This window comes from Streptomyces sp. YS415 (genome assembly GCF_023544665.1).
GTDB lineage: Bacteria > Actinomycetota > Actinomycetes > Streptomycetales > Streptomycetaceae > Streptomyces.
On sequence record NZ_JAMJFL010000012.1, the window covers coordinates 171,167 to 260,792 of the forward strand.

70 protein-coding genes, 2 tRNA genes and 2 pseudogenes (1 of these 74 only partly in view) are annotated in these 89,626 nt (G+C 70.1%); 15 read left to right on the plus strand and 59 right to left on the minus strand.

The features are described 5' to 3' along the window. Nucleotides 1-927: the 5' portion of a 5-dehydro-4-deoxyglucarate dehydratase gene (locus M8H82_RS17850; RefSeq protein ID WP_250075129.1), read on the minus strand. The gene continues 21 nt to the left of window position 1, outside the view; the window shows 927 of its 948 coding nt (coding positions 1-927); the start codon lies at nucleotides 925-927; its stop codon lies beyond the left edge, outside the window. A 282-nt stretch (nucleotides 928-1,209) separates the two neighbouring features. Between M8H82_RS17850 and M8H82_RS17855 the strand changes: the two genes are divergently transcribed. Next, nucleotides 1,210-2,394: an MFS transporter gene (locus M8H82_RS17855; protein ID WP_250075132.1), complete on the plus strand. Its 1,185-nt coding sequence runs from the start codon at nucleotides 1,210-1,212 to the stop codon at nucleotides 2,392-2,394. A gap of 27 nt (nucleotides 2,395-2,421) precedes the next feature. On the opposite strand, the gene M8H82_RS17860 is transcribed toward M8H82_RS17855, so the two are convergent. From M8H82_RS17860 to M8H82_RS17880, 5 genes are all read right to left on the minus strand, one after another. Then, nucleotides 2,422-3,414: an adenosine deaminase gene (locus tag M8H82_RS17860; RefSeq protein ID WP_250075134.1), complete on the minus strand. Its 993-nt coding sequence runs from the start codon at nucleotides 3,412-3,414 to the stop codon at nucleotides 2,422-2,424. 20 nt (nucleotides 3,415-3,434) lie between these two features. Beyond that, nucleotides 3,435-4,340: a ribonuclease Z gene (locus tag M8H82_RS17865; RefSeq protein WP_250075136.1), complete on the minus strand. Its 906-nt coding sequence runs from the start codon at nucleotides 4,338-4,340 to the stop codon at nucleotides 3,435-3,437. Between the two features lie 6 nt (nucleotides 4,341-4,346). Further along, a complete protein-coding gene (locus M8H82_RS17870) occupies nucleotides 4,347-4,700 on the minus strand; it encodes a histidine triad nucleotide-binding protein (protein WP_250075139.1) in 354 nt (117 codons plus the stop codon). An 89-nt stretch (nucleotides 4,701-4,789) separates the two neighbouring features. Next, nucleotides 4,790-7,981, minus strand: a complete 3,192-nt coding sequence (locus tag M8H82_RS17875; RefSeq protein WP_250075141.1) for a S41 family peptidase — start codon at nucleotides 7,979-7,981, stop codon at nucleotides 4,790-4,792. 54 nt (nucleotides 7,982-8,035) lie between these two features. Beyond that, nucleotides 8,036-8,590, minus strand: a complete 555-nt coding sequence (locus M8H82_RS17880) for a hypothetical protein (RefSeq protein ID WP_250075143.1) — start codon at nucleotides 8,588-8,590, stop codon at nucleotides 8,036-8,038. 111 nt (nucleotides 8,591-8,701) lie between these two features. Here M8H82_RS17880 and M8H82_RS17885 point away from each other — a divergent pair, with 111 nt between their 5' ends. Beyond that, nucleotides 8,702-10,309, plus strand: a complete 1,608-nt coding sequence (locus tag M8H82_RS17885; protein ID WP_250075145.1) for a hypothetical protein — start codon at nucleotides 8,702-8,704, stop codon at nucleotides 10,307-10,309. Here the strand turns inward: M8H82_RS17885 and M8H82_RS17890 are convergent. The 4 genes from M8H82_RS17890 to hrcA form a co-directional block, all read right to left on the minus strand. Further along, nucleotides 10,306-11,046, minus strand: coding sequence for a 16S rRNA (uracil(1498)-N(3))-methyltransferase (locus M8H82_RS17890; protein ID WP_250075147.1), 741 nt, complete (start codon nucleotides 11,044-11,046; stop codon nucleotides 10,306-10,308). The genes M8H82_RS17885 and M8H82_RS17890 overlap by 4 nt on opposite strands. Continuing rightward, nucleotides 11,043-12,128 carry a nitronate monooxygenase gene (locus M8H82_RS17895; protein WP_250075149.1) on the minus strand — a complete coding sequence of 362 codons (1,086 nt, stop codon included), beginning with the start codon at nucleotides 12,126-12,128 and terminating at the stop codon, nucleotides 11,043-11,045. Before M8H82_RS17895 ends, M8H82_RS17890 begins: the two co-directional genes overlap by 4 nt. Nucleotides 12,129-12,250: 122 nt before the next feature. Continuing rightward, nucleotides 12,251-13,387, minus strand: coding sequence for a molecular chaperone DnaJ (dnaJ, locus tag M8H82_RS17900; protein WP_250075151.1), 1,137 nt, complete (start codon nucleotides 13,385-13,387; stop codon nucleotides 12,251-12,253). Next, a complete protein-coding gene (gene hrcA, locus M8H82_RS17905) occupies nucleotides 13,388-14,404 on the minus strand; it encodes a heat-inducible transcriptional repressor HrcA (RefSeq protein WP_250075153.1) in 1,017 nt (338 codons plus the stop codon). Nucleotides 14,405-14,565: 161 nt separating this feature from the next. Here hrcA and M8H82_RS17910 point away from each other — a divergent pair, with 161 nt between their 5' ends. Further along, entirely contained in the window at nucleotides 14,566-15,291 is a 726-nt protein-coding gene (locus tag M8H82_RS17910) for an MBL fold metallo-hydrolase (RefSeq protein WP_250075155.1), read from the plus strand. A 34-nt stretch (nucleotides 15,292-15,325) separates the two neighbouring features. After that, nucleotides 15,326-16,141 (plus strand): DUF3097 domain-containing protein, encoded by an 816-nt coding sequence (locus M8H82_RS17915; protein ID WP_250075157.1) that lies wholly within the window; start codon nucleotides 15,326-15,328, stop codon nucleotides 16,139-16,141. Between the two features lie 61 nt (nucleotides 16,142-16,202). On the opposite strand, the gene hemW is transcribed toward M8H82_RS17915, so the two are convergent. Next, nucleotides 16,203-17,435, minus strand: coding sequence for a radical SAM family heme chaperone HemW (gene hemW / locus M8H82_RS17920; protein WP_250075159.1), 1,233 nt, complete (start codon nucleotides 17,433-17,435; stop codon nucleotides 16,203-16,205). A gap of 28 nt (nucleotides 17,436-17,463) precedes the next feature. After that, nucleotides 17,464-19,347, minus strand: coding sequence for a SpoIIE family protein phosphatase (locus tag M8H82_RS17925; protein ID WP_250075161.1), 1,884 nt, complete (start codon nucleotides 19,345-19,347; stop codon nucleotides 17,464-17,466). 180 nt (nucleotides 19,348-19,527) lie between these two features. Here M8H82_RS17925 and M8H82_RS17930 point away from each other — a divergent pair, with 180 nt between their 5' ends. Continuing rightward, nucleotides 19,528-23,202, plus strand: a complete 3,675-nt coding sequence (locus tag M8H82_RS17930; RefSeq protein WP_374211670.1) for a HAMP domain-containing protein — start codon at nucleotides 19,528-19,530, stop codon at nucleotides 23,200-23,202. Beyond that, entirely contained in the window at nucleotides 23,199-23,669 is a 471-nt protein-coding gene (locus tag M8H82_RS17935) for a two-component system response regulator (RefSeq protein WP_250075165.1), read from the plus strand. The genes M8H82_RS17930 and M8H82_RS17935 overlap by 4 nt, the downstream gene beginning before the upstream one ends. A 3-nt stretch (nucleotides 23,670-23,672) precedes the next feature. Here the strand turns inward: M8H82_RS17935 and M8H82_RS17940 are convergent, their stop codons facing one another. Both M8H82_RS17940 and lepA read right to left on the minus strand, forming a co-directional pair. After that, a complete protein-coding gene (locus M8H82_RS17940) occupies nucleotides 23,673-25,547 on the minus strand; it encodes an AMP-dependent synthetase/ligase (protein WP_250075166.1) in 1,875 nt (624 codons plus the stop codon). Nucleotides 25,548-25,788: 241 nt separating this feature from the next. Beyond that, nucleotides 25,789-27,657, minus strand: a complete 1,869-nt coding sequence (gene lepA / locus M8H82_RS17945; RefSeq protein WP_250075168.1) for a translation elongation factor 4 — start codon at nucleotides 27,655-27,657, stop codon at nucleotides 25,789-25,791. 253 nt (nucleotides 27,658-27,910) lie between these two features. On the opposite strand from lepA, the gene rpsT reads away from it, so the two are divergent. Continuing rightward, nucleotides 27,911-28,177 carry a 30S ribosomal protein S20 gene (gene rpsT / locus M8H82_RS17950; RefSeq protein WP_030042978.1) on the plus strand — a complete coding sequence of 89 codons (267 nt, stop codon included), beginning with the start codon at nucleotides 27,911-27,913 and terminating at the stop codon, nucleotides 28,175-28,177. 187 nt (nucleotides 28,178-28,364) lie between these two features. On the opposite strand, the gene M8H82_RS17955 is transcribed toward rpsT, so the two are convergent. The 5 genes and pseudogenes from M8H82_RS17955 to M8H82_RS17975 form a co-directional block, all read right to left on the minus strand. Further along, on the minus strand, nucleotides 28,365-28,763 hold the full coding sequence (locus M8H82_RS17955) for a nuclear transport factor 2 family protein (RefSeq protein ID WP_250075170.1): 399 nt from the start codon (nucleotides 28,761-28,763) through the stop codon (nucleotides 28,365-28,367). A gap of 66 nt (nucleotides 28,764-28,829) precedes the next feature. Further along, a complete protein-coding gene (holA, locus tag M8H82_RS17960) occupies nucleotides 28,830-29,819 on the minus strand; it encodes a DNA polymerase III subunit delta (RefSeq protein ID WP_250075172.1) in 990 nt (329 codons plus the stop codon). 121 nt (nucleotides 29,820-29,940) lie between these two features. Further along, entirely contained in the window at nucleotides 29,941-30,186 is a 246-nt protein-coding gene (locus tag M8H82_RS17965; RefSeq protein WP_250075174.1) for a hypothetical protein, read from the minus strand. Between the two features lie 36 nt (nucleotides 30,187-30,222). Then, a complete protein-coding gene (locus M8H82_RS17970; RefSeq protein WP_250075176.1) occupies nucleotides 30,223-31,050 on the minus strand; it encodes an arylamine N-acetyltransferase in 828 nt (275 codons plus the stop codon). 4 nt (nucleotides 31,051-31,054) lie between these two features. Then, nucleotides 31,055-31,795, minus strand: a pseudogene (locus M8H82_RS17975) (ComEC/Rec2 family competence protein); the annotation flags it as partial. A 251-nt stretch (nucleotides 31,796-32,046) separates the two neighbouring features. Here M8H82_RS17975 and M8H82_RS17980 point away from each other — a divergent pair. After that, nucleotides 32,047-34,566 carry a DEAD/DEAH box helicase family protein gene (locus tag M8H82_RS17980; protein WP_250075178.1) on the plus strand — a complete coding sequence of 840 codons (2,520 nt, stop codon included), beginning with the start codon at nucleotides 32,047-32,049 and terminating at the stop codon, nucleotides 34,564-34,566. Nucleotides 34,567-34,754: 188 nt separating this feature from the next. Here M8H82_RS17980 and M8H82_RS17985 read toward each other — a convergent pair whose 3' ends face one another. From M8H82_RS17985 to M8H82_RS17995, 3 genes are read right to left on the minus strand one after another with little or no spacing between them, the layout of a single operon-like run. Then, nucleotides 34,755-35,291 (minus strand): hypothetical protein, encoded by a 537-nt coding sequence (locus tag M8H82_RS17985; protein ID WP_250075180.1) that lies wholly within the window; start codon nucleotides 35,289-35,291, stop codon nucleotides 34,755-34,757. A gap of 57 nt (nucleotides 35,292-35,348) precedes the next feature. After that, a complete protein-coding gene (locus M8H82_RS17990; RefSeq protein ID WP_250075185.1) occupies nucleotides 35,349-36,554 on the minus strand; it encodes a hypothetical protein in 1,206 nt (401 codons plus the stop codon). Between the two features lie 4 nt (nucleotides 36,555-36,558). After that, nucleotides 36,559-37,560, minus strand: a complete 1,002-nt coding sequence (locus tag M8H82_RS17995) for a Shedu anti-phage system protein SduA domain-containing protein (protein ID WP_250075186.1) — start codon at nucleotides 37,558-37,560, stop codon at nucleotides 36,559-36,561. Between the two features lie 287 nt (nucleotides 37,561-37,847). Between M8H82_RS17995 and M8H82_RS18000 the strand changes: the two genes are divergently transcribed. Beyond that, entirely contained in the window at nucleotides 37,848-38,975 is a 1,128-nt protein-coding gene (locus tag M8H82_RS18000) for a hypothetical protein (RefSeq protein WP_250075188.1), read from the plus strand. A gap of 153 nt (nucleotides 38,976-39,128) precedes the next feature. On the opposite strand, the gene M8H82_RS36625 is transcribed toward M8H82_RS18000, so the two are convergent. Beyond that, entirely contained in the window at nucleotides 39,129-39,560 is a 432-nt protein-coding gene (locus M8H82_RS36625; protein ID WP_308293261.1) for a helix-turn-helix transcriptional regulator, read from the minus strand. Between M8H82_RS36625 and M8H82_RS36785 the strand changes: the two genes are divergently transcribed. Further along, nucleotides 39,502-39,816, plus strand: coding sequence for a transposase (locus M8H82_RS36785; protein WP_374211671.1), 315 nt, complete (start codon nucleotides 39,502-39,504; stop codon nucleotides 39,814-39,816). The genes M8H82_RS36625 and M8H82_RS36785 overlap by 59 nt on opposite strands. A 299-nt stretch (nucleotides 39,817-40,115) precedes the next feature. Here M8H82_RS36785 and M8H82_RS18010 read toward each other — a convergent pair whose 3' ends face one another. The 14 genes and pseudogenes from M8H82_RS18010 to leuS form a co-directional block, all read right to left on the minus strand. Beyond that, nucleotides 40,116-41,948 (minus strand): hypothetical protein, encoded by a 1,833-nt coding sequence (locus M8H82_RS18010; protein WP_250075192.1) that lies wholly within the window; start codon nucleotides 41,946-41,948, stop codon nucleotides 40,116-40,118. Then, a complete protein-coding gene (locus tag M8H82_RS18015; protein ID WP_250075194.1) occupies nucleotides 41,941-42,408 on the minus strand; it encodes an ABC-three component system middle component 2 in 468 nt (155 codons plus the stop codon). The genes M8H82_RS18010 and M8H82_RS18015 overlap by 8 nt, the downstream gene beginning before the upstream one ends. After that, complete coding sequence (locus M8H82_RS18020; RefSeq protein ID WP_250075197.1) at nucleotides 42,405-43,580, minus strand: ABC-three component system protein; 1,176 nt, start codon at nucleotides 43,578-43,580, stop codon at nucleotides 42,405-42,407. Before M8H82_RS18020 ends, M8H82_RS18015 begins: the two co-directional genes overlap by 4 nt. 278 nt (nucleotides 43,581-43,858) lie before the next feature. Further along, entirely contained in the window at nucleotides 43,859-44,281 is a 423-nt protein-coding gene (locus M8H82_RS18025; RefSeq protein ID WP_250075198.1) for a hypothetical protein, read from the minus strand. Further along, entirely contained in the window at nucleotides 44,278-46,161 is a 1,884-nt protein-coding gene (locus tag M8H82_RS18030; protein WP_250075200.1) for a hypothetical protein, read from the minus strand. The genes M8H82_RS18025 and M8H82_RS18030 overlap by 4 nt, the downstream gene beginning before the upstream one ends. Before the next feature lie 502 nt (nucleotides 46,162-46,663). Beyond that, on the minus strand, nucleotides 46,664-47,083 hold the full coding sequence (locus M8H82_RS18035) for a hypothetical protein (RefSeq protein WP_250075202.1): 420 nt from the start codon (nucleotides 47,081-47,083) through the stop codon (nucleotides 46,664-46,666). Further along, entirely contained in the window at nucleotides 47,080-49,194 is a 2,115-nt protein-coding gene (locus M8H82_RS18040) for an integrase (protein ID WP_250075204.1), read from the minus strand. The genes M8H82_RS18035 and M8H82_RS18040 overlap by 4 nt, the downstream gene beginning before the upstream one ends. Next, entirely contained in the window at nucleotides 49,191-50,957 is a 1,767-nt protein-coding gene (locus tag M8H82_RS18045) for a hypothetical protein (RefSeq protein ID WP_250075205.1), read from the minus strand. The genes M8H82_RS18040 and M8H82_RS18045 overlap by 4 nt, the downstream gene beginning before the upstream one ends. Beyond that, entirely contained in the window at nucleotides 50,954-52,426 is a 1,473-nt protein-coding gene (locus tag M8H82_RS18050; protein WP_250075208.1) for a site-specific integrase, read from the minus strand. The genes M8H82_RS18045 and M8H82_RS18050 overlap by 4 nt, the downstream gene beginning before the upstream one ends. Nucleotides 52,427-52,554: 128 nt before the next feature. After that, nucleotides 52,555-54,278, minus strand: a pseudogene (locus M8H82_RS18055) (ComEC/Rec2 family competence protein); the annotation flags it as partial. Beyond that, nucleotides 54,275-55,225 carry a ComEA family DNA-binding protein gene (locus M8H82_RS18060; RefSeq protein ID WP_250075209.1) on the minus strand — a complete coding sequence of 317 codons (951 nt, stop codon included), beginning with the start codon at nucleotides 55,223-55,225 and terminating at the stop codon, nucleotides 54,275-54,277. The pseudogene M8H82_RS18055 and the gene M8H82_RS18060, both read right to left, overlap by 4 nt. 197 nt (nucleotides 55,226-55,422) lie before the next feature. Further along, nucleotides 55,423-56,268, minus strand: coding sequence for a DegV family protein (locus tag M8H82_RS18065; RefSeq protein WP_250075211.1), 846 nt, complete (start codon nucleotides 56,266-56,268; stop codon nucleotides 55,423-55,425). Between the two features lie 71 nt (nucleotides 56,269-56,339). Beyond that, nucleotides 56,340-57,077 carry a hypothetical protein gene (locus M8H82_RS18070; RefSeq protein ID WP_250075213.1) on the minus strand — a complete coding sequence of 246 codons (738 nt, stop codon included), beginning with the start codon at nucleotides 57,075-57,077 and terminating at the stop codon, nucleotides 56,340-56,342. A gap of 183 nt (nucleotides 57,078-57,260) precedes the next feature. After that, nucleotides 57,261-60,131, minus strand: coding sequence for a leucine--tRNA ligase (gene leuS, locus M8H82_RS18075; protein ID WP_250075215.1), 2,871 nt, complete (start codon nucleotides 60,129-60,131; stop codon nucleotides 57,261-57,263). A 426-nt stretch (nucleotides 60,132-60,557) separates the two neighbouring features. Between leuS and M8H82_RS18080 the strand changes: the two genes are divergently transcribed. Together M8H82_RS18080 and M8H82_RS18085 are read left to right on the plus strand one after the other, a co-directional pair. Beyond that, nucleotides 60,558-61,826, plus strand: a complete 1,269-nt coding sequence (locus M8H82_RS18080) for a ferric reductase-like transmembrane domain-containing protein (RefSeq protein WP_250075217.1) — start codon at nucleotides 60,558-60,560, stop codon at nucleotides 61,824-61,826. Beyond that, on the plus strand, nucleotides 61,823-63,430 hold the full coding sequence (locus M8H82_RS18085) for an NADH-quinone oxidoreductase subunit NuoF family protein (RefSeq protein ID WP_250075219.1): 1,608 nt from the start codon (nucleotides 61,823-61,825) through the stop codon (nucleotides 63,428-63,430). Before M8H82_RS18080 ends, M8H82_RS18085 begins: the two co-directional genes overlap by 4 nt. Before the next feature lie 64 nt (nucleotides 63,431-63,494). On the opposite strand, the gene M8H82_RS18090 is transcribed toward M8H82_RS18085, so the two are convergent. The 9 genes from M8H82_RS18090 to M8H82_RS18130 form a co-directional block, all read right to left on the minus strand. After that, nucleotides 63,495-63,567: transfer RNA gene (locus M8H82_RS18090), tRNA-Ala, on the minus strand. Nucleotides 63,568-63,703: 136 nt separating this feature from the next. Then, nucleotides 63,704-63,937 carry a hypothetical protein gene (locus tag M8H82_RS18095; protein ID WP_003976229.1) on the minus strand — a complete coding sequence of 78 codons (234 nt, stop codon included), beginning with the start codon at nucleotides 63,935-63,937 and terminating at the stop codon, nucleotides 63,704-63,706. Between the two features lie 3 nt (nucleotides 63,938-63,940). Further along, nucleotides 63,941-64,114, minus strand: coding sequence for a hypothetical protein (locus tag M8H82_RS18100; RefSeq protein WP_250075221.1), 174 nt, complete (start codon nucleotides 64,112-64,114; stop codon nucleotides 63,941-63,943). Nucleotides 64,115-64,337: 223 nt separating this feature from the next. Further along, nucleotides 64,338-64,410: transfer RNA gene (locus tag M8H82_RS18105), tRNA-Ala, on the minus strand. Between the two features lie 75 nt (nucleotides 64,411-64,485). Beyond that, nucleotides 64,486-65,142: a histidine phosphatase family protein gene (locus tag M8H82_RS18110; protein ID WP_250075222.1), complete on the minus strand. Its 657-nt coding sequence runs from the start codon at nucleotides 65,140-65,142 to the stop codon at nucleotides 64,486-64,488. Next, nucleotides 65,139-65,582, minus strand: coding sequence for a ribosome silencing factor (gene rsfS, locus M8H82_RS18115; RefSeq protein ID WP_250075224.1), 444 nt, complete (start codon nucleotides 65,580-65,582; stop codon nucleotides 65,139-65,141). Before rsfS ends, M8H82_RS18110 begins: the two co-directional genes overlap by 4 nt. Before the next feature lie 92 nt (nucleotides 65,583-65,674). Further along, a complete protein-coding gene (locus tag M8H82_RS18120) occupies nucleotides 65,675-67,306 on the minus strand; it encodes an LCP family protein (RefSeq protein WP_250075225.1) in 1,632 nt (543 codons plus the stop codon). A gap of 16 nt (nucleotides 67,307-67,322) precedes the next feature. Further along, nucleotides 67,323-67,961 carry a nicotinate-nucleotide adenylyltransferase gene (nadD, locus tag M8H82_RS18125; protein WP_250075227.1) on the minus strand — a complete coding sequence of 213 codons (639 nt, stop codon included), beginning with the start codon at nucleotides 67,959-67,961 and terminating at the stop codon, nucleotides 67,323-67,325. 62 nt (nucleotides 67,962-68,023) lie between these two features. Continuing rightward, entirely contained in the window at nucleotides 68,024-68,188 is a 165-nt protein-coding gene (locus tag M8H82_RS18130) for a hypothetical protein (RefSeq protein ID WP_250075229.1), read from the minus strand. A 303-nt stretch (nucleotides 68,189-68,491) separates the two neighbouring features. Here M8H82_RS18130 and M8H82_RS18135 point away from each other — a divergent pair, with 303 nt between their 5' ends. Further along, nucleotides 68,492-69,592, plus strand: coding sequence for a M48 family metallopeptidase (locus tag M8H82_RS18135; protein ID WP_250075232.1), 1,101 nt, complete (start codon nucleotides 68,492-68,494; stop codon nucleotides 69,590-69,592). A 22-nt stretch (nucleotides 69,593-69,614) separates the two neighbouring features. Here M8H82_RS18135 and M8H82_RS18140 read toward each other — a convergent pair whose 3' ends face one another. The 5 genes from M8H82_RS18140 to proB all read right to left on the minus strand — a co-directional run bounded on the left by M8H82_RS18140 (nucleotide 69,615) and on the right by proB (nucleotide 74,640). Further along, entirely contained in the window at nucleotides 69,615-70,685 is a 1,071-nt protein-coding gene (locus M8H82_RS18140) for a hypothetical protein (RefSeq protein WP_250075234.1), read from the minus strand. Between the two features lie 100 nt (nucleotides 70,686-70,785). Further along, nucleotides 70,786-71,361, minus strand: coding sequence for a hypothetical protein (locus M8H82_RS18145; RefSeq protein ID WP_250075236.1), 576 nt, complete (start codon nucleotides 71,359-71,361; stop codon nucleotides 70,786-70,788). A gap of 108 nt (nucleotides 71,362-71,469) precedes the next feature. Continuing rightward, entirely contained in the window at nucleotides 71,470-72,756 is a 1,287-nt protein-coding gene (locus M8H82_RS18150; RefSeq protein WP_250075238.1) for a glutamate-5-semialdehyde dehydrogenase, read from the minus strand. Nucleotides 72,757-72,869: 113 nt separating this feature from the next. Continuing rightward, the gene (locus tag M8H82_RS18155; RefSeq protein WP_250075273.1) at nucleotides 72,870-73,343 is read right to left on the minus strand and encodes a hypothetical protein; all 474 of its coding nucleotides are present in this window, start codon (nucleotides 73,341-73,343) and stop codon (nucleotides 72,870-72,872) included. 169 nt (nucleotides 73,344-73,512) lie between these two features. Beyond that, entirely contained in the window at nucleotides 73,513-74,640 is a 1,128-nt protein-coding gene (gene proB / locus M8H82_RS18160; RefSeq protein WP_250075240.1) for a glutamate 5-kinase, read from the minus strand. Between the two features lie 184 nt (nucleotides 74,641-74,824). Here proB and M8H82_RS18165 point away from each other — a divergent pair, with 184 nt between their 5' ends. Together M8H82_RS18165 and M8H82_RS18170 are read left to right on the plus strand one after the other, a co-directional pair. Further along, complete coding sequence (locus tag M8H82_RS18165; RefSeq protein WP_250075242.1) at nucleotides 74,825-76,219, plus strand: polysaccharide pyruvyl transferase family protein; 1,395 nt, start codon at nucleotides 74,825-74,827, stop codon at nucleotides 76,217-76,219. 93 nt (nucleotides 76,220-76,312) lie between these two features. Then, nucleotides 76,313-78,361 carry a hypothetical protein gene (locus M8H82_RS18170; RefSeq protein WP_374211672.1) on the plus strand — a complete coding sequence of 683 codons (2,049 nt, stop codon included), beginning with the start codon at nucleotides 76,313-76,315 and terminating at the stop codon, nucleotides 78,359-78,361. Here the strand turns inward: M8H82_RS18170 and M8H82_RS18175 are convergent. The 8 genes from M8H82_RS18175 to rplU all read right to left on the minus strand — a co-directional run bounded on the left by M8H82_RS18175 (nucleotide 78,355) and on the right by rplU (nucleotide 89,491). Beyond that, the gene (locus tag M8H82_RS18175) at nucleotides 78,355-79,569 is read right to left on the minus strand and encodes a glycosyltransferase family 2 protein (RefSeq protein ID WP_250075244.1); all 1,215 of its coding nucleotides are present in this window, start codon (nucleotides 79,567-79,569) and stop codon (nucleotides 78,355-78,357) included. The genes M8H82_RS18170 and M8H82_RS18175 overlap by 7 nt on opposite strands. Nucleotides 79,570-79,767: 198 nt before the next feature. After that, nucleotides 79,768-81,840 carry a hypothetical protein gene (locus M8H82_RS18180; RefSeq protein WP_250075246.1) on the minus strand — a complete coding sequence of 691 codons (2,073 nt, stop codon included), beginning with the start codon at nucleotides 81,838-81,840 and terminating at the stop codon, nucleotides 79,768-79,770. Between the two features lie 120 nt (nucleotides 81,841-81,960). Then, the gene (locus M8H82_RS18185; protein ID WP_250075248.1) at nucleotides 81,961-83,460 is read right to left on the minus strand and encodes a bifunctional cytidylyltransferase/SDR family oxidoreductase; all 1,500 of its coding nucleotides are present in this window, start codon (nucleotides 83,458-83,460) and stop codon (nucleotides 81,961-81,963) included. Between the two features lie 696 nt (nucleotides 83,461-84,156). Then, a complete protein-coding gene (locus M8H82_RS18195) occupies nucleotides 84,157-85,707 on the minus strand; it encodes an alkaline phosphatase (RefSeq protein WP_250075250.1) in 1,551 nt (516 codons plus the stop codon). Between the two features lie 151 nt (nucleotides 85,708-85,858). Then, a complete protein-coding gene (locus tag M8H82_RS18200; protein ID WP_250075251.1) occupies nucleotides 85,859-87,226 on the minus strand; it encodes a VCBS repeat-containing protein in 1,368 nt (455 codons plus the stop codon). Nucleotides 87,227-87,337: 111 nt separating this feature from the next. Continuing rightward, entirely contained in the window at nucleotides 87,338-88,780 is a 1,443-nt protein-coding gene (gene obgE / locus M8H82_RS18205; RefSeq protein WP_250075253.1) for a GTPase ObgE, read from the minus strand. Between the two features lie 121 nt (nucleotides 88,781-88,901). Next, on the minus strand, nucleotides 88,902-89,156 hold the full coding sequence (gene rpmA, locus M8H82_RS18210; protein ID WP_029387501.1) for a 50S ribosomal protein L27: 255 nt from the start codon (nucleotides 89,154-89,156) through the stop codon (nucleotides 88,902-88,904). Nucleotides 89,157-89,170: 14 nt separating this feature from the next. Then, nucleotides 89,171-89,491: a 50S ribosomal protein L21 gene (gene rplU / locus M8H82_RS18215; RefSeq protein WP_250075255.1), complete on the minus strand. Its 321-nt coding sequence runs from the start codon at nucleotides 89,489-89,491 to the stop codon at nucleotides 89,171-89,173. Nucleotides 89,492-89,626: the final 135 nt, after the last annotated feature.

The following is an 89,626-nucleotide window of genomic DNA, read 5'->3' on the forward strand; positions in this document are numbered from 1 at the left end:
GTCCAGTCCGGTGGCGAGCAGGGCTTCCAGATCGGCGAGGTCGGCGTCGGAGGGGTCCGTGAGCGGGGCGCGCACCGGTCCCACCGGGCTCCCCCGCAGTCGTGCCGCCGCCTTCACCAGGGACACGGCGTAGCCGGGCACCCGGTCGCGGAGTTCGACGAACGGGACGTAGAAGTCGCGCAGCAGCCGCTCCACCGTCTTGTCGTCGCCGTCGCGCAGGGCGGCGAAGAAGTGGTTGGCGATCTCGGGCGCGAAGGCGTGCACGGCGGAGGAGTAGGCGGGGACGCCGACGGCGGCGTAGGCGCGGGCCTGGATCTCGGCGGTGGCGGCGCCGTTGAAGAACAGGAAGCCCTCGGGGGCGGCGAGCGTGAGGCGCTGGAGCCGGTCGAGGTCGCAGTGGCCGTCCTTGAGCCCGACGACGTTGGGGAGGGCCGCGATCCGGCGCAGCGAGCCGGCGCTGAAGGCGACCTGTCCGCGCTGGTAGGCGATGAGCGGCAGCGAGGTGGCCGAGGCGATCCGCTCCAGCTGCCGCACCAGCCCTTCCTCCGGGGCGGCGACCAGGTAGTGCGGCAGGACGAGCAGGGCGTCGGCGCCCGCCTCCTCCGCGATGCGCGCGAACCGTACGGCCTGGGCCCAGCCGTAGCCGATGCCCGCGACGACGGGCAGCCTCCCGGCCGCCTCCTGAACCGTGACGGTGACGACCGTGCGGTACTCGTCCTCGTCCAGTGAGAAGAACTCGCCGGTGCCGCAGGCGGGGAAGACCGCGCCGGGCCGGGCGGCGAGCCGCTCGGCGACATGGGTGCGCAGGCCGTCGGGGTCGAGGGTGCCGTCGTCGTGGAAGCTCGTCAGCGGGAAGGACAGCACCCCGCCCGCCATGCCGTCCCGCAGCCGCCGTACGGCCGTATCGGTGTCGAGGGCCACGGTCATCCATCTCCCCACGCAGGCGGTATCCATATATGTAGATGGAGGCTAAGGATGCGAACGGTGGTGCGTCAATGGCGGCGCATCCGCCACCGGCGCCGGCCAGCAGGAAGGCGCGCCTCTACCCGCCGTTTCCCCGGCGAAACAGCATGTGCCCCGGATCACACCGGCCGGCCTTCTTCGCGCCTCCCCCGGCTTGATACAAATTGCCCCGCGCGTTCCTGTCCGTCGACGGTCGTCGCCCACCCCCTTTTCGAACCGCTTCTTTCGCATGCCCTGGGAACGCCCGTGTCCGCCCGCACCACCCTGCCCTGGCCCCTCGTCGCCCTTTTCACGGCCGGGTACCTGGCTCCGTATCTCCTGCCGACCACCGTCGGCCGCCTGGATTCGGGGCTCCCCCTCTCCGCCACTCAGGCCGGCGCCGTCGGCAGTGCGCTGCTGCTCGGTTCGGCCGCGGCGGGGTTCCTGCTCGCCTCGCGCGTCGACCGGATCGGCCCGCGCCCCCTGGCCCGGCTCGGCCTCACGCTCGCCGTACTCGGCTACGGCGGGGCCGCGCTGGCCCACTGGGTCCCGGCCGTCGTCGCGGGCGCCGTGATCGGCGGCTTCGGCTCCGGAACGGCCACCGCGGTCGCCGCCACCGGGATCGCCGCGCGTCCGGACCCGCACCGCGTCACCACGTACGGCCTGCTCGGCGTCTCCGCCCTCGCGGGCGCCGTGTATCTGACGGTCCCGCACCTGGGCCCCGGCCACGGCCTCCCGCTCGCCGCCCTGGCGCTCGCCGCGCTGGCCGTGTGGCCGCTGACCGGCAGCCTCGCCGCCCCGGTCACCGGCGCCCGCACCCCGGGGGCCACCGGCCCGCTGCCCCACCTGCGCTCCGGACTGGTCCTCGCCGCCGCCCTGATGTGCTGGTCCCTCGCGCAGAACTCCCTGTGGGGCGTAAGCGGCCGGATCGGTCTGACACAGGCGCACCTGAGCGAGGTCACGGTCGGCATGGTGTTCGCCGTTGCGCTCGGCGCGGGCCTGCTCGGCGTGGTGGCGGCGAGCGCGATCGGCCCCCGGCTCGGTCTCGCGCTCCCCATCGGCGCGGGTACGGCCGTCATCGCGGCCTGCATCGCCGTCAGCGCCTCCGCACGGGACCTGACGACCTTCGCGGCCGGCGAGATCGCCTGGAACGCCCTCTACCCGATCGTCCTGTCCTACGTCATCGGCCTCGCCGCGTCCCTCGACGGCCGGGGGCGCTGGGCGGTCCTGGTCGGCTCGGCGTCCTCGCTGGGCACGGCGGCGGGGCCGCTGGCCGGCAGCGTGCTGTCGGCGCAGGCGGGCTTCCCGGCGATGGGGGCGGTGCTGGCCGCGGGGCTGCTGGTGGTCGCGGTCCCCATGACCGTGGTGGCGATGGGCGCGGGCAGGCGCTCGCTTGCGGTGGTGGAGATCCCGGTGGAGACCCCGGTGTACGACCGGGCGACGGCGGCCTGAGCGCCCTCGGGGGGGGCGCCGCGGCGCCTACGGGAACTCGTACGCCTCCACCTCGGCCAGATACCGTGTCCGCCGCTCCTCGTCGTGCTCCAGGAAGCTCGCCACGAAGGAGTTGCGGGCCAGCTCGCGCAGCCGGTCGTCGGTCAGGCCCAGCGCCTCGCGCACCGCACGGAAGTTGTCGCCCGCGTAGCCGCCGAAGTACGCGGGATCGTCGGAGTTGACCGTGCACAGCAGGCCCGCGTCGAGCATCGCGGGCAGCGGATGGTCCGCCAGCGTGTCCACGGTGCGCAGCCGGACGTTGGAGAGCGGGCAGAGCGTCAGCGGCACCCGGTCCCGGACGAGCCGCTCCACCAGCTCCGGGGACTCCATGCACCGCAGCCCGTGGTCGACGCGCTCCACGCCCAGCACGTCCAGCGCATCGGTGATGTACTCCGGCGGTCCCTCCTCACCGGCGTGCGCCACGCGGCGCAGACCGAGGGCGGCGGCGGCCTCGTACACCTCCCGGAACTTCATTGGCGGATGCCCGACCTCGGCGGAGTCCAGGCCGACGCCGACGATCCGGTCGAGGTAGGGCTTCGCGGCGTCCAGGGTGGCCATGGCCAACTCGGCGGACTCGTCGCGCAGGAAGCACAGGATGAGCTGCGTGGAGACGCCGTGGTCGGCCTCGCTGCGGTCCAGCGCGCGGGAGAGCCCCTCGACGACCGTGCCCATGGACAGCCCCCGCGCCAGATGGGCCTGCGGGTCGAAGAAGATCTCCGCGTGCCGCACGCCCTGCGCAGCGGCGCGGGCGAGATAGGCCTGCGCGAGGTCCTCGAAGTCCCGCTCGGTGCGCAGCACCGCCATGAGCTCGTAGTACAGGTTCAGGAAGGACTGCAAATCCTCGAACCGGTACGCCTCGCGGAGCGCGTCGGTGTCCGCGTAGGGCAGCTCGACGCCGTTGCGGGCGGCCAGCTCGAAGGCCAGCTCGGGCTCCAGCGTGCCTTCGATGTGCAGGTGCAGTTCAGCTTTCGGGAGGGGCATCAAAGCATCGTACGGGCGTATTACCGACGCTTCGGAACCGGCACTCGCAGCAGGTCGTGCGCCACCGTCAGCTCCCCCTCGAAGCCGGCCGCCCGCGCCTGCCGCTCGAACTCGTCGGGCTCGGAGTAGCGCTGGCTGAAGTGCGTCAGCACCAGATGCCGTACGCCCGCCTCCCGCGCCACGCGTGCCGCCTGGCCCGCGGTGAGGTGGCCGTGCTCCACGGCGAGGTCGGTGTCCTCGTCGAGGAACGTCGACTCGATGACGAGCAGGTCGCAGCCGTCGGCGAGCGCGTGCACCCCGTCGCACAGCCGGGTGTCCATGACGAACGCGAAGCGCTGGCCGCGGCGCACCTCGCTGACGTCGTCGAGCCGCACGTCGCCGAGCGCGCCCTCCCGCTGGATCCGTCCCACGTCCGGGCCCCTGACGCCGTGCGCGGCGAGCCGGTCGGGCAGCATGCGGCGGCCGTCGGGCTCGATCAGGCGATAGCCGTACGACTCCACGGGGTGGGAGAGCCTGCGGGCCTCCAGCGTGTAGCCGCGGGTGGTGGCGAGCGCCCCGTCCTCGCTCACGGGCGCCTCGACGATCCCGACGGTCTCCCGGTACGCGGTCGCGTACCGCAGCCGGTCGAAGAAGCGCTGGCCCGACTTCGGGTAGTGCGCGGTCACCTCGTGCGGGACCTTGTCGAGGTTGATCCGCTGGATGACCCCGGCGAGGCCGAGCGAGTGGTCGCCGTGGAAGTGCGTGACGCAGATCCGGTTCAGGTCATGGGCGGCGACCCCGGCACGCAGCATCTGGCGCTGGGTGCCCTCGCCGGGATCGAAGAGGATGCCCTCCCCGTCCCAGCGCAGCAGGTAGCCGTTGTGGTTGCGGTGCCTGGTCGGCACCTGGCTCGCGGTGCCGAGGACCACGAGTTCGCGTACGGACATGGCTGGTTATCCGGGAGGCCACTGCATGCCACGGCCGCCGAGGACGTGGGCGTGGACGTGGAAGACGGTCTGGCCGACGCCGGTGCCGGTGTTGAAGACGACGCGGTAGGAGTCGAGCTTCTGCTCGTCGGCCACCTCCTTGGTCTCCCGCAGGACGTCGGCGGCCAGTTCCGGGGCGGCTGCGGCGAGGTCGGCGGCGTTCGCGTGGTGCGCCTTGGGGATCACCAGGACGTGCACCGGTGCCTGGGGGTTGATGTCCTGGAAGGCGACGGTGGTCTCGGTCTCCCGGACGATGGTGGCGGGGATCTGGCCTGCGACGATCTTGCAGAACAGGCAGTCGTCCTGGGGTTCTCCAGCCATGCGGGTTCCTCCGGAGGGTGCGCCCAATGATTCGGGGGCATCGTATCGTCGGCGAGTGCGGGTCATTTGTGGCCGGTCGCGGCGCGCTCCTACGTGGGCATACCCGGCGGGGTCTTGGCCGGGCTGCTCTCCAGCGCCTCCAGCGCCATCCGCACCGCCTCGTCCAACTGGGCGTCCCTGCCCGCCGCGTAGTCCTGCGGGCGCTGCACCACCTCGACGTCCGGGTCCACGCCGTGGTTCTCCACGCCCCAGCCGGAACCCTCCAGCCAGATCGCGTACTTGGGCTGGGTGATCAGCGTGCCGTCGACCAGGCGGTAGCGGCTGTCGATGCCGACCACTCCGCCCCACGTCCGGGTGCCCACCACCGGGCCGATGCCCAGCGCCTTGATCGCCGCGTTGACGATGTCGCCGTCCGAGCCGGAGAACTCGTCGGCCACCGCCACCACCGGGCCGCGCGGGGCGTCCTCCGGGTAGCTGGCGGGGCGCATGCCCCGCGGGACGCTCCAGCCGACGATGCGGCGGGCCAGCTTCTCCACGACCAGTTGGGAGGTGTGGCCGCCCCGGTTCTCCCGGATGTCGACGATCAGGCCCTCGCGGGCGACCTCGACCCGCAGGTCCCGGTGGATCTGCGCCCAGCCCGGCGCCTGCATGTCGGGGACGTGTAGGTAGCCGAGCCGTCCGCCGGAGCGTTCGTGGACGTGGGCCCGGCGATCGGCCACCCAGTCGTGGTAGCGCAGCGGCTCCTCGTCGGCCACCGGGACCACCACCGCGTGCCGCAGCTCGCCGCCGCCCGCCGGGGACACGGTCAGTTCGACGGGCCTGCCCGCGGTGCCCACCAGCAGCGGGCCGGGCCCGGTCACCGGATCGACCGGCACTCCGCCCACCGCGACGATCGCGTCCCCCGCCCGGACCGCGACCCCGGGTGCCGCGAGCGGGGCGCGGGCGTTCGGGTCGGAGGTCTCCGACGGCAGGACGCGGTCGATGCGCCAGGTGCCGTCCTCACGGCGGGAGATGTCCGCGCCGAGCAGACCCTGGCGGGGCCCGGCGCCGGAGCCGCCGCGCGGGACGACGTAGGCGTGGGAGGTGCCGAGTTCGCCCTGGACCTCGTAGAGCAGGTCGACCAGGTCGTCGTGGGTGGCCAGCCGGTCCAGGACCGGACGGTAGCGGTCGAGCACCGCCGTCCAGTCCACGCCGCTCATGTCGGGGCGCCAGAAGTGGTCCCGCATGATGCGGCCGGTCTCCTCGTACATCTGCCGCCACTCGGCGGCCGGGTCGATCAGCTGACGGACCCGGCCGAGGTCGACGGTGACGTTGGAGTCGCTGTCCTCGTCGTTCGAGGCCCGCCGGTCGCTGGGGACCACCTTGAGCCGGCCCTCGGTCCACAGCAGCACCCGCTTGCCGTCGCCGCTGACCTCGAAGTGGTCGGCGTCGGCGGCCAGATGCTCCACGCGCTGCTGGACGAGGTCGTAGCGCTCCAGCTCGGACTTGGGGTCCGGGTCGTCCGGGGCGGCCCGGGACGAGCCGAGTTCGCCGGTGACGGGGTGGCGCAGCCAGAGCAGGCCGTCCTTGGCGGCGCGCAGGTCGGTGTAGCGGGCGGCCTCGACCGGGAACGGCACGATCCGGTCGGCGAGCCCTTCGAGGTCGATCCGGGTGGCCGGGGTGCCCTCGCTGTCCGGTGTCTCGTCCTTGTCGGGCGCGTCGAAGGGGCGCCCGTGCCGCTGCGGTCCGAACGGCGACGGCGTCGTCGCGGCCAGCGTGATCAGGTACGGGCGGGAACCGGCCACGAAGGCCAGGTCGAAGACGTGCTCGTCGTAGACCGGGTCGAAGGAGCGCGCCGAGAGGAACGCCAGGTGCTTGCCGTCCTGGGTGAACGCGGGCGCGTAGTCCTGGAAGCGCAGCGGTGTGGCCTCGGTGACCGACAGGTCCGTGGTGTTGGCCAGGCGCAGCTGGCTCAGCGGGCTGGGGCCGGGGTGCGACCAGGCCAGCCAGGCGGAGTCGGGGGAGAAGACGAGCCCGGCGACATCGCCGTCCTCGCTGCGGTCGACCTCGCGGACCTCGCCGGTCTCCCGTTCGACGAGGAGCACCCGGCCGTCGTGCGAGGCGACGGCGGCCCGGCTGCCGTCGGGGGCCACCGCGAGGCCGAGGACCCGGCCGAGCTGTCCGGCGGCGAGCCTGCGCGGGGTGGCGCCCGGGGCGAGACCGGTCGCGGGGGCGAACTCCAGCGCGTCGTCGCCCTCGGCGTCGGTCACCCACACCACCCATTCCTCGCCGTCGACGCGGAAGGTGCGGGGCTTGCGGGCCCGTACGCCGGGTTCGGCGGCCAGGGCGCGGGCCGGACCGGAGCGGTGGGTGACCCAGTGGAGCGCGCCGCGCACCAGGACGGCGCTGCCGCGCGCGGTGTGGTCGGGGGCCGCGGCGCCGAACCAGCGGGCGGCGCTGACCGGGTGCGGGCGGCGGTCGGTGCGCTGGCCGCCCAGCCGGATGTCGAGGCGGCGCGGCTCGGCGCCGTCGAGGTCGTCCAGGAGCCACAGTTCACCGGCCGAGGCGTACACGATCCGGGTGCCGTCACCGGCGGCGTGGCGGGCGTAAAAACCGTCGAGAGGGGTGTGCCGGCGCAGGTCGGAGCCGTCGGCGAGGGAGGAGTAGAGCGCGCCCACGCCTTCGTGGTCGCTGAGGAAGGCGATGCGGTCACCGGCCCAGACGGGGTGCTCGATGTTCCCGTCCAGGTCCTCGTGCAGCCGGACGAACTCGCCCTGCCCCTCCCGGTCGATCCACAGCTTCCCGGCCCGGCCGCCCCGGTAGCGCTTCCAGTGGGCCGCCTCCAGGCCCATGGTCGCGGACAGCAGCACGGTGTGCGGCCCGAGGGCCACGTCCCCGACGACGCCGTACGGCAGCGTCGTCGCCGGTCCGCCGTCGAGCGGGACGGCGTGCGCCCAGGTGCGGTCGCGGCTCGCCCGGCCCCGGTTGCTGGTCACGAGGACGTCGCCGTCGGGGGTCCAGCCGCGCACCCGGGTGCGGACGCCCCAGTGCGTCAGGCGGGTGGAGGGGCCGCCGGAGACGGGGGCGGTGTGCACCTCGGGGGCGCCGTCGCGGCTGGAGGTCCAGGCGACGGTGGCGCCGTCGGGCGAGATGCGCGGCAGGGAGACCGGCATGTTGTCGGCGCTGACCCGCCAGGCCCGGCCGCCGTCCAGGGGGGCGAGCCAGACGTCGTCCTCGGCGGTGAAGGCGACCAACTCGCCGTGCGGATGCGGGTACCGGAGATACGCGGCAGGCTGAGTCACCCGATCACCCTACGCACCCGCCTCACCTCGGGTAAGGGGTTTGGGATCACTCGCTCACTTGCCCTCCGGCCAGCACTGCGGATCCTCCTTGCAGTACAGCGTCTTGGTGACGGTCACGGTGACGGTGGGTCCGGACTGCCCCGGTCCGTCGCTGCTGGGCGGGGCGACCGGGGAGGGGGTGCCCTCGCAGTCGCCGAGGCCGTTGACCTCGAACCACTTCCTGCCGTCCACCTTCGCGGTGAGGTGACCGCGTACGCACTTGCCGTCGGTCGCCCGGGTGACCAGACCGTCGACGGTGATGTCCTTGCCGTCCTTGGTCTTGCCGGTGCACTCCACCTCGGCGACGGTCTGTTCGCCCGCGTCCGGGGTCGAGCCGGCGTCGCCGCCGTCGTCGCCGTAGGAGGCGGTGCAGGTGAGCCACTGGACCTCCGCCTTCCGGCGCTCCAGTTCCCGGGTCACGGTCTGGTCGGTGGTGTACGCGATGGACGCGGTGCTCATGCCGCCGCCCTCGCACGCGACCGCTCCGCCGACGGCGAGGACGACCAGTCCCGCCGCACCCGCCACGCGCGCCCCGCGCGGGCGATCCCCAAACCGCCGCAATGCCCCCATGGAGGGCAGCCTGCCACTGTCCGGCCCGGCGCGGTAGAGCGCATACGGACACTCACCGCTCCCGCACGTCACAATCGAGTGCCGTCCAACTGCCCGTGTACCGGAGGACCGTTGACACCCCCGCGGATCCGCTCGCCCCGACTCCTGCCGGGACCGCGCGTCCCCGACGAACCGCAGCAGGGCCCCGAGCCCGCGGCCGACCCGGCCGCCGGACCGCCCGCGCCGCCGTGCCGGCGGCGGGTGCGGATGCTCGTCGACGTGGTCGACCAGGCGGACGAAGTGGCCTATGTGACCGCCCTGTTCGAGGAGCGCGGCTGGGCCGTGCGCCCGGCGGAGGGCGGGGAGGCGGCGCCGGCCGTGGCGCACCGGACCACCCTCGTCGTCGAGGTCCGGCTGCACGGCGCCCGCCTGGGCGCCCTGCGCACCGCCACCATGGAGGTCGAACGGCTCACCCGGCAAGCAGAGTTGGGCGCCTGGATACGGGACGCGGCGCTGGTCGAGCACGAGCGCCCCGCCCGGACGACGTACTACCTGCACCGCGCACTGCCGACGCTCGGCCGGGTGTGGATCTGGCTCGGCGGGGCGGACGAGCAGCGGGCCGTGACCGTCCCGGCGGGGCCGCGGTCCCGGGAGGCGGCGGAGGCCGAACTGGCCGCGCGCGCCCTGGGCGGCCGTCCCTTCGACCCGGCGGCGCACGCGCTGCGGGTGCCGGGCCACTCGGACGCGGACCCGCCGCGCGACGAGACCCCGCACGAGCGCCGGGTCCGCCTGGTCTGGCTGGGGGCGGCGATGGCGGGCCTGCTGCTCGCGATCGTCTGCGGGATGTACGTCGTCTGGGCCGAGGGGGCCTGGAAGCTGCTGCCGGCGCTGCTGAGCCCGGCGGGGGCGCTGCCGCTGGGGCGGACGGCCAAGGAGACGCGGGCGCGTGGCCGCCGGGCGCAGTGGGCGGCGGGGGTCGCGGGCACCACGGCGCTGGCCGCGTTCGGGGCGCTGCTGGGCGGGGGCAGCAGCGCCGCCCAGCTGTGGGCGGGCGTCCTGCTGCTCGCGCTGGGCCTGTTCACGGGCGCCGGAGTGGTGCTGGCCGTCCGCCGTACGTTCTTCACCCGGCACGCGGCCTGGCTGGTGCCGCTGTCGGTGCCGGTGCTGTGGTCGATGGTGGGCCGGCTGGGCGAGCAGATGCACGCGGCGTATCTGGACCGCTTCGACATCCGCGCGAGCGCGGTGCCCACGTCCAGCCTCGGCCGGTACCTAGCGGCCGCCGAGCCCATGGGGTACGCCCTGGGCAGCATGGCGTTCCTCGTGGCGGTCATCGGCTGGCTGCGCCACTTCCATCTGGGCCGGGACGGCAGCAACCGCCTCTTCGCCGCGGTCCTGGCCACCCTGCTGGGCGTGGTCTTCGCCCTGACCGCGATCGGCATCGGCACCCGCGACGCGGCGAGCGCGGCGGGGCGGGCCGCGGAGAACGTCGCCCACGACGGCAGGCGCCCGCCCGACTACTTCGGCGTCTACGCCCACTTCGTCTGCGTCCGCCCGGTGGACCCGGCCAAGCCCCTGCCCGTGGACAACGGCCCGGCCCCCACCGACCACCCCGTCCTCTCCTTCGGCACCGCGACCGACTGGATCTGGCTCTGGGACCCGTCCCGCCACGAGGGCTCCCGCCAGGAATCCTTCGCGGTCCGCAGAGAGGACGTACAGCTGCTCCCCCCGACCCGCTGCTAGCCCCAGCGGCCCGTGCGGCCGAGGAGGAGGGCGGCGGCTGCCGTGCCGGCGGTGGAGGTGCGCAGGACGGTCGGGCCGAGGACGTAGGGGCGTGCCCCGGCTTCCTCGAACAACGCCAACTCCTCGGGGGACACGCCCCCTTCGGGGCCGACGACCAGCATGATCTCGCCCTCGGTGGGCAGTTCGGCGGCGGCCAGCGGCTCGGTGCCGCTCTCATGGAGTACGGCGGCGAAGTCGGCCTTGGCCAGAAGTGCCGCGACCTGCTTGCTCGTTGCCGCGTCCGCGACCTCCGGGAAGCGGACCCGCCGGGACTGCTTGCCGGCCTCCCGCGCGGTGGCCCGCCACTTGCCGAGCGCCTTCAGCCCCCGCTCCCCCTTCCACTGCGTGATGCAGCGGGACGCCGACCACGGCACGATCCCGTCGACCCCGACCTCGGTCATCGTCTCGACGGCCAGCTCACCCCGGTCGCCCTTGGGGAGGGCCTGGACGACGGTGATGCGGGGCCGCGGCGCGGGTTCCTCGGCGACCGAGTCCACCCGGACCGTCAGCCGGTCCTTGCCCTCGGCCTCCAGCACCACGCAGTCCGCCCAGCGCCCGGCGCCGTCGGTGAGGACGACGTCCTCGCCGGAGCGCAGCCGCTTCACGGAGACCGCGTGGCGGCCCTCGGGACCGTCGAGGACATACCGTCCGCCGGGGGCCGCGTCGAGGCGTTCGACCACGAACACCGGAGCCGTCATCGCGACGCACCGCCTTCCGGCGAGGCCGACAACGCTGTCCTGGCGGCGGCGAGTTCGGCCGCCAGCACCTCGACCAGCTGCCCGGCGGGCAGTTCCCGTGCCATCCGGTGGCCCTGCCCCGCCCACAGCGCCATGCCCTGCGCGTCGCCCGCCTTGGCGGCCGCCTTGCGCAGCGGCGAGGTGAGGTGGTGGATCTCGGGGTACGCGGCGGGGGCGTAGGGCCCGTGCTCGCGCAGGAAGCGGTTGACGAGCCCGCGCGCGGGGCGGCCGGAGAACGCCCGCGTCAGCTGCGTACGGACGAACAGCGGGTTGGTCAGCGCCTGCTTGTGGACGGCGTGGGCCCCGGACTCGGGCGTCGCGAGGAACGCGGTGCCGAGCTGGGCGGCGCTCGCGCCCGCGGCGAGCACGGCGGCGATCTGGCTGCCGCGCATGATGCCGCCGGCGGCGACGACGGGGATGCCGACGGTCTCGCGGATCTGGGCGAGGAGCGAGAGCAGGCCGATGCCGGCGCCGTCGGTCTCGGGGTTGTCGCGGTGCGTGCCCTGGTGGCCGCCGGCTTCGACGCCCTGCGCGATCACCGCGTCCGCACCGGCCCGCTCGACGGCCAGGGCCTCCTCGGCGGTGGTGGCGGTGACCAGGGTGAAGGTCCCGGCCCGCCGGAGCGAGTCGAGCACGTCACTGCTCGGCACGCCGAAGTGGAAGGAGACCACCGGTACCGGGTTGTCGAGCAGGACGGCGAGCTTGGCCTCGTAGCCGTCGTCCCGCCCGCTGTCGCGGTCCCCGAGTTCGGTCTCGTACCAGCCGGCCTCTCCGGCGAGCTGGTGGGCGTAGACGTCGACGGCCGCAGGGTCCGCGTACTCCGGCTGCGGCATGAAGAGGTTCACGCCGAAGGGGCGGCCGGTGAGCCCCCGCAACTGCTTGATCTCCTGGTACATGCCGTCGGCGGTCTTGTACCCGGCGGCGAGGAACCCCAGCCCACCGGCCTCGGCCACGGCAGCGGCGAGGGCCGGCACGGAGACGCCGCCCGCCATGGGGGCCTGCACGATCGGAAGGGGAAAAAGATCGGTCAGTGCGGAGGACATGACGGCATGTTGTCACGTCCTCCGAACAACCTCGAATCCACCCGTCCGTGTGGCATAGACCAGGGGCAGCGGCAGGCTCAACGCCCGTTGCAGGCGTCCTGCAGCAGCGCCTCCGACCCGCCTCAACGCCCGTTAAAAGCATCCTTCAACCGCGAGAACAACCCCTGCTGCCCCGGCTGGAACTGCCCCTGGGGCCGTTCCTCGCCGCGCAGCTTGGCCAGCTCGCGGAGCAGGCGTTCCTGTTCCGGGTCGAGCTTGTTCGGGGTCTGGACCTCGACGTGGACGATCAGGTCGCCCCGGCCGCCACCGCGCAGATGCGTGACGCCCCGGCCGTGCAGCGGGATCGACTGGCCGGACTGGGTGCCCGGGCGGATGTCGACCTCCTCCAGGCCGTCGAGGGTCTCCAGCGGCACCTTGGTGCCGAGGGACGCCGCCGTCATCGGGAGGGTCACCGTGCAGTGCAGGTCGTCGCCGCGCCGCTGGAACTGCGCGTGCGGCAGCTCGTGGATCTCGACGTAGAGGTCACCGGCCGGACCACCGCCCGGGCCCACCTCGCCCTCACCGGCGAGCTGGATCCGCGTGCCGTTGTCGACACCGGCCGGGATCTTGACCGTGAGGGTACGGCGGGACCGCACCCGGCCGTCACCGGCGCACTCCGGGCACGGCGTCGGCACGACGGTGCCGAAGCCCTGGCACTGCGGACACGGCCGCGAGGTCATGACCTGGCCCAGGAAGGACCGCGTCACCTGCGACACCTCACCGCGACCGCGGCACATGTCGCACGTCTGCGCGGAGGTGCCGGGGGCAGCCCCCTCACCGCTGCAGGTGTTGCAGACGACGGCCGTGTCGACCTGGATGTCCTTCGTCGTACCGAAGGCCGCCTCGTCGAGTTCGATCTCGAGGCGGATCATGGCGTCCTGGCCCCGGCGGGTGCGCGAGCGCGGCCCGCGCTGCGACGCCGTGCCGAAGAACGCGTCCATGATGTCCGAGAAGTTCCCGAAGCCGCCCGCGCCGAAGCCGCCGGCGCCCGCGCCGCCCGCCTGGGACAGCGGGTCGCCGCCGAGGTCGTAGACCTGCTTCTTCTGCGGGTCCGAGAGCACCTCGTAAGCGGCGTTGATCTCCTTGAACCGCTCCTGGGTCTTCGGATCGGGGTTGACGTCCGGGTGCAGCTCGCGCGCGAGCCGCCGGAAGGCCTTCTTGATCTCTTCCTGCGACGCGTCGCGGCGCACGCCGAGAACGGCGTAGTAGTCCGTGGCCACTTACGACTCCGCCAGGATCTGTCCGACGTACCGTGCCACTGCGCGTACCGCTCCCATCGTTCCCGGGTAATCCATGCGGGTCGGTCCGACCACGCCGAGCTTGGCGACTGCCTCGCCGCCCGAACCGTAGCCGACCGACACCACGGAGGTGGAGTTGAGTCCCTCGTAGGCGTTCTCGTGACCGATGCGTACGGTCATGCCCGAATCCCCGGCCTCGCCCAGGAGCTTGAGGAGCACGACCTGCTCCTCCAGTGCCTCCAGGACGGGCCGGATGGTGAGGGGGAAGTCATGTCCGAAGCGGGTGAGATTGGCGGTGCCGCCGATCATCAGCCGCTCCTCGTTCTCCTCGACCAGCGTCTCCAGCAGTGCGGAGAGGACGGCCGAGACCGTGCCGCGGTCCTCCATGTCGAAGCCCTCGGGGAGGTCCTCGACGAGGGTCGGCACATCGGTGAAGCGCCGGCCCGCGATCCGGCTGTTCAGCCGGGCCCGCAGATCGGCCAGGGACGCCTCGCCGAACGGCGCCGGGCAGTCGACCATCCGCTGCTCGACCCGCCCGGTGTCCGTGATCAGCACCAGCATCACGCGCGCGGGGGCGAGCGAGAGCAGCTCGACATGGCGCACGGTGGACCGGGTGAGCGACGGATACTGCACGACGGCGACCTGCCGGGTGAGCTGCGCGAGCAGCCGTACCGTCCTGGCCACCACGTCGTCGAGGTCGACGGCGCCGTCGAGGAAGTTCTGGATGGCCCGCCGCTCGGGCGCGCTCATCGGCTTCACGCCGGCCAGCTTGTCGACGAAGAGCCGGTAGCCCTTGTCGGTCGGGATGCGCCCGGCGCTGGTGTGAGGCTGGGCGATGTAGCCCTCGTCCTCCAGCGCCGCCATGTCGTTGCGGACGGTCGCCGGGGAGACGCCGAGGTTGTGCCGCTCGGTCAGGGCCTTCGACCCCACCGGCTCCTCGGTGCCCACATAGTCCTGGACGATGGCGCGCAGCACCTGCAGCCTGCGTTCACTCAGCATCCGCGCACACCTCCAGAAGTCGTGCCCCCAGTCCCCCGGGGCTCCTCGCCTGGCACTCTGTCCGCCCGAGTGCCAGCGTTCCCGGCCCAGTGTACGGCGGTCGGGTACTGACCGGGCAAGGTCGGCCCGGCTGTGATGGGTCGTACAGCTAGCGTCGCGGTATGACGGTGACTTGGGAAGAGCTGGGATGGGAGCGGGTCGCGGCGGGGGTGGGCCGGTGCCGGCTGCCCGGCTGGGACTGTACGGCGGGCCTGGTCGTCGGCGAGGGTAAGGCGCTGGTGGTCGACGCCGGGTCGAGCCTGACCGAAGGGGCACGGCTGCGGATGCGGGCGGAGGCACTCGCCGGTCACCGTGTGACTCATCTCGCTCTGACGCATCCCCACTTCGACCATGTGCTCGGTGCGGCGGCGTTCGCCGGGGCGGAGGTCTACGGCGCGGTGGGCATCGACTCGGTGTACGGGCCGCACGGCCGGGCGGCGCTGCGCGCGGACGCGGTACGCCACGGGCTGGACGCGCGGGCGGCGGACGAGGCGGTGGACGTCCTCGCGCCGCCCCGGCACCACGTCTCCGGCGAGTGGACCCTCGACCTCGGCCCCGGCCGCCAGGTCCTGCTGGCGAACGTGGGCCCCGGCCACACGCCCCACGATCTGGTGGTCCTGGTTCCCGGCTCCCCGGAGGTCGTGTTCTGCGGCGACCTGGTGGAGGAGTCGGGCGACCCCCAGGCCGGCCCGGACGCCGTGCCGTCGCAGTGGCCGGCGGCGCTGGACCGCCTGCTGGCGCTGGGCGGCGAGGACGCGGTGTACGTGCCCGGTCACGGGGCGGTGGTGGACGCGGCGTTCGTACGGGCGCAGCGGGACGCGCTGGCGGCCCGTTTCGGCGTGTCGTAGGACCTGCTCCGGCGCTTCTCCTATCGTCATCCGAATGCGCCAGTACTCTCCGGACCTGACCCCGCCGTGGAAGAAGCCCAAGCCGGTGCCCGAGGTCGAGGCGGAGCCCGGCCTGGTGGTCGAGGAGCCCGGCACCGGCTTCTGCGGAGCGGTGATCCGCTGCGAGGCGGGCACCGTGACCCTGGAGGACCGCTTCGGCAAGCACCGGGTGTTCCCGCTGGAGCCGCGGGGCTTCCTGCTGGAGGGCAGGGTGGTGACGCTGGTACGCCCCTCCGCGGGGGCTCCGGTACGCCCCACGCGCACCGCCTCCGGCTCGGTGGCCGTCCCCGGGGCACGCGCGCGCGTGGCCCGCGCCGGGCGGATCTACGTCGAGGGCCGCCACGACGCGGAACTGGTGGAGAAGGTCTGGGGCGACGACCTGCGCATCGAGGGCGTGGTGGTGGAGTACCTGGAGGGCGTCGACGACCTGCCGGGGATCGTGGCGGAGTTCGCGCCGGGGCCGGACGCGCGGCTGGGGGTGCTGGTGGACCACCTCGTGCCCGGCACCAAGGAGTGGCGCATCGCACAGCAGGTGACCAGCGACCACGCGCTGGTCGTGGGCCACCCGTACATCGACATCTGGGAGGCGGTGAAGCCGTCGTCCCTGGGCATCGCGGGCTGGCCGCGGGTGCCGCGCGGGCAGGACTGGAAGACGGGCGTGTGCCGGGCGCTGGGCTGGCCGTCGGAGAACACGGGCGCGGTGTGGCAGGCAATCCTGGCGCGGGTGCACTCGTACAAGGACCTGGAGCCGGAGCTGCTGGGGAGGGTGGAGGAACTGATCGACTTCGTCACGGACGGCGGTGGGAACTGATCTCCCGGAAGGGCGGCAGGCCATGTGAGTGCCGCCCCGGGAGATCAGATCCCCGGAGCGATCAGTCCACCAGGTCCCGGACCACCGCGTCCGCCAGCAGCCGGCCCCGCAGCGTCAGTACCGCGCGGCCCTCCGCGTACGGGCCCTCCTGCAGCAGCCCCTCCGCCAGGGCCCGCCGGGCGGCCGTGCGGCCCGCCTCGTGCAGCAGGGACAGCGGGACGCCCTCCCGCAGGCGCAGCTCCAGCAGGATCCGCTCGACGCGGCGGTCCTCCGCCGGGAGCAGCTCCCGCCCGGCGCCCGGGGACCGGCCCGCCGCCAGGGCCGCCGCGTACGCCCCCGGATGCTTCACGTTCCACCAGCGCACCCCGCCCACGTGCGAGTGCGCTCCGGGGCCGGCGCCCCACCAGTCGGCGCCGCGCCAGTACAGCTCGTTGTGCAGGCACCGGCCCGCCTCCGAGGTCGCCCAGTTCGAGACCTCGTACCAGTCGAAGCCCGCCGACGACAGCACGGATTCGGCCATCAGATAGCGGTCGGCGTGGACGTCGTCGTCGGTCATCGGGACCTCGCCCCGGCGGATCCGGCGGGCGAGCTGCGTGCCCTCCTCGACGATCAGGGCGTAGGCGGAGATGTGGTCGGGACCGGCGCCGATGGCCGCGTCCAGCGAGGCCCGCCAGTCGTCGTCGGTCTCCCCGGGCGTGCCGTAGATCAGGTCCAGGTTCACATGGTCGAACCCCGCCGCATGTGCCTCCGCCACACATGCTTCCGGCCGTCCCGGTGTGTGTGTGCGGTCCAGCACCTGCAGCACATGCCGCTTCGCGCTCTGCATGCCGAAGGAGATCCGGTTGAAGCCGCCCTCCCGCAGCGCCGACAGGTACGCCGGGTCCACCGACTCCGGGTTCGCCTCGGTGGTGATCTCGGCGTCCGGCGCGAGGCCGAACTCGTCGCGGACCGCGTGCAGCATCCGGACCAGATCGTCCGCCGCCAGCAGGGTCGGCGTACCGCCGCCCACGAAGACCGTCCGGACCTCGCGGGGGTCGTCGCCGAGGACCTTGCGCGCGAGCCGGATCTCGTCGGTCAGGGTGTCCGCGTAGTTGTCGCGGGACGCCAGTACGCCCCCCGTGCCGCGCAGCTCGGTGGCGGTGTAGGTGTTGAAGTCGCAGTACCCGCAGCGGGTCGCGCAGTAGGGGACGTGCAGGTAGAACCCGAGCGGGCGGTCGGCGGCGCCGGTGAGCGCGGCGGCGGGCAGCGCGCCGTCGTCGGGGACCGGCTCGCCGTCGGGGAGTGCGGAAGGCATGCGTTCCATTGTCCAGCACCGCGCGCCCTTACTCGGCCTGGAGCACCAGCAGCGCCAGATCGTCCTCCGGCGGCCGCCCCCCGAAGTCGTGCACGAGCCGCCGGATCCGCTCGGCGATCGACTGCGCGCTGAGCCCGGCGCACCCGGCGAGCGCGGCCGCCAGGCCGTCCCCGTCGTCGAACTGGCGCGAGCCGCTGCGCCGCTCCGTCACCCCGTCCGTCACGCACAGCAGGCTGTCCCCGGACCTGAGGCGGAAGGTTTCACTGGTGTACGTGGCGTCCTCGACGACCCCGAGCAGGGTCTGCGGCTGCGCGACCGTACGGACGCGCCCGTCGGGCCCGAGCAGCAGCGGCAGCGGATGGCCTGCGGAGCCGAGGGTGCAGCGCACGCCTCCGTCGAAGGGGACCAGTTCGCCGTAGAGCAGGGACAGGAACCGTGTCTGCGGGCCGTCGCCCGGTGCGGCCGGGCCGACCAGGGCGCGCGCCCGGGCGTCCGCGGCCTCGGTGGCGTCGTCGAGGAGGAGCTGGTTGAGGCGGTCCAGGACGTCCGGCACCCGGTACCCCTCGCGGGCCAGCAGCCGCAGCCAGGGGCGGGCCAGGCCGATCACCACCGCCGCCTCCGGGCCCTTGCCCTGGACGTCGCCCACGGCGAAGCACCAGCGGCCCTCGCCGGCCGGGAACACGTCGTAGAAGTCGCCGCTCGGGCCGCCCTTGTCGCAGGGCTCGTAGACGAGGGCGCTGCGCACGCCGGGGATCTCGGCGACCGCGCCGGGCAGCAGCCCGCGCTGGAGGACCGCGCTGATGGTGGCCTGGCGGGCGTACTGCCGGGCCGCGCCGATGGCCAGCGCCACCCGCCGGCCGAGATCCTCCACCAGCCCGGTGACCTCGTCGGGGAACCCCTCGGGCCCGGACTGCCCGATGACGAGCGTGCCCAGCGGCCGGCCGCCCGCGACCAGGCGGTACGCCAGTGCCGTGCCGACCGGTTCGCGCTCGCCCGGCGCCGCCCTGGGCCACGGGTGCGGCACGGGTCCGGAGCCCGGACCTGGATCGTCCGGCGGGTACGGGGGCTCCTTCTCCAGCGCCCGGCGCAGTTCCTCGATGCGGTTCTCGCTGGCGTGCCAGACCCGGGCGAGGCGGGGCCCGGTGCCCGGGATGCCGTGCGGGGACCGGCCGCGCCCGGTGAACTCGTCCTCCAGCCACACCGCGCACCAGTCGGCGAGCCGGGGCACCAGCAGCTGCGCGGTGAGCGCGGCGACCAGATCCTCGTCGAGCTGCCCGGCGAGCAGGTCGGAGGCCTCGGCGAGGAAGGACAGCGCACCCCGGTCGAGCCAGTCCCCGTCGCGCTCGGGCCGTCCCCGACCGGGGCCCGGCATCGCGTAGGGCGGCGGGCCGGTGGGGGCGCCCGGCTCGTCGGGGTGCTCCTCGGCGGGCAGCCGGGCCCACACCGTCTTCACGCCGGTGCGGTACGTCACTCCCCAGCACTCGGCGAGCCGGGCCACCAGGGTCAGTCCGCGCCCGTACTCCGCCGAGCCGTGGGCCGGTTCGGACGCGCCGTCGCGCGGGGCGCGCGCGGGGTGGCGGTCGGAGACCTCGACGACGACGGCGCCGGTCTCCTCCTCCGCGCGGCAGACCAGGCCGATCTCGGTGCCCGCGTGGACGACGGCGTTGGTGACGAGTTCGCTGACGACCAGGACGGTGTCGTCGGCGAGGCGGCGGGTGTGCGCCTGGGTGCCGGGCAGGCCGAGCTCGGTCCACTCGGCGAGGGCGGCGCGCACGAGCGCGCGGGCCGAGGCGGGCGCGAGGGAGCTTCCGAGCAGGGTGGCGTCGGCCCACGCGCGCGGGGGCTCCTCCTCGCGCGCGGGCGCGCCGGAGGCACGGGAGGCGGTCTCCCGTTGCGCCGGTATGGCCCTCATGGACAGCTCCCCGAGCGGTTCGCACGAATACGCCTCAGTCGACGCCGACAGAGTGACAGACTGGCCGCGCCCATAAGCACCGAGTCACCGAAGTGGGCCGGCATGAGTGAGAACAGTGGTACACGCGCGCTCGAAGACGGTCAGATTCGAGCATCGGATCTGCGCCCTCTGCTCGTCGCCATGACCGCGGCGAGGGACGGCGACTTCCGGCAGGTGTCCGATCCCGGCACCGGCGTGGTGGCCGAGCTCGTCGCGGCCTACAACCAGATCATGAACCGCAGTCTGCACTTCAACTCCGAGGTGCAGCGCGTCCGGCGGGAGCTCGTGCGGCACGGCCGGCTCGACGAGCGGCTGGCGGCGAGCCCGGGCCAGGGCGCCTGGACCGCCCGGGTCAACGACGTCAACCAGCTGCTCGACGCCATCGTGGCCCCGGCGGCCAACGCGACCCGTGTCCTGGACGCGGTGGCGGGCGGCGATCTGACCCAGCGGGTCGATCTGCACGACGGTTCCCGGCAGTTGCGCGGCGATCTGCGGCGGCTGGGCCGGGCCGTGAACAAGATGGTCGACCAGCTCTCCCTGTTCACCGGCGAGGTGACCCGGGTGGCCCGCGAGGTCGGCACCGAGGGACGGCTCGGCGGCCGGGCCAAGGTGCGCGGTCTGTCGGGCAGTTGGCGGGACGTGACCGAGGCGGTCAACACCATGGCCGCCCGGCTGACGGCACAGGTGCGGGACATCGCCCTGGTGACGACGGCGGTGGCGCGCGGTGACCTGACCCGCACGGTCACCGTGGAGGCGACCGGTGAGCTGCTCGAACTGAAGCTGACCGTCAACACCATGGTCGACCAGCTCTCCGCCTTCGCCGACGAGGTCACGCGCGTGGCCCGCGAGGTGGGCACCGAGGGCCAGTTGGGCGGTCGCGCGCAGGTGCGGGGCGTGTCCGGGGTGTGGAAGGACCTCACCGACAACGTCAACTTCATGGCGTCGAACCTGACGTCGCAGGTCCGCAACATCGCCCAGGTCACCACCGCCGTCGCCAACGGCGACCTCAGCCAGAAGATCACCGTCGACGCGAAGGGCGAGATCCTGGAGCTGAAGTCGACCATCAACACCATGGTCGACCAGCTCTCCGCCTTCGCCGACGAAGTCACCCGCGTCGCCCGCGAGGTCGGCACCGAGGGCAACCTCGGCGGTCAGGCCCAGGTGCGGGGCGTCAGCGGGGTCTGGAAGGACCTCACCGACAACGTCAACTTCATGGCGCTGAACCTCACGTCGCAGGTCCGCAACATCGCCCAGGTCACCACCGCCGTCGCCAACGGCGACCTGTCCAAGAAGATCACCGTCGACGCGCGGGGCGAGATCCTGGAGCTGAAGGACACCGTCAACACGATGGTGGAGCAACTGCGCGCCTTCGCCGACGAGGTGACCCGCGTCGCCCGCGAGGTCGGCACCGACGGCAACCTCGGCGGACGGGCCCGGGTGCTGGGCGTCTCCGGCGTCTGGCGGGACCTGACGGACAACGTCAACTCCATGGCCGACAACCTCACCTCCCAGGTGCGCAACATCGCCCAGGTCGCCACCGCCGTGGCCCAGGGCGACCTGTCGAAGAAGATCGACGTGGACGCGCGCGGCGAGATCCTGGAGCTGAAGACCACCATCAACACCATGGTCGACACGCTCTCCTCGTTCTCCTCCGAGGTGACCCGCGTGGCCCGCGAGGTCGGCTCCGAGGGCCAGCTCGGCGGCCAGGCCCGGGTCGAGGGCGTGTACGGCACCTGGAAGCGGCTGACGACCAATGTGAACGAGCTGGCGCTGAACCTGACCACCCAGGTCCGCGCCATCGCCGAGGTGGCCTCGGCCGTGGCGCAGGGTGACATGTCCCGCTCGATCACGGTGGAGACGCGCGGCGAGGTCGCCGAGCTGAAGGACAACATCAACCTGATGGTGGCCAACCTCCGCGAGACCACCCGCGCCAAGGACTGGCTGGAGTCCAACCTCGCCCGCCTGGCCTCCCTGATGCAGGGTCACCGGGACCTGATGGAGGTCGCCGACCTGATCCTGCGCGAGCTGACGCCGCTGGTGAACGCCCAGTACGGCGCGTTCTACCTGGCGGATCCGGAGCAGGACGGCACGACCGCCCCGACCAAGGGCCTGGCCTTCATCGCCGGGTACGGCGCCGCGCAGGGCGCCACCATGGAGACCGGCGGCCTGCCGGTCCACGGCCTGGTGGCGCAGGCGGCCCGCGAGAAGAAGCGCATCCTCGTCGAGGAGGCCCCGCCGCACTACATCAAGATCAACAGCGGGCTGGGGGAAGCGGCGCCCACCACCATCGTCATCATCCCGATCCTCTTCGAGGACAAGCTCCTCGGGGTGATCGAGCTGGCGTCCTTCTCCCGCTTCTCCGATGTCCACCTGGCCTTCTTCGACCAGTTCGTGAACACCATCGGCGTCGCCATCAACACCATCATCGCCAACTCCCGCACCGAGTCGCTGCTCGGCGAGTCCCAGCGGCTGGCCATGCAGCTGCAGGAGCGCTCGGACGAACTGCAGAAGCAGCAGGCGGAGCTGCAGCACTCGAACGCCGAACTGGAGGAGAAGGCGGCGCTGCTGGCCACCTCCTCGCAGTACAAGTCGGAGTTCCTGGCGAACATGTCGCACGAGCTGCGCACCCCGCTGAACTCCCTGCTGATCCTCGCCCGTCTCCTGTCGGACAACCCGGACGGCCATCTCACCGACCAGGAGGTCCAGTTCGCGACGACCATCCACCGCTCGGGCTCCGACCTGCTGCAGCTGATCAACGACATCCTCGACCTGTCGAAGATCGAGGCGGGCCGGATGGACGTGCGCCCCAAGCGCCTGCCGCTGATCAAAGTGCTCGACTACGTCCACGCCACCTTCCGCCCGCTCACCCACGACCGCGGGCTCTCCTTCGAGGTGTCGGTCGGCGAGGACGTCCCGCGCGAGATGTACTCCGACGAGCAGCGCCTGCAGCAGGTGCTGCGCAATCTGCTCTCCAACGCCATCAAGTTCACCGCGTCGGGCCGGGTCGAGCTGCGGGTCGGCCTGGTCCAGGACGCGGAGACCGGTGAGCGGGTGATCGCCTTCGAGGTGTCCGACACCGGCATCGGGATCGCGCCGGAGAAACTCCCGGTGATCTTCGAGGCGTTCCAGCAGGCCGACGGCACCACCAACCGCAAGTACGGCGGCACCGGTCTCGGCCTGTCCATCAGCCGGGAGATCGCGGGCCTGCTGGGCGGCCGTATCGTCGCCGAGAGCGAGCCCGGACGGGGCTCCACCTTCACCCTGTACGTCCCCGTCGTCAGCCCCGGCCACCCGGTGACCGACGACCGCAGCCCCGTACCGGTGCCGGAGCAGATGTCCCACCCGCCGGAGATGGACGACGGCTGGCCCACGCCGACCAAGCTGGAGGAGTGGCAGTCGGGCCGGGCGGGGCAGGTGCTGTCCGGGCGGCGCGTGCTGATCGTGGACGACGACATCCGCAACGTGTTCGCGCTGACCCATGTGCTCGGCCGGGTCGGCATGCCGGTGCTCTACGCGGAGAACGGCCGCGAGGGCATCGAGACCCTGGAGCGCAACCCGGACGTCGAACTCATCCTGATGGACATCATGATGCCGGAGATGGACGGCTACGAGACCATCGCCGCGATTCGCCGCAGCCCGCGCTGGGCGGGCCTGCCCATCGTCGCGCTGACCGCGAAGGCGATGCCCGGCGACCGGGAGAAGTCCATCGCCCGCGGCGCCAACGACTACGTGCCCAAACCGGTGGACGTGGACCGACTGCTCACCGTCGTGTGCGCCCTGCTGGACCCGGAGGAGACACACGAGGCGACGCCATGACCGCCGAAGACGCACCGGAGCACGCCGGCATCCTCCTGGTCGACGACATGGAGGACAACCTGACCGCCCTGGAGGCGGTCCTGGCCTCCCTCGACGAACCGCTGGTCCGGGCCCGTTCCGGCGAGGAGGCGATGAAGGCGCTCCTGCGCCGCCGCTTCGCGCTGGTCCTGCTGGACGTCCGGATGCCCGGCATGGACGGCTTCGAGACGGCGGCGAACATCAAACGCCTGGACCAGACGAAGGATGTCCCGATCATCTTCCTGACCGGCGCGGAGGACGACCCGGGGTATGCCTTCCGCGGCTACGCCACCGGCGCGGCCGACTACCTGACCAAGCCGTTCGACCCGTGGGTACTGCGGGCGAAGGTCAGGGTGTTCCTGGACCTGCACCGCAAGCAACTCCAGCTGGAGGCGCTCAGGGCGGAGGTCCAGGAACTGAGGAAACTGATCGACAGGGGCCCGGCGTAGCCGCTACGCCTCGCGCGTGCCCTCGTACATCTCCTCGATGAGGTGCTTGTACTCCCGCTCCACGACCGGCCGCTTCAGCTTCAGGCTCGGGGTGATCTCCCCGTGCTCCACATCGAGGTCGCGGGGCAGCAGCCGGAACTTCTTGATGGTCTGCCACCGCTGCAGGTTCTCGTTGAGCTGCTTGACGTACCCCTCGACCATCGCCACCGTCTCCGGCGCCGCGACGACCTCCGCGTACGACTTGCCCTCCATCCCGTTCTCCTTGGCCCAGCCCATGAGGGCCAGCTCGTCCAGGGCGATGAGCGCGGTGCAGAAGTTCCGGTCGGCGCCGTGCACCAGGATGTTGGAGACGTAGGGGCAGACCGACTTGAAGGAGCCCTCGATCTCGGTCGGCGCGATGTACTTGCCGCCGGACGTCTTGAACAGGTCCTTCTTGCGGTCGGTGATCCGCAGGTAGCCGTCGGGCGACAGCTCGCCGATGTCGCCGGTGTGGAACCAGCCGTCCGGCTCCAGCACCTCTGCGGTCTTCTCGGGCAGGCCGTGGTAGCCCTCCATGATGCCGGGCCCGCGCAGGAGGATCTCGCCGTCGTCGGCGATCCGGACCTCGCAGCCGGGCAGCGGCTTGCCGACCGTGCCGGTGCGGTACGCCTCGCCCGGGTTCACGAAGGAGGCCGCGGAGGACTCGGTCAGGCCGTAGCCCTCCAGGATGTGGATGCCGGCGCCGGCGAAGAAGTAGCCGATCTCCGGGGCCAGCGCGACCGAGCCGGAGACACAGGCCCGCAGCCGGCCGCCGAAGGCGTCCCGCAGCTTGGAGTAGACGAGGGCGTCGGCGACCTTGTGCTTCGTACGGAGGCCGAAGGGGACGGAGGCGATGCCGGTGCGCCGGAAGTTGTCCTGGCTGACCTTGGCGTACTCGCGGGCCACCTCGGCCGCCCACAGGAAGATCTTGTACTTGGCCCCGCCGCCCGCGCGGGCCTTGGCGGCGACGCCGTTGTAGACCTTCTCGAAGATGCGCGGCACGGCCGCCATGTACGTCGGCTGGACGACCGGCAGGTTCTCGATGATCTTGTCGACGCGGCCGTCGACGGCGGTGACATGGCCGATCTCGAGCTGGCCGGAGGTGAGCACCTTGCCGAAGACGTGGGCGAGCGGCAGCCACAGGTACTGCACGTCGTCCTGGCCGAGGAGCCCGGTCGCGGCGATGGCCTTGGCCATGTACGACCAGTTGTCGTGCGGCAGGCGCACACCCTTGGGGCGCCCGGTGGTGCCGGAGGTGTAGATGAGGGTGGCGAGCTGGTCCTTGGTGATCGCGCCGACCCGCTCCTTGACCAGGTCGGCGTCCTTCTCCAGCCGGGCGGCGCCGCGCTTCTCCAGCTCGTCCAGGGTCAGGATCCAGTCGGCGGTCTCGACGCCGGCCGGGTCGATCACCACGACATGCGTGAGGTCGGGCAGCTCGGCGCGCTTCTCGACGGCCTTGGCGAGCTGGGCCGCGTCCTCGGCGATCAGCACCCGGCTGTCGGAGTCCGCGAGGATGTACGCCGACTCCTCCGCGTTGGTCTGCGGGTAGACCGTGGTCGTGGCGGCGCCGGCGCACATGATGCCGAGGTCGGCGAGGATCCACTCGATGCGGGTCGAGGAGGCGAGGGCGACCCGCTGCTCCGGCTGCACCCCCAGCTCGATGAGACCGGCGGCGATCGCGTAGACCCGCTCGGCGGCCTGGCCCCAGTTCAGCGACTTCCAGTCGTCCGGGCCCTCCCCGGCCGCGTTCGGCACGGGATAGCGATAGGCCTCGGCGTCCGGCGTGGCCGCCACGCGCTCCAGGAAGAGGGCCGCCACGCTCGGCGGACGGTTCTCGATCAAAGTCTGTGTGTCGCTCACGACATCCTCCGGGGCCCGCGACGACGCGGCTGGCTCAGAATGCGGCTGGTTCTACTCGCGTGCCGTTGTTTAACTCGCGAGTAACTATCGAGCAGGGATCAGAGTAAGGCGCGACCGGCCGGGGCGTAAGGGCCCGCGCCCTGTCACTTCCTACAGAGACCTACCCCTCACATGCGCCGGGGCCCGCCGCACTTTCGTACGACGGGCCCCTCGATGCCTGTTTTGCACGGGTAACCGGCGGTTACTTCTTGCCCTTGCCCGACCCCGCGCTCTCATCACTGCTCAGTACGGCGATGAAGGCCTCCTGCGGAACTTCCACGGAACCCACCATCTTCATCCGCTTCTTGCCCTCCTTCTGCTTCTCCAGCAGCTTCCGCTTACGGGAGATGTCACCGCCGTAGCACTTGGCGAGGACGTCCTTGCGGATGGCGCGGATGGTCTCGCGGGCGATGACCCGGGAGCCGATGGCGGCCTGGATGGGCACCTCGAAGGCCTGCCGCGGGATCAGCTCGCGCAGCTTGGCCACGAGCCGCACGCCGTAGGCGTACGCCGCGTCCTTGTGGGTGATCGCGGAGAAGGCGTCCACCTTGTCGCCGTGCAGCAGGATGTCGACCTTGACCAGGCTGGAGGTCTGCTCACCGGTGGGCTCGTAGTCCAGGGAGGCGTACCCGCGCGTCTTCGACTTCAGCTGGTCGAAGAAGTCGAAGACGATCTCGGCGAGCGGCAGGGTGTAGCGGATCTCGACCCGGTCCTCGGAGAGGTAGTCCATGCCGAGCAGGGTGCCGCGCCGGGTCTGGCACAGCTCCATGATCGAGCCGATGAACTCGGTCGGGGCGAGGATCGTGGCGCGTACGACCGGCTCGTACACCTCGTTGATCTTGCCCTCGGGGAACTCGCTCGGATTGGTGACGATGTGCTCGGTGCCGTCCTCCATCACCACCCGGTAGACCACGTTCGGCGCGGTCGCGATCAGGTCGAGCCCGAACTCGCGCTCGAGCCGCTCCCGGATCACGTCCAGGTGGAGCAGGCCGAGGAAGCCGACGCGGAAGCCGAAGCCGAGGGCGGCGGAGGTCTCCGGCTCGTAGACGAGCGCGGCGTCGTTGAGCTGGAGCTTGTCCAGGGCCTCGCGCAGCTCGGGGTAGTCGGAGCCGTCCAGCGGATACAGACCGGAGAAGACCATCGGCTTCGGGTCCTTGTAGCCGCCGAGGGCCTCGGTGGCGCCCTTGCTCTGGCTGGTGACGGTGTCGCCGACCTTGGACTGGCGGACGTCCTTCACACCGGTGATCAGATAGCCCACCTCGCCGACGCCGAGACCGTCGGCGCCGAGCATCTCCGGCGAGTTGGTGCCGATCTCCAGCAGCTCGTGGGTGGCGCCGGTCGACATCATCTTGATGCGCTCGCGCTTGCTGAGCTGGCCGTCGATGACACGGACGTACGTCACGACACCGCGGTAGGAGTCGTAGACCGAGTCGAAGATCATCGCGCGGGCGGGGGCGTCCTTGACGCCGACCGGCGCCGGGACCTCGCGGACCACCCGGTCGAGCAGCGCGTCGACACCGACACCCGTCTTGGCGGAGACCTTGAGAACGTCCTCGGGGTCGCAGCCGATGAGGTTGGCGAGCTCCTCGGAGAACTTCTCCGGCTGGGCGGCCGGCAGGTCGATCTTGTTCAGGACGGGGATGATCTTGAGGTCGTTCTCCATCGCCAGGTAGAGGTTGGCGAGGGTCTGGGCCTCGATGCCCTGGGCGGCGTCGACGAGGAGGACGGTGCCCTCGCACGCGGCGAGCGACCGGGAGACCTCGTAGGTGAAGTCGACGTGCCCCGGGGTGTCGATCATGTTGAGGATGTGCGTGTTGCCCTTGTCCGTGGTGGGCGCCCAGGGCAGACGCACGGCCTGGGACTTGATGGTGATACCGCGCTCGCGCTCGATGTCCATGCGGTCGAGGTACTGAGCGCGCATCTGCCGTTGCTCGACCACACCGGTCAGCTGGAGCATCCGGTCGGCGAGCGTGGACTTGCCGTGGTCGATGTGCGCGATGATGCAGAAATTGCGGATCAGAGCCGGGTCGGTTCGGCTCGGTTCGGGCACATGGCTAGGGATCGCGGGCACGCAGGGTCCTGATTCTTGAGGTGTCCGCAGCCGTCTGCGGTCTCGGGTCGGAACGATCGGGTCTATACGTAGGCTCCATGGTCCCACGGGCGGCGACCGGAGACCGGTTTGGGCCGCATGCTGGGCCACTGGTAGTCTGGGTAGCTGTGTCTCATGCCCTCTCAGCGCGAGGCACACCCCAAGGAAAATCACCCGGTACGGATTCCGTGCGGCTCTCGTGCGGCCCCGTGCCAGAACCTGTAGAGGCTCATTCGTGGCGAACATCAAGTCCCAGATCAAGCGGATCAAGACCAACGAGAAGGCGCGGCTGCGCAACAAGGCCGTCAAGTCCTCCCTGAAGACCGCGATCCGCAAGGCCCGTGAGGCCGCTGCCGCGGGTGACGCCGAGAAGGCCACCGAGTACCAGCGCGCTGCCGCGCGTCAGCTCGACAAGGCTGTCTCGAAGGGCGTCATCCACAAGAACCAGGCCGCCAACAAGAAGTCGGCGCTTGCTTCGAAGGTCGCTTCCCTCAAGGGCTGAATCTCTCTGATCTGACCGCCGGAAGGACCCAGAGCGGGCCCTCTCTATCCGCTCCCGTCCGGCATCCCGAGCTCGCACGCGGCCTGCGTTCGCCACGCGGGTGCGAGCTCAGCAGCTTCACACGAGGGCCCCGGCGCCCCGCCCTTCCCCAGGGCGGAGGCCGGGGCCTTCGGCGTGTACCGGGGGGTCACGTCCAGAAGTCGTCGGCCTTGTCCATGTCCGCGACGCATTCGTCGAGGTCGGTCATCTTGTCACCGACGATCCTGAAGACGATGCCGCCGCTCTCGTCGATGTGCTTGCCCTGCCGGTCCGCGGTGAAGCGATGCACGGACATGGCGTGCCCGCGACCGTCGACGAGTACGTCGCGCAGCTCGACCCGGAACGACCCGCCCGTCTCCGAGTGGAGCCGGCCGTAGTACCCGTCGAGGATCGAGTCGATGCCCTTGTAGTCCCCCGCGAGCGGGTGGGAACCGGGCACATGATGGGTGCAGTCCCCGGTCATCATGGAACGCAAGGTGTCCATGTCTCCGCGCTGGAAGGCTTCGTAGCCCTTGCGGACGAGAGTCGCGTGCGGGTGTTCAGCCATGGTGGTCGCCACCTTTCCCCAATCCGGCGAAATACGGCTGATACGCCCGATTCTCCTCTCTTCCGCCTAGCCCCGCCCCCGGGACCGCGCCGCCCGCGCGATGATGACGACCGCCTTCTCCAGGGCGTACTCGGGGTCGTCCCCGCCGCCCTTGACCCCGGCGTCGGCCTCGGCGACGGCCCGCAGCGCCACGGCGACGCCGTCGGGGGTCCAGCCGCGCATCTGCTGGCGCACCCGGTCGATCTTCCAGGGCGGCATGCCCAGCTCACGGGCGAGATCGGCGGGACGGCCGCCCCGGGCGGAGGAGAGCTTGCCGATGGCCCGGACGCCCTGCGCGAGCGCGCTGGTGATCAGAACGGGCGCCACTCCGGTGGCCAGCGACCAGCGCAGCGCCTCCAGCGCCTCGGCGGCCCGTCCCTCGACGGCACGGTCGGCGACGGTGAAGCTGGATGCCTCGGCCCGGCCGGTGTAGTACCGCCCGACCACGGCCTCGTCGATGGTCCCCTCGACATCGGCGACCAGCTGCGACACGGCGGACGCCAGCTCCCGCAGATCGCTCCCGATGGAGTCGACCAGCGCCTGGCAGGCCTCGGGGGTGGCGGAGCGGCCGGTGGCCCGGAACTCCTGCCGCACGAAGGCCAGCCGGTCGGCGGGCTTGGTCATCTTGGGGCAGGCGACCTCCCGGGCGCCCGCCTTGCGGGCCGCGTCGAGCAGCCCCTTGCCCTTGACGCCGCCGGCGTGCAGCAGCACCAGGGTGATCTCCTCGGCCGGCGCCCCGAGATAGGACTTCACGTCCTTGACGGTGTCGGCGGACAGGTCCTGGGAGTTGCGCACCACGACGACCTTGCGCTCGGCGAAGAGCGACGGACTGGTCAGCTCGGCGAGGGTGCCCGGCTGCAGCTGCTCCGGGTTCAGGTCCCGCACATCGGTGTCGGCGTCAGCGGCCTTGGCCGCCCGCACGACCTCCTGCACGGCCCGGTCGAGCAGCAGATCCTCCTGCCCCACGGCAAGAGTCAGGGGGGCAAGCGGATCGTCGTCAGCAGTTTTCCTGGCCATCGGGTCAAGGATGGCACGGGTCACTGACAGTGGGGGACGGGGTGTGGGGGCGACGAGGCGGGGAGGGGTGGGGCGGCATGGGGCGAGGCCCTCGCGAGGAGGGCGTGAGCACCGCCCCCGGCTACGGCTCCTCCCGCCACCCCTCCCACTCCCCCGCGAACTCGTCCAGCTCCGCGGGATCAAGCGCCGCGTCCTCGTCCCGCAGCAGCACCAGCCACTGCGCGTCCTCCGCGTCGTCCTCCCCGGCCAACGCGTCCCGCACCAGCCGGGGCTCCTCGGTCACCCCGAACCGCTCCCGGAGCGCCTCCGCGACCTCCTCGGCCGCGTCCCGGTCGGGCAGCACCAGCACATGTCTCACATCACTCACGCAGCCATTCTCCAGCCACGCCCGCCCCCGCCGCCCTCACCCCTTCCGTACCGCAGGCACCCGCTCCAGCTCGACCCCGAACCGCTCCCGGTACGTCGCCAGCACCTCCTCGTCCGTGGCGAGGTACCGCTCCTGCTGGGCCCCGTCCGCGCCCGTCGTCTTGAACGTGCGCCCGCTCAGCGTGATCCGCCCCCCGTCCTCCGTCACCCGCGAACAGACCAGCGACTGCGTGAAGTGCGAGGCCGGCGAGGTGCTGTGCCACCACGCTCCGGTGACGAAGTCACCGAGCACCCGCGGCCGCGTCTCCAGCCGGTACTCCGGCCTGCCGTTCATCACGACGTCCAGGTCCGCCGCCTCCGGCAGCCGGTGGCCGCCCCGCACCCCGGCCTCGTCCGGCCCCGCCTCCACGATCCGGAACACCCCCGCGGGATCCTCCTGCTCACTCCGCGCCTCCAGCGCCAGCGGAAAGTGGCTGTGCGCCCCGAACCCGACGTCGGCCAGCCACTCGCCCCCGTCCACGGTCCGTACCCGCAGCGCGAGATGGTCGTAAGGGATCCCCAGCCGCCCCTCCCGGCTGTAGACCCGCGCCGCCAGCAACGTCACCTCGTACCCGAGCGCCGCGAGCAACGCACCGAAGGCGCCGTTCAGTTCGTAACAGAACCCTCCCCGCCGCGCGCCCACCAGCTTGTCCAGCAGCCGCTTCTCCTCCAGCACGATCTCCTCGCCGAGGTGGATCGACAGGTTCTCGAACGGCACCGTCCGCAGATGGCTCAGGTGCAGCTCGCGCAGGACATCCACGGTCGGCCACGCCGGGTGGGCCACCCCGAGTCGGCTCAGATAGGCATCAACTTCTGCGGAATTCATGCCCTCAGTCTCCCGCCACCCGCAACTCCCCGCCCGCACCGGCCACCGCCAGCGCCCCGTCCCGGTCCGTCCGCAGCACCACCGCCCCCTGCGCCCGCAGCGCCGCGACCGTGCCGGGCGCCGGGTGCCCGTACGAATTGCCTCGGCCTGCAGAGATCAGCGCCACCCGCGGAGCCGCCCTGCGCATCAGGTCCGGGTCCTGGTACGCCGAACCGTGATGGGCCACCTTCAGCACATCCACCCCGCCCAGCAGCCCGCCCGCCGGCGAGCGCAACAGGGCCCGCTGGGCCGGCGGTTCGAGGTCCCCCAGCAGCAGGAACCGCACCCCCGCCACCTCCGCGAGCAGGGTGACACTGGCATCGTTCGGCCCTTCCGTGCCCGGCACCAGGGCCGGCGGCGGCCACAGCACCTCCCAGGACAGCGGGCCGGTCCGCCGCCGCTCCCCTGCCACCGCCCGGGTCACCGGAATCCCCCGCGCCGCGGCCAGTCCGCGCACGAACTCCGCCTGCTCCATCGGCTCCTGGCAGCCGGTCGTCCCGATCGCCCCCACGGCCCGGCCGCGCAGCACCCCGGGCAGGCCGGCCACATGGTCGGCGTGGAAGTGGGTGAGCACGACCAGCGGAATCCGGGTGATGCCGAGCGTGCGCAGACAGTGGTCGACGAGTTCCGGGTCCGGTCCGGCGTCCACCACCACTCCGGTGCCCGGCCCGGCCGCGAGCACCACCGCGTCGCCCTGCCCCACGTCTTCTCTGTCAAGTTCAGCGTGTTGAAGCTGGAGGCCGGACGGGACCCTACGGAGATCACTGCTGATCCCGTTCATCGAAGGATGTCAACGGTTGGCGCTGAAGCGCCAACCGAGGACAAGTCGTCCCCCCACCAGACCGGCTAGCGCCGACAGCGTCACTCATCGTCGTACACCGAGGTGACCGACAACGGCATGATGACAATGGGAGACCGGCGGCGACCGCGGCCGGCGGGAGAGGGGACTCGAAGAACATGCCTCTGGATCTGAGCAGATTGGGCAAGGGCGACCGTGCACCTCTCATCCGACCACGCGACATCTTTAACGGACTGCCGAACCGGCCCTTCCCGTACCTTCGTCAGGAGCAGGGTGAGGTACTCGAATCATGGTTCGATATCAGGGATAACCATGACGTCGTGATCAAACAGAACACGGGGGGCGGCAAGACGGTCGTCGGCCTGCTGATCGCGCAGAGCACATTGAACGAGGGCATTGGCAAGGCCGTCTATCTCACGCCCGACAACTACCTGGCGTCCCAGGCCCGAGCCGAGGCCCACCGGCTGGGACTAGCGACGGCCAGCGACCCGGACGACATGGAGTTCCGTGGCGAGCGGGCAATCCTGGTCACCACTTTCCACACCCTCATCAACGGCCTGTCCCGCTTTGGAGTGATCGGCGGATCACACCCTCCCATGGATCTGGGCGCCGTGATCGTCGACGACGCCCATGCCGCGCTGGCGGCTACAGAGGCTCAGTTCACGCTCAACATCGCCCGCGGGCACGACGCCTATCAGCCGCTCCTGGACATGTTCGAGGGCGACTTGCGCCGACAGTCTGCGAAGGCATGGGCAGACATCAGTACAGCGGAGTACACGGCGGCCATCCGCGTTCCGTTCTGGGCCTGGGCGGACCGGGCCCAGGAGGTAATGGAGTTGTTGCACCCGCACCGGGGAAAGAGCGATAAGTTCCGGTTCGCGTGGCCCCTGATCTCGGACGTCCTCCCGCTGTGTTCCGCGACCGCGACCAGTCAAGGCTTCGAGATCCGTCCGCCATGCCCGCCGATCCACATGATCCCGTCGTTCGCGAAGGCCCGCCGCCGCGTCTACCTCACTGCCACTCTCGCAGACGACAGTGTGCTCGTAACCTCGCTCGATGCCGACCCGGAACTCTTGGTCAAACCCGTCACTCCAGGAAGTGCGGCGGACCTCGGCGACCGGCTGATCCTTTCTCCGCTGGCGCTCAACCCGAACCTCGACGCTGGGGCCATCAGATGGCTTGCCCGGCAATTTGCCAACGGCGACCGGAACGGCGACGGTGCCCCCGACTCAGAGCCGATCAACGTCGTCGTCATCGTGCCCAGTGGGCCGGCAGTGGAGCCGTGGAAGCCATTCGCAGACGCCGTACTCAGAGTCAACGACCTTGCAGCCGGAGTGGAATCCCTCAAGTCCACACGCGGTCGGCTCGTGGTCTTGATCAACAAATACGACGGGGTCGACCTGCCCGGCGACGCCTGTCGCCTCCTGATCCTCGACGGTGTCCCCACCCCGATGAGCGGCGCCGACCGCCGCGAAGCGGATGCCCTGACTGGGAGCCCGACCGTCACCGCACGTGAGATCCAGAGGATCGAGCAGGGCATGGGGCGAGGCGTGCGTGATCGGGATGACCACTGCGCAGTTCTCCTTCTCGGAGCCAACCTCGCCCGAGCCACGACGGAGCCTAACCGCCTGTCGATGTTCTCCAATGCGACCCAGGCCCAACTTGGGCTCAGCCAGGAACTGGCTCTCCAGATCAAAGGCGAGGGAATCAACTCGATTCGGGAGGCTCTCTCCGTCTTCCTCAGCCGCGATCCGGCCTGGGTTGAGGAGAGCCGGCGTCGCACGGCCACGGTCCGCTACGCCGAGTACACGAGAATCCGCCCCGAGGCCATCGCGAGTCGGAAGGCATTCGACCTGGCCGTCGTCGGCCAGACCAGCAACGCGGCTGAACGTTTTGTTCAGGTGATCAACCAGACGGATGACGCAGCCTTGCGGGGATGGCTGATGGAGCAGCGGGCTGGATACGTTCACTTCACCGACTCGCACCAGGCTCAGCAGGTGCTCGTGAACGCTACGGGACTCAACCACGCGGTGTTGCGACCGGCTTCCGGCATCGCCCCCGCCAAGGCCAAGGCCGGGGCCGTTCAAGCCCGAGAAGCAGCCGCATTCCTGGCCGCAACATACGACAATCCAACCCAGCTCGTCCTCGGGGTCAAGGCCATGCTGGAGGATGTCACCTGGGACGAGGAGCGCACGAACCAGGCCGAAGTCGCCTGGCAACAGCTAGGACGACACCTCGGGTTCGCCAGCAGCCGCCCCGACAAGGAGAGCGGCGGCGAAGGTCCAGACAACCTCTGGATTCTCAGTCCGACTCGACATGCCGTCACAGAACTCAAAACGGGCTGCACCACGAACACCATCTCGAAACACGATCTCAACCAGCTCGGCGGCAGCGTCCGGTGGGATCGCAGCGAATATCCGGAAGCCACTCCCTTGCCGGTCATGCTCCACCCCAGCAACGTTTGCGACTCGCTGGGCACCCCGGAGCCAGGCATGGTCGTCATCACGCCAGACAAGCTCGACGCCCTCAAAGCCGCCGTAACCAAGTACACGGTTGCCCTGGCCGACGGACTGGGTCTGTGGCGGGACGAAGGCAGCGTTGCCACCCACCTCGTGGCAAACCGCCTGAACGGAGATCAACTTTTCAATACCTACGCCATCCCTGCGCGCAAGCTCTGAGCCGATCTCGACTTGGGGCCACCGACCTCGGCCGGCGGCCCCAAGTGTCGAACTCTGTAGGCCACCCTGTCCAGCAACAGCGCCACGCCCGTCTTACTTGCAATCTCAAAAGAGAAGGATTAATCGAGCTGTTCCCTTATTGGGATATTGATACGGGAAACAGAACCTGCGAATGAGGGTGGTTGGGCTTAGCGCCCTCTATAGATGACTTCATCCGCTGTCGGTTCGTCTTCAATGTAGTCATGAGGGTGGGCATCCAAGAAGACGCCCCGAGGCAGGTCACTCAAGTGCACGAGAAGCTTCGTTCCCACTTCGAGTTCGAACGCTGCGCAGTGAAACCTTTGAGGACTGAGGAGAACCTCCTCCGGATCGACCGCGACCTGGCCGTCAACGTAGATGTGGATGGCCTCCACTTCGCCAGCCATCCACCCCTGAGAGCCGCAGGCCGGGCACTCCACTGGTGCTTCTCGGCCCATGGTGATCATGGGCTTACTGGTGATTGCAGCCAGAACCACGTCACGCTCTTTGGGTGACATGTGACCGACGCGCTGCTCGAACAACGAACGAGCCTTCACCAACAAAGCTTCCGCCGCGACGCGCTCCTGTCGCACCTGTTCGTCGACGAGTTTGTCGTGCAGGACCAGGTATGGGCCCCAGTAGCCGTTCGGATCAACTTCCAGTTCCTCGAGAAGCGGGTCAACCAAGCGCAGACAGGCGGTGAACACTACTTCAGATTGCGCCGAGTCGTGTATCGCGCTGTGCCACTTCGTGAAAGCACGAGGTTAGTGAACAGCGGGGTTGTAGCTTCCCCAACGAATATTCGACCAGCCGTTCAAGCCGTCACGGAAGTGAGAGTAAATGTGCTGGTTGAACGGGACGCGCTCTAGAGGAACTTCGGCATAGCCGCCCCACTCTACGAGGTCGGCCTCGGAAGCGTGGTGGATGCAATAAAGGAAGCGGTCATACAGCGGCGCGTCGTTGAAGAGAAACCAGAAGTACGGGTAGTCCTCGGAGACTGCCCGAATGAGGGACCACAAGTCAGCCGTTCCGGAATCTGTGTAGTACTTAGCAGGAGCTCGGTCAACAACTCCAGCCACTTCCCCTAGCAGGCCAGCCACGCAGAAGCAGACATAGAGTGCCGCGAGGAGTTTCGCGGCGTCTGTGTACGGCTGGCCAATGCCAACCCCAGTCTGACCGTTGTGCCAGTTGCTGCGCTCATGCAGGTCTCTAACTGCGCCATGAGTGGGATGCAGGAACTTACCGAGGAACGTGTAATGAGCCTCAATGCGGTAGAGCACGGCCGGGTCAGCCAGGCCATTGAGCTCTAGGCACTGTAGCAAGGCGTCGTACGACAGGTAATGCTTGTATCGCCAGGCCTCTTCATCTTGCTGACCTCGTATCGCCTGCTTGGTCTCATTCTCCGGCTCGTAGTACTGGAAGTAGTTTTCCTCCTTGAGTCGCATCACCTCGGGGCGAAACTCCTGGAACTGGAAGAAGTGAATAGGAATCATGAAGTCCGGGTCGTCTCGGTCCTTCAGACCTTCGTAGACGTACATGATCCGGTGCTTCGCCCGCCGATACTTCCTGACCTCAAGACAGCTTGACTTTCCTTCGTCCTGAAGCCGCGCAAGTTCTGCTTGCTCCTCACGCAGCCGCGCCTTGAACTGCCCCTCTGTCAAACGCTCACCCGAAAGGTCGGCCAGTTGGAAGTACTTGTTACCGCGACACATCAAGAGAAAGAGAAGGTAGTGCTCAAGGAGAGAGCGGCTAAGCCCCAGGGAGTCGGCAATCTTGTCGTTCTCTATGAGGAGCAAGCAACTCTCGGCCGTCTCCATGCGTAGGTTGACGAACTCAAACATATCGCCATACATACTGGAAGCTGTTTCGCCGCTGACTCGTTTGCTGTCCCATGCACAATATTCAGCAATCATCGCGCGGGTTGCCGCTACCACGCGTTCCATCTCTCGCTTCAACGCATCGCTGCTCACAGCGCTACCCCCTCAACGTGCTCAAAAGCTGCTCGGCCTGAGCAAGCAGCTGGTCGTAAGTCATGACGCTGATGCCGTGCAGACGTGCGTTGAGTCCGTGCAGAGCCTTGACTTGGTCCTCCGACCAGTCATGAGAGCGACCAATGATCAAGATGGCACGGGGATGGTAGGCCACTACTTCAGGGTGATCACGCAGGCCCCTGGCGGCTGCCTCGTGCAGCGCGTCGAGGTAGCGGTGGCACTGCCCAATCGCCATTGAGACGTCACGACTCCAGAACCAGCACTTGTGCGTGTTGTCGTAGGAGATCACTGGCATGTCCGGGCGCTTGAGCTCGAAGATGTCTCGCAGTCCGTTGGCAGTCTGCGCCAGCAAGCCGTCTACGGAGTCGCCCAATGCGATGGTCCGCACCTCATCACGCATGGTGTACGCGTTACCGAAGACCCATCCGTGGCGCTCACACCACTCCTGGTACGTCTGTTCCTTCTTCTCGCCGCTGTCCAGGTTGGTACGCAACTGACCGATGGCCAGCGAGAGTTCCGTCAGACGCACACTGGACTGCACACCCTTGAGGAGCTCCGCTCCATCCTCGGTATCTGCCAGGGAACGCAGCACATCCTCGTCAGCCACAAGCGGCGCGATGGCCTTGCCAACAGCTATCGGGTCCCGACCAGAGAGACCGGTACCGGTGCCATCGAGGCGCAGCACGAGGAAGTCACCATCCTGACGCCCCTCAGCGACAGCCAGACTCTCCTCAAGCACCCGCTTGAGCTCTTTGACTTCCTCGTGGTTCAAAGTGAACTCTACGGGGAAGAGACGGAAAATGCGCCCCTCGCGCTTTTTGTAATAGAGGAGCTTTGCCGCTACCTGATCGCCGTCCGTGCGCTTAATGTACTGCGGCAGTACTTCGAAGCGGCGCTGCGGAGTGCTGGCAATCACGATCGGGTCAGTGAAAGAAACGCGCTGCGACTGTGCCTGCCGGCGCGAAACCTGGCGCTCGTCGGTCATGAGCTATCTCCCGTTGATCTTTGACGGAGATTGTGAGCGTTACAGGATGAAAGAGCAACCCTTGGCCATAGCTGAACCTTGCCCGAGAATGGATTAACAGACAGCTCTGACACGCTTTGCACCTTTTCCGACGGTGCGGCATCTGTTGCGCACGGGGTGCACAGAGGGAGCCAGGATCGGGCCTACAGTCTCGGCAGGCCAGGCCAAGCGACACCGACAGGCGAGCGCCTAACTGTCTCTGCGATAGCGCTCTGTTCACATCCTGACACGTTAAGTAAGATTGGTTCATGCAACCAAGCGACTTTTTCGACCTCGAAGAAAACGCGTTTTGGGATGGAGCAGACCCATGGAATGAGTCAGCGCGGATGAGTGAGGTTTTTCGGTCAGACCTTGTAAAACAGCTCCGGCTAGGCCCTGTCAACGACGTCGATGACCTGGAAGCCGCCTATGCGCTAACCCAACTTGCACACGATGAGTTTGAGAAGTACGGAACTCGAAGCAGTGACGCCAAGCTCGATGACGAACAGAGCGGCACCGTCATTCGTACGCTGCGCGCACTCCTGAAACGTCTTGGCATAGACTTCGCTCCCCCGTTTCGCAACTTCACCGGTTTTAGAGGGTACTGGGGAGAGAACGACATGGGTGGCTCATGGGCTGCCCGGCGGGGCTATGTGAACGCCCTTTTTACGCCCGTCCTCGAAAGACTGGAAGAGATGGAGGACGAACGCGTACAGACAGCATCCATCAAGGGTGTGGATGGTGAGCTCAAGAACTTGATCTTTGCGTCTACCGGGCCAAAGCCGCGCATAGTACTTAGAGACTCGATCAACAACGTCATCGAGGTTACGGAGAACGGTGAGTATTGCCTGTTCTACGACCGTCCCCTTGATCGAGCCGGCCTCTCCTGGGGAGCACTCGTCAGTTGGTGGCGAGACAAGGGCGGGCTTGCGGCCGCGGGCGATGCTGAGGTCGCGCGTGACCTGTACGGGAGGCTGAGCGAGTCTCTAGGTGACAACCCCGTGGAACGGCTGCTGTTCAGAACTTACTGCGAGCGGTACGCCTCTGACGAGGCCAGCTCGCTCCCTGCACTCATCCCGCAGGTGTACTTGCACTATGACCCGCTCACTCATAAGCAACGTGGTGGTCGCTCCAGCGCCCTCTCCCGAGAGCGTATGGACTTCCTGCTCCTCATGCCGAACGGGGTGCGCATCGTCCTGGAGGTGGACGGTAAGCAGCACTACGCCGAGGGTGACAAGGCATCCCCCAAGCTCTACTCAGAAATGGTTGCCGAGGACCGAAGGCTGCGGCTCAAGGGTTACGAGGTGTACCGGTTCGGGGGCTACGAGCTGGGTGGTGAAGGTGCGGCCGACATGCTCCGCGAGTTCTTCAACCAGCTGCTCGCCAGACACCAGTGACGCTGAGGTTTAAGGGGCGGGGTGACAGCGTTATGGAGGCTCCAGTGCCAGTCCGGCCCCGGCGATGAAGCCGTCTGTTCTGCGAGAACCGCCGCCGGCAGCTGGAGGAGAGAACTCCATCAGCCCCGGAGCGGTTCAACCACCGCTCCAGTCTTAGCCGTCGAAGACTGCGAGGAGCGTGGACGGCTCGGTCTGCAGGCCGCGGGCAAGCTTGATCAAGGTGGTCAAGCTTGGGTTGCGACGTCCGTGCTCGATGTAGACCACTCCCCGGAAGCTCATACCACTTCTGCTGGCGAGCTCCTCAAGAGTGAGTCCACGAGCCTCACGCAACCGACGCACATGCATGCCGAAGGTGTGGAGTTGAGGGTCTGGCGGATCAAGGCGAGGCACGAACTTGACTTGACATCTGCGCCCATTTGACTGCCATGAACAGTTGTGCATAATCAGCGCTGGGCGCTGTGCTTCGACCTTGTCGAGTCTAGAAGCGACCGCCGACGAAGCCAGGTTTCTTGGAGAGGACGTCGCTATGCCAGCCCCGAGGAAGTACCCGCCAGAATTGATTGAGCGGGCAGTCCGGATGGTCATTGAGATGAGGCCGACCAACCCCGGACGCTCCGGCCTCGTGCGGCAGGTCGGGGAATTGCTGGGGGTACACCCAGAGGTTCTACGGCACTGGGTCAAAAAGGCCGATGCGGAAGCTGGTCGAAATGCTGAAACTACCGCGGGCGCCACTGCCCGAGTTCGTCAGCTTGAGAAAGAGAACGCTGACCTGCGCCGCCTTAACGGAATCCTTAAGGCGGCTGCCGTCCTGTTCGCGGCGGAACTCGAACCAAGGCAATGAACGGCTGTGCCGTTGGCTCTTAACGCTGCACACGAGCCCCGATACACCGTCGGTTACCTACCTTGCGTGTAAGAAGCCTAATAGCTGAGCCGCTAAAGAGACCTGACAACCTTGGAAAAATATCGTTACCGTTTTCTGGCGACCGTCAACCCATCTCTCAAATGGGCGCACCATTAAAGGCCAGCCAGCCGGCTCGCACGCGACCTATCACTTGCACCCGCAGACGTTTGAGTTCTATTAGGGCAACAGATGCCTCGCTGCTGCAGCGCAGGCCCAGCAGAACATCGAATCGGCGGCATTCACGGGAGGAAGCCAGGGCGTCCGTCGGCGGCGGTGAAATTGTAGGTGGTGGCCTCTGAGAGGACGCCGAGGGGCGGATCGCCGTTCTCGATGATCACAGCCTGGCCGGGGAAGGCGAGCATGTCTTCGTAGAAGCGGTCCACGACGGTGGATGTGATGCGCACGTCGGGCAGGTCGGGGTCCTGTGGGGTGTTCTTCACTGGCTGGCGGTAGGTGACCACCGGGGAGTCCAGGACGACGAAGCCGAGATGGGGGAGGTCTCGTTCGATGCAGAAGCGGGCCAGGGAGGTAGTGAAGGCTGAATGCAGCACGGATCGCACACCCTTGCCTCGACCGGCGCGCGGGCGGCCTCCGGCCCGGATCTCGGCGTTGTACTGGTCGTACCCGGAGTTGTCGACTGCCGGTATTTCCCAGCTGCTCAGGGTGCGTTGGAGGACCGAGTCGAAGTCGTTGACGATTCGGGCGGCGATGTACTGCGCAGGCCGGGCAGCGGGCACCGCTCTCTCCCCGTCGAGGCGAGAGCGCTTGTCCTCAAGTTCCGCGATCCGCGCGTGCAGTTCCAGCTGCCGCTCGACCACAGATCGTGTGTCCAGCAGCTCTTGAAGGCCCTCTCGGAGCGGTGCGAGCTGGCCCTCGGCTTCGGCGATGAGTTCATCCAGCGCCTCCAGGTCGGCCTTGACGGACTGCCAGGTCCGGGTGATCTCTTCCTGTTCGCGGGCGAGGTCGGAGATGGTCGGCAGGAGGTCGGTGAGCAGTGCGGTCGTCTTCGCGGCCTCCGCCTGCACCGCAATGTGGAGTTGAGTGGCCTCCTGCTGACTGTGGCCAGGGTGCTGGTGCTCAGGATCCGCTCCGCAAAAGACGCAGGTTCCGACGCGGAAGTAGCCGAGGATGCTGCCAGCCTCGTTGACCATGACCAAACGCTCCAGATCGGAGCGGTACTGGTCCTCCAGCAGGCTAAACCGTCCAAGCAGATCGCTGACCTCGGCCAGCCGCTCATCTAGCCCAGCAAGACGGCGGGCGTGCATCATGCGCTCGCGTACCGCTTCGCGGTGACCTTCGTCGGCCGCGCGCAGGGCGATGTTTTGCGCGTCGATCGCGGTTTTGACCCGCGCCAGGCGGTCCCTGAGGTCGCGCTCAGACTCGTCCGACTCAAGCTTCGCGTACAAGTCGATCACGAGCTGGTCCAAAAGGTTGATCTGTCCCCTGTTGACACGCCGCTGTCCCGCGTTGGGTCCAGTGTCGACGGAAGGGTCTCCCTCCCCAGTTAGGAGGAACCGCATGACCGATGTCTCCGCGGTGCGGGTGGTGGCGGTGCCGGTGCGTAGGACCGGGGAGGGCATGGCGATCATGCGGTCCTCTGTAACCACGGACAGGTGCACCAGATCGGTCAGGGTCAGGGGGCGGGTGCCACCGGCTTCGTTCTTGCGGATGAGGACCTCGTCCAGACCCATGGCGCGCATCAGGTGAATCGAGAGGCTGTTCTTGCTGCGGGCGTTGTGCACCGAGCTCACGATGGCGTCCGCCGGGCGATGAACCAGGTCACGGAGGTCCTCGCGATGCAGATGCGTGGAGTTGGTGCCGGGGCGCCGGACGAGAGTCAGCGGGCTGCCATCGGGCAGCAGCAGCCCAAGGAGGATCTGGGTGTATCCCTCGGCTTCGTCGACCATGTCCAACTGGGCACCGCCGAGCATGTACTCGACGGACCTGACGATGAAGGTCTTCCCGGTGTCGGAGGCACCATAGATGGTGGTCAGCTCGGGGCCGAAAACGATTTGCGCTGATGGCCTGCCCGAGCCAGCGTAAGTGAGGTGGACCAGCTGGAGACTACCCACGATGGCCCTCGAACGGGCGAGAGGTCACGGGGCCGGGAGGAGTCGTTAGCAGGGACTGGGTAGTGGCGCGTACATCGATGTCCGGGGCCCATTGGTGAACGGCCCACTCGGCGCGCTCGCGGAGCCGCAGAACGTACGGGGCTTCGAGGACGTTTACGAAGGCCGGGCCGCGTTCCGTGGCCCGGTAGACCAGGCCGGTCCCGTCAGCTTCGAGTTCGGCCAGGCCGGCGCGGATGAGAACCAGAAGTGCCTGTTCGAGGACCGTGCGTTTCAGGCCGAGCTCTCCCGAGCGAGCTGGCAGATCCGGGTGCAGGCTGGGCGGTCCGTCGAATTCGGCGCTGTGCAGCACGGCATGGTCTAAGAGCGCGAGCTGGGCCAGGTCCAGAGCATCGGGATGGCTCTCCGAGAGCAACACCAGTGCCCGCACGCCGATCTCCAGCGGGCTGTTCAGCGGTTTCATGTCCCTTCTCCCTCACACCACGTGAGCTCGTTCTCGTTCGCCAGGTGATGACATACCCCGGTACGGTCCAGAGGTCTCACGTGCTGAGCGAAAACCGTCTGCGTCAGCCCGGCACTGATCGCCTGCGAGGTGACGGCATGGAGGCGCCTCCACCCCGTGGGGTGGTCATCCCTCGCCACGTCGACCACTGCGTCGTATATGTCCTTGACAATGGCCTCGAAATGACCTTGAGGGTATGCCTCCTCGCCGAAGCGGCGCAGAGACTCGGCGCTGAAGAACGCTTCACGCTGGTGGCGCAAGTGCGGGCCGGCCGTGGGGTGCTGTGCGATCTGGGTAACGGTGCTGGCCTCACTGGGCCAGCGCTCGGCGTAGACCTGGGCGAGCTGCTGTACGTAGCGGGCCTCACGCGGCTCCGGCTTCTCGGGCGGTGCCATGACGGCCGGGCGGGGCGGCGACTCCGGCGGGAATCGTTTCACCCAGAAGTCGGTAGTTTTGTGCTGTTCGAGCATCTTCTTCATGTTGACGGTCTGAAAGATCTCGAACGGCGTGTCTGCTGCCAACTCCTCAGCCTCGCGCCTCAACCGTGGGCCCAGGTCCGTGATGACCTTGTCCGTGGTTTCGCGCAGCGCCTCCACGAAGTTCTTGCGGGTACTGATCGGGCGTTGCAGGGCCTGCTGCAGGCTGGGGCCGATGGACGGGGCGACGAACGTGTACTGCTCCGGCACGATGAACTGACCGGTGACCACGCCCGCGAACATCTTCCGAATCTCACCTGCGGCGGTGCTCCAGGCCAGCGTTCCCTTGTAGCGCTTGCACTGGTAGTTGTGCCAGGGACCTTCCAGGCCCTGGCGGGTGAGGAATGCGGCCACGTCGATGCCGTGGTCGCCAGCCCCTCCCTGGCGCTCGACCCGCACGTACAGGCTGTCCAGCGCGGGCACCCACTCCTCGACGAACTTTTCGAACTCGTCGGGAGGGTAGGTGAAAACGATCTGCTCGGGCGACGGCATGGCCGGAAACTGCATGGCCGTTGGATAGTTGAGGAGGAGCGACGCGCCACTTGCCCGGCGTTCCGCCTCTGGCGGGCCCTGAATCGGATCCAACATCTCCCCCTGAATGCCGCCGCCGCATCCCGCCGACGCACCCACTAGAGGTATCACTGGCAGGTCGTTCACGAAAAGACCACAACCGAGCAAATAGGAGCCAGGGGCCGGTGTGCCCGGCGGGCAAACGCACGTGTCGGGTGTGAGCAGGTGATTCCTCGGCGGGCCGCTCTCGCGCCGGACGGTAAGCCGTCGGGCAGTGATGTCGACGTCGGTGCGCAGGATGGTGGTTGCGACAAGTACGTGGCCGGCGAGCAGGATGACGATGAACCGTTCGAAGGAGTTGCTGGCGCCTGAGCCTGAAGGCCCCCATACGACAGCGGGGGCCTTCCCTGTCTCCTCTGGTCCTATTACCGAGCGGTCCTGCGGGCGGCAGGCCGTCGGGGTCTGCCGAGAGTGGGGAGCCGCTTGGTGTCGAGCGGCCGCAGGACCGCTCCGATCCGACCTTCGATCCTGCGCACGAGGTCCTCCTCGGTGTCTGCTACCAGTGGGACCACCATCAGGCGCGTCCACTGTGCGGCGCGTCCAGACAGTACGTGTTCCTGGACGCGGTCACCGACCGATCCGTCGCGGATCGCGCTTCCGGTGTAGCGGATGACGTTCTCGAAGTCGGCGGCGATGTAGACGCCTGTCGAGAATTCGTTCCAAGCCCCATCCTCTGTGATCTGCAGGATCGTCGAGGCGACGGGGAAGCGTCGCAGCAGCGCGGATCCAGCAAGATCGCACGCGGTGTTGTAGTTCTCTGGGGTGAGCGTGCACGTCAAGCGGTTCATCGGGCGTTACCGCTCTGGTCCAGGTCGGCCCGCATCCGGTCGGCTCGGCGGCGTGCGCCTCGCCATTCCGAGACGAGGTCAGTGATCTCGACAAGCGTGTTCCGCACGTTGGAGTTGTCGTACCCCAACGTGTCCACCAGCGCCACGCCGTCCGTACCGGTCACGTCGCCGACCTCCTGGGCGGCGGCGTGCAGGTCGTCAAGGCGTCCCTGGAACTCCTTGAGCGCCGCCGCGAAACGGTCCTCGGGGCTGTCGTGCGTGATGCCTTCCCCGTCGGACAGGTCGATGAGCTCACGGAGCCGCGCGGGGGTGAGGGGTTCGGCGCCCGCGATGGGCTTGTCCTCCGGCATGGTGCCCTTGGCCAGCTCCTGGGGGTCCCGTCCAGCCCGGCCATCGAGAACGATCTGACACAGCTGCCGCAGGCCGACGTCTGTCTTGGCCAGTTGCCGCATGATCTGCTGAGGCTCGGTGTTGCTGCCGCGGCCGCCGAACTCGGAACGGGTCAGCAGTTGAGTGCGGCCCCCGACCAAGTGGTAGCTAGCCAGCGTCGCGAGCTCGGCGGTGGCCGGGCCGGCGGTGTCTCCGGCTTGTACGAGTTCGCGGAGCGCTTCGGGCAGCAGGTCGAGCGGGTCGGTGCAGGTCAGCTCGACGCCGCGCAGGGCCGACCAGCGCCAGGCCCGGTCGAGCGATGAGCGCAGGGCAGTGAGCCGCTTATCCGCAGGAAAGCCCCGCAGGGCGACCTCAGCGGCCAGCTGAGTGCGCTCCTCCAGCTTGGGCTTGGCGCCGGTGAGGTCGACGATTGCCTCGTTTACCGCGCGGGCCTGGCGCTTGTTCGGATGAGGATTGAGTGCGCCGCAGGCCAGGACGGCGACCTGGTCGGCGAGAAGGCCGTGCTCACGGTCCGAGCCATCGAGAATGTCGCGCACCATTTCCGCGGTCATCCCACTGGGGACGGGGAGTAGACCTCGTTCGTAGAGGTTGTCCACCGCGGCGTTTGCCTTGGCGTTGAGCGTCGTAGCGGTGGAGAAGTTCATGGGGGGCGCCATGTGCAAGTGCGCCACGAAACGCCGACGTGCCCGGTCGAACCCTCGCGGGGCCGAGAAGCCGATGATCACCCGGGCATTGGGCATGATCGAGCAGCGGACCTTGCGAGCCTGCTCGTCGGTGACCATGTCGCTTCCAGCCCACTCAACAAGGTCTTTGAGCAGGTTGGTCGCTCGACGGCTGCGGGGACGCAGATTCCACGCAACGTCCTTAAACGTGATGCCGAGACCTTTGTGGCTGGCCACGATACGGCCGAAGCCATCCGTGGACTCAAGCCTCGTAACGGCGCCTACGTCCGTAGTAACCCGGAGGGCGCTCAGCCATCCCGGTGTTTCGATACCGCGGTCGAGGATGGAGCCGACGTGCGGGTTGTTGTCCACCATGTCGGTGATCCGCGGGGCCATCGCGTCGATCAGCTTCTCGGCCGAGTCCATCTCGAAGGTAAGCAACGCCTCACCCTCGACGGCCCCGAACCGAGGCATGCCGATCGTGCCACGAGCGTGCTCGTCCTCGAACCGGATGTTGTCCGGCGACGGCAGGACGCGCCAAGTCACGACATCGAACTCGATGTATGTGAACTCCTCGGAGCCGAAACGCTGCACCTTTGGCGCGCGCAGGGATCGGCGAAGCTGCTGCTGGTCTGCAGCGGCGGCGGTCAGCGTCTCGGCTAGCTCAAGGCTCAACCCGGCCGAGATACACGCCGCGACGCTCTTGTCGATCACTGCCTGCGAGGCAGGTGGCCGCAGATGTGCGCCAATGCGTCGGTGATCAACGATGTCCGACTCGGTGAAGAGGGGGGCCTGCGGCTCGGCGGCAGACGCGGGTACGTGGGACACAGCGGTCGTCCTAGATTCTCGACCTGCTCACCGATTTGGTCAGCAGAGAGCGAGGGCTTGGACCTGACTCGGCACCGTGCCCCCACCTGCCCTCCCGGCCGGGTGGCCGTCCAGGGTTGCGGCGCGCACCGCCCAACTCACCGTTCCTTCAGGACACTCGCCGATCAATGACGGGTGGAGCCTTGGTGCGACCGGGCCACTTCAAGCGCAACGGCCGTACTGGACAGGTGGACTGACGGTAATGCAGCTAGCCGAGAAGATTAGCAGAATGGTGGGTCAGGCCGACCCGGGAACGCATCCTGCGGCAGGTACACCGCCGCGCGGGCTCTGTGCTTCCCTCCGGTTGCGGGCGGTGGTCGCCCCCGGCGGCGTCACGGACGGGCAGGCAGCCGGGGTTGGTGCAGTGCACGAACGTGTGGGTCCGGCTCGGCGATCAGTTGGCGAAGCTGCCGGTTCTCCATCTGCTGCTGATGGAGTGCACGTACAAGGGCCTCGTTGGCAATCACCTTGCAGGTGGTTGAGGCTGAGTGGGCAGAACGTGAACGTTGTTCGGTTGCTGGGTCAGCTGGAGCCGGAGCTGACGGTTCTCCATCACGACCTGATGCAGTGCGCCGACCAGTGCCTCGTTGTCCGTCCTGAGGCGTTCGATCTCCTTCAGTGCCTCGGCCCGGAGTTCCTTGGCCTTGACCAGTTGCCGACGGAGCCTCTTCTCGCTGTCGGGCATCTCACCGCGGGCCCGGACCTTCTCGTAGAACTCGTTCTTGAGGTCCAAGTGCCGTTGGGTGAGGGCATTGCGGGGGACGTCGGCCTCCGTCGCGAGGGCGACGATGGTCAAGGCTCCGTTCGACCGCTGCGGGGTTCCGCCGAGGATGCGGTCCATGGCCGCGCGGATCTGATCGCGTTCGTCGGCTGCGGGGCTCATGCGGGTGCCTCCGTGAGGGTGATCCGTTCGCGGAAGTGCTTGTCTGCGAGGTCGCGCAGGCCCTCGGCGTGGACCCGAAGCCGTTCGGCCAGAGGGCCGGGGACGAGTTCGCCGGTGGCCTGCTTGTCGAGTCGTTCGGCCTTGAGGGTGAGTTCGGCCGCGTGCTGGTCGGTGCGGGCGATGTTCGCGCAGGTCGACACGCAGCGCTCAAGGGTGGGGGTTTCCTGGCTCGCCCGGAGTCGGCAGAGTGCCTTGTCCGGGTTATAGACGCAGGTCAGGAAGGCGTTCGGGTTGTCGTGAACGGCCAGGGTGGGGTTCGTCAGGAGCTTGCGGGCCTGCCGGGCGGTGAAGACGACGCCCTCGAATGCGGGGGCCTGGCTAGCGGCGAGGATGGCCCGCCGTGCGGCCGGTCCGGAGATTCCGCCGCCTGCGGCCCGGTCCGCGGCCAGGGTCGCGAGGGTGTCGGCGGTCGCTCGGGCCGTCTCGATGTCGAGCAGGTCGTGGATGCCCTCGCGGCTGCGGGAGGCATAGCCGGCGCTGACGGCGGTGCGCATATGGCCGTAGTGAATCGCCAGGGCGATCAGTCCTCCCGGACGGCGGGCGATGTGCCAGGCCAGGGTGCGGCGGAAGCGGGCCGTGCCGATCGCGCCGTGCGGGTCCGGCGGGATGGCTTCGTGCGGACGGTCCAGATCGTGGGCCAGTTGCGAGGCCCAGTTCACGAAGTGCTCAACTCGCTCGCGCAGGGTCTCGGCGCGAAGTGCGACCTTGGTCCGCTGGCCGAAGCCGCCGAACTGGTGGAACTGGCTACCGAAGAGGAGTTCCCCGGCGGGGACGATCCGCTCCAGGACACGTATGGCGGAGACGACCGGGGCGATGGCGACCCAGGGGACGTCCCGGAGTTCACCGGTGGAGAGGTGGTTGCCGTCTTCGTCGACGGCTGTCTTGTAGACGTATCCGTGGATCACGTGCCGCTGACCTTCCTCGTCCGGGTCGGGGCAGCATCCCGACCGCAGCCCGAGTACTTCGCCGGGCCGCATCCCGGTCAGGTAGGTCAGGACGATGAAGCAGGCCGTGCCCAGGTGACGCATGAGCAACGGCGCCTCGTCGAATTCGATGCCCTCAGTCCATCTCGCCTCGCCGACCGTGCCGTTGATGGGCGAGGGCAGCGGGCATCCGCCCGGGTGGGCGGCCAGATACTCCCTCCACCGTTTCCGCTTGCTGGTTGCGATGTTGATCTGGGCCAGGGCCGAGTTGGTGAGGCCGGCGATGTAGAGGGACGCGGCCAGCCGCCGCCCGTTGACGTTGATCGTGGGCATGGGGCGGCCGTGATCGGCCAGCTCGGCGAGGTAGGCGTTCAGCCGGGTCAGGCCCTCCTTGGTCCGCGGAGCTGTCTTCGCGGTCGTGGTCAGCCGCCGGTTCTCGGCCCAGGCGGCGAGGACGTCCTCGGCGAAGTCGTCGACCACCCGCAGGGCCCAGATCAGCAGCGGGCCCATCGTCTCCGGGGCGATGGCCTCGGTGATGTTCTCCCCGCCGGCCGACGCGGCCGGGAGGAAGTCGTCGATCCCCTCGCGTTCCCAGGGCGGTTCAGGGATGTCCAGCGAGAACGGGCTGGTCAGGTCGAACATCCACAGCCGGGTGAGACCGACCAGGTCGGCGCTGACCGTGTTGCGGTTGGCCTTCTTCTTGCGGTTCAACGACAGTGCATAGTCGCGGAAGTGCTCGTCAGTGCAGGCCGCCAGGGTCGTGACGCCGTACTTGTTCAGCCAGATCGCGAACCGCCTCCACTGAAGAACGGTGCGATAGATCGTGGCCGCCGACTGTCTCGTCCGCATCGAGGGAGGACGCCCCTCCAGGAAGATGTCGGGCAGCGCGATATTGATCATCAGCCAGGCCAGGTAGCGGAACTCCTCGCGCATCGAAGCGGGGAAGGGCTTCCAGAGGACGCGCGCCCGTTCCGTGCTCGGGTTGGCGTTGATCGGGTCCATCGACCAGGCGTCGTCGCCGTAGCGGAACACCGGCCCGGTGTAGCCGTCGACGAACAGGTCCCCGGGGATGACGGGGGTGCCGGTGGACGGGACGGTCAGAGGAAGCTCGGCGGTCGGCGTACTCACGAGTCGAAATGTCCGTTCAGAAGGTCGTCGATGATCTGCCGGTCCCAGTCGCTGACCCGCTGCTGTGCCTGCTTCCAGACCTCGGCGCCCAACCGCAGCCGCAGGTCTTCCAGCCGGGCGTGGGCGTCGTACCAGTCCGCCATCCAGGTGGCCGGGTCCAGGACGCTGCGGAGGTTCTCCAAGGCGGCGTGCAGATAGGCGAGCCGGGGATGGTGGACGGGAGCGACCCGGGCGTTCGGACAGGCGGTGCAGAGCAGGAACGATGCCCCGCAGCCCGCGCCGGGCGGCGTGAACGGGCTGTGCTCGTAGTCCGAGCACGACGCCGTCGCCGTCTCCTGGTCGCCGTCCTGCTGCGCGTCGGCGAGCCGGGCTTGCAGCACGGTCCGGCGGGCCGCCTCGACGGCATCGCTCACGCCGTCCGCGATGACCTCTCCCGCGGCCTCCTGGACTTGAGGCTCGGGCAGCACGTAGACACGGTCATGGGTGTCCTGGGTGTTCTGGCCGGGCTCGCGGCGGTGCACCACATTCACGGTCTTGCGGCCCCGCCGCAGGACCTTGCTGGGCAGTCCCTGCTGTTGTGCCCAGAGGGAGGCCGCGGCGGTGTCGGCACCGAGTCCGAACGGGCCCACCCGGATGAGCTCGCCGACCGAGTTGGTCGCCGTCGCGCTCCTGTTGCCCTTGCTCCGCCAGACCAGCAGCCGATCGATCTCGGGGGCCCGGTCCGCGACGTAGGCACGGGCGTGGGCCGTGGCCTCCAGAGCGTCCGAGATCAGTCGCCCGGCCGAGTCGGCGCCGTGGTCGGTGAGGTTGCGCGACTCGAAGTGGTGCCCGGCGTGACGCCGGCGCTTCTCCAGCTCCAGCCGGTAGACCTTCGTTCCGCTCTTCTCTCCGGAGTCGGGGACGGCCCGCGGGACCGGCATCTCGGACATGGTGGTGCCGTTGAAGCCGAACTCCGTGACCAGCACGACGCCGAGCGCGCCCGCCTCCAGCCGCGTCAGAAACAGCCGTTTCCAGGTGTCCTCCGGCCTGCCCCCGCCCAGCACTTTCATGTAGCGGGGAACGACGGTCCGGGTCCTGCCGTTCGCGCTGGTCCGGCGGGGCAGGTCCCCGGTCCGTGCCAGCAGGTCCAGGGCCTCGCCGAATTCCCACTCCTTGCTACCTCGGACGAACTCGCCGTTGCGCCAGGCGTTCAGGTACTCGGTGTTCTCACGGATCCGCAGCAGCGCGGACCGGAAGGTCCGCCGGGCCGCGGCCTTGATCTGTCGGAACTCATCCGGGTCGAAAGCCCGCTCCTGCACCTTCGGCTCCGGCAGGCGCCGGGCCATCACCGCCCTGACCTCCTGCGGCAGGCGGCTGTCGGCCCGCAGCAGCAGTTGCGTGACCATGACCTGGTCGTAGCCGGTCTGCGCCTTGGTCTTGCGGCTCAGCCTCCAGGCCGACCACGTCGCGGCCGTCAGATCCGGGACGTCCGCCGGCGGATTCTCCTGACTGGACAAGAACGTGCCCAGGGCCTTCAGGTGCCGCCACGTGCCCTCGCTCGTCTTCAGCGACGTCCAGGCGCCACTGGTGCACTTCGCCGCGAAGAGCACCGCGAGTGAGCGCTGCATCGGCGCCGGCATCGGCAGCCGCCCGAAGTCATAGGCGCGTGTGGAGCCCTGCTTGGTGGTGTGGCGTACCACCACGTCGCTCGGGTCCTCGCCGAGAACAGGGGTACGGCGGAAGGGAGTTGTGGGCAGGGATGCCTTGCGGCCGCGGCGGCTCATGCCGACACTGCCGCGGTGAGCTTGGCGTCGATGTCCTGGATGCCTTCGCTCTCCTCGGCGATCCTCGCCAGCAGCGAGGTGACCCGGTCCTGGGACCATCCCTCACCGTCGCCCTCCGCGGGCTCGGGCTCTGCCAGCAGTGACCGCAGTTGCAGGTCCGAGACGGGCGCGAGGTAGATCTCCCGGGTCGTCTCCAACTGGGCATGTCCCAGGAGGTCCTGGACCATCCGCCAGGGGTCTCCATAGAGAAGCCGGAAGTCCCGCCTCTCCTCCGGTGTCAGCCCCATCCGCAGGTCAACGACGTGGTGCAGGACCACCAGCATGAACAGGGCGAAGGAGTGCCTGGCCATGTGCGGAGTGCAATACGGCGGCTCGGCGACGACACCGTCCAGCACCTCGGCGCATCGCAGCGACGCGGTGCGAAAGACGTTCTCCCACGACGCCGGGCGGAACGGCAGACCGGACTCGTTCAACCACAACCACAGCGGTTCCGGCCCGGCGGGGCCCTCGATGAACAGCGTCAGCCGCTCGGCGACGTCCGCCTCGGACAGCGCAGTCCGCCCCTCGATCCCGTCCTGGTCGCGCCAGTGCAGCACCTTCTTGCGCAGACCCGTGACCTTCGTGACCAGCCGCATCTGCGGCAGACGCTCGTATCGCCCCCTGGCCTGGGCCCGGCGGATCACGTCCGCCCGCGAGGACTCCGCATAGCCCTCGACCTCGCCGACTACCGGCGCTGAGGCGTAGAAGGTGCGGGCCCGCCTCGACTTCGTCACCACCGGCGCCAGACGTCCCGGATAGTAGCGGGCGCCGCCCAGCCGCGTGCGAGGCATCTCGATGGTCAGCAGCGATGCGGCCTCGGTCAGCCGCATCCCCGACGACAGCAGCAGGTCCGCGAAGGCGGCATTGCGGTCCTCCAGCCGCCCCACCCAGCCCGCCGCCGGCACCCCCTGGGCCGTGTGGCCACGCAGACCGACGTCCACCCAGAGGCGAAACGTCCGCGGTGTCAGCCAGTGAACGTCGCTGGTCTTGGCGTCCTTCGCCCGAGCCTGCGGTACCCGGATCACCGTCCCGGACCGGCCTACGAAGTCGCGCATCAGCACCGGATTCCGCACGACGTGCTCGCGCCGCTCAGCCCACTCGTAGAGACGAGTCAGCGCGGCCAACCCCCGGTTCCAGCGGGATCCGCCGACCCGCCCCGGATTCGCGCTGGCCCGGGTCCGCCAGTACTCGAAATCCGCGAGGTCATCGTCCGTGGCCTGGTTCCATACCTTCCCCCGGTCCCACAGAAAGTCGAAGAACAGGCAGTAATCGTCCGTGTAGTTGCGCTTGGTCTCCGGTGCCAACTTCGCAAACCCCGACCGGCACAGGTACCGGCTCAGCAGCTCGTCGATCCGGTAATCCGGCGACAGCATGATCGGGTCTCCCGGATGGATCCCGAGCCGATCCTCACGCTCGGACAGGTCCTTCATCCCCGCGAGTACGGGTATCCGATCCGCCGGTATCAACCGCCGCTCAGGTACCCAATAGACCTGCCACCCCACGTGCCCCACCTACCAGTCGTGCCGCTTCAACACGCTCACCCAACAGGGAATGGTCGGCACATCACCAGCCGCCAGCCCGGCGGCGGCCAGCCGCTGATCACCCGGACCAGCGGTGGCGGCTGCACCACGGCCAGCACCAGCAGCACCGCGGCCGCCCCGCACCACCAGGGGTGCCGCCGGAGCCGCCGTCCGGCCATCAGCAGGGCCACCGTGACCAGGGCCAGCAGGCCCGCCCCGGCCCAGCCGCCCGGCCAGTCGATGCCCGCACCGGGCAGCGCCGCTCCGGTCCGGGCGACGTCGGCGATCCACCCCGCGGGCCAACTCGCGCACCAGGCCAGCGCCTCGGCCACCGGCATCGCCACCGGGCGGTCGCGAGGGCGGCGAACCCGAGCACCGTGGCCGGCGCGACCGCGACCTCCGCCAGCAGATTGCACGGCACCGCCACCAGGCTCACCCGGGCCGACAGCACCACCACGACCGGTGCGCACACCGCCTGCGCGGCCGCCGCTGCCGCCAGTGCCTCGGCCCATCGCGGACCGACCCCGTGCCGCCGCAACGCGGCACTCCAGCGCGGTGCCAGCGTCAGCAGCGCCCCGGTGGCCAGCACCGAGAGCAGGAAGCCGTAACTCCGGGCCAGCCAGGGGTCGTACAGCACCAGCAGCAGTACGGCCGTCGCCAGGGCGGGGACCAGGGAGCGGCGGCGCCCGGTCGCCAGGGCGAGCAGGACCACGGCCCCGCAGGCCGCGGCCCGCAGCACACTCGGGTCCGGTCTGCACACGACCACGAAGGCCAGCGTGAGCGCCCCGCCGCACAGCGCGGTGGCCCGCAGGGACAGCCCGAGCCGGGGCGCGAGCCCCCGCCGCTCCGCGAGCCGGGCCGTGCCCGGGGGTCCGATGAGCAGCACGAGAATGATCGTGAGGTTGCTGCCGGAGACCGCGAGCGTGTGCGCGAGGTCGGTTTCCTTGAAGGCCTCGTCCAGCTCCGGGGTGATCCGTGAGGTGTCCCCGACGACCAGGCCCGGCAGCAGCGCCCGCGCGTCCCCCGGCAGCCCGTCGGTCGCCTCCCGCAGTCCGGCCCGCAGCCTCCCGGCGAACCGCTGCGCCGCCGACGCCGGCTTCACGACCTGCGGCGCCGCCTCGCCCCGCACCCGCAGCACGGCCGCGATCCGGTCCCCGCCGGTCAGCGGCGGCGCCGTCCGCGCGGTCACCCGCAGCCGGGTGGACGGCAGCAACCGGAGCCAGGGCGACCCCGCGGACGCCTCCACGACCATCAGCACCGGTGTCCGCGTCGCCGCCACCCGGCCCTCGGCGGCCACCCGCCGCACCTCGGCCTGGACCAGCACGGCGGCCGGACGCGTCCGGTCCCCGCTGACCCGGGGCCGGGTGAGCCGGGGATCGGAGGTGAGCTCCACCTCCGCGGTCACGGTGGCGTACTCCCGCGCCAGCTCCGGCACCGGGCCGCGCCGCAGATCGGCGCCGTGCAAGCCGGCGGAGGCGGCGGCCGCGGCCACGCAGAGCAGGACCGCGGCGGCCGGCACCCCGGTCCGGGCCGGACGTCGCACCCACAGGAGCAGGAGCCCGAGACCCAGGGCGACGGCCACCACCGCGGCGCCCTGTCCGGCCGGTGCGTTCAGTGTCAGCGCCGCTGTCGCCCAGGCCGCCAGCGCGGGTGGTACGAGTCGAAGATCCGTCGGGCCTTCCTGGCGCGGGTGGGAGGCGCCGAGCCGTTTTCCGGAGGCGGCGTGCACCTCGGGGCGCCGGGTCTCGGGGGCGCCCGTCATGGCCGTACGAGATTGCGCAGGTCGGCGAAGCGGCGCTCGCCGATGCCGTTGACCTCGCGCAGCTCCTCCACCGAGCGGAAACCGCCGTTGCGGGTGCGGTGGTCGATGATGTGCTGGGCCAGGACCGGTCCGACGCCGGGCAGGGTGTCGAGCTGCTCGGGCGTCGCCGTGTTGAGGGAGACCGGGGCGGTGGATGCCGCTCCGGCCGGACCCGGCGCCGGGGCACCGCCCTGCACCGGCGCGGGCGCGCCGACGACGACCTGTTCGCCGTCGACCAGGAAACGCGCCCGGTTCAGCCCCGCCGTACTGGCTCCGGGCCGCACCCCGCCCGCGGCGCGCAGGGCGTCGTCGACCCGGGAGCCCGGCGGCAGCCGGTGGATGCCCGGTTCGCGCACCTTGCCGCTGACGTCCACCACGATCTCGGTCCCGGCGGACGCACTGGCGAGGCCGGCTCCCGGTTCGGCGCTCCGCTCCCCCGCCGCCCAGGAGGCGGCCCGCACCACCTCGGGTGCCCGCACGTCCTGCGTCCGTCCGGTCCAGAAGTGCTGCACCGCGAAGCCCGCGGCGACGACCAGCACCACGGTGAGCGCGAGGAGGCTCCGCCGCTCGAGACCGCACCGCGCCTGCATCCACACCGGCAGCCGCTCCCGGAGTGCGAGCCCGGCACGCCCCCGCCAGTCCCCGGCCGGGTCGGCGCCGGGCGCACCCGGATCGGGGCCACCCTCGTCCTCCTGCCGCGAGGGCCCCTCTCCCGGCTCCCTTCCCTCCAGCGCCCGTTCACCGAAGAGCAGCTCCGCGCGTCGGCGGAGCTCCTCGGCCGGGGCATGGCGGTGCCGGGCCCGGCCGCGCGGGCGGGTGCGGTGGTGACGGGTGCGGACGTCGGAACGGGGACCGCGGCCGGGCCCACTGGCCGCGGCGGCTGTGCGCGTACGTGATCGAAGTGCCATGCCCCGAGAATGGGACACCGCGGAGATCGGCGATGATCTTGCTCAATTCCCGGGGACAGCCTGCCGGTTGTGGATAACTCCGGCACCCGTGCGAGGGAACGACCGCGAGGGAACGACCGCGAGAGAGCTGCCGCGGGAGAACTACCCCGAGAAAACTCCCGTGAGGAAACGCCACGCCCCCCGCAGCCCCCCGCCCCTCACCGAGGCGACACCACAACCCCCAGCAACCCGGGCCCGGTATGCGCCCCGATCACCGCCCCCACCTCGCTCACGTGCAGATCCGCAAGACCCCGCACCCGCGTCCGCAGCCGGTCCGCCAGCGCCGACGCCCGGTCGGGGGCGGCGAGATGGTGCACGGCGATGTCGACCTGCGCGCCGCCGGCCCGGTCCGCGACGATCTCCTCCAGCCGGGCGATGGCCTTCGACGCCGTCCGCACCTTCTCCAGGGGCTCGATACGGCCGCCGTTCAGCTGCAGCAGCGGCTTCACCGCGAGCGCCGAGCCGAGCAGGGCCTGGGCCGCTCCGATCCGGCCACCCCGGCGCAGATAGTCGAGCGTGTCGACGTAGAAGTAGGCGGAGGTGCCCGCCGCCCGCTTCTCCGCGGCCGTGACCGCCTCGTCCACCGTGCCGCCCGCCTCCGCGACCTGCGCCGCGGCGACCGCGCAGAAGCCGAGCGCCATCGCGATCATCCCGGTGTCCACCACCCGGACCGGCACCGGCGCCTCCCGGGCGGCGAGCACCGCGGCGTCGTAGGTGCCCGACAGCTCGGCGGACAGATGCAGCGAGACGATGCCGGACGCGCCGGACTCCGCGACCTTGCGGTAGGTCTCGGCGAACCGCTCCGGGCTGGGGCGCGAGGTGGTGACGGAGCGCCGTTTCTGCAGCGCCTGGGCCAGCGAGCGGGTCGAGATCTCGGTGCCCTCGTCCAGCGCCTGGTCACCGAGGACCACGGTCAGGGGCACTGCTGTGATGCCGTGGCGCTCCATCGTCCGTGGCGGCAAGTAGGCCGTTGAATCGGTGACGATCGCGACATGGCGGGACATGAGCTGGAGGTTACCTGGCGTAGCGCTCGGGCGGCAGCCCGACCCCGTTCACCTGGGCGGCCGTGGCCGGATCAGGTCGTGCTCTCAGGGCGGGGCTTCTTCTGCCAGGGGTAGGACGGCCGCGGGTCCGGCGGGGTGATGGCCGCTCTGGTCGGCTCCTCGGCCGTCCGCTGCTGCGGGCCGTCCGGCCAGGTCTGCTGCGCGGCCGGCGCTTCGGCGGCGGGCGCCTCGGGCCACGGCGGCGGGGTGGTGGTGGGCGGCTCCTCGGTGGTCCAGTGCCGCAGCGCACCGGCCTCCATGTCGATCTGCGCGCTCAGCGAGTCCAGCTCGTCGTCGGCGAAGCGGCGGGCCCGGTCGCGGGCCGCCCACCGCAGCGAGTCCGCCGACTTGACGATGCGCTCGGTGCGCTCGCGCAGGTCCGGCAGCCGCCCGGCGAGGGTCGTCCGGTCCGGCTCGCTCTCGAGGCGCCGCAGCTCGTCGTCAAGTTCATGGCCGTGGGCGCTGAGCCGCTCGAAGAGTCCGAGGGACTCCTTCAGGGACTCGTCCTCGGCCACGCCCGCGCGCAGCGCGTCCTGGGTGGCGCGCATCGAGGTGCGCAGTTTCAGCCGCAGCTGCGCCAGCTCGCCCGCCGGGCCGATCTGGGCGAAGGACTTGGCGCGCAGGGTGTGGTCCTCGACCGTGCGGCGGGCCTGGGTGAGGGTGCGGTCCACACCACGCTTGGCCGCGCCGACCGCCTTGACCGTGGCGTAGGCGCCGAGCACCACGAGGAGCACGAAGAGCAGGGCCACGACTGCGATCACTGCTTCCACGGTGCTCCTCCTCGGTTCCGCGGCACCCCTCGCCGCGCTGCTCTCCACGGTAAACGCAGCGGGCAGGCCCGGAGTTCCAGTCGGACCCCGAACCTGCCCTTAGGGGACGACCCGGAGGCAGTGCCTGCCTGCGCCTGCCTGCCTGGTCACACCGCCGACGCCCCCGAGACCGCATCCGCCCCGCTACGCCGTGACGATGTTCACCAGTTTCGGCGCCCGCACGATCACCTTCCGGATCCCCGCGCCGTCCAGCGCCGCCACGACCTTGTCGTCGGCCAGCGCCACCTTCTCCAGCTCCTCCTCGGAGATGGACGGCGCGACCTCCAGACGGGCCTTGACCTTGCCCTTGATCTGCACGACACAGGTCACCGTCTCGTCGACGACGTACGCCGGGTCGGCCACCGGGAAGTCCCGGTGCACCACGGAGTCCTCGTGTCCCAGCCTGCGCCACAGCTCCTCGGCGATGTGCGGGGCGAGCGGGGCGACCAGCAGCACCAGCGCCTCGGCGACGGACCGCGGCACCGCGCCGCCCGCCTTGGTCAGGTGGTTGTTCAACTCGGTGACCTTGGCGATCGCGGTGTTGAACCGCATGCCCTCCAGGTCACCGCGCACCCCGTCGATCGCCTTGTGCAGCGCCCTGAGGGTGTCCTCGTCGGGCTCGGCGTCGACGACGGTCACCTCACCGGTCGCCTCGTCGACGACGTTGCGCCACAGCCGCTGCAGCAGCCGGAACTGGCCTACCACCGCGCGCGTGTCCCACGGCCGCGAGACGTCCAGCGGGCCCATCGCCATCTCGTACAGGCGCAGGGTGTCGGCGCCGTACTCGGCGCAGATCTCGTCCGGAGTGACCGCGTTCTTCAGGGACTTGCCCATCTTGCCCAGCAGCCGGGAGACCTGCTCGCCCTCGTAGTAGTAGGAGCCGTCGCGCTCCTCCACCTCGGCGGCCGGTACGGCGATCCCGCGCGCGTCCCGGTAGACGTAGGCCTGGATCATGCCCTGGTTGAACAGCTTGTGGAACGGCTCGGCCGAGGAGACGTGCCCCAGGTCGAACAGGACCTTGGACCAGAAGCGCGCGTACAGCAGGTGCAGCACCGCGTGCTCGGCGCCGCCGACGTACAGGTCGACACCGCCGTGCGGCTGTCCCTCGCGCGGGCCCATCCAGTACCGCTCGATCTCCGGGCCGACCAGCTGCTCGGAGTTGTGCGGGTCCAGGTACCGCAGTTCGTACCAGCAGGAACCGGCCCAGTTGGGCATGGTGTTGGTCTCGCGGCGGTACCGCTTGGGACCGTCGCCCAGGTCCAGGGTGACGTTGACCCAGTCCTCGTTGCGCGACAGGGGCGTCTCGGGCTGGGTGTCCGCGTCGTCCGGGTCGAAGGTGCGCGGGGAGTAGTCCTCGACCTCCGGCAGCTCCAGCGGCAGCATCGACTCGGGCAGGGCGTGCGCGATGCCCTCCTCGTCGTAGACGATCGGGAAGGGCTCGCCCCAGTAGCGCTGGCGGCTGAACAGCCAGTCGCGCAGCCGGAAGTTGACGGTGCCCTCGCCGGCGCCGGTGCGCTCCAGCCACTCGGTGATGCGCGCCTTGGCCTCGACGACGCCCAGGCCGTCCAGGGAGACGTCCGCACCGGTGGAGTTCACGATCTTCGCGTCGTACGAGACGAAGGCCGCGTCCCAGTCGGCGGTGTCCGTGCCGCGTCCGTCGGTCGGCTCCACCACGCAGCGGATCGGCAGTTCGAAGGCGCGCGCGAACTCGAAGTCACGGCTGTCGTGCCCCGGTACGGCCATGATCGCGCCGGTGCCGTAGCCCATCAGCACGTAGTCGGCGATGAAGACCGGCACCTGCTCGCCGTTGACCGGGTTGGTGGCGTACGCGCCGATGAAGACGCCGGTCTTGTCCTTGGCCTCGGCCTGGCGCTCGACGTCGGACTTCGAGGCGGCCTGCGCGCGGTAGGCGGCGACGGCCTCGGCCGGGGTGGCGTGGCCGCCGGTCCACACGTCGTGCGTGCCCTCGGGCCAGGCGGTCGGGGTGAACTTCTCGACCAGCGGGTGCTCGGGCGCCAGCACCATGTAGGTGGCGCCGAACAGGGTGTCGGGACGCGTGGTGAAGACGGTGATGCGCTCGCCGTCGATCGGGAAGTCGACGCGGGCGCCCTCGGAGCGGCCGATCCAGTTGCGCTGCTGGAGCTTGATGGCCTCGGGCCAGTCCAGCTCCTCCAGGTCGTCCAGCAGCCGGTCGGCGTAGGCGGTGATGCGCATGTTCCACTGGCGCAGCTTGGCCTTGAAGACGGGGAAGTTGCCGCGCTCGGAGCGGCCGTCGGCGGTGACCTCCTCGTTGGCCAGCACGGTGCCCAGGCCCGGGCACCAGTTGACCGGCGCGTCGGAGGCGTAGGCCAGGCGGTACTCGCCCAGCAGGTCGGCGCGCTCGGTGGCGCTCAGCGCGGCCCAGGAGCGCCCGCCGGGCACCGCGCGCTCACCGCTCTCGAACTGGGCGACCAGCTCGGAGACCGGGCGGGCCTTCCCCGCCTCCTCGTCGTACCAGGAGTTGAAGATCTGCAGGAAGATCCACTGGGTCCACTTGTAGTACTCCGGGTCGATCGTGGCGAACGACCGGCGCTTGTCGTGGCCCAGGCCCAGCCGGCGCAGCTGGACCTTCATGTTCTCGATGTTGGCCTCGGTGGACACGCGCGGGTGCGTGCCGGTCTGCACGGCGTACTGCTCGGCGGGCAGGCCGAAGGCGTCGAAGCCCAGGGTGTGCAGGACGTTGTGGCCGGTCATCCGCTGGAACCGGGCGAACACGTCGGTGGCGATGTAGCCCAGGGGGTGGCCGACGTGCAGGCCCGCACCGGAGGGGTACGGGAACATGTCCATGATGAACTTCTTGGGCTTGGCGACCAGCGCGGGGTCCCCCGCCAGGTCACCGCTCGGGTTCGGCGCCGCGTAGGTGCCGTCGGCGTCCCAGAAGTCCTGCCAGCGTGCCTCGATCTCCGCGGCCATGGCGGCCGTGTAGCGGTGCGGCGCGGCCGCCTCAGCAGCGGCAGCGGGGTTCGTCTCGCTCATGATCCTCAAAGCTCCATCGATCGTCTCTGCCAGCGCTGTGACATTCCTGGAAACGAAAAATCCCCTCGCACAGGAGGGGACGCCGCGCCGATTCCGGCCACTCGATCCGACGGTGGCCGGTGCTGATCAGCGCGGCTCGCTAAGCAGAAGGCGTACGGCACGCATGGCGTCAGGGTACCGCAGCGGTCGAGCGGGGCGCGACGGGCTTCCGGGAGGGCGCCGGACACTCCCGAGCCGCTTGTGAAGATTCGGAAAAGCTGACCAAGGTTCAATTGTTACCCGGCGTAAGGGCCCCTAGCAGGACAACACCGGCCCCGCACCCCTCATTGATAACAACGCAATAACTCAAATGGCGTACTGCTCTGTTGGGAGCCACTTAGAGTGCGGCAGCGGGACCGCTTTCCCGAACTGCTCGGAGTTGCCCCCATGAACCCTCGACGTAGTACCAGCTCGCTCCCCCAGCCGGGCCGCTCGGCCTATGGGGCGGCGACGGCTGTCGTCCTGCTCCTCATACCCGTGGCCGTGCTGGTCGGAGGTGACAGATTCCGCGAGTTCCTGAACTTCGGCGCGGGCGTGCTGTCCCTCGTCTCACTGAGCTGCTCGGTGATCTGGGGCCTGGTGGCCCAGGACCGGATCTTCCTGAACACGCGCCAGCGGATCATCGGCCAGGCCGTGCACCGCACGACGGCGGTCGCCGCCATCGCCTTCCTGCTGCTGCACATCACGACCAAGATCGTGCTCGACCACACCGAGCTGATCGCCGCCGTGATCCCCTTCTCGCTCGGCTTCACCGGCCCCGAGGGCCTGGTCGGGTTCGGCTCCCTGGCCGGACTGTTGATGATCTTCGTAGGCATCACCGGCGCCCTGCGCGGCGCCTTCGCCTCCCCCGCCCCGGTCGCCGCCCGCTGGCGGGCCATGCACATGCTGGCCTACCCGGCCTGGTGCGCGGCCCTGGTGCACGGCCTGTACGCGGGGCGCGCGGCCAAGCCGGTCTTCGTCTTCCTGTACTGCCTGTGCCTGGTCGGCGTCGGCGCCGCACTGGCGCTGCGGGCGGCGCCCCGCCCGGTCAAGCGCCGGGTCGCCGACAAGATCGCCGAGATCCTGGGGACCACCGCGGAGCGCTCGGCGCGCGACGACCTGGACGCGAGCCGGGCCCGGGTCGCCGAGTCCGCCTCGCTCCCCGGCTACGAGCGGAGCGCGTCCCCGGCTCCCGAACCGCCGAACGGCTTCGCGGCCGCCTACCGCGCAGTGAACACACCCCCGCGCCCCCAGCAGTCCTTCACCGCCGACCCGACGGCGCGGATGGACCTGTCGATGGACCTGCCGCTGCACACGCCGATGCACGTGCCGCTGGACCTGCAACCCACCGAGGCGCTGCCGCGCATGGACGGCGTCTCCAGCACCTCCGGAAGCTGGCCGATCCCCTCGCCCCCGCCCGTCGGCGAGGCACCCCCGTCGTCCTACGACCCCTTGAGCGACACCGGATACAACATCCCGACCTATGGCAATCCGGGCGCCGACGGGTACGGCGGAAGTGATGTGTACGACACCACTGAGTCGAACACCCTCTACGGCACGTACAACCCCAATGACACGTACAACAGCGGTCCCGCCAATGAACCACCCTCCGGTGAGTCCTTCGACGCACCGGGTCCGGGCGAACCTTGGAACATGCCTTCCGGAGGCTATAGGTGAACGAGGCCCTGCCCGACGTACCAGAAGTCCGCGTCGTCGGTCTTCCCCAGCTCACGTCGGGCTTCGACCTTGTCGAACGACTCGATCTGCCCATGCACCTCAAGGTGCACGGGCCGCTCGAACCGATGGGCGGCGAGCAGCTCGCGCAGCTCGCCGAACGCATCAGTCTGAAGGGCCGCGGCGGCGCGGGCTTCCCCTTCCACAAGAAGCTGCGCTCGGTCGCCGAATCGGCGATCAAGCGCGGCGTCAGGCCGGTCGTCGTCGTCAACGGCAGCGAGGACGAACCGGCCTGCCGCAAGGACACGGTGCTCATCAACCGTGCCCCGCATCTCATCCTCGACGGCGCGCTGCTGGTCGCCGAGGCGCTGGGTGCGCGCACGCTCGTGGTGGGCGTCACCCGTGAGTCGACCCAGCGCTCCATGGAGGCCGCGCTCGCCGAACGCGGCCTCAGCAACGGCCGCCGGTCCGCTCTGCGCGCACGCGTGCAGCGCAATCCGGTCCGGATGGTCACCGGAGCGGCGGCGTCGCTGATCCGGTCCATCGACGGCGGCCCGGCGATCCCGCCCGGCCGCAAGATCAGCGCCTCCAAGAGCGGCGTCGGCGGCGCACCCACGCTGCTGTCGAACGCCGAGACCTTCGCCCAACTCGCCATCGCCGCCCGCATCGGCCCGGAGCGCTACGGCAACACCGGCCTGTACGACGAGCCCGGCACCGTCCTGCTGACGGTGTCCGGCGCGGTCGCCCGCCCGATGGTGATCGAGGTCCCCACGGGCGTCCCGCTGCGCTACGTCCTCCAGCTCGCCGGCGCCCCGCCGGTACCGCAGGGCGTGCTGACCGGCGGCTACCACGGCAAGTGGATCGATGCGGCGACGGTCAACGAGGCGATCGTCTCGCGCAACTCCCTGGACGCGGTGGGCGGTTCGCTCGGCGCGGGTGCGATCCTGCCGATCACCCAGAACACCTGCCCGCTGGGCGAGTCGCTGCGGGTGGCGCAGTGGCTGGCCGAGGAGAGCGCGGGCCAGTGCGGCCCCTGCTATCTCGGGCTGCCGGCCGCGGCGCGCGGTCTGGAGGACATCCTCAACGGCGGCGGGCCCGCCGCCCTCGAAGCGCTCAAGCAGGTCGCGAAGAACGTGAAGCGGCGCGGCGCGTGTTCGCACCCGGACGGCTCGGCGATGTTCCTGGAGTCGACCATCAAGGCGTTCACCGACGACCTCGCCGCCCATGTCCTCGGCAACGGCTGCGGACGGCCCGTGGAGGGCGTGCTGCCGCTCTTCGCGGGCGGCAGGGCCCCGACGGGCATCCCCGGCGGCGAGTCCGGGGAGAACGGCCCCAGCCGCCAGAAGATCTACGTCGACTGGACGCTGTGCCGCGGGCACGGCCTGTGCGCGGACATCCTGCCCGAGGTCTTCGAACTCGGCGCCGACGGCTTCCCCACCGTCGCCCAGGCCCAAGTGCCGCGCTACGCCGAGGCGAAGGCGCTGCGTGCGGTCCGCCGCTGCCCCGCGCTCGCCCTGCGCCTGGAGGACCAGACGGAGCGCGCCCCGGCCCGCAACAACCTTCCGGTCCTCTCCCAGGGCCGCGGCCGCCGCGCCCTGGGCCGCTGAGGCCAGGCGCCCCGCACACGAAAAAGATCCCGCCGGGTCATCACGACCCGGCGGGATCTCACTGTGGAGCTAAGGAGAATTGAACTCCTGACCTCCTGCATGCCATGCAGGCGCTCTACCAACTGAGCTATAGCCCCGTACTGGTCCGCCCGGTTTTCCTGCCGGTTTCCCTGGCGGCGACGCCAACATTACACGGTCGACCCGGTGCACCACCAAATCGTTTCCGTTCCACACCCGTACGACCGCTATGTCGGTTTCGGGCCCCGGTCGGCGTCAGGCCGTGACGAAGGAATAGAAGCGCTTGAGCGTGCAGTGCTCCTCGAGCAGACGCCCGTAGATCGGCTCGCCCTCGAGTTCGCGGTACGTCTCGATCGGATCGCCTTTTATGATCAGCGCCCGCGCGCACTCCTCGCACCAGTACTGATAGTCCGGATTGACCGGTTCCATGTCGCGGACGATCGGCGTTCCGCTGCCGCACCAGTCGCACTTTCGCCTGTGTGCACCCATCGATCAGCTCCAGCTGTGGCCGCAGGCCGTGCACACGTAGGAAATCCCGCCGTTGTCACCGAGCACCTGGGCGACATGGGCGGAGCCGCAGGAAGGGCAGCTGAGGCGGGTGACCGTGTTCCGTGTCCAGCGTGCGTCGAAGAGGCGACCGCCCTCTCCGAGGATGCTCGCAGGCATCACTGCTCCCTCCCGTCGGGCCGCGCCCCCTTCCGGCCGTTTGATTCTGCCACGGCCGGGCCAATACGGTCAGCGACGCCTCAGTACCAGTCGGGACACAGCGCGCCTCCACAGAGGTATACGCCTCCCGGGTCCCAAGTGACTCAAGCCCGTTCGGGATCAGTGTGCACGAAAAATCCCACCCCCCGGAGGGGATGGGATCCTGATCGTACGAGTCGATCTGTGGAGCTAAGGAGAATTGAACTCCTGACCTCCTGCATGCCATGCAGGCGCTCTACCAACTGAGCTATAGCCCCTCGTGTTCTCCCCGCTCGGGCCGGGCGAACAAGAAGAACTTTAGCCTGCGACCTGCCGGAAAGTGAAATCCGGGGTCAGTCGTCGTCGCCTAGCACCGGCTCCGGCAGCGTGCCGGCGTTGTGCTCCAGCAGACGCCAGCCGCGGGCACCCTCACCGAGGACGGACCAGCAGCAGTTGGAGAGGCCGCCGAGGCTCTCCCAGTGGTGCGCCTCCAGGCCGAGCAGCCGGCCGATGGTGGTGCGGATCGTGCCGCCGTGGCTGACCACCACGAGCGTGCCGTCGTCGGGCAGCTTCTCGGCGTGCCGGAGCACCACCGGGGCGGCCCGGTCGGCGACCTCGGTCTCCAGTTCGCCACCGCCGCGGCGGACCGGCTCACCGCGCTTCCACGCGGCGTACTCCTCGCCGTGCCGGGCGATGATCTCGTCGTGCGTGAGCCCCTGCCAGACACCCGCGTACGTCTCGCGCAGGCCCTCCTCGTGGGTGACCTCCAGGCCGGTGAGCGCGGCGAGCTCGGCGGCCGTGTGCGCGGCACGCTGCAGGTCGGAGGCGACGATCGCGTCGGGCTTGAGGGAGCCCAGCAGCCGGGCGGCCCGGCGGGCCTGGGCGAGGCCCTCCTCGGTGAGGGCGACGTCCGTGGTGCCCTGGAAGCGGCGCTCCACGTTCCACGAGGTCTGTCCGTGCCGCCACAGGATGACGCGGCGGCCCCGCCGGGAGCCGGCGGGGGCGCTCACCCGAGGCCTCCCAGCTCGGCGGCGTCCTCCTCGGCCCGAAGCTTGGCGTGCTCCTCGGCCTTGCCGCGGGTGGCCTTGGCGTCCTCGGGCAGTGCCAGCTCGGGGCAGTCCTTCCACAGCCGCTCCAGGGCGTAGAAGACCCGCTCCTCGCTGTGCTGGACGTGGACGACGATGTCGACGTAGTCGAGCAGGACCCAGCGGGCCTCGCGGTCGCCCTCGCGGCGGACCGGCTTGGCGCCGAGCTCCTTGCTCAGCCGCTCCTCGATCTCGTCGACGATCGACTTGACCTGGCGGTCGTTGGGCGCGGAGGCCAGCAGGAAGGCGTCGGTGATCGACAGCACGTCGCTGACGTCGTAGGCGATGATGTCGTGCGCGAGCTTGTCGGCGGCCGCCTGAGCGGCGGCGGTGATGAGCTCGATGGAACGGTCAGTGGCGGTCACTACAAGGCTTTCGGTCGGCGGTCGATAGAACCCAAGGGTCTCACGACCGCCGACGGCGCCCCACGTGATTGTTCGCGCACCCGGTCCACCGGCTACGGCGACGACGGCTCGTAGTCCTGGCCCAGGATCACCGAGACGCTCGCGTTCGAGGTGACCTTGCCCTTGGCCACCGCGCTGGTGGGCAGGCCCAGGGTCTTGGCGACCTCGGTGGCGTTCTCCTTGTCGGCGGCGTCCGTGTAGAGGACCTTGGAGGCGCTCTGCGCGGCGGCGGCGGTGCCGCCCTCCAGGAAGGTGAAGCCGCCGTTGAGCAGGACCACGCGGGCCTTCTCCGTGTTGTCCTTCACACCGGTGGCGTTCTGCACCGAGACGCGGACGGCCGCGCCCTGGTCGGGGCTCTTCGCGGTGCCGCCGAGGACGTCCTTGACCACGCTCGCGCTGGTCTCGGCGCTCAGGGTGCCGTCGTCCTGCACCGGCAGCAGCGCCGTCTTGTAGTCGCCGCCCTTGGCGAGGTCGGCGAGCTCGGCGAGGAAGGTGCCGAGGTCCTTGTCCGTCATGGACGGGTCCAGGATTTGCTGGAGCGTCTGCACGGTGATGGTGGCGGCCTGCGCGTCGGAGGACAGCTTGCGCAGCACCCCCTGCATGACCTGCCCGAACCGCTCCAGCTGGGCGTTCTGCTCCTCGCCGGAGCCGCGGTAGGTGGCGTAGGCGACGGCCATCTTGCCGCTGAGGGTCTGCGCCTCGCCCTTGTTCACCAGCGGGGCGGCGCCCTTGGACTTGGCGGCCGGGTCGGGCACGTCGGTGTTGGTGTCGATGTCGATGTTGCCGACGAGGTCGACGAGGTTCTGCAGGTAAGGGGTGTCCAGCCGCCAGGTGCCCTGGATCTCGGTGCCGAGGACCGTGTCGAGCGCCTCCCGGGTGCCGGAGGAACCGTCGTCCTCGACCGACTTGGCCAGCGTGCTCGTGGTGCCGTCGTCGCCGGTCAGGGCCAGGGAGTTGGGCAGCAGGACGGTGGTGCCCTGCCGGGTGGTGGTGTTGTCGACGAGCAGGGCCGTCGCGGTGCCGCCGCTCCTGGTGTCGTGCAGATGCACCACGACCACGTCGCGTTTCTGGGCGCCGGCGGCGGTCGCGGTGCCGGTCCGGTCGCCGGAGGACGACAGGCCGGGCAGCTTCCCGGCGTACCAGAGGTAGCCGACGCCGCCGGCCACGCACAGCGCCAGCACGAGGACCAGCGCGACGATCCGGCTGCGGGCCCGGCGCCGGGCCTCCTCGCGGCGCTCGGTGCGGTTCTCGGTGAACTTCAGCCAGTCGATGACGTCCTCGGGGTCCCCCTCGGGGTCCTCGACGAACGCGAACTGCTCGGTGCGGTACTCCCGCTGGTCCCGCGCGGGTTCGTCCGGCTCCGCCACCGGCCCGGCCTGCTGCGGGATGTAGGCGGTCTGCTCGGCGACCCGGGGCTGCTGCCCACTGGCCGCGGCCTGCCCGTAGGGGTCGTAGGGCGCGGCCGTGCCGTAGGGGTCGTAGGACTGCGCCGGCTGCTGCTGACCGGTGGCGTACGGGTCGTAGCCGTACGCCTGCTGACCGTAGGGGTCGTACGGCTGCTGAGGGGGCTGCTGCGGCTGCTGGACCTGCTGGTAGACAGGCCGCCCGTACTCGTCGTAGCCGACGATCTCGTACTGCTGGTCGGACCCGTACCCCGCGGACCCCGCGTCGTATCGGTCGTTCACCGGTGCCCCTCTCGGCTCACTCGCCGCGGTACAGCTCGCGCTTGTCGATGTAGCGCACGACTCCGTCCGGCACCAGATACCAGACCGGGTCGCCCTTGGCGACTCTCGCACGGCAGTCTGTGGAGGAGATGGCCAGGGCGGGAACCTCGACGAGCGAGACACCGCCCTCCGGGAGCCCGGGGTCGGCCAGGTGGTGGCCGGGCCGGGTGACCCCGATGAAGTGCGCGAGGGAGAACAGCTCTTCCGCGTCCCGCCAGGTCAGGATCTGGCCGAGGGCGTCGGCGCCCGTGATGAAGAAGAGGTCGGTGTCCGGGTTGAGCGCCTTGAGGTCGCGCAGCGTGTCCGTGGTGTAGGTGGGGCCGCCGCGGTCGATGTCGATCCGGCTCACCGAGAACTGCGGGTTCTCGGCGGTCGCGATGACCGTCATCAGGTAGCGGTCCTCGGCCGGGGAGACGGTGCGGTGGCTCTTCTGCCACGGCTGCCCGGTCGGCACGAACACCACCTCGTCCAGGTGGAACTGCGCGGCGACCTCACTGGCCGCCACCAGGTGCCCGTGGTGGATCGGGTCGAACGTTCCGCCCATGACGCCGAGACGGCGCTTGCCGGGGGTCGTCGGGCCGTTGCCCGGGCCGGTAGGCATGTCCTGCTCTCCCATGCGTGCAGACCCTACCGGCCCGTCGCGCGGGCCACGGTCGCCGGACCCCCCGGGCCCGGGGCTCAGCGGTCGCGGTTGAAGCGGGTGGTGATCCACAGCAGCAGCATCAGGATGACGAACGCGCCGCCGCCCGTCACCAGGGGGTCGAGGCTCTCGTGGTTGCCGCCGTGCTCTCCGCCCTCGGCAGCGAGGGTGACCAACTGGGCAGCGGTGCTGGGGAAGCTCATCTTCGGCAGAACCTTCGGGTGTGGGCGGGATAAAGATGTCGGCCCATCGTAAGCGGGCGCCTCCCCGCCGCTCACGCCGACTCCGCCGTTGGGGCACGCCCCGCGGGGGCGCTCGGGAGGCGAGGCAACTTATCCGGCGGCCCGGTCGTCCTTGGACGTGTACCCCGCGACAGGAACGACGCGGTCAGGGCGTGCGGCTCCTCGGCTCGCCTGCCCGTCCGCGGCAACTCCGCCTAGGCTGGAGCCTGCTCCTGGGGCCCGAAGGGGCCGCACACGGCCACACAGACGCACATGGGGGACCACATGTCCGACGACGGCCACCAGCACGAGGGGCACGAGCACGTGCCGAGCAGGCAGCGCAGGCGCTTCCCCGGGATCTCCTCGCGTGCGTACGAGCACCCGGCCGACCGCAGCGCCCTGGTGGCGCTGCGCAAGCTCAGCGGATTCGACACCGTCTTCAAGGCGCTGAGCGGGCTGCTGCCCGAGCGGAGCCTGCGGCTGCTGTTCCTGTCCGACTCGGTGCGGGTCTCGGACGAGCAGTTCGCGCACCTCAACGACATGCTGCGGGACGCCTGTTACATCCTGGACCTGGAGAAGGTCCCGCCGATGTACGTCCAGCAGGACCCGCGGCCGAACGCCATGTGCATCGGTCTGGACGAGCCGATCATCGTGGTGACGACCGGGCTCGTCGAGCTGCTCGACGAGGAGGAGATGCGGGCGGTCGTCGGGCACGAGGTGGGGCACGCCCTGTCCGGGCACTCCGTGTACCGGACGGTCCTGCTGTTCCTGACCAACCTCGCCATCCGGGTCGCCTGGATCCCGCTGGGCAATGTCGCGATCATGGCGATCGTGACCGCGCTGCGCGAGTGGTTCCGCAAGTCGGAGCTGTCCGCGGACCGGGCGGGACTTTTGGTCGGACAGGACCTGACGGCCTCCATGCGCGGCCTGATGAAGATCGCGGGCGGCAACCACCTGCACCAGATGAACGTGGACGCGTTCCTGAAGCAGGCCGAGGAGTACGAGGCGGGCGGCGACCTGCGCGACTCGGTGCTGAAGATCCTGAACGTGCTGCCCCGCTCGCACCCCTTCACCACGGTCCGGGCGGCCGAGCTGAAGCGGTGGGCCGAGTCCCGGGACTACCAGCGGCTCATGGACGGCCACTACCCGCGCCGCTCGGAGGACAAGGACACCTCGGTGTCGGACTCCTGGCGCGAGTCGGCGTCGCACTACACCACGCAGGTGAAGTCCTCCAAGGACCCGCTGATGAAGCTGGTCACGGACATCGCGGGCGGGGCGGGCGACCTCGGCGGCCGGGTACGCCGGGGCTTCGGGGGCTTCGCGGGCTCCGCGCCGCAGGACCGCCCGCCCACGGACACGCCACCGCCGCCGCGGGACGGCGAGTAGTAGGCCGGAGGCCGGCGGCCGCTCAGACCGCCGGCTGGGCGCTCTTCGCGAGCGAGCCGCACAGCGCCGTCGCGTTCCCCGTGGCGTAGGGGTCGGTGCCGGCCGGGCCGCCCTCCTTGGCGGTCTGGCCGGCCAGCAGCGGGCGCAGCCGGTTGGCCGAGTCGTCGGCGCAGGACAGCGGGCCCGCCTGGACGTAGGAGACGATCAGCTGGGCCTGGCGCATGCGCAGGTCGTCGCGGTCGAAGCGGAAGTGCAGCTCGCGCCGGACGGTGAACAGGGACGCCTCGGCGTCCGCGCCGGCGCCGGCCGGCCGCAGCGCGTACACGAAGGTGTGGTCGGCGGTGACCTCGAGGGTGGACGCGTCGCTCTCGGCGGCGGCGAGCGTGCCCTGCACCCGGATCTTGCGGTCGGCGAGTTCCACCGTGTCCGGGTCGAAGCGGACCATCCAGCCGGTCGGGGCGTGCCGGCCGTCCGCGGTGGGGTGGTCGAAGCTCTGGTCGAACTGGTCGAGCTGGTCCGGGTCGAGCAGCACCCGCACCGGCCGGACCTGCTCCCCGACGACGACCTCGGGGTAGAGCGCGGAGCGGACGATGTAGTCCTTGGCGATGGTGAGCGCGTTCACGACCTGCCCGTCCGAGAAGTGCGCGGTGGGCCGGGAGGCGGGCAGCGGGACACCCTCGGCGCCGATCCGGTACTGGGCGGCGGGGCTGCGCGCGAACAGCGTTTCGGTGTCGGTGGAGCCCGGCACCTTGCCCTGCGGGGCGAGCGGGATCACGGTCATCCGCAGCGGTTCGACGGGCCCCGGCTCGGCCCCGTCCGGGTAGGGGTGCCGTACCCCCATGTAGATCGCGGTGCCGAAGGCGACGGCGATCAGCATGACCAGGATCAGCGCCTGCCGGGACAGGCCCCGGCGCATGGGCGGACGGCGCCGTACGGCGGGGGCGTGGTCGTCGATGCGCTCCTGGGCTGAGAACTCCTGGAGCCGGGCAGCGCGGACGAACGATTCGTCGAACACGACGGACCGGTACTCCTCCTCGCCCCCTGCGGGACCGCCCTCGGGTGTCCCCTCAGGGGGGTCTCCAGGCCCTCCCATATCTTCAGGGTAGGTCCGGGGAAGCCCGGGTAAACGCCCCGCCGCACGCCAAGTTCTGACAGGTTCTCACCAGGAACGGCGGGTTTTCGCCGGGGTCCGCTCAGGGGGTGCGCGGGTCGGCCGAGATGGCCGGCTGGGAATGGTCGGCGGAGGCGGAGGGTGCCACCGCTCCGCCCTGCTCCGGTCCCGTGGAGGCCGGTGGCGGGACCCGGTCCCGGTTGTTCGAGGACGCGCCCCGGTACACCGCCGTGAAGGCCAGGGCGACCATGCCGACGCCCATCACGAGGGCGAGCATCCAGGCGACGGGACGGTGCCAGCGGACCGGCTTGCCGTAGGTGCCCGGGGCGCCGTAGCGGCCGTCGAGGACGTCGGTGTCGTCCGGGTCGTCGTAGTCCGGATCATGGCCGAAAGCGCTGCGGCCGTCGGCGCCGTACGCGTCGTCGTACCGCTCGCGCCGGCCGTGGGCCCGGCGGGCCTCCGCCTCGGAGGCCTCCGCTCTGGCCTGGGCGGCGGCCAGGAGGCGCTCGACGGCGGTCGGCTCGTGCAGCGTGGCCGCCTGTACGAATGCCTCGTCGAAGACCACGGAGGCGAACTCTTCGTCCGACACCCCGCGGTCGTGGTCGTCGTCGGGCTCCCAGCCGTCAGGGAACGGCGTACCCCCCACGTCCTCCGGCACTGCTCCAGAGTAGACCTGGGGGGTCGATTTGGGCAGAGAGTACGGAAATTCATCCGCCCAGTGAGACAGCGGGGGTGCGTGCCGCCCGCATATGCGCCGTCCCGGCGGTCAGCGGCGCACGTGGCCGTCGCCGGTGACGATGTACTTGGTGCTGGTCAGCTCGGGCAGGCCCATCGGGCCGCGGGCGTGCAGCTTCTGGGTGGAGATGCCGATCTCCGCGCCGAAGCCGAACTGGCTGCCGTCGGTGAAGCGGGTGGAGGCGTTGACCGCGACGGTGGTGGAGTCGACCAGCTGGGTGAAGCGGCGGGCGGCCTGCTGCGAGGTCGTCACGATCGCCTCGGTGTGGCCGGAGGTCCACAGCCGGATGTGCTCGACGGCCTTGTCCAGGGAGTCCACGACGGCGGCGGCGATGTCGTAGGAGAGGTACTCGGTCTCCCAGTCCTCCGGGGTGGCCTCCACCACGGTCGCCCGGGAGTCCTTGGCGTACGCCATCACCCGATCGTCGGCGTGCACGGTGACCCCGGCCTCCGCGAGGGCCTCCAGCGCCCGGGGCAGGAACTCGGGGGCGATGTCCTGGTGGACCAGGAGGGTCTCGGCGGCGTTGCAGACGCTGACCCGGTGGGCCTTGGAGTTGATCAGGACGTCGACGGCCGTGTCGAGGTCGGCGTTGGCGTCGACGTAGACATGGCAGTTGCCGGTGCCGGTCTCGATGACCGGGACCGTGGACTCGGTGACGACCGTCCGGATCAGCGAGGCGCCGCCGCGCGGGATGAGGACGTCGACCAGGCCCCGGGCACGCATCAGTTCGCGCACGCTGTCCCGGCTCTGGCCCGGCACGAGCTGGACCGCGTCGGCGGGCAGCCCGGCCCCGCCGACGGCGTCCCGGATCACCCGGACGAGGGCGGTGTTGGACTCGTAGGCGGAGGCGGAACCGCGCAGCAGGACGGCGTTGCCGGACTTCAGGCACAGGGCGGCGGCGTCCACCGTCACGTTCGGGCGGGCCTCGTAGATGATGCCGACGACGCCGAGCGGGACGCGGACCTGGCGCAGGTCGATGCCGTTGGGCAGGGTCGAGCCGCGCACCACCTCGCCGACCGGGTCTGGCAGCGCGACGACGTCCCGCACGTCGGAGGCGATGGCGCGCACCCGCTCCGGGGTGAGCGTCAGCCGGTCGACGATCGCCTCGCTGGTGCCGGCCTCGCGGGCGGCGGCGACGTCCTTGGCGTTGGCCTCGACGATCTCGCTGGTACGGACCTCGAGCGCGTCCGCGATGGCGAGCAGCGCGTCGTCCTTGACGGACCGCGGCAGCGGCGCGAGGTCGGCGGCGGCGGCCTTGGCACGGTATGCGGCCTGGGTGACCGGGGTCATCGAGTCGTACGGCGAGAGCGTGGTCATGAGGGAAGCGTAGTGCGCGGGACGGGCCGGTTCACGGGATGTCCCACACCGCGAGACAAGCCGTCCGAAGCTCACGCAAAAGGGGTTCTCCAGGGGCGCTCGACGCGGCGGCGTCAGTAGGGGTGCACGCCCACCGGGGTGGCGGGCGGCGGGCCGTACCCCTCGGCGATGCGCTGGTGGTAGGTCTCCCGGTCGATGACCTCGAGGCCGACGATCTCCCAGGGCGGCAGGCCGGCGCTCTGCCGGTGCTCGCCCCACAGGCGCAGCGCCACGGCGGCCGCGTCGTGCAGGTCGCGGGCCTCTTCCCAGTAGCGGATCTCGGCGTGGTCGTGGGCGTAGCGGCTGGTCAGCAGGAAGGGGTGGTCGTGGGCGAGCTGTTCGAGGGCGCGCCGCACCTCCTTCAGCGGGGCCTCCTCGCCGGAGACGCTGAGGGTGACGTGCCACAGCCGGGGCAGGTCCTTCGGCTCCGGCTCCCGTCCCCCGGCCAGCTCGCCGGTCGCGACGCTGGTCAGGGCGCGCTCCTCGCCGGCCGCTCGGGAGGAGGAGCCGCCGATTCCACCGCCGGACGCCGCCGCCCCAGGGCGCACTCGTCTCACGACGGCCTCCTTCGTCCCACGGTCGAGCAGTGCTCGCACGGAATGTCCCTGAGACAAAGTTGAGCAGCCCGCAAGCGGTTCTGTGGCGCTTTTGCGGAACGTCCACCTGAGGGCGACACCTTTGCCGGGGCGTTCACCCCGTTTTCGGACGGAGGCCGGGTCAGGGCTCCAGCAGGACGAGATCGTCGCGGTGCACGACCTCGCGTTCGTAGGCCGGGCCGAGCTCGCGGGCCAGCTCGCGCGTGGAGCGTCCGATGAGCTGGGGGATCTCCTTGGCGTCGAAGCTGACGAGGCCGCGGGCCACCGCCCGCCCGGTCGCGTCGCGCAGCTCGACCGGGTCGCCCGCGCTGAACTCGCCCTGCACGGCGGCGATCCCGGCCGGCAGCAGCGACTTGCGGCGGTCCACGACCGCCCGGACCGCGCCGTCGTCCAGGGTCAGCGAGCCCTGCGGGGTGGAGGCGTGCTGGAGCCACAGCAGGCGGTCGGCGGACCGCTTGCCGGTGGCGTGGAAGTAGGTGCCGGTGTCCCCTCCGGACAGCGCCTCGGCCGCGTGGACGGCGCTGGTGAGCACCACCGGGATGCCCGCGGCGGCCGCGATCCGGGCGGCCTCGACCTTGGTGACCATGCCGCCGGTGCCGACGCCGGCCTTGCCCGCGCTGCCGATCTCCACGTGCGCGAGGTCCCCGGGCCCGCGGACCTGCGCGATCCGGGAGGTGCCGGGCTTGCTGGGGTCGCCGTCGTACACGCCGTCCACGTCCGACAGCAGCACCAGCAGGTCGGCGCGGACCAGGTGGGCGACGAGGGCGGCGAGCCGGTCGTTGTCGCCGAAGCGGATCTCGTCGGTGGCGACGGTGTCGTTCTCGTTGACGACCGGGAGGGCGCCCATCGCCAGGAGCTCGTCGAGGGTGCGGGAGGCGTTGCGGTGGTGGGCGCGGCGGCTCATGTCGTCGGAGGTGAGCAGCACCTGGCCGACGCGGACGCCGTAGCGGGCGAAGGAGGCGGTGTAGCGGGCGACGAGCAGGCCCTGGCCGACGCTGGCGGCGGCCTGCTGGCGGGCCAGGTCCCTGGGCCGGCGGCGCAGCCCGAGCGGGGCGAGACCGGCCGCGATCGCGCCGGAGGAAACGAGAACAATCTCACGTTCTCCGCCGCTGCGGATCTTGGCGAGGACATCCACGAGGGCGTCCACGCGGTCCGCGTCGAGGCCTCCGGAGGCGGTGGTCAAGGACGAGGAACCCACCTTGACGACGATCCTGCGGGCCTCGCCGACGGCCTGCCTTACGCCTGTCACCTGGTGTTCCGTCCCCTCGCGCGTCGACTGTCCCGCAATCTACGCGAAGGGTGCCGCCCGCCGCTCGTCGGTCCACTGCCCGGACAGCGGGCCGGTAACCGCACGCTCACTCCTCGCGCATGTCCGAAAGGTTGTACTGGATGCTTATAGAAATGAACGGCCGATCAAACTTAGTCTGACGTTTGTGTCATCGAATGTTCCCCCCGCGCGGCGCATCCTCCTCAGATCGGGGAAGAGCCCCTTCGACGCCGTCCCCGTGGAAGAAGCCCTCCACCGCGACGTCATCGCCACCAATTCCGGCAACCTGATCTTCAGCGACGCCACCCACAAGCTCCTGGAGGTCCCGGGCACCGAGGTCGTGTCCAACGGCATCCGGACGAATGTGCAGGCGGCGGGGAGGATCAACGAGCAGTACGACGCCTTCGTCGTGCCGCTCGCCAACGCGTTCCGGCCTTCCTTCGAGCCGCAGCTGAACCGGCTGACCCAGCTCATCAGCCGGCTGAAGATCCCCGTGGTCGTGGTGGGCGTCGGCGCGCAGACCGGGCTGTCCTACGACCCGGCGCGGCTGAAGCCCATGGAGCCGGCCGTGCGGGCGTTCGTCTCCGCGGTGCTCGACCGGAGCGCCTCGATCGGAGTGCGCGGCGAGTTCACCGAGAAGTACCTGAAGGACATGGGCTTCAAGGACGTCGAGGTCATCGGCTGCCCGTCGATGTTCATGCACGGCAAGGACCTCTCCGTCGCCAAGCGGGCCCCGGAGCTCACCGCCGAGTCCCGCGTCGCCGTCAACGGCTCGCACAGCGCGGTCCGCACCCAGGGCATGGACCGGATCATCGCCCGGGCCCACGAGCGCTACCCGCACCTGCGTTACATAGGCCAGAACCTCAGCGACGCCCTCCAGCTGCACTGGCGGGACGTCTCCGGCCCCAACGGCAAGATCACCGAGATGCCGACGCACCCGGACCACCCGATGTACCGGGAGGACAAGGTCCGCGTCTACATCGACCCGATCACCTGGATCGACGATCTGCGCGAGTTCGACTACTCCTTCGGCTCCCGCATCCACGGCAACATCGCGGCGCTGCTGGCCGGCACCCCCGCGACCGTGCTGTGCAGCGACTCCCGCACGCTGGAGCTGTGCCGGTACTTCGACATCCCGCACCAGCGGATCGACGAGCTCGCCAAGGGCGAGGACGTCGACCCGGCGAAGCTGTACGCGCAGGCGGACTTCGGCCCGCTGGTCAACGGCCACCACGAGCGGTTCGAGCGGTTCACCGGGTTCCTCGACCGCAACGGCCTGAAGAACACCTTCACGCACGGCGACGGCGGAGCCGCGTTCGAGCAGCGCATGCGCTCGCTGTCCTTCCCGGCCGGCATCCGCCCGTGGAACGACGCCGACCCCGTCGCCATGGCGGCCCGGTTCGGCTTCCTGCAGAACCGGATCAGCAAGCTGACCGCGGACAACGCCAAGCTCAAGCAGGAGCTGGCACGGTCCGGCTCCAAGGCGGTCGCGGCCCCCTCGTCGGTGTACCGGCGGGCGCGCCGCGTGGTCGGCAAGGCGCTCCACCCGGGCCGCCCGTAGCACAGCGCTCACTCCAAGGCCTTTCGGACACCTGCGTGTCGTCCGGAGGCAGGCGCGCGTTAACCCAAACGCACGTCCTGCGCCGACCTTGGAGTGACCGCAGTGCCCCTGTCCTTCCCCCGCCCGCCCCGTCTCCGTGTCCCGGTGCAGGCGCTGGTGGCGGCCCTTCTGGCGGGCGCGCTCTGCGCCCAGGCCATGGCCGCCCTGCGCCCGCACGTCCCGCTGCTGATCGCCGCGACCGCGCTCTCCCTGGCCATGGAGGGCGTCCTGTACCGCTGGCAGCGCGGGATGCTGCCGGTGTTCGCCAAGTCCCACCTGGACATCACCGTGCGCCATGTGGTGCGGGACCTATTGCTGGTGGTGGGCCTGCTGCTGCTCGGCGGCCAGGACCGGGAGCCGGGGTACGCCCCGCTCGTGGCCGGTCTGCTCGCCTTCTACGCCCTGCACTGCATGATCCAGGCGGTCTCGGTCCTGGTCCGGCGCACCCGCACGCTGCCGGTGGTGACCCGGAACATCGACGCCTCCGCGCTGCGCCTGTCCCCAGCCCCGCCGGTCCTGCTGCGCCGCCCCGGCCCCCGGCTGCTCGCCTTCGGCCTGCCCGCGACCGCCGGCCTGCTCGCCACGGCCGCCACCGCCGACCGCCGCTGGGCCGCCCTCGGCATCGCGCTCTCCCTCGGCCTCGCCGTGCTGGGCCTGTGCGCCCTGCTCCTGCGGCTGCTGCCGAGCCGCCGTCCGGCGACCGAGCAGCAGGCGCTGGACTGGCTGGACGCCTGGCTGGCGGAGTACCGCCCCACCGTCGGCCTGTACTTCTCCGGCGGCCCCTCCTCGGCGTACCAGGCGAACATGTGGCTGGAGCCGCTCGCCAAGCTGGAGGGGCGGCCGCTGATCGTGCTGCGCGAGCGGTTCATGGTCCAGAAGCTCGCGGCGACCGACGTCCCGGTCATCTGCCTGCCGAAGGTGTCCACGCTGATGCGCCTGGAGCAGTCCACGCTGGAGGTCCTCATCCATCCGTCGAACTCCGGCAAGACCTCCCAGGTGGTGCGCATCCCCACCATCAAGCACACCTTCGTCAACCACGGGGAGAGCGACAAGCTGTCCTCCTGCAACCCGTACGCGAAGGCCTACGACGAGGTGTGGGTCGCCGGTCCCGCGGCGCGTGAGCGGTACGCGCTGGCCGAGGTCGGCGTCGAGGACAAGGACGTCGTGGAGATCGGCCGCCCCCAGCTGGACGCCGTACGGCCCTGTGCGGGCCCGCCGGCCGGGACGTACACGACCGTCCTGTACGCGCCGACCTGGGAGGGCTGGGACGGCAACCCCGGGAACACCTCGGTGATCGAGGCGGGCGAGAACATCGTCCGGGCGCTGCTGGCCGATCCGGGGGTGCGGCTGCTGTACAAGCCGCACCCGCTGACCGGATCGGTCGACCCGCGGGCCGGGGCGGCCGATCTGCGGATCCGGGACCTGGTGCGGGCGGCGAACCGGGAGCGCTCGGGGCCGCGGCCCGCCGAGGACGGGGAACTGGCCCGGCTCACGGCCGAGCTGGACCGGCTCACCCTCTGCGTCGCCCGGTCCGGTGCCGACCAGCTGGAGCGGATGGGGAGCCAGTCGGCGCCGGAGAAGGGGCGCGCGGCGGCGGTGGAGCGGGTCACGGAGGCCTGGGACGCGGCCTACTGGGCGGCGCTGCCGGAGTGGGAGCACCAGGTCGTCACGGAGGCCCGGCCCGCGCTGTACTCCTGCTTCAACCAGGCGGACCTGCTGATCAGCGATGTGTCCAGCGTGATCAGCGACTTCCTGGCCAGCGAGAAGCCCTACGCGGTGGCCAACACCAGTGGACTGTCGGCGGACAGGTTCCGCAAGGCGTTCCCGACCGTGCGGGCGGCGACCGTGCTGACGCCGGACGCGTCCGGGGTGCCGGAGCTGCTGGCCGCGGTACGCGACCCGGAGAAGGACGAACTGGCCGAGGCACGGGCCGAGTTGAAGCGGCACCTGCTGGGGCCTGCCGAGCCGTCCGCGCAGGAGCGGTTCGGCACGGCCGTGCAGGAGCTGTGCGCGGCCGCCCGGGAGCACCGGGTCCGGATGGCCGAGCGGCTGGCGGCAGAGCTTCCCGGGCCCCGGCGGCAGGAGGTGCCCGCGCCTCAGTGACCGGCGGTCGCGGCCCGGCCGCCCGGGCGGAGCGTCCGGCGCAGCTTGCGCAGGGCGCGGCGCAGGAGGAGGCCGGGTCCGCCGTCACGGTAGCCGGGGTGGCCGCGGGCCTCCCGGGGCTCGGCGAGATAGACCGCGTCGGGGACGGCGGCCTCGGGGTCACGGAAGTACGGGTAGGCGAGGTACAGGCGGCGGCCCTTCTGCTCCAGGAGGGCCGCCGGCTGCTGTCCGGACTTGGTGAACCTCAGCACCTCCAGCAGGCGTTCGGTCTCCTGCCGGGCCACCAGATGCAGCCGCAGCCGTTCCTCGACCTTGATGCGCCGGGCGATGTCCTCGTTCCAGTGCGCGGCCATCAGCGGCGCGGCCAGCTCCAGCTTGTGCCGCCGGATCTTCGCGCTGTCCTTGAGGAACTTCGGGCCGAACTGCGGCAGCAGCGTCACCAGGAAGGGCCGGATCAGGAGGGCGTCGCGGCGCGGGCCCGGCGGGACCATGTCCGCGATCAGGTTCATCAGGGCGCGTGCGGAGTCGAAGCGCAGGGTGTAACTCCCGCCCTTGGTCACGTGCTTGCCGTCCTCGCGGCCGACCAGGTAGTAGCAGGTGTAGTCGGCGAGCACGGAGACGCCGTCGGCCCGCAGGTACGCCTCCATGGTGAACAGCGCGTCCTCGCCGGTCCACAGGGACTCGTCGAAGCGCATCCCGTGCCGGGTGAGCAGTTCCCGGCGGAACAGCTTCTGCGCGCTCAGCGTGAACTTGATGTTGGAGGACCAGACGTCGGTGCGCTCCAGCGTGCTGCCCCACATCGACTGCGGCGGCTTGCGGTTGATGCCCTCGACCCGGCCGAGCACGACGTCCGTGCCGTTGCGGTCGGCCATGGCGACCATCCGCTCCAGGGCCTCGGGGCCGAGCCGGTCGTCGGCGTCGAGGAAGAAGACGTAGCGTCCGGTGGCCTTGCCGAGGCCGACGTTGCGCGGGCCGCTGGGGCCGCCGGAGTTCGCCTGCCGGATCACCGTGACCGGCATGGGGGCGCGGTCCGCGAACTCCTCCAGGCAGGCGCCCGTGCCGTCGGAGGAGCCGTCGTCCACCGCGATGACCTCGACGCGCGCCGGGTCGATGGTCTGCGCCTCGACGGACGCCAGGCAGTCGACCAGGTACGGCATGGCCTCGTACGCCCCGATGACGATGCTGACATCAGGCTGCGGCACGGTCACGTGTTTCCCCCCAGTCAACGGAAGGTTTTCTCCCGTTTCTCCTTTTCGCTACCTAGTAGACGGTTCAAGTCGTAAAGGGGTTGCTCCGCGACGGAGCTTTGGTGACTCAGGTCACAGTACGTATCAGGTGTCAAAAGCGTTCGGCCCCCGCGGAGTTGAACTCCTCGGGGGCCGAACAGGGGTCTGGTGAACCGGCGGTCAGCCCGTCAGTTCCGCCTCCTCGGTGGAGGCGATTCGGGCCTCCTGGCCGAGGTTGCGGGTCTCGGCCTTGAGGGTCAGGTTCGCGACGGCGGTGTTGAACTGCTCGATGGAGGTCGGCTCGTCCGGGCCGAGCAGATACCGCTTCAGCTCGCCGCGGTCCTCGGCCAGCGGGTCGGCGGACGGGTCGCGGACCGCGTCCAGCAGACCGCCGAGCTCGGCGGCGCTGTTGGAGAGGATCACGGCCGCCCGCACCGCGGTGTTCTGCCGCTTGAACTCCTCCTCGCCCAGCTCCCCGGAGTCCGTCACCGCGTACGGCTTGCCGCTCGCGATGAAGTCGGAGACCACGCTGGAGATGTCGGAGACCATCGCGTCGGAGACGTTGAAACAGTCGTACAGCCGCGGCTCGGCGCCCGTGATCACCCGGTGCTCGTGGCTGCCGAAGGAACGCCAGTACGCGTCGTTCCACTGCGCGCGCAGCCGGGCGACCTCCTCGTGCCGGGCCACGTCCACCAGGCTGTCCCGGGTGACCTCGGCCTCGTCGCCGCGCTCCTTGCCGTTGCCGGCCAGCTGCGCGAGCCGGGCCTCGATCCGGGCCAGCTCGGCCTTGGCGGCGCTCCGGGCCGCGGTGTCGGCGGCGAAGCGGGCGTCGGCGGCGCGCTCGGCGCCGGCCTTCTCCACCAGGGCGGTGATCCGCTGGTGGGCGGCCTTGGCCTCGGCGCTGACGGTGCCGGTGAACGGGTGCGGCTTGTACAGGACGCGGACCGGCGGTTCGGCCGTGACCAGGCTGCGCACGATGTTCTCGCCGGCCAGCACGATCGAGGTGTTGCCGGGGTTGCCGTCCCAGCCCTCCCAGGTGGGGGCGTACAGCACGGTCGGGCAGCGTCCGTCAGCGGCTCCGCCGCGGGGGCCCTCGGGCACGCTCTGCCAGGTCTGGATGGGCGCCAGCTGCGGGCGGCCGACCTCGACGATGTCGTCGTCGCGGACGCCGACGTCCGCTATGGCGTACCGGTCGCGGCCCGCGCGGCCGGCGGTCCACACCTCGTCGTAGACCTTGCTGAACGGGTTGACGCTGGCCAGCTTGTCGCTGTCGCCGTGGCCGATGAAGACGTGCTTCATGGTGGGCACGCGCAGCAGGTGGATGTTCTTCCCGACGTTCGCCGCGTACAGCGCGACCCGCACGGTGCTCAGGTCCAGGTTCATCAGGTGCACCCCTCCGGGCACGCAGATGACGGGGACCGTGGTCGGCGCCAGGTTCGCCAGGATGACCCGCTCGCGCAGGATGATCAGCGGCCGGGAGTCCAGCTGCTCCATCGTCTCGAGCCACATGTTGACCTGGTACGCCGACTCCTTGGAGCCGGAGAAGTACAGCACCGTCTCGGGCCGGTACTCGGCCAGCCAGTCGTCCATGGCGGCCAGCACGGTCTCCGCGTTCGGCGGGATCCTGCTGCCGCGGACGAACGGCACGAGCGCCAGGACGTACAGGCAGCCGAGGACGACGGTGACGCCGACGCCGATGAACCCGGCCATGGCCTCGTCCAGGAACGCCGAGACCAGCACGCCGGCCATGGCGGCGAGGTCGAGGTGGAGCATCTTCTCGGCGGAGCGGTTGAGCAGACCGCGCGGCGGGGCGTCCGGGATCCGGACGCGGGAGCCCAGGTCGATGTTGCGGGTGGCGACCGGCATCCGGCGGCGGTTGCGGATCAGGGTGACCAGGGCGCCGTGCGGGGCCTGGAGGCCGTAGAAGGCGATGAAGCCCGCGACCGCGGCGTAGAAGACCAGGTTGTCCGAGAGGTCGAGCCGGGCCAGCAGCAGGATCAGCAGCAGCTGCCGGATCAGGAAGCGGATCGACAGGCCGGCGCGCACCTTGCTCAGGCGGTTGACCAGGTAGCTGCCCTTGCGGTGCAGATAGTGGTCCGCCAGGTACGTCACGGCCGCCGCAACCGTGAAGGCGGGGACGCTCGGGACGAGCGCGGCCACCATGAGGCAGGGGAAGCCCAGCATCACGAGGACCGCCGCGGCCAGCTCGGCCGCGCTGCCCACCCGGGCGACGCGTATAGCGGTGGAGATCACGGATAAACCTGCTCTGGGAGGGGTTGCCGGTCTGAAGGGCCGAAGGACTCAGGCCCCTGTGAATTCTTCGTGAATGAAGAAACGCAGAGGCCTGAATTCCGTAAGGCTATTGTCAGTTGATTATGCCACGCCGTCCTGGCGGTCCAGCACACTGGCCAGCGCCGCTTCGAAGCCGGAGGCCTGGCCCGCGGCGGCGGTCGGGTCCTGCTGGCGGACGTCGATGACATGACCGGTCAGCTCGGAGAGCAGCACGTCGAGCGAGGTGCGCGCGACCGCCTCGGAGGAGAGCAGGGAGCCGGCCGGCTCCTGGCCGAAGGCCTTGGTGCGCATCGGCGTGGCGGTGCGCTCGGGGTTGATGCAGTTCACCCGGATGCCGTCGCCGGCCCACTCGTCGGACAGCGCCTGGGTGAGGTTGACCATGGCGGCCTTGGTGGAGGAGTACAGGCTGTACTCGGCACGGCCCCGGGTGTAGCTGCTGGAGGTGTACAGCAGCAGCTGGCCGCCGGTCTCCGAGAGGTACTTGTACGAGGAGCGGGCGATCTGCACCGGCGCCAGGTAGTTGACCTTCAGCGCCTCCTCGATGGTGGCGTTGTCGGTCTCGGCGAGCTTGCCGATGCGCAGCACCCCGGCGGTGTTCACCACGTAGTCGATGCGGCCGGTCTCGGCGTACGCCTTGGACAGCGCGTCGTCGACCTCCTCCGGGTTCTCCACGTGGGTGCCGGTGGTGGAGCGGCCGAGGGCGTAGACCTTGGCGCCGTAGGACCCGGCGAGCTCGGCGATGTCCTTGCCGATGCCGTAGGAGCCGCCGAAGACGACGATGGTCCTGCCGGTCAGCAGCTCGCGGTAGGCCTCCTCGGAGACCTGCTCGGGCGCGGCGGTGGAGGCCAGCTGGAACAGCTTGTCGGCGATGAAGACGTCGACGGGCTGGGTGACCTTCATGTTGTACTCGTCGCCCGCGACGACGTGGATCGGCACGTCCGGCAGGTAGCGCAGCACCACGGTGCAGTCGTCGGTGGCCTGGAAGTTCGGGTCACCGGCCGCGACCTCGTAGGCGCGCTTGATCGTGGACAGCTTGAAGGCCTGCGGGGTCTGGCCGCGGCGCAGCCGGGAGCGGTCCGGGATCTCGGTGATGAACTCGCCGTCCTCGCCGTGGGTGCGGGTGACGATGATCGTGTCCGCGGACGGGATGGCGACGTCGACGGCCTGGTACCGCTCCAGGGCGGCGACGCAGTCGTCGATCACACGCTGTGACAGCAGGGGGCGCACGGCGTCGTGGAAGAGGACGTTGCGGTCCTCGCCCTCGGCCAGGCCCTCACCGAGGGCGGAGATGGCCCGCTCGGTGGTCTCGTTGCGGGTGGCGCCACCTTCGATGATCTTCGTGACCTTCGTGAACCCGGCCTTGGCCACGATCTTCTCGATGTCGGGGACGTAGCCCGGCGCCATCAGCACGATGATGTCGTCGATCGAGTCGGCCTTCTCGAAGGTGGTCAGGGTGTGCTCGATGACTGCCTTGCCGGCGATCTTCAGCAGCTGCTTGGGGATCGAGAGACCCACACGCTGACCGGTGCCACCGGCCAGGATCACTGCGGTGGTACGGGGCTTGGCTATGTGCTGGGACACAGGTGACCTACCTTGTGGCGACTGGGAACCTGGAAATGGTCCCACTTCCGGTAACCGCAGTGCAAGGTGAGCGTCCTTCCCCGCATATGTGCGCGCAACCTGTCATTCACCTTGCACTCCTGGTGACAGTCGGAAAGCTTCCGTGGACGGTGCGGAATTGCCGCGCGTAGCTGTGAGTAACCGCACAGCTCAGCGACGGCGCTGCCGCTTCGGGGCGCGCTGCCCGAGTACCCTCACGAGTTCCTTCGACGGCGTTCGGCGAACCGTCCGCACCGGAGCCTGCGGAACGGCGGAGAGGATGCCGGGGTCGCCCAGCACCCGCACGCCCGGCGCGCGCGGATCTTCACGTCTCGGGGACCCGGCGCGCACGCGTTCTTCATATGCAGCACGGCGCCATATCGGACGAGCTGTGAATAAAGCTCGTCCGGCAGCTCATTCCCACGGAATTCCACATCAAGATTCCGCAGCATTTCGGTCTCGGCGCGGGTGAGTGAACGGTTCGCGGTGTCCGGAACCTCATGGAGCAGATTCCCGGGCAGCCCGAGCAGCGCCTCGAAGGTGCGCTTGCGCAGGCGTTGCCGCCGACATGGGGTGCCTGCTGGTGGCCGGGAAGCCGAGGACAGGGGACGGCAGGAGGTGTTCCTGAGGGTGGGCCAAGAGCCCGATGGGACGGTGATGAGCGCCGCGCTCACCGGGTCAGACCACCTCGACGCCCGGGCGGCCCGCCTCCACCCTCAGCCTGGCCAGCGTGCTCGGCACCGCCGTCTGCCGGCGGACCGTGTCCACCACCCTGACCTGTGCGTCGATGCCGTCGCGGCGGATGTCGAAGAGGTGGTAGCCGCGGTGCGCGTCGAGCAGCTTCCAGTGCGGGTTGTCCGCCCGGCGCGGGTCCCACTCCCGGCGGAACGCGTCCTGGTCCTGGTCGCCGTTGCTGGAGATCGAGGTGCCGACGAACTCGGCGCCGACGACCGCGGAGGCCGGGTCCGCGAAGTCCTCCTTCAGATCGCTGACCATCGTCAGGTGCCGGTCACCGGTGAGCACCACCGGGTTGCGCACGCCCCGGAACTCCTTGAGGAACCGGTTGCGCTCGGCCTGGTAGCCGTCCCAGGCGTCGTAGAACCACTGCTTGCCCGCGCCGACCAGCAGATCCGTCTCGGCCATCATGATCTGCGAGGCGATCAGGTTCCAGCGGGCCGGCGAGTCCTGCAGCCCGTCCAGCAGCCACTGCTTCTGCGCGGCGCCGAGCAGGGTGAGCGAGGGGTCCATCGCCCCGGCCTGGGTGGTGGCCTGGTCGCTGCGGTACTGGCGGGTGTCGAGGACGTTGAGCCTGGCCAGCCGGCCGAAGTCCAGGCGCCGGTGCATCCGGATGTGCGGTCCGTTCGGGACGGCCGTGGCGCGCACCGGCATGTGCTCGTAGTACGCCTGGTAGGCCGCGGTGAGCCGGGCCACGAACGCGTCGTGCGGCTGCTTCGCCGGGTCCTGCGGGATCTCGCCCGCGAAGTCGTTGTCCACCTCGTGGTCGTCGAAGGTCACCACGAAGGGCGCGCCCGCGTGCATCGCCGCGAGGTCGGGGTCGGAGCGGTACTGCGCGTAGCGGTTGCGGTACTGCTCCAGGGTGTACGGCTCTCCCGTGCCCTCGTGCCGGCGCAGGGCCGTGGCCGAGGGCACCGACTCGTAGATGTAGTCCCCGACGAACAGCACGACGTCGGGATCCTGGGCCAGCATGTCGGCGTACGGCGTGAACCAGCCGTGCTGCCAGTTCTGGCAGGAGGCGAGCGCGAGGCGCAGTTCGCCGCCGGAGCTGCGCGGGTGGGGGGCGGTACGGGTGCGGCCGACGGGCGAGAGACGGCCGCCGGCGCGGAAGCGGTACCAGTAGCGGCGGCCCGGGCGCAGGCCCCGTACGTCCACGTGCACGCTGTGGCCGTACTCGGGCCTGGCCTGGGCGGTGCCGCGGCGCGCGACCTTGCGGAACCGCTCGTCCTCGGCGAGTTCCCACTCCACCGGCATGGCGGCGTCGGGCATGCCCCCGCCGTTCAGCGGGTCGGGGGCCAGCCGGGTCCACAGCACGATGCCGTCGGGAAGCGGGTCGCCGGAGGCCACGCCGAGGCTGAACACGCCCTCGGGCAGGGCGGTTGCGGCGGCGCGGGCGGTGGCGGGCAGCCACAGCTGGGCGGAGGCGGCGGCGCCGAGCACGGCGGCACCGGCGGTCAGAAAGCGGCGGCGGTCGGGTGATCCTGCTGCGGTCATCGACGAACTCCCCTGCGTCGCGGGCCCCTTGGACACCTGGAAGCTCACGCTTCCGGTAGGCCACCCGCTGAACCTCAGGGTTCGCGTGCATGACAAATGGGCGAGCAACAGGAAGGCGCCCGCCGGCCGGCCGTCGGCGGGCGCCCGCGGATCACTGCGGGAAACGGTCGCCGAAGCGCGAGTCGTCGGCGGTCATGCCGAACGCGCCGGCGCCGAAGGAGAGGACGCCCTTGGCGGTGAACGTCCAGACACCGCCCGCCCACTGGTTCTCCCCGACGGCCGAGACGACCGGCTCGGCCACTCCGTCGCCGTCGCTGTCGACGACGTCGGTGTCACTGCCGAAGCGGTCGTTCTGCTCGGCGCTGCCGGGGACGCCGGGGCTCGCCTGGCCGAACACCTCGCCGCCCGCACCGGTCGGCCCGCCGGGCCCGCCCGGCAGAACGGCGAAGGTGCCAACGTCGGCCTTCCCGCCTAGGTCCTCGGTCGGGTTCCCGGCCACGACGTCCCCGTAGCCGTCGCCGTCGAGGTCGCCCACCGAGACGACAGCGCCGAAGCTGTCACCGCTTTCATGGGAGCCGGGGACCCCGGGCGTGTCCTGGGTGATCACGCGCTGGGTGCCGCCGTCGACGATCCTGACGTCATTGCCGCCGCCGGTCACGATCTCGGCGCCCGCGTCACCGTCGACGTCCCCGACGGCCAGGGACTCGTGCCAGGGCTCGCCCGTACGGAAGGTCGTGACGGTGGTCGGCGCAAGCAGTCCGTCGCGGCTGCCGCGGACGAGATGCACGGAGTAGGCGTAGAGGTTGTCGCTCTGCCGTGCGTAGGTACAAGCCAGCGCGACGATGTCGGTGATGCCGTCGCCGTCGACGTCCCCGGCGGCGAGGGCCGTCATCTGGTCGCTCGTGTGGAACTCGACGCCCTGCTGCGCGAAGGCGGCGGCCCCGTCCCGCCCGAACGGACCGAACCGCACCTCCCCCGGCCGGGCCAGGTCCTGGTGCCCGTCCCCGTTGAAGTCCCCGGCGACGGTCGTGCCGCCCTGGTACTTGCTGCTCGTCAGCGCGGGCAGCACCTTGCCGGAGGTGAGGCCGCCCGGGCCGCCCCACAGCACGGAACGGTTGCCGTCCCGGGCGATGCCGTTGTGCGTCCACTGCTCGTTGTCGGACTCGACCAGCAGATCGGCGTACCCGTCGCCGTCGAGGTCCGCCACGGCGAGGTGGCCGCCGAACATGTCGTGGGACTCGACGGTGCCGGGGACGCCCGTGGAGGCCTGGCTGTAGGCCTTCCTGGTGCCGGGCCCGTTCGCCGAGCCGTAGACGACGGCGACGTACCCGGCCCGCTTCTTCCCGGCCACCTGCCCGCTCGGCACACCGGTGACCAGGTCCTCGTAACCGTCGCCATTGAAGTCCTGCCGGACGGACTCGGGCGCGGCATGCGCGAGGGGTGTTGCTCCGACGGTCGCGCCCAGCAGGGCGAGGGCGATCACGAGACTGCGGCGTACGGGCACGTCGACTCCGGGCATCGGAAGGGCGGTTGACCGCGGAGAGGACCAAGATCCTCATCCGCGGCGCCCTGTACGACTCGCCGGACCGACGGTTGGTTGCCCTGCCGTACCCCCCGGCTTCCCTCGGGGTTAACCCTCGAAGGGCTCGAAGTCGTCGTACTCCCGGTCGACGTCGTCCCGCTCGGCCTGCTTGTCCCTGCGGCGCTGGGCCGCGGGGCGCGGCGCCTCGAAGCGGTGGTCCTCGCCGCGCCGGCCGAGCATCTCGGCACCGGCCATGACGGTCGGCTCCCAGTCGAAGACGACGGCGTTGTCCTCGGGACCGATGGCGACCCCGTCACCGGCCCGGGCGCCCGCCTTCATCAACTGCTCCTCGACACCGAGGCGGTTGAGCCGGTCGGCGAGGTAGCCGACGGCCTCGTCGTTGCTGAAGTCGGTCTGCCGCACCCAGCGCTCCGGCTTCTCGCCGCGCACCCGGAACAGCCCGTCCTCCTCGCGTACGACGGTGAAGCCCGCGTCGTCCACGGCCTTGGGCCGGATGACGATCCGCGTCGCCTCCTCCTTCGGCTTCGCGGCCCGCGCCTGGCCGACCATGTCGGCGAGCGCGAACGACAACTCCTTCAGCCCCATGTGGGCGACCGCCGACACCTCGAAGACGCGGTAACCGCGCTTCTCCAGATCCGGCCGCACCATCTCGGCGAGGTCCTTGCCGTCCGGTACGTCGATCTTGTTCAGGACGACGATCCGCGGCCGGTTGTCGAGGCCGCCGTACTCGCGCAACTCCGCCTCGATGATGTCGAGGTCGGAGACCGGGTCGCGGTCGGACTCCAGCGTCGCCGTGTCCAGCACGTGCACCAGCACGCTGCACCGCTCCACGTGCCGCAGGAACTCCAGGCCCAGGCCCTTGCCCTGGCTGGCGCCCGGGATGAGCCCCGGCACGTCGGCGATGGTGTACACGGTCGAACCGGCGGTGACGACACCGAGGTTCGGCACCAGCGTGGTGAACGGGTAGTCGGCGATCTTCGGCTTGGCAGCGCTCAGCACCGAGATCAGGGAGGACTTGCCGGCGCTCGGGTAGCCCACCAGCGCCACGTCGGCGACGGTCTTCAGCTCCAGGACGATGTCCTGGAGGTCCCCGGGCACGCCGAGCAGCGCGAAGCCGGGCGCCTTGCGGCGGGCGGAGGCGAGCGCGGCGTTGCCGAGGCCTCCCCGGCCGCCCTGCGCGGCGACGTAGGAGGTGCCGTGGCCGACGAGGTCGGCGAGGACGTTGCCCGCCCTGTCCAGCACGACCGTGCCGTCCGGCACCGGCAGGATCAGGTCCTGGCCGTCCTTGCCGGAACGGTTGCCGCCCTCACCGGGCTTGCCGTTGGTGGCCTTGCGGTGCGGGGAGTGGTGGTATTCGAGCAGCGTGGTCACGGACTGGTCGACGGTCAGGATGACATCGCCGCCCCGCCCGCCGTTCCCGCCGTCCGGTCCGCCGAGCGGCTTGAACTTCTCGCGGTGGACGGAGGCACAGCCGTGACCTCCGTTACCCGCGGCGACATGCAGTTCGACGCGGTCCACGAAGGTGGTCATGGTGGGTGCCTCCAGTTACTTACGGAAATGTCTTAGCTGTGCTGCATCTATTCAAAACAGCGAAAGGCGGACCCGCCTTCCCACCAGGGGAAGTGAGGTCCGCCTCGCGAAAAGCTTCCGATCAGGCGACCGGAACGATGTTCACGACCTTGCGGCCACGGTGGGTGCCGAACTGCACCGAACCGGCCTGCAGCGCGAACAGCGTGTCGTCGCCGCCGCGGCCCACGCCGGAGCCGGGGTGGAAGTGGGTGCCGCGCTGACGGACCAGGATCTCGCCCGCGTTGACGACCTGACCGCCGAAGCGCTTCACGCCGAGGCGCTGAGCGTTGGAGTCACGACCGTTACGGGTGGACGATGCGCCCTTCTTGTGTGCCATCTCTCCTCAGTCCCTTACTTCGCAGCCGCGGGGATCTCAGTGACCTTGATCGCCGTGTACTGCTGGCGGTGGCCCTGACGACGGCGGTAGCCGGTCTTGTTCTTGTAGCGAAGGATGTCGATCTTGACGCCCTTGTGGTGGTCCACGACCTCGGCCTGGACCTTGATGCCGGCCAGCACCCACGGGTCGCTGGTCACAGCGTCGCCGTCGACAACGAGCAGGGTCGAGAGCTCGACCGTGTCGCCAACCTTGGCAGTGGGAATCTTGTCAACCTCAACGATGTCGCCGACAGCAACCTTGTGCTGGCGACCACCGCTGCGCACGATGGCGTACACGCGGGTCTCACTCTCTCGCTCAGAACGGCACCCCCGCAGTCCAGCCGCCCGTTGGATCAGCGGACGGCCTCTCCCGGCCACGCGGACCAAGGAGGAAAAGGTTTACGGGGATGTGGCGTGTCAGTGGACACGCCG

Coding starts and splice junctions, on each gene's coding strand:
- M8H82_RS17995 (WP_250075186.1), bottom strand. CDS start 37,560: ATGACCGACGAGCGCCAGGTTTCGCGCCGGCAGGCACAGTCGCAGCGC.
- M8H82_RS17870 (WP_250075139.1), bottom strand. CDS start 4,700: ATGGCTGGAGAACCCCAGGACGACTGCCTGTTCTGCAAGATCGTCGCA.
- M8H82_RS18140 (WP_250075234.1), bottom strand. CDS start 70,685: ATGGGAGGGCCTGGAGACCCCCCTGAGGGGACACCCGAGGGCGGTCCC.
- M8H82_RS18100 (WP_250075221.1), bottom strand. CDS start 64,114: ATGCCTGCGAGCATCCTCGGAGAGGGCGGTCGCCTCTTCGACGCACGC.
- M8H82_RS18080 (WP_250075217.1), top strand. CDS start 60,558: ATGAACCCTCGACGTAGTACCAGCTCGCTCCCCCAGCCGGGCCGCTCG.
- M8H82_RS17880 (WP_250075143.1), bottom strand. CDS start 8,590: ATGGGGGCATTGCGGCGGTTTGGGGATCGCCCGCGCGGGGCGCGCGTG.
- M8H82_RS18200 (WP_250075251.1), bottom strand. CDS start 87,226: ATGCCCGGAGTCGACGTGCCCGTACGCCGCAGTCTCGTGATCGCCCTC.
- M8H82_RS17890 (WP_250075147.1), bottom strand. CDS start 11,046: ATGACGGCTCCGGTGTTCGTGGTCGAACGCCTCGACGCGGCCCCCGGC.
- M8H82_RS17955 (WP_250075170.1), bottom strand. CDS start 28,763: ATGGCTGAACACCCGCACGCGACTCTCGTCCGCAAGGGCTACGAAGCC.
- M8H82_RS18035 (WP_250075202.1), bottom strand. CDS start 47,083: ATGAGCCCCGCAGCCGACGAACGCGATCAGATCCGCGCGGCCATGGAC.
- M8H82_RS18025 (WP_250075198.1), bottom strand. CDS start 44,281: ATGAACCGCTTGACGTGCACGCTCACCCCAGAGAACTACAACACCGCG.
- M8H82_RS36785 (WP_374211671.1), top strand. CDS start 39,502: ATGCCAGCCCCGAGGAAGTACCCGCCAGAATTGATTGAGCGGGCAGTC.
- M8H82_RS18130 (WP_250075229.1), bottom strand. CDS start 68,188: ATGAGCTTCCCCAGCACCGCTGCCCAGTTGGTCACCCTCGCTGCCGAG.
- M8H82_RS17895 (WP_250075149.1), bottom strand. CDS start 12,128: ATGTCCTCCGCACTGACCGATCTTTTTCCCCTTCCGATCGTGCAGGCC.
- M8H82_RS18000 (WP_250075188.1), top strand. CDS start 37,848: ATGCAACCAAGCGACTTTTTCGACCTCGAAGAAAACGCGTTTTGGGAT.
- M8H82_RS18045 (WP_250075205.1), bottom strand. CDS start 50,957: ATGAGCCGCCGCGGCCGCAAGGCATCCCTGCCCACAACTCCCTTCCGC.
- M8H82_RS17970 (WP_250075176.1), bottom strand. CDS start 31,050: ATGAATTCCGCAGAAGTTGATGCCTATCTGAGCCGACTCGGGGTGGCC.
- M8H82_RS18195 (WP_250075250.1), bottom strand. CDS start 85,707: ATGACCGCAGCAGGATCACCCGACCGCCGCCGCTTTCTGACCGCCGGT.
- M8H82_RS17930 (WP_374211670.1), top strand. CDS start 19,528: ATGACCGCGGCGAGGGACGGCGACTTCCGGCAGGTGTCCGATCCCGGC.
- M8H82_RS17860 (WP_250075134.1), bottom strand. CDS start 3,414: ATGCCCCTCCCGAAAGCTGAACTGCACCTGCACATCGAAGGCACGCTG.
- M8H82_RS18150 (WP_250075238.1), bottom strand. CDS start 72,756: ATGACCACGCTCTCGCCGTACGACTCGATGACCCCGGTCACCCAGGCC.
- M8H82_RS18135 (WP_250075232.1), top strand. CDS start 68,492: ATGTCCGACGACGGCCACCAGCACGAGGGGCACGAGCACGTGCCGAGC.
- M8H82_RS17935 (WP_250075165.1), top strand. CDS start 23,199: ATGACCGCCGAAGACGCACCGGAGCACGCCGGCATCCTCCTGGTCGAC.
- holA (WP_250075172.1), bottom strand. CDS start 29,819: ATGGCCAGGAAAACTGCTGACGACGATCCGCTTGCCCCCCTGACTCTT.
- obgE (WP_250075253.1), bottom strand. CDS start 88,780: ATGACCACCTTCGTGGACCGCGTCGAACTGCATGTCGCCGCGGGTAAC.
- M8H82_RS18050 (WP_250075208.1), bottom strand. CDS start 52,426: ATGAAGGACCTGTCCGAGCGTGAGGATCGGCTCGGGATCCATCCGGGA.
- nadD (WP_250075227.1), bottom strand. CDS start 67,961: ATGGGAGAGCAGGACATGCCTACCGGCCCGGGCAACGGCCCGACGACC.
- rpmA (WP_029387501.1), bottom strand. CDS start 89,156: ATGGCACACAAGAAGGGCGCATCGTCCACCCGTAACGGTCGTGACTCC.
- hemW (WP_250075159.1), bottom strand. CDS start 17,435: ATGCCTTCCGCACTCCCCGACGGCGAGCCGGTCCCCGACGACGGCGCG.
- M8H82_RS18095 (WP_003976229.1), bottom strand. CDS start 63,937: ATGGGTGCACACAGGCGAAAGTGCGACTGGTGCGGCAGCGGAACGCCG.
- M8H82_RS18060 (WP_250075209.1), bottom strand. CDS start 55,225: ATGGCACTTCGATCACGTACGCGCACAGCCGCCGCGGCCAGTGGGCCC.
- leuS (WP_250075215.1), bottom strand. CDS start 60,131: ATGAGCGAGACGAACCCCGCTGCCGCTGCTGAGGCGGCCGCGCCGCAC.
- M8H82_RS17865 (WP_250075136.1), bottom strand. CDS start 4,340: ATGTCCGTACGCGAACTCGTGGTCCTCGGCACCGCGAGCCAGGTGCCG.
- hrcA (WP_250075153.1), bottom strand. CDS start 14,404: ATGCTGAGTGAACGCAGGCTGCAGGTGCTGCGCGCCATCGTCCAGGAC.
- M8H82_RS17910 (WP_250075155.1), top strand. CDS start 14,566: ATGACGGTGACTTGGGAAGAGCTGGGATGGGAGCGGGTCGCGGCGGGG.
- M8H82_RS36625 (WP_308293261.1), bottom strand. CDS start 39,560: ATGACCATCCGGACTGCCCGCTCAATCAATTCTGGCGGGTACTTCCTC.
- M8H82_RS17925 (WP_250075161.1), bottom strand. CDS start 19,347: ATGAGGGCCATACCGGCGCAACGGGAGACCGCCTCCCGTGCCTCCGGC.
- M8H82_RS17980 (WP_250075178.1), top strand. CDS start 32,047: ATGCCTCTGGATCTGAGCAGATTGGGCAAGGGCGACCGTGCACCTCTC.
- M8H82_RS17915 (WP_250075157.1), top strand. CDS start 15,326: ATGCGCCAGTACTCTCCGGACCTGACCCCGCCGTGGAAGAAGCCCAAG.
- M8H82_RS18065 (WP_250075211.1), bottom strand. CDS start 56,268: ATGTCCCGCCATGTCGCGATCGTCACCGATTCAACGGCCTACTTGCCG.
- M8H82_RS18015 (WP_250075194.1), bottom strand. CDS start 42,408: ATGAAACCGCTGAACAGCCCGCTGGAGATCGGCGTGCGGGCACTGGTG.